Raw genomic sequence first — 115,343 nt, 5'->3', positions numbered from 1 at the left:
GCGCGCTGCTGCGTGGCCGCATCGAACGCATGCACCGCTCTTGCCTGATCCTGACCTTCGGCGGCGGTACCAACGAGATTCAGCGCGACATCATTGGCATGGTGGCCCTCGGCCTGCCCCGAGTGAACCGGTAAGAGAGACTTTCACATGGACTTCACGTCTGCAGAAGAGACCAACGACCTCAGTGGCCTGGTGCGCGACATCACCGAATCGGTATGCACGCCTGACCACTTCAAGGAACTCGACAAACTCGAAGAACGCTTCGACTCCGCGTTGTGGAAGAAGCTGATCGACGCCGACGTGCTGTCCGCAGCCGCACCGGAGTCGTTGGGCGGCGGCGGTTTCGGCGTGCTGGAGCAGTCCGCGATCCTGACCGCACTGGGCCGCCAGCTCGCAGCGGTGCCCTACCTGGAGTCGGTCGTGCTCGGCGCGGGCACCCTCGCGAAGTTCGGCTCCGAAGGGCTGCAGAAGGATTGGGCGACACCGGCCGTAGCGGGAGCGAAGATCCTGACCACCGCGCTGGACGGCGAGATGGGTCAGGGTCCCGTACAGGCTCAGCAAAATGGCACCGGCTACCGGCTGACCGGGACCCGCGCGCTCGTCGCGTTCGGTCCGGTCGCAGACGCGTTCCTGGTGCCGGCTGAAACGCCCTCGGGCGAGCAGGTGTTCCTGGTCGCCAAGGACGACGCCGGCGTGACGGTGACGTCGCTCGACACCACCGGCCACGGCAGCGTCGGGCAGCTGGATTTGCAGGGCACCGAAGTCGGCGCCGACCGCGTCGTCGGTGGCACTGAGGTCCTCGACTGGATTCGCACGCTATTCACGCTGGGCCACAGCGCCTTCCAGCTCGGCGTGCTGGAGCGCGCCCTGGAGCTGACGGCGACCTACGCCCGTGAACGCGAGCAGTTCGAGCGTCCCATCGGCAGCTTCCAGGCCGTGTCATCGCGACTGGCCGACGGGTACATCGACATCAAGGGCCTGCGCCTGACGCTCACCCAGGCGGCGTGGCGGCTCTCGGAGGAGCTGCCCGCCGCACTCGAGGTCAACAGCGCAGCCTTCTGGGCTGCCGAGGCGGGGCATCGGGTGGCCCACACCACGGTGCACGTGCACGGAGGCGTCGGCATCGACACCGACCACATCGTGCACCGGTACTTCCTGGCGGCCAAGCAGACCGAGTTCGCGGTCGGTAGCGCGACGGGGCAACTGCTGCGCATCGGCCGCGAGCTCGCCGAGACGCCAGTCTGACGCGTCCTGCGCAGGTGACCGCTCCTCGAAACCCGACCGTCGCGGAGCTCCTGGCGCCGCTCGTGGACGTCACGGATCGTGGCGTCCACGACGAGACCGGGTTCGTCACGTGGCGCGACCACGTCCGCTCCGGTGCCCAACTCGCGGCCGCACTGCGGGCGCGCCTTGACCCCGACGCGCCGCCACACGTCGGCGTGATGCTGAGCAACACGCCGTTCTTCTCGACGGTACTGGTGGCGGCGGGCTTGGCCGGCCTGGTTCCCGTCGGGCTCAACCCGACGCGCCGTGGGGATGCCCTTGTCCGCGACGTCGTCCGGGCCGACTGCCAGCTTGTGCTGACCGACGACACGGCACTGATGCCCGAAGGACTTGCCCACGTCGACGTCGAATCCGACTCGTGGGCAGCAGAACTCGCCGCTCACCAGGGCGCACCCGTCGAGTTCGCGGATGTGGACCCCGACGACCTGTACATGCTGATCTTCACCTCGGGCACCAGCGGCGAGCCCAAGGCGGTCCGCGTCACGAACGACAAGGTGGCCTTCCCCGGCCGCATGCTGGCCGAGCGGTTCGGGCTCGGTCCGGCCGACACGGCCTATCTGTCGATGCCGCTGTTCCACTCGAACGCGGTGATGGCGGGCTGGGCCGTCGCGGCTGCCGCGGGAGCGTCGATTGCGTTGCGCCGCAAGTTTTCCGCGTCGCAGTTCATTCCCGACGTGCGGCGCTACCACGCCACGTACGCGAACTACGTCGGGAAGCCACTTTCGTACGTGCTCGCGACGCCGCCGCGCGACGACGATGCGGACAATCCGCTGAGGTTCCTCTACGGGAACGAGGGGGCGCCACGCGACCTGGTGCGCTTCGCCGAGCGGTTCGACGTGACGGTCGTCGACGGCTTCGGCTCCACCGAGGGAGGCGTCGCGGTCGCGCGCACGCCCGACACCCCGGACGGATCGCTGGGCCCGCTGACCGACGAGGTGGCGATCGTCGACGTCGATACCGGGGCACCGTGCCCGCCCGGCACCGTCGGCGAACTGGTGAACCCCAAGGGCCGCGGGTGGTTTCGCGGCTACTACGGCGACGAGGGCGCGGAAGCCGAGCGGATGGCCGGTGGCGTCTACCACTCGGGCGACCTCGCCTACTGCGATGAAGCCGGCTACGTCTACTTCGCCGGGCGCCTCGGTGACTGGATGCGGGTCGACGGCGAGAACCTGGGCACGGCACCCATCGAACGCATTCTGCTGCGCCACCCCGACGTCGCCGAGGCCGCCGTGTACGCCATCCCCGATCCCGCCGTCGGAGACCAGGTGATGGCCGCGCTGGTGCTCAGTGCGCGCGCCGAGTTCGACGCGGCCCGGTTCGAGGCGTTCCTGTCCGAACAGCCCGATCTCGGACCCAAGCAGTGGCCGAGGTACGTCCGCGTCAGCACGGGCCTGCCTCGCACGGCGACGTTCAAGGTGCTCAAACGAGCACTGTCGACCGAGGGCACCGATTGCGCCGATCCGGTCTTCGAGCTCAGCCGGTAACCTCGCAGGGGTGGGCTACCGCGAGTTGCCACCACCCACCGCGCTGCGCGAGCTGGTCGAGGCAGCGTGGGTGGTCGACGGCCCGGGCGACGTAGTACGCGTGCTGCCCGACGGCTGCATGGACCTGATCCGGATGCATGGCCGCGTCGTGGTCGCAGGCCCCGACACGGCGGCATCGGTGAGCGCGCGCGGCCCGGAACCCTTCGCGGGACTGCGTTTTCGGCCAGGCGCGCTGCCCCGGCTGCTCGGCGTGCCCGCCGCGGAGCTGCGGGATCAACGGATTGCGCTCGACGAGCTCGGCATCACCTGCCCCGAACGGCCGTTGACGGAGCTGGCCAGCGAGTTGGCGGCCCGCGCGCCACGCAACGAGCTGGCGCCGTGGTCGCTGACGACGCTGCGCCACGTGACCGCGCGGCTGGCCGCCGGAGCGCCGGTTGCCGAGGTCGCGAGTGACGCGGGTTGGTCGAACCGCACCCTGCAGCGCCAGAGCCATGCCGTCTACGGGTACGGGCCCGCGACGCTGCGGCGGGTGCTGCGGTTCCGTCGCGCCGTGTCGATGCTGCGCGCCGGACGGGCACCCGCCGACGTCGCGGCGGCGGCCGGGTATTCCGACCAGCCGCATCTGCATCGCGAAGTGCGTGCGCTCGCAGGCACCACAGTCGCCGGGCTGGCCGGCGATTAGCCCAGCAGGGCGAACAGGTCCACCCAATTCCCGTCCGGGTCGGAGACGGTCGCATAGCGCATCCCCCAGGGTGCGTCGTACGGCTTCAACGTCCCGGCATGGCCTGCCGCGGTGAGCTTGTCGAACAGCGCGTCGACCTCGGACGGGGAGCCCAAGCCGAACGCGAGCGCGACCCGGCCTGTCCAACTTCCCGGGTCGCTTCGCTCCTGCCCGCCGGACGATTCCGGCGGTGCCCACCCGGGGTGCATTCCTGCGATGGTTTCGTCGGTGTCGAACGACAGCGTGTTGCCGCCGGGCAACTCGACCGCGACGTGCGGAGCTTCCGGATCGGGAACCGCCAGGCCAAGCAGGCGATAGAAGTCCAGCGACCGTGCCAGGTCACTGGCGAAGAGCTGGAACACCGTCGATGTCACGCGAATATCCATGGCCGAAACGGTAGGCCGCCGCAGCGGCGGAGTCGTGAACGAATCGGACAACCCGAAACGCTAGATCCGCTAACGAGCTGTCCTACTCTGACGCCATGGCGATCGATCCGTCCGCGGTGGACCTGTCCGGGCGCATCGCGGTGGTCACCGGCGGCGGGTCCGGGATCGGCCGCGGCATCGCCGCGGGCCTGGCCGCCTTCGGCGCGTCCGTCGCGATCTGGGAACGCGACGAGCAGACCTGCGCGGCCACCGCCGAAGCCGTCGGCGCACTGGGCATCCCGACCGACGTCAGGGAATCCGCGCAGGTAGATGCCGCCCTGGCCCAAACCGTCGGAGAGCTCGGGCCCGTCAGCGTGTTGGTGAACAACGCGGGCGGCGTCTTCGCATCTCCACTGCTGGAGACGTCCGAGAACGGATGGGATGCGCTGTACCGGTCCAACCTTCGGCACGTGCTGCTGTGCACACAGCGAGTTGCGCGGCTGATGGTCGAGCACGCGCTCGGTGGCAGCATCATCAACGTCACCTCGATCGAGGGGGTGCGCGCCGCACCGGGATACGCCGCGTACGCCGCCGCCAAGGCAGGCGTCGTCAACTACACCCAGACCGCGGCCTTGGAGCTCGCCCCCCACGGCATCCGGGTCAACGCATTGGCGCCCGACTTCACGGTGACCGAGGGGCTGGCCCGGATGTCGTCGCCCGAGGGTTTGCGAAACGCCGCCCGCATGGTCCCGATGGGCCGCGCCGGCCACGTCGACGAAATGGCAGGAGCCGCTGTCTTCTTGGCGTCAGGGCTATCGAGCTACGTCACCGGACAGACGATCCACGTCGACGGTGGCACGCACGCGGCTGGGGGCTGGTATCCGCATCCGGAGACCGGCGACTACGTGCTCGGCCCCACGTGAGGAGTCTTGACTGGCAACGAGACTGAGCAAATCAAGGCGAGTAGATCTACTCACCCAGAAAGGCGTGGCTTTTGAGCTACGCTTCGCTGCGGAATGGCCAACGGTGAAGTTTGCCCGCAGCCACCATGTGAAATCGTCCAATTACGAGGAGTAAAAGAAATGAGAGCATCGGCGCTGACCGGTGTGGCTGCGGCCATCACTGCCCTGGCCGTCGTGCTGTCCGGCTGCGGTTCGGACACAAAGACAGCTACGTCCACCAGCTCGAGCGCAGATAGCTCGACCAAGTCCTCCAGCAGCAAGACTTCGACTACGAAGAAGAAGCCGAAGGTCGAGCAGACCCCGGAGGAGAACGCCCCAGGGCCCAACGACACCATCGCGAGCTACATCGAGAAGAACGGCATCCAGGAGTCGCCCGTCAAGATGGGTGATCCCGGCTCGCCGACCATCGATCTGCCCGTTCCTGAGGGCTGGGAGCCGGCCGGTGAGGACACCCCGGACTGGGCGTACGGCGCGATCGTCTACACCGGGCCCGAGGCCGAGGAGTACACGCCAAGCGTCGTGGCCATCGTGTCCAAGCTGACCGGTGACGTGGACCCCCAGGCGATCATCGACCTTGCGCCAGGCGAGTTGAACAACCTGCCCGGCTACAAGCCGATGAACGAGGGCAGCACCAGCACGCTTGGCGACTACCCCGCCTACGTGCTCGGTGGAACGTGGGAGTCCGAGGGACAGACCAAGCTCGTCGCCCAGAAGACGGTGGTGATCCCGGGACCCGACGGGCTCTTCGTGCTGCAGCTCAACGTCGACGGCCTCGAGAACCAAGGGGACATCGTCGGTTCGGCAACGGATGCCATCGACAACGAGACCAAGATTACGTTCTAGGTCTCACCAACGCCGAACGCCGCCAAGGACATTCGCCTTGGCGGCGTTCGCCGTTGGCTCAGTTGTCGCGGATGCCGTCGAGGCGCGTGGTGGCGTCTTCGAAACCACTGACGAGCTCGGCGATGATGTCGGCGACGGGGCGAATCTCGTTCATCCGGCCGACGATCTGGCCGACGGGCATCGCGATGGTGGTGGGGTCGGACGACTCGCTCATGCGCTGATGGGCCTCGCTGACGAGAATGTTCTGCAGCGGCATCGGCAGCGGCTCCGGAGCGCCCTCGGCATCCCAGGCATCGGTCCAGCGGCTCTTGAGCAGCCGGGCCGGCTTGCCGGTGTAGATGCGCCTACGCACCGTGTCACTGGAACCGGCCGCGAGCAGGGCCTGCTGGATCACCGAAGCGCCACCCTCGGTGCGCACGCCGAGGTCGTACTCGGCCGCAGTGAGAAACGCCGAACCCATCCAAACGCCTTGCGCGCCAAGGGCCAGTGCCGCCGCGACCTGCCGCCCGGTGCCGATACCGCCCGCCGCCAGCACCGCGGCGCTGCCACCAAGCGCGTCAACCACTTCGGGCACCAACACCATCGACGCGATCTCGCCGGTGTGGCCGCCCGCCTCGTGGCCCTGGGCGATGACGATGTCCACTCCGTTGTCGACGTGGCGCAGCGCGTGCTTGGCGCTACCGGCCAGCGCCGCCACCGGAACACCGGCGGCGTGCACCTGGTCGATGACGTCCTTCGGGGGTGAGCCAAGTGCGTTGGCGATCAACTTGATCGGGTGCTTCAGCGCCACCTCGACGTGGCTGCGCGCCACTGAGTGCAACCAGCCGAGCACGCCTTCGGAGCGCTCTCCGTCCGCGGGCAGCGGTGGCACCCCGAGGTCGGCGAGTGTCTTGTCCACGAAGTCGCGGTGCGCCTGCGGGATCAGCTTGTTGATGTCGACGCTACTGCCCTCGGTCGGAACCTTGGCGGGCATGACGATGTCGACGCCATATGGCTTGCCGTCGGTGTTCTCGTCCATCCACTGCAGCACGGTTTCGAGGTCGTCGGCGTCGTTGAACCGCACGCAACCCAACATGCCGAGCCCGCCGGCCCGGGTGACCGCGGCGGCCACCTTCTCCGACGGCGTGAAGACGAAGATCGGGTACTCGATGCCGAAGCGCTCGCAGAGTTCAGTCTTCATGCTTGCACCCCAGCGTGTTTGGCGTGCACGTCGTCGGCAGGCCGTTCCTCGGTGGTGTCCTTGGCCCAGCGGTAGTCGGGCTTGCCCGCGGGCGAGCGCTTCACCTCGTCGACCAGCCAAAGACTGCGCGGCACCTTGTATCCCGCGATCTCCTTGCGGACGAAGGCGTCGAGGTCGGCCAACGTGAGGCGGGTGCCCTCGCGCGGCTGCACGACGGCGGCGACGTGCTGGCCGAAGCGGGGGTCGGGCACCCCGACCACCAAGGCGTCGAACACGTCGGGGTGGCCCTTGAGTGCGGCTTCCACCTCTTCGGGGTAGATCTTCTCGCCGCCGCTGTTGATCGACACCGAGCCGCGGCCCAGCATCGTCACGCTGCCGTCGGCCTCCACCTCGGCGTAGTCGCCCGGAATCGCGTACCGCACACCGTTGATCGTCTGGAACGTCTCGGCCGTCTTCTTCTCGTCCTTGAAGTAGCCAACCGGGATGTGGCCCTTCTTGGCGATGATGCCGCGCACACCCGAGCCCGGGACGACCTCGTTGCCGTCCTCGTCGAGCACGACGGTGGTCTTGTCGATGGTGACGCGCGGCCCACCGGTGTGCGACTGCCCCTTGGCGACGATGCTGGTGCCGCCGAAGCCGGTCTCCGAGGAGCCAATTGAGTCGGTGATGATGCGGTTGGGCAGCAGCTCGAGGAACTTCTCCTTGATGCTGGTCGAGAACAACGCCGCGGTGCTGGCGAGCAGGAACAGCGACGACAGGTCGTACTCGTTTCCCTTCTCCTGGTGCGCGAGCAGCGCGTCCAGCAGCGGGCGGGCCATCGCGTCGCCGGTGAAGAACAGCAGGTTGACCTTGTGCTCGTGGATCATCCGCCAGACCTCGTCGGCGTTGAATTCCGGTGCCAGCACCACGGTTTGGCCGGAGAACAGCGACATCCACGTCGCCGACTGGGTGGCGCCGTGGATCATCGGCGGGATCGGCAACCGGATCATCGGCGGGTTCTCCGCGGCCGCCTTCGACAGGTCGTACTCGTCGGCGACGGGCTCACCCGTCGCAAAGTCGGTGCCGCCGAACAGGACTCGGTAAATGTCCTCGTGGCGCCACATGACGCCCTTCGGGAAGCCGGTGGTGCCGCCGGTGTAGAGCAGGTAGATGTCGTCGGCGCTGCGTGGGCCGAAGTCGCGCTCGGGTGAGCTTTCGGCGATGGCGGAGTAGAACTCGACGCCTCCGTAGCGCTGATAGTCGTCGTCACTGCCGTCCTCAACCACCAGGATGGTCTTGACGTTCGGCGTCTCCGGCAGCACGTTGACGACGCGGTCGGAGTAGCGGCGCTCGTGCACCAACGCGACCATGTCCGAGTTGTCGAACAGGTAGCGCAGTTCACCCTCGACGTAGCGGAAGTTGACGTTGACGAGGATCGCGCCCGCCTTGACGATTCCGAGCATCGCGATGACGATCTCGATGCGGTTACGGCAGTAGAGGCCGACCTTGTCGTCCTTTTTCACACCGTTGTCGATGAGGTAGTGAGCAAGCCGGTTGGCCTTCTCCTCCAACTCGGCGTAGGTGAGCTGCTGGTCCCCGGAAATGAGGGCGACACGGTCAGGCACGGTGTCGATGGTGTGCTCGGCAAGATCGGCGATATTGAGGGCCACGGAACCTAAACTAGAACGTGTTACATTTCGAGACAAGTCTGTGGCGACGAAGCTGGAAGGCAGATACCCGTGAGCGACCCCGAAAAGGGCCCCGACGCACTCATTGAGCAGCGCGGACACACATTGATCTTGACGCTGAACCGCCCGGAGGCGCGCAACGCGCTTTCCACTGAGATGCTCTCGATAATGGTCGAGGCGTGGGACCGCGTCGACGAGGACCCGGAGATCCGGACGTGCATCCTGACCGGCGCCGGCGGCTACTTCTGCGCGGGCATGGACCTCAAGGCGGCCACCAAGGCACCCCCTGGCGACTCGTTCAAGAGCGGCGCCTTCGACCCGACGCGCATCGACGGACTGCTCAAGGGTCGGCGCCTGAAGAAGCCGCTGATCGCCGCCGTCGAGGGGCCGGCGATCGCGGGCGGTACCGAGATACTGCAGGGCACCGACATCCGCATCGCGGGCGAGAGCGCCAAGTTCGGCATCTCCGAGGCCAAGTGGAGCCTGTACCCGATGGGCGGCTCCGCCGTGCGGTTGCCGCGTCAGATCCCGTACACGATCGCGTGCGACCTGCTTTTGACCGGACGCCACATCACCGCCGCCGAGGCCTTGCAGTACGGACTGATCGGCTACGTCGTGCCCGACGGCACCGCCTTGGAGAAGGCGCTCGAGATCGCCGAGGTCATCAACAACAACGGCCCGCTCGCCGTGCAGGCGATCCTCAAGACCATCCGCGAGGCCGAGGGCATGCACGAGGAAGAGGCGTTCAAACCCGACACCGCGAACGGCATCCCGGTGTTCCTGTCCGACGACGCCAAGGAAGGCCCTCTTGCCTTCAAGGAGAAGCGGGCCCCGAACTTCCAGATGAAGTAGCGCTCACACACCCACCCACCTTCCGCCCAACGTCCGCTCCGGGGTCTTTGACGTTTGATCGTGCGGTTTCATACGCAACTCGCCGGGCGCGGCGTATGAGCTCGCACAGTCAACGGGCGCACGGCCAAAGGGGCGACAACCTCACCAGAGCCGCTCGGCGAGCAGACCCATCACGTCGAGATCCTCGATCGCAGCCGTTGTGCTCAGCAATGCCGGGCGCGTCACCTCGACGGGCTGCCACTGCGTGCCCATCGCGGCCGTCGAAACCGCCGCGATCCAGGAGTAGATCGAGAACAGCCGGTACTGGTCGTGCGCGGTCCCTTCGTCAAGCGTCCACCCGTTGGTGGCTAGGGCCGTCAGATAGCGCGCCAGCAATGCATCCTCCGCTTCCCGCCGCACCTCGATCGGAAGCGAGTTGCACAGAAAGTACGCGACGTCGCGCACACCTGGTGCCCGCGACGCCACCGCCCAGTCGTAGAAGCCGGTGCGGGTCCCATCGACGAACAGGTTGCCCATGTGGTCGTCGCCATGGATCAGCGTGCGCTCGCCGGCGTCGAACAACGCGACGACGTCACCCGAACGCGCGATGTACAGCTCGGCGAGCGCGCGGAACGCCGCACCAAGCTCGTCGCCGAACTGATCGAGCCCCAGCTGGATGAAGTGGGTGCGCTGCGCCGCGAGCTCCCCGTCGGTGGGCTTGCGCCGCATGCCATCCGGCGGGGTCAACCACGGCAATTCGCGGCCACGGTAAGTGGCGTGCAACAGGGCCAGTTCGTCCACCAGGGACGTCGCGACGCCCAGCACGTCGTCGTCACCAGGCGTGGGGAATCGGCACCCCGACGCGGCGAGGTCCTCCAACACCATGACGAAGGATCCGTCGGCCGGATCGCACGCCGCGTGCCAGACGCGGGGCACCCGCACCGGTAGCTCGGCTCCGACGGCCTCGTACAGTCGGGCCTCCGCCACTCCGAGGCCGATCTTGCGCAGGAACGACCGCTGCTGCGGGGTGAACGGTTGCAGCTTCACGAACACGCTGCCGGGCACGTCCGCTGGACCGGTCAACCCGACGCGCGCTCGTCCGGTCGTGCCGGAGTGCGCGTCGAGCAGCTCCACGGCCGTGACGGGCAGGCCGAGCACCTCGCTAAACCAGTCGGCGTCGAGGTCGTCGGTGGACGCGGGAATGGTCACCGCCGAGAAATTACCCGCATCCGCCCTAGATCGGACAATTTCGGTCTAATGTCCGATCTGTGGAACGAGCGCACGGACGACGAACTGCTCGACGAAGCGCCGCTTCGCCGTGGTCGTCCGGCCCCGCCACGCGGGCGACAACAGCACCAGCGCGGCAGTGTGAATCCACCGCGCGACCTCGCGCCGGTCGAGGTCCGGATACATCCCACCGTCGGCCTGCCACCGTTCGAACAGAGGCCCGAAGTGCAGGGCGATCAGGTCGACGAGCTGTTCCGAGCCCACTTCGAGCACCGTGGACAACGCCAAGCTCTCGGTGGCGAACAGCGCCTCATTCAGCGGGTTGCCGACGACCGACTCGGCGGGCACCAGCACCATCGGCGGGATGGACCGCTTTGCGTCACGCGGAAACCGTAGTGAGCGAACGAGTTTCGCGAGCGCCGCGTCCACCCGCAGCAACACCAGTCCGAGCACCAGGTCGTCGCGAGTCGGGAAGTAGCGGTACACCGTCGACCGCACCACGCCGGCTTCCTTGGCGACCTCGGCCATCCGGATCTGGGTGTCGCCCCGTCGCTCGATGCAGCGACCGGCCGCGTCCAGAATGCGCATGCGTGGGTCGTCGGTCATCCGGCCGATGGTACGGGCCAACCCGGCAACGTTAGGAAGGTATGGGAATCAAAGACATTGGCCGATTGCTCGGCGCCGACGAAGGACTCAACCACCAGATCGTCGACACCTTCGCCACGTTGGCGCAGTCGGAATTGGCATGGACCGAGAAGATCTGGGGCTCGCTGGCCCGCATCGACGGCTCGCTGCAGGTGGACTTCGGGTTGGGCAAGTACCAGAACCGCGGCATCATCGACGGGTTCGGCGGCGTGTCCCGTGGCAGGGAACAGTGGACGGTGCGGGGCAGCCGGGTGCTACACACCGCGCCAGAGCACATGGGCGTCGGCCCCGTCCACCTGGAGATCGTGGAACCGCTCAGGCAGATGCGCTTCCGGTTGGAACCCAATGACGTGCAACCGATCTCGTTCGACATCGTGCTGACGGGCGTGACGCCGCCGTTCTTCGAGGAGCGCAACCTCGTCCGCAACCGACAGACCGGGCGGGTCGACGTCGACGTCATCCGGTACCACCAGGGCGGCTGGGCGTCGGGCACCGTGACCGTCGGCGACGACACCTACGAGGTGACCCCCGACGAGTGGTTCGGCTTCCGCGACCACTCATGGGGCGTCCGGCAGGCGATCGGCGAACCACTGACCGACCTCATCCCGTCGCCGCGCGCACCGAAGGGCGGGCGCGGCGGCATGAAGTGGTCGCCGTCCTTCTTCCGCCGCCCCGACGGCTCGTACTACGAGACCGCCATCTTCGTCGTCGAGGGCCCGTGGGAGTACAGCTCCGCCTACCTCAACGACGCCGACGGCACGCAGACGCCGGTGCGAAGCGTCCAGCCGCACATCGAGTACGACCCGCGCACCCGCTACGTCAAGGGCGGAAAGCTGGTGCTCACCATGGAGAACGGCGATCAGCGCGTCGTCGAGGTCGAGGTGCTCGGCGAGTCCGGGTTCTTCCTCAAGACCGGTGGATACGGCGCGTGGGCGGGCCACAAGCACGGCGCGTACAAGGGCGCCCTTCACCTCGACGGCGAGTACCTCGCCGACTGCCACAGCGACGAAAACCTGCCCCAGTTGGGACAATTCCGCGACACCCCGATCCGCGTCCGTGACGGCGACGCGGTCGGCTACGGGATCATGGAGAGCCTCATCGGCGGCGTGTGGCCCGAGCTCGGACTGACCGCCGACTCCGATCACAAGGTGTCGTACTCGTGACGGCCGCCGAAGATGTCAGCGACCGGCTGACGTCGTGGCTGCGCGGTCTGCTCGACGCCGACGACGTGAGCATCGAGGGGCTCGACCGCGTCGAGTTCGGACACTCGGCGGAGATGCTGGCGCTGACGGTGGTGACCGAGCAACACGGCACGTCCTGCTGCCGAGACGTGGTGCTACGCCTGCGGCCTCGACCGCCCGCACTGCTCGAGCCCTACGATCTCGAGCGGCAGTTCCGCATCCTGGCCGCCCTCGAGCCCACCAACGTCCGGGTGCCGCCCGCGCTGTGGATCGAGCCGACGGGCGACGTGCTCGGCCGACCGTTCTTCGTCATGGAGCGGGTGGCGGGCACGGTGTACGAACTCGAGGCGCCGGAGGTCACGGCCGACCGGGCCCGGCGCATGTGCGAGGGCATGGCCGAACAGCTTGCGGCCGTGCATCTCGTCGACGTGGACGCCGTCGGGCTGGCAGGGCTTGCCGACGGCGACGGCCACCTCACCCGCGAGCTCGACCACTGGGCCGACGAGATGCGCCGGGTGGCGCACGGCCCGTTACCCGCCCTCGAGCGTCTTCTTGCGGAACTGCGGGCCACCGCGCCGACCCCCTACCCGCGTGTCACGCTCGTCCACGGGGACGCCAAGCCCGGTAACTTCGCCTTCGTCGGCGACGACGTGAGTGCCGTATTCGATTGGGAGATGACCACACTCGGCGACCCGCTGACCGACATCGGGTGGTTGGAGCTGCTGTGGATGCAGCCGGTGGGCCTCACCAGCCACCCCGGCGCGTGCGGCATCGACGAACTTCTCGCGCGCTACACCGAGGTCAGCGGTATCGCGCCGCAGAACCGGCCGTGGTATCGCGCGTTGAATGCCTACAAGATGGCGGTCATCTGTCTCATCGGCTCGATGCTGTTCGCAGCCGGGTCCAGCGACGACGAGCGATTCGCGTTGAACGCCATGGGCATTCCGCTGCTGACCCAGCTCGGGCTGAGCGAGCTGGGCGTCACCGAGAAACTCGATGACGGACCGGTGCTGGCGCGCTAGCGCTACAGTTGTCCGCCATGAGTCAGCCACGCACCGCTGCGGAGGACGCTGGCGCGCTGTCCACAAAGCAGATCGCCTTCATGGTCGCAGCGCTTGTCTTGGCGGTGATCTCGTTCCAACTCAACGCCACCATGCTCGGGCCGGCCTTCTACGACATCGAGTCCGAACTCGGCAAGGGCTCGTTCGCCGCGATGTCCACGTACTTCTACCTCGCCGGCGCGGTCGCCAACGTCGTGCTGATCCGGTGGAGCGACTACATCGGCCGCAAACGCGTCATGCTCGGCATCCTGGTGTTGCTGTGCATCGGCACGTTGCTCTGCGTGTTGGGCACCTCGCTGCCGGTGGTCGTGGCGGGCCGGATCATGCAGGGCGCGTGCAACGTCACGTTCGGGCTGGCGTTCTTGATCATGCGGGAACGCCTCAGCGGCGCGACGTTCGGCGTCTGCTGCGGTGTGGTCTCGTCGATCAACGGCGGGGTCGCAGGAGTTGACGCACTGCTCGGCGGTTTCCTGGCCGACCGATTCGGATACCGCTCGATCTTCGTGCTGATCCTCGTCGTCGGCGTCGCAGGCTTGGTGTTCGGTGCCAAGGCCGTGCCGTCCGACGACCCGGACCGCGCGCCGTCCGGCCGGATGGACTGGGTAGGCGCCGCGCTGATCGGCTTGGGGGTCGCCGGGTTGATCCTCTTCTTCTCGAGCGGCGGGCACTCGGGCTGGTCGTCTCCCGTCGCGCTCGCCTGCATCGTCACGGCCATCGTCGCCCTGGTGCTGCTCGTGGTGGTCGAGAAGCGGGTCAGCACACCGCTCGTCGACATCGATCAGATGCGCTCGCGCCAGGCCTGGCCGCTGATCGTCGCCACGATTCTCAACATGGCGTCGTTCATGGTGGTCGCCGGCTTCATCGTGCTGAAGATCGCCGAGGATCCCGACTCCGGCTTCGGGCTCGACGGGACGACGACGGCGCTACTGTTCCTCACCCCGGGTGCGCTGATCCAGGTGCTCACGGCACCCCTGATCGGACGGCTCGCGGTCCGGATCGGCTTCGTCACCGTGTTTCGGGCCGGGATCCTCGCCTCGATCGTCGCGACGTCACTGCTCGCCGTGTTCGCGGAGCACAAGCTCGCGCTCGTCGTGCTGATGGCGGTGTACGGATTCGCCTTCATGGCGATGACGATGACGACGATGAGCGTGCTGGGCGTCACCCAGGCCCCCGAGGACGCACCGGGTTCGCTGCCCGGAATCAGCAACGCCGCCTTCGGGATCGGCTCGTCGCTCGGATTCGCCTGGGCCGGACCGGTCGTCGGCTCGGGCACCCATGGCAGCTTCAGCACCGCGCTGTGGATCTGCGCCGCGATCGGCGTGGTCTCCCTCGGCGCCAGCCTGATCCTGAAGCCACGGCCGCTCGAGACGGGGTCGGGCTCGGTCGTGCTGCACCACTGAGCTCGCTAGCCGAGCACCTTCTTCGTCGGCGTGAACACCACGGGCATGGCCTCTGGCCCGCTGACGAAGTTGGCGGGCCGCAACGGCACCGAGGCGTCGTCGGCGAGCCTCAGGTCGGGCAGCCGCTCGAGCACCCGACTGGTCATCATCGACAACTCGAGCCGGGCCAGCTGGTTGCCCAAGCAGAAGTGCGAGCCGAACCCAAAGGCCATGTGGCTGTTGGGGTTCCGGTCGATGCGGAAGTTCTCGGGATCGCCGAACTGCGCCTCGTCGAAATTCGCCGACTCGAACATCAGCATGATCTTCTCGTCCTTGCGCATGTCGGTGCCGTGGAACGTGGTGTCCGCTGTCAGCGTGCGGCACATGTTCTTCACCGGCGACGTCCAGCGCAGCATCTCCTCGATCGCGGCGGGCAGCTTGCCCCCATCCGCCACCAATACATCCCACTGATCGCGGTGTCGCAGCAGCTGTTCCGTGCCACCGGAGAGCGTGTGTCGCGTGGTCTCGTCGCCGCCGATGAGGATCAACAGGGTCTCCATGACGATCTCGTCGTCCGACATCTTCTGACCCTCGACCTCTGCGTTGACCAGAATCGAGAACAGGTCGTCGGCGGGCACGGAGCGCCGCTTGGCGATGATGTCCATGGTGAACGCGGTGTAGCCGGCGAATGCCTCCATCACGGCCTGCGCGGTGAGCTCGTCGATGTGCGAGCTCAGCCCGGTGACCAGGTCGTCGGACCACTTCAGAAGCAGCGCACGGTCTTCGGGCAGTACGCCAAGCATGTCGCCGATGACCGCCATCGGCAGCGGCGCGGCGATGTCCCTGACGAAGTCGCACTCCCCCCGTTCGCAGACCGCGTCGATCAACGTGTCGCACAGGGTCCCGATCGACGGCACCTTGTCCATCACGCGCTTGCGGGTGAAACCTGCGTTGACGAGTTTGCGCCGCAACAGGTGTGACGGATCGTCCATGTCGATCATGTACGGCATGCCGGGCGTCTCGGGCCGGATGCCACCCGTCGACGAGAACAGCTCCGGGTTGCGCTCGGCGTCGAGCACGGCCTGATACGTGGTCGCGGCCGCCAGCCCGTTGCGATCCCGGAACACCGGTTCGTTGGCCCGCATCCAGCGGTACGCCTCGCGCGCCCCGCCGTCGGCGTAGAAGGTGCCGTCGGTGAAGTCGACGTCCGGCTTAGTGGACACGACTGCGGTCATGAAATCTCCTTGGCGTCGTTGAAGGTCATCTCGACGTTGTCCGCGGAACTCGAGATCATCGCGCGCTTCGGGAAGCCTAGTGACGCGAGTTCCATGGCGTATGGGTGTTCGCCGAGTCGCACACTCGCACCGCCAAGTCGGTATCTGACGCCGGAAAGCCTCATCTCCCCAGCGGTTTCGCGGGTGACGCCGTCAAGATGCGAGTACGTGGGATGCACCTGGGTCTTGGAGGTGAACGCCGACGGCACGGGCAGTCCGGGCCGGAAGTCCATGCCCACCGCCGACTGACCGTCGATCGTCACGTCGAAGGAGAACCGATCGCCGTCGCGAACCGTGAAGTCCGCCATCACCTTTGGATAGCCCCAGATCGACCGGCCCGCTTCGAGCGTGAACGCCTGGTCGACGGGAAGGTGGTGGATGAAGGCGCCCGCAGACTGCAGTGCGCGCAACCCCGCGGCGTTCGACCCTGGCGGATTGACCATGACGTTGGTGCCGTACTCCAGATACTTGCCCAGGTCGCCATCGACGTAGTGCATGAGCATGAGCACGACGACCGCGCGATTGGGTCGATACCGGCAGACCGTCAGGCCGCTGTAGTCGATCATCCGCTGGGCGGCGTCGGCGTCCACCGAGAACATCGCCATGTGCTGGCTCGCCTTGCGGATGCGCACCGGCATGGTGAGGACGGTGCCTGCGATGGTGTGCTGCGAGGGAGTTATGGCGTCGGTCACAGGGCCAATCTAGAACTCGGACTAGACACCTGGCAAGAAGTGTCTACCCAGGCCCTAGACGAGCGCGGCGAGGCCGCGGATCTGCTCCGGCGATCGAGCGCCGATCACCATCATCGTGACGCCCGCGGCTTCCCAGGCCTTGATCTGTTCCTGCACGTAGCCGAGGTCACCGACGATGGCCGAGTCGTCGACGAGCTCGTCGGGGATGACCTTGGCGGCCTCGTCCTTGCGGTCGGTGCGGAACAGCTTGGTGACGTCGTCGACGACCTCGGCGTAGCCCATCCGGCGGTAGACGTCGGCGTGGAAGTTGGTGTCCTCGGCCCCCATGCCGCCCATGTAGAGCGCCAGGTGGGGCTTCATCAGCTCCATGATCGCCGGACGGTCGTCGGTGACGACCACCTGGGCCGTCGCGCAGATCTCGAACGTCTCGCGGGTGCGGCGCGCACCGGGGCGTGCGAAGCCCTCGTCGAGCCACTCGTTGTACATGTCGGCGATCCGCGGCGAGTAGAAGATGGGCAGCCAGCCGTCGCAGATCTCGGCGGCCAGCGCCACGTTCTTCGGGCCCTCAGCGCCGAGCATGACGGGGATGTCGGCGCGCAGCGGATGGGTGATCGGCTTCAGGTTCTTGCCAAGGCCGGTGGTGCCCTCGCCGGTCAGCGGCAGCGGGTAGTGGGGGCCGTCGCTGTGCACCGGGGCCTCACGTGCCCACACCTGCCGCAGGATGTCGACGTACTCGCGGGTGCGGGCCAGCGGCTTCGGGAACTTCTGTCCGTACCAACCCTCCACGACCTGCGGACCGGACACGCCGAGCCCGAGGATGTGGCGCCCGCCGGAGAGGTGGTCGAGCGTCAGCGCGGCCATCGCGCACGCGGTGGGAGTGCGGGCCGACAGCTGGATCACCGAGGTGCCGAGCCGCATCCGCGTGGTCTCGCGACCCCACCAAGCCAGTGGCGTGTACGCATCCGAGCCCCACGCCTCGGCGGTGAACACCGTGTCGAAACCGGCCTCCTCGGCCGCCGCGACCAGTTCCGCGTGGTCGGTCGGCGCGTTCGCGCCCCAATATCCGAGTTGCAGGCCTAGCTTCATTCCCGCCAACCTTCCTGGGCCGCTAGCCCCATTCTTGCCACGATAGTTAGAACCTGTTCTACTCGATGCCGTGAGTGCCAGCCAAAGCAGCCCGGCCCAGTTGGATGACCATGAGCCGCCCCTTTCCGCTCCGCTGAGACTGTCGTTCGACTACACCCGTTCAGTGGGTTCCGTGCTCAGCCAGTTCTTCACCGCGCTACGCAGTCGACGCGTCGTCGGCGTGCGCGGTTCGGACGGGCGGGTGCACGTGCCGCCCGCTGAGTATGACCCGGTCAGCTACGCCCCTCTGACCGAGGTGGTTCCGGTGGCCAGCGTCGGAACGGTGTTGTCGTGGACGTGGCAGCCGGAGCCGTTGGAGGGCCAACCGCTTGACCGTCCGTTCGCGTGGGCGCTGATCAAGCTCGACGGCGCCGACACCGCACTGCTGCACGCGGTCGACGCGGGTTCCTCGGATGCGATCAGCACCGGCGCCCGGGTGCACGTGCACTGGGCCGACGAGCCGGTGGGCGCGATCACCGACATCGCCTACTTCGCGTTGGGTGATTTGGCCGAAGACGTCCCGGACGTGGCCGATGACCGCGACCCGGTGACGATGCTCGTCGTCCCGACCAGCATCGAGATCCAGCACACCGCTTCGGTTCCCGAGAGCACGTTCCTGCGTGCGCTCGAGGAGGGCAAGCTGGTCGGAGCCCGCACGGGCAAGGACGGAAAGGTCTACTTCCCAGCCAGGGAAGCCGATCCCGCCACTGGGCAGCAGCTGACCGAGTACGTCGAACTGCCGGACAAGGGCACGGTCACGACGTTCGCGATCATCAACATCCCGTTCGCGGGGCAGCGCATCAAGCCGCCGTACGTCGCCGCCTACGTGCTGCTCGACGGCGCGGACATCCCGTTCCTGCATCTGGTCACCGAGATCGACGCCGCCGACGTGCGGATGGGCATGCGCGTCGAGGCGGTGTGGAAGCCCCGCGAGGAGTGGGGACTCGGCATCGACAACATCGACTACTTCCGGCCGACGGGTGAGCCCGACGCCGACTACGAAACCTACAAGCACCACCAGTAAGGGCGCACACGTGACTGATGTAGCTGTTGTCGGCTTTGCGCATGCTCCGCATGTGCGCCGCACCGAAGGCACCACCAACGGCGTCGAGATGCTGATGCCGTGCTTCGCCGAGTTGTACGCCGACCTCGGCCTCAAGCAGACCGACATCGGCTTCTGGTGCTCGGGATCATCGGATTACCTTGCCGGACGGGCATTCTCGTTCCTGTCGGCGATCGACTCGATCGGTGCGGTGCCGCCGATCAACGAGTCGCACGTGGAGATGGATGGGGCCTGGGCGCTGTACGAGGCCTACATCAAGATCCTCACCGGCGCCGTCGACACCGCGCTGGTCTACGGCTTCGGCAAGTCCTCAGCCGGGGTGCTGCGTCGCGTGCTGGCGCTCCAGACCGACCCGTACACCGTCGCGCCGTTGATGCCCGACGCGGTGTCGACGGCGGGCCTGCAGGCTCGCTTCGGACTGGACTCGGGGAAGTGGACCGCCGAGCAGATGGCTCAGGTCGCACTGGACTCCATGAACGCCGCGGGCCGCACCGATTCCGTCGAACCCGCGAATTCGGTGGACGAACTGCTTGCCCGGCCGTTCTTCGCCGACCCGCTGCGCCGCCACGACATCGCGCCCATCACCGATGGCGCGTCCGCGATCGTGCTGGCCTCGGGCGACAAGGCCCGGGAACTGCGCGAGCGCCCGGCGTGGATCACCGGCTTCGAGCATCGCATCGAGACGCCGGTGCTGGGCGCCCGCGATCTCACCACGTCGCCGTCGACGGCGGCGTCGGCCAAGGCGGCCCTGAACGGCGGCGGCGCCGGCTCGATCGACGTGGCCGAGCTCTACGCACCGTTCAGCCACCAGCAGCTGATCCTCACCGAGGCCATCGGGCTGAACGGCTCAACGAAGATCAACCCGTCGGGCGGCGCGCTGGCGGCCAACCCGATGTTCTCGACGGGCCTGGAACGCATCGGCTTCGCAGCGCGACACATCTTCGATGGTTCGGCCCAGCGAGTACTCGCACACGCCACCAGCGGGGCTGCGCTGCAACAGAATCTGGTCGCCGTCATGGAGGGGAAGTAATCGTGGCAGGCAATGTGGCCGCCGTTCTCGGAACGGGACAAACCAAGTACGTCGCCAAGCGCAAGGACGTCTCGATGAACGGCCTGGTGCGCGAGGCCATCGACAGGGCCCTCGCGGACTCCGGGTCGACGTTCGACGACATTGACGCCGTAGTGGTCGGCAAGGCGCCCGACTTCTTCGAGGGCGTCATGATGCCCGAGCTGTTCATGGCCGACGCGGTCGGTGCCACCGGCAAGCCGCTGATCCGCGTGCACACAGCGGGTTCGGTCGGAGGGTCGACGGCGATCGTCGCAGCGTCGCTGGTGCAGTCGGGCAAGTACCGCCGGGTGCTGACGATGGCCTGGGAGAAGCAATCCGAGTCGAATGCCATGTGGGCGTTGAGCATTCCGGTGCCGTTCACCAAACCAGTCGGCGCGGGTGCGGGCGGCTACTTCGCCCCCCACGTGCGGTCCTACATCCGGCGCTCCGGTGCGCCGAGTCACATCGGCGCGATGGTGGCGGTCAAGGACCGGCTCAACGGCGCGAAGAATCCGCTGGCTCACCTGCATCAGCCCGACATCACACTCGAGAAGGTGATGGCGTCCCAGATGCTCTGGGACCCGATCCGGTTCGACGAGACCTGCCCCTCGTCCGACGGAGCGTGCGCGATGGTGATCGGCAACGAGGAGATTGCGGATCGACGCGTCGCCGACGGACACCCGGTGGCCTGGATCCACGCCACCGCGCTGCGCACCGAGCCGCTCGCCTACTCCGGCCGCGACCAGGTCAACCCGCAGGCCGGCCGCGACGCCTCCGCCGCGCTGTGGCGCGACGCCGGCATCACGTCCCCGATCGACGAGATCGACGTCGCCGAGGTCTACGTGCCGTTCTCCTGGTTCGAGCCGATGTGGCTGGAGAACCTCGGCTTCGCCGCCGAGGGCGAGGGCTGGAAACTCACCGAGGCCGGCGAGACGGCGATCGGCGGGCGCATTCCGTTCAACGCCTCCGGCGGCGTGCTGTCGTCCAACCCGATCGGCGCGTCCGGCATGATCCGGTTCGCCGAGTCGGCCATCCAAGTGATGGGCAAGGCCGGCGACCACCAGGTGCAGGGCGCCCGCAAGGCGCTCGGGCACGCGTACGGCGGCGGCTCGCAGTACTACTCGATGTGGGTCGTTTCGGCGGACAAGCCCGTCCGGTAATGCCGGTCACCGATCCCGAGGCGCCGGTTCACCTGGCGGGCAAGCGATCCCGCGAGGCGGCCGTCGCCCACGACAAGGAGACCTGGCTCGCGCTGTTCGCCGATGACGCCATCGTCGAGGACCCCATTGGTCCGTCGCACTTCGATCCCGAGGGCAAGGGGCACCGCGGCAAGGAGGCGATCGCCAAGTTCTTCGACACGGCGATCGCGCCGAGCCAACTGGAGTTCCACTTCGAGCAGACCTACCAGTGCGGCAACGAGGAAGCCAACGTCGGCCACATCGTGATCGTCGCGGGCGGCTTCCGGGTGGTCGCCGAGGGCGTGTTCACCTACCGGGTGAACGACGAGGGCAAGATCGTCGCGCTGCGGGCGTTTTGGGAGCTCGACAAGGCGACGGCGAGCGCCAGGCCGATCTAGGCGGTCTCCGCTCGACGAAATCTCTTCTGTCACTTCAGTTTCAGTAGTCACATTCGGCGAATTCTTGTCGGTGATCGAACGTATATTCGAGTCATGTCGGGGACAGCGGTCCGGGAAGCGGTGGCCGCGTTGCGTGCCGCGCACGACGCGCTGGCCGGCTGCGACCTCTCGCTAATGACCGAGGCCGAAGTGCTCGAATTCCTCGACGAGCTCGAGACGCTGTCGTGTCAACTACCCACGCAGTCGTACCGGATGCTGGCGCGCTTGCAGACCGAAGCCACCCCGAGGGAGCTCGGCGCCAAGTCCTGGAAGGACTTCCTGGCGATCCGGTGGCGCATCTCGACCACTGAAGCCAACCGTCGGCTCGCCGAGGCCGCGCTTCTGGCGCCCCGCCAGACGCTGATCGGAGCACCACTGGCGCCGGTGCTGCCCGCGACCGCCGCCGCCGCCGCAACAGGGCTGATCAACGACGAGCACATCGAGGTGATCCGCAAAGCCATGGGCCGCATTCCTGGCTTCGTCGATGCGCCCACCCGCGCGCAGATCGAACTCGACTTGGTTCGGCTAGCCGTCGGCGTCGGCCCCAAGGAACTCAAGGACTCCGCCGACCGCATCCTGTTCCTGCTCGATCAGGACGGCCCCGAACCCGACGACACCGAACGCCAACGCCGCCGCGGAATCACGATCGGAAAACAAGACTCCGCCGCCATGACGGCCTGCGCCAAGTGAGCGGGAGCCTCACCCCCGAAGCGTGGGCCACCTACGAGGCCATCTTCGCCAAATCGGCCGCACCGGGCATGTGCAACCCCGAGGACCCCGAACCCTGTGTCAGCGGAACTCCGTCGCAGCAGCAGATCGACACCGACCACCGCACCCTGGATCAGCGCCAACACGACGCCCTGGTCGCCGTCGGACGCAACGCGCTCGAGAGCGGCGAACTCGGCCAACACAACGGGCTACCGACCTCGATCATCATCCGAACCACCCTGCAAGACCTGGAATCTCGCGCCGGTGTCGGTGTCACCGGCGGCGGCACCATCTTGCCCATCGGTGACGTGATCCGACTGGCCTCACACGCCCATCATTGGCTGGCGGTATTCGACGGGGCCACCGAACAGGCACTGAATCTGTTCCGGGCCAAACGCGTCGCCTCCCCAGCCCAGCGGATCATGCTCATCGGCCGCGACGGGGGCTGCACCAAACCGTGCTGCCCCGTCGGCCCCTACGGCAGCCAAGTCCACCACGCGCTACGCGACTGGGCCGACGGCGGCAACACCAACGTCGACGAACTCGCCCTCGCCTGCGGGCCAGACAATCGCATGGTCGGCCCCGGGGGCTGGACCACCACGATCAACGGCCGCGGCGAAGTCGAATGGACACCCCCACCACAACTCGACACCGGCCAAGCCCGAGTGAACTACTACCACCGCCCCGAACGACTCCTCCGACCCCCCGACGACCAACCCAACGACGGGCGCCACCCCACCGAATCAGACCCCGACCCACCACAATCGGACGCGGCCTAATCTCCGCCGATGTTGTCCCGCAACGACTTGATAAGCGGAGTTGCGAACTTCGTCGGCTTTGCAGCCACGTCGGCCGCGCCTGTACCGTGGGTGACGCGTTCGCCGGCGTTGTCGGCGAATCCGAAAACCCAACCACCGCTGGAATTTTGATAACTGTTGCCTCGATCACCATTCACCCGATTGCTCCCTCCCCTCGCAGCGGCCGCCCTAATCGTCGGACTCAGCGGCTGTTCTGGCGCTGACCTCGCCAACCCGGCACCAAACACCTCGCTCGGGCAGGCGCCGACGTCCGCGACGACGACCACCACGACGACGACCACGTCGGCGAAGGCCGACGCCACCGACTACCGGGCGCTCCTACTCATGGCCGCCGACCTCAGTGACGCGGAAGACACCTTCACCGAACGGTCGAGGGAATCACAGCCCAACGGCGTGCCCGGCGCCAGCGCGTTCTTCGTCAACGACAAGGACACCCGGGCCATCAGCGACACGTTCCTGGTCTACCCCGACGCGGCCACGGCGACGGCGACCCTGCGCCAGGCGTCGGGGACGCTCACCACACTGGTCGCCGGGGGCACGCCCAAACCGGTGCCCGTGGGCACCGACGGCGTGACGATCAGCGGCACTCACCCGGACGTCGACAAGGCCGTCACGCTTCTGTTCTTCACCGAGGGCCGGGCGTTGGTCCGGTTGGAGTTCCAGAGCGCACCCGGCGACGCGACCACGGATCGATTCGTCACCGCCGTCGGCAAGATGCAGCAGATCGCGCTGCGGGTCGGGCTGGCCGGCTCCGCGTAGGTCCTACAGCTCCTCGAGTCCGACGAGGTACCTGCGCGCGAGGTCCTGGTAGGTGGCGGGGTTGACGTTGACCCACATCTCGGCGCCCGTCCCAGCGATCGGGCCGCGCACCTTGGCCGGGGAACCGGTCACCAGCACCTCGTCGGGGATCTTGGTGCCGCCGATCACCAGGGAGTGGGCGGCGATGACACTTCGCCTGCCGATGACGGCCCCGTCGAGCACCGTCGCGTGGTTGGCGATAAGCGCCTCCTGGCCGACGTGGACGCCGTGGATGACGCAGCTGTGCGCGATCGTCGCACCTGGGCCGACGTCGGTCGGGATGCCCGGCGGCGCATGCAACACACTGCCGTCCTGGACGTTGGCGCCCTCGCGAATGATGATCGGGGCGAAGTCGGCGCGCAGGACGGTGTTGAACCACACCGATGCACCCGCCGCGACGTGCACGTCACCGATCAGCGTGGCCGTGGGAGCGATGAACGCACCCTCGTCGATGACGGGACTGCGGCCCTCGAATGAGTACAACGGCATCGTCTAGATATACCGCAGTTGGCTCGCGATGAGCGCTTGCGCGAAGAGGCGAACTACCTGCATGCATTGCGCATCAGGGACCAAAAACTGTAACGTGTTCTAGTTAGTAGCTCAGAAAACGGGAGGCCCACCGTGAGTACCGAAACCGCAGACATCCGCGAGATCGACACCGGCGCTCTGCCGGACCGGTTTGCGCGCGGTTGGCACTGCCTCGGACCAGTCAACGAATACCTCGACGGCAAGCCGCACGGAGTCGAGATCTTCGGCACCATGCTGGTGGTTTTCGCAGACTCCCACGGCGACGTCAAAATCCTGGACGGTTACTGCAGGCACATGGGCGGAAACCTGTCACAGGGCACCATCAAGGGCGACGAGGTGGCTTGCCCGTTCCACGACTGGCGCTGGGGCGGCGACGGCAAGTGCAAACTGGTGCCCTACGCCAAGCGCACACCGCGGCTCGCCCGCACCCGCGCCTGGGAGACCGACGTGCGCGGCGGCCTGCTGTTCGTGTGGCACGACGTCGAGGGCAATCCCCCGCCGGCCGAGGTGCGCATCCCCGAAATCCCGGAGTCCGCCAGCGACGAGTGGACCGAATGGCGCTGGAACTCGGTCCTGATCGAGGGGTCGAACTGCCGCGACATCATCGACAACGTCACCGACATGGCGCACTTCTTCTACATCCACTTCGGTCTCCCGACGTACTTCAAGAACGTCTTCGAGGGCCACGTCGCGTCGCAGTACCTGCACAACGTCGGTCGCCCCGACGTCAACGATCTGGGCACCTCCTACGGTGAGGCGCACCTCGATTCCGAGGCGTCGTACTTCGGCCCGTCGTTCATGATCAATTGGCTGCACAACAACTACGGCGGCTTCAAGGCCGAGTCCATCCTGATCAACTGCCACTACCCCGTCAGCCAGAACTCGTTCATGCTGCAGTGGGGCGCCATCGTCGAGAAGCCGAAGGGCCTGGACGAGAAGACCACCGAGAAGCTCGCACGCGTGTTCACCGACGGCGTCAGCAAGGGCTTCATGCAGGACGTCGAGATCTGGAAGCACAAGACGCGCATCGACAACCCGCTGCTGGTCGAAGAGGACGGCGCGGTGTATCAGATGCGCCGTTGGTACCAGCAGTTCTACGTCGACGCCGCCGACGTATCGCCGGACATGGTCGACCGCTTCGAGATCGAGGTCGACACCACGGCGGCCAACGAGAAGTGGCACGTCGAGGTCGAGCAGAACCTGGCCGAGCAGGCCGCCGAGAAGCAGCGGGAAGACCAGCCTACCTAGGCTATTCACGTGACCACTCACCACGAGCGGACCGAGCCGCCAGACGTCGATCGGCTGGCCCGCTCGATGCTGCAGTTGCACGGCGCGCACGACGACGATCATCCGACGTCGGACGACACGAGCAGCGGGACGTGGTCCAAGGCACCGGATTTCGCCGGTGATCCGGATCGGGCGGCGGCGGTTCGGGAGGCGAGCCGCCTGGATCGGGAGCGGTACCTGACGGCCGGCCTAGTGCCCGTCGACTGTCGGTTCTGCCACGTCACCGTCGCCGTCAAGAAGCTCGGCCCGGAACACACTGCGGTGCAGTGGAACTCGGCGGCGACGCAGCGGTGCGCGGTGTTCGCCGAGGTGCGCGCCTGCGGCGGGGACAGCAGCCGCAGCAGGGCCTGCCCCAAACTGTCCGACAGCATCAAGCACGCAGTCGCGGAGGGCTGCCTCGAAGAGGTGTCCAGCGCGCCGTCGCCCGGCGACGGGTGAGCCCGGCAGCCATACACTGTGGTCATGATCAAGCGGGGGCTCGTATCACTGCTCTGCCTGGCCCTCGCGGGCTGCACGCAGGTGATCGAGACCGGGCAGCCCCGGCCGACGCGTCCGGTGTCGCCCATCGCCGCAGCACAGGCCGTTGACCTGTTGAGCAAGGACGCCCAGCAAGGCGGCGACGGCAACCTGTTCGTCACCGTGAAACCGGATGAGTGCAGCGGGGTGGCGCGGGAAGTCGACGCGCCGTTCATCTTCGACCCGAAGCCCGTCGCGCACGAGGGTGGGCATTGGGAGAGCACCCACGCGTCCATCGAGGAAATCGTCGGCGTCTACCACGCCGACTTCGACCCGAGGGCCGCGCTCGACCAAGCCAAGCGCACCATCGAATCCTGCCTCGACGATTCGTTGATCGTCACCACCATCGAAGGCGACCTCGACGTCTACCGCATGCTGCCCCAAGTCGGTTCGGGATCGCCCGACATCCTGCTCTGGTCCTTCAAGGCCGACGGGTGGGCCTGCGACAACGCATTCGTCGCCGCGCACAACGCCGCTGTCGAGATCACGGCGTGCGCGGACGTCAACGGATACGACGTGAGAGCGCTGGCCGTCGATGCGCTGAAGCGGATCGAAGCGCTCGCCAACACCACGGCATGAGCGGTGGCGGGGTCACAGTCCCGCGAAACGCTCCTTGACCTGTTCGTCGGTGAGCCCGTAATCCGCCAGCGAGTAGGTGTGCTTGGGCGCGCGCGGGCCCTGCTTGCTCTGCTCGTGGCTCTGCTCCATCGCTGCGCGCGCCGCGTCGGTCAGCTCGATGCCGAACTGGCGGTAGATGGCCTCGACGACCGCGATCGGATCCTTGATGAGCTCGAAGTAGTCCAGGTCGTAGAACTGAGCCGAATCATGCTTGGCGCGTTCGGCATCGAACAACTCCAGCCCGCGCGACCACGTCTCCATCGCGTCGGCACCGATTACGTCACCGCCGAAGCTGTTCGACCACCCCTCGGTGGTGTGCTGGGCCAGTGAGCACATCGACGCCATGATGGTCTCGGCGGGCCGGTGGCACTGCACCACCAGTGCGTCGGGGTACGTCGCGAACAGCGCGTCGAGGGCGAACAGATGGCTGGGATTCTTCAGCACCCAACGCTTCTCGGCATCGTTGAGCCCGATCAACTGAAGGTTGCGGCGGTGACGCTGATACGGCTTGGTCCAGTCCCGCCTGGCCAGCCATTGCGAGTACGTCGGGAGGTGCGCCAACGTCTCGTAGCTCACGGAGTGCAAGGACTGACGGAGCAGCTGCCAGCACTCCTCGACTTCGTCGGCGGTCATGTAGTGAAGCCCGGTGTAGTCCGGATTCTCTTCGTGGGCCTTGGTGAATTGCGCGTCGAGCTGCTGGAATACCGGGTTCTGCGACCATGTTTCGCGGGGCGGCCGGGGCTGCGGGAACTCCGCCAACCACAGTTCCAGACCTTGGTGACGCGGATCGGCGGTGAGCAGCCGGTGGATTGCGGTAGTGCCGGTGCGCGGCAGTCCGGTGACGAAGATAGGGCGCTCGATCGACACGTCGGCGTGTTGGGGGTACTGCTTGAACGCCGCTTCGGAGACCAACCGCGCGACCAACGCGTTGCGCACGAAGAACCGCTGCATCTTGCTGCCAAGCTCGGTGAGATCGGCGTCACGCCGGAACGACTCGAGCAGGACGCCAAGCGCCTCGCGGTAGCCGTCGTCGTCGACGCCGAAGTCATCCAGGCCGCAAGCCTTTACGGCCGACGTGTGAAGGTCGTCGACGGTGCCCACATCGGTCCGGCCATTGGTTCCGCTCATCAGGCCTTGTACTCCCCGCAATTCACGTCGAGCGCCTGGCCGGTGATGCCGCTGGACAGGTCGCTGGCCATGAAGAGAATGGCCGAAGCCACCTCGTCCTCGGTGGGCAGCCGCTTCAGATCGGAGTTCACGGCGGCCGCATCGTAGATCTGCTCGACGCTGGTGCCGTACTTGCCGGCCTGATGGTTGAAGTAGCTCTTCAGGGTGTCACCCCAGATGTAGCCGGGCAGTACTGAATTCACGCGGATGTGCTGCTCGCCCAGTTCGGTGGCCAGCGACTGCGACATGGCCAGCAACGCCGACTTCGCCATCTTGTAGGCGCCGTACTTGGCCTGCGAGTGCCGCACCACCATCGAGTTCACGTTCACCACCGAACCCTTGGCATCGGCCAGCGCAGGCGTGAAGCCCTGAATCAGCCGGAGCGCGCCGAACACCGTGAGCTCGATCGCGTCCCGCATGTGCTCGAACGTGGTGTTGGCCAACGGCCTCATCGACGGCACCCGGAAGGCGTTGTTGATCAACACGTCTACCTTGCCGTAGGCCTTGAGCGACTCCTCGACGAGGTTGTTCACCTGAGCCTCGTCGGTGATGTCGGTACCCACCGACACTGCGCGCCGACCCATGTCGGTGATCTCCTTGGCCACGTCCTCCAGTCGCTCGACCGTGCGCGCCGCCAAGACCAGATCGGCGCCGTTCTCGGCACATCGCCGCGCGAGCGTCGTGCCCAGCGCGGGGCCGACACCACTGATCACCACGACCTTGTCTTCGAGCAATCCCGCCATGAGCTAACCCACCATCCTGTCGCCAATGTGTTTTTGCCGCAGCGCGATCCGCGCCCGCCAGTCTTCCTCGGTGATCTTGTTGGACTCGTAGTACGGCAGCGCCGCCGCGACCCCGTCGAGGTCGACGAGCTCGACGGTGGGGCCGTCGGCCTCGGTCAGCGCGCGGGACAACCGCTGCCACCGGAACTGAAGGTAGCCCTTGGTGTGTCCCAGGGTCTCGACCCAGTTCGTCACGCCAGGGTTGGCGTCTGCGACGACGATCCGGATCTTGCCGTCCGGATCCGCTTGAGCCTGAGTGCCGTTCAGCGACGTCTGGTGGTTGATGTAGTCCAGCGAGATGTACCAGAGGCTTCCGAGTTGAAAGCCCAGATACGGGGCGTCGGTGACGGGCAGCGTGATGACGAGCGCCTGGTCGGGCGTCAGGTCGAAGTGGCCCACCGACGAGTACTGCGTGGCGAGCCCGCCGGGCGTGAGGCGCGGGGCGACCATCGTGTTGACCGGGAGCGTGTCGTAGAACCACTGCGGGAACTGCAGCCATGTCTTGACGCGCTGTACGAGTTGCTTGCCCGCGACGGCGTACCGCTTCTCGATGAGCTCGCGGGTCAGCGGCGGGGGCGCGGTGCCCGCGGTGTCGGTGCGCGCGATGCTGATGTATCCGCGCTGGGCCGACCAGTCGTTGTACACCTCACGAACGAGCAACTGCGACGGGCTGTTCGGGGTGACCCGCCACTCGAAGGTGCCGTCGGCGGCGATGTCGAGTTCGCGGTCGTCGAAGGCGGCCTGGCTGATCGGCACGTTGTCGTCGGTGTACTCACCGCCCAGCATCTGGAAGGACAGGTCGGTGGTGGTGCCGCGGCGGCCCGTGACGACGTACTCGTGGCCCGGCTGCACACGCGTACCGAAGTACAGCGTGTCGGGGTTGTCGAGCGCCATCTTCGTGAACGGTCCGGTTCCGGACTGCATGAACGGATGGTCGCGGTCGTAGTCGAAGGCCAGGTGCGTGCACCCGGAGATGCAGCCCGCGAGGTACTGCAAACCCTCGAGCAGGTCGGCTTCGGAGGAGATGAACGGTGCTGCGGCGACCAGGCTTTCGGCCTCCGCGATCGCCGCGGCAAAGGATGTGGTGTACAACGTGAGCGCCCTTCGCGGTTCAGTATTGGACCGTTGTGGTAGACATTTCGACATTGAGACTAGAACGCGTTCTAGTTCGAGTCAACGCCCGCAGCCCCACCCGCCGTTCCATATCTGGACCAGAGCGGTACGATTCTGCAATGCCGAACCCAGCGTCATCCGGCCGGACGTCACCGCCGACCGCACGCGTGGTGGCCGTGCTCGACTTTCTGGCCCGCCATCCCCTCGACCGCTTCGGGCTGTCCGAACTGGCCCGTCGACTCGGCCTGTCCAAGCCGACGTGCCTGGGCATCGTCACCACACTGACCGAGGCCGACTACCTGGTACGCGACGCCCAAGACAAGACGTACCGGCTGGGTCCCGCCCTGATCTCGCTCGGGCACACGGCGCAGGAGTCGATGCGCGTCGATCCCGCCGCCCGTGAGGAGCTGCGACGGCTGTCGTCGGCGTACGGCACCACGGTGGCGCTGTCAGCGGTCATCGACGACCGGATCACGCTGCTCGAGCTAGTCGGACCGCCCGGTGCAGAGGTCGGCGTGCGAGTGGGCCAGAGCTATCCGTTCGCGCCCCCGGTCGGGCTGATGTTCGTGCTCTGGGATGACGACGCGCTGCGGGACTGGCTCGCCAAGGAACCGACGATCCCGCTGCGTACCGATACCGAACGGCTGGACCGGGTCATCGCCGAATGCCGCGCATCCGGCTACCTGGTCGAGCGGCTGACCCCCGGCGGCCGACGCCTGTACGCCCTCATGGCGGGCATGTCCAGCAGGCTGCCCGACGAGTTGCGCGCGCTGCTCGGTGAACTCGTCTCGGACGTCGGCGAGCGCGTCTACCTCTCGAGCGAGAGCAAGACGGTAGGCCAACGCCGCAGTGTTCGTACGGATATCAGCGTCATCTCCGCGCCGGTGTTCGATCACCACCGGCGCCAAGCCATGGTGGTGTCGCTTCAACTCGGCTGCGCACTTACCGACACCGAGATCGTCAAGCGCGCCCGCGGACTTGTCGGCACGGCGGACGTGCTGACCAGTCGACTCGGCGGTTCCAAACCGGAGCGCTAGACCTCGGCGAGCACCGTGAGTGCATCGGTGGGCGCCACCTGCAGCCCGCAGCGATCCTTGAAGGCGGTCAGCGGTGCCTGGATCGCGCGAAGGTCGTCACCCTGCTCGGGATGGTCACGGAAGTAGGCGTCGAACTGTCCGACGGCTGCGAAGGCCGGCTGGCGCGTGGCCTCGATGAGGGCCTCGTTGACGTCGGGGTGCGCGGCGAAGTAGGTCGAGAGCGACGCGGTGACCGAGCTGATCGTCGTGGCCAGGCCCGCGGCGTTGCAGTCGTCGGCAGCGGGTGCCGCGGCGGTGGCGGACGTCGACGGCGTCGTGGGCTCGGTGGGTTCCTCCGGGTCGGCGCCGGCCGAGGGCACGCTGAGCATGGCGCACGTTGCACCCGCTGCGAGCAGGCCGAAGGTGGTTCGCCGGAGGGTCACAGCACGATTCATGGGATTCACTCCTTGGTTCGGGCCGCACACGGTCTTTCCCCGGCCACTAGGACTGACTTCGCCAGCCCCGGTCCTCGTGTTACTGCTGTGACGGAAGTTGCTGGTCAGCTGGTACTCGCCAGCGCGAACGGCAGCACGGCCTCCGCGCCTGCCGCACGCACCACGCGGGCCGCCATCGTCAGTGTCCAGCCGGTGTCGGTCATGTCGTCGACCAGCAACACCGGGCCGTTCGACGCTCCGATGACGGCCGGGTCGGGAGGCGTCCACGCACCCTGCAGCGCGGCCACGCGGTAGGCGGAGTTCGCCGCCGTCACCGCGCGGCGCTCGGGCGCGTACTGCAGCGTGCCGAGATCGGTCAGTTTGCCGAGCCGGGAGAGCTCGCGGGCCAGCGACGCGATCAGCTTCGGGTGGCGGTCCGAGTCCAACGCCAGCACCGCGGTCGGCCGGGTCTGCCATTCCCACGAAGCGAGCACCTTCACCGCGGCCGCCACCACGTCGTCGGACACCTCCGCGTCGGGCTCGTCGAGCAGCCGCCGCAGCCGGGCACCCCAGCCCAAGTCGGTCAGTCGCCCGATGACCCGACCCGGCGCGGGGCCGTCGCCGATCCGTCCGCTGAGGTCCACTCCGAGCTTGCCCAAGCCCGACGGCCACTGCTTGCGCGGCGTGAGCTCGACGCCGGGCCGCATGAGCCGCGCACGGGTCTCCTCGGCGGCCGTCGCGTCGACGTCGGCGTCGTAGCGCTTTCCAGTGCAGTTGTCGCAGCGGCCGCAGCGTTCGCCATCGCGCAGTTCGGGATCGTCGAGTTGGCCACGCAGGAAGGCCATCCGGCACCCGTCGGTGGACTGATAATCGAGCATCGCCTGCTGCTCCCGCTTGCGTGCCTCGTCGAGCTTGCGGTACCGCGGCTCGTCGTAGGTCCACTGCTGCCCGGTGCCAATCCAGCCGCCCTTCACCCGTCGCACGGCCCCGTCGACGTCGAGCACCTTCAGCACCATCTCCAGCCGGGTACGTCCGAGATCAACCAAGGGCTCCAGTGCGGGCGTCGACTGTGGCCGCTCGGGCTCCAGTGCACCAATCACGTTGCGCACCATGGCTTCCGATGGGAATGCGACCGAGGCGAAGTAGCGCCACACGTCCTGGTCCTCGTGGCCGGGCAGCAGGACGACCTCGGCGCTGGCGGTGGACCGGCCCGCGCGGCCGACCTGCTGGTAGTACGCGATCGGTGACGACGGTGCGCCAAGGTGCACGACGAAGCCGAGGTCGGGCTTGTCGAACCCCATGCCGAGCGCGGACGTGGCGATCAGCGCCTTGACGCGGTTGGCCAACAGGTCCGCTTCGAGCTGTTCGCGTTCGGCGGCCTCGGTGGACCCGGTGTAGGCCGCCACCTGGTGACCCTGCTCGCGCAACAACGCGGCGACGTCGTGGGCCTGAGCCACGGTCAACGTGTAGACGATGCCGGATCCGGGTAGCGAATCCAGCTGTGTGGCAAGCCATGCCGCGCGTTGGGCGGGATTACCCGCTTTGACCACCGACAGCCGCAATGACTCGCGATCCAGCCCGCCACGCAGCACCAGGGTCTCCCCGCCGCCGACCCCGAGTTGGGTGGCCACGTCGTCGACCACCCGGTCGTTGGCGGTGGCCGTGGTGGCCAGCACGGGAACGTCGGTGCCCAGTTCGCCGATCAGCGTCCGGATGCGGCGGTAGTCGGGCCGGAAGTCGTGGCCCCAGTCCGAGACGCAGTGCGCCTCGTCGACCACGACCAGGCCCGCGTCACGTGCCAGCGCGGGCAACACCTGGTCGCGAAAGTCGGGGTTGTTCAACCGTTCCGGGCTAACGAGCAGGACGTCGAGGTCGCCGCCACGGACGCGCTCGTGGATCTCGGCCCAATCGGCGACGTTGCTCGAGTTGATGGTCGCGGCGTGCACACCGGCCCGCTCCGCGGCGGCCACCTGGTTGCGCATCAACGCCAGCAGCGGCGACACGATCACCGTCGCGCCGTGCCCCGACGCGCGGAGCAGTTTGGCGGCGATGAAGTACACCGCCGACTTGCCCCAGCCGGTGCGCTGCACGACGAGCGCCCGACGGCGATGCACCACCAGCGCCTCGATGGCGATCCACTGGTCGTCCCGCAAGGTGGCGTCGGGCCCAGCGAGTTGTTCGAGGATTGCCTGGGCCTGCTCGCGGGTCGCCTGCATGCCACCATCGTGCCCGGTCGGTGTGACGGACTAGTACGCGTAGGCGTTCTTGGGCTTTTCGATGCGGATCGCCTCTGTCACTTCCATCGTCGGAATGAAGCCGTCCTCGACGTGCGACGAACCGGGGCGGATCCGGCCCACGACTCGAACCCAGGTGTCCTCCGGGTAGTCCGCGGCCGTCGCCAAGCCGGCCCCGGTGAGGTGGACACGGGCGAGCTGCGCATCGGCCGCGCAACAGACGATGACGACGCGGCCGAGGTCGACGGCGCCCGAACCGTGCACGGTGAACCCGGTCAGCGTGATCGTCCTGCCGTCCAACGAGTGCGCAGAGTCGGCGGCCGCCCGCATGACGGCCTCCGGCAGCGGCACCTCGGGCGCCGGTCCGGGCGGCAGCGGCGGGAACGGTCGAAGCGTGGGAGTACTGACCGCGGCGGGCGGTGGATTCGTGCCCCGCGCATCGAGCGGCGGCGGCACCACGAACGCGACAAGGGCGATCGGGACGAGCAGCAACCACGCCAGCCCCGACCGATGCGCGTGGCCGTGCCCACCCTCGGCAGCGCCCCGGAGCTCACCCACCACGCCGGACAGCCCAAGCACGACGAGCACCACCGCGGCGACGGCCAACCATCCCAACAGCGACGGCTTGACGTAGTTCAGGTACGTGCCCTTGACGAGCATCACCGCCGTGGCAAGCCCGACGAGCACGAGCAGGACGTACTGGGTAACCCGACTCACGCGCCGCTCCCCAGCATCGCCAACCCGACGAGCGTCGCGACGGTCGTGGCCACCACGAACGTGACGGGACCGAACCGCACCGCGAACGCTCTGCCGAACATGCCGACCTGCATGGCGGCCAGCTTCAGGTCGATCGCAGGCCCCACCACCAGGAACACCAGCCGTGGCACCAGCGGCAGCATCGTCAGGCTCGCGGCGACGAACGCGTCGGCCTCCGAGCAGAGTGCCAGCACCACCGCGAGCACCGCCATCGTCAGCACGCCGACGAGCAGATTGCCCGCGAGATGCTGGAACACCCAGGGCGGCAACGCCACCCGCAGCGCCGCGGCGGCCGCAGCGCCCAACACCAGATACGACGCCGCCTGCAGAAAGTCGTGTCGGGCGGCCGCGCTGAACACGGCCCATCGGGAGGCGTCGTCGGCCGGTGGCGCGGGCAGCTCACGGGTCACCCACTCCCGGCGCCCGAATCGCGACCACAGCAGCCCCATCACGACCGCAGTGGCCAGCGAGGCCACGCACCGGGCCGCCACCATGGCCGGCTGGCCGGGAAACGCCACCGCGGTGGCCACCAGCACGACGGGGTTGATCGCGGGGGCCGACAGCATGAAGGTCAACGCCGCGGCGCCACTCGTTCCTGGTCCAAAGATTCTGCGCGCCATCGGGACCGAACCACATTCGCAGCCTGGCAGCGCGGCGCCGCCCACTCCGGCGACGGCCACCGCAAGCGCTGGACTGCGCGGCAGCCATCGAGCCAGCCGCTCCGCACTGACGAATGCCGCGATCAACCCGCTCAACACGACGCCGAGCACCAGGAACGGCAGGGCTTGGACGAACACCCCGCAGAACACGGTCGCCGCCACGCTGAGGTTGGCCCTTCCGGCCAGAAACGCACTCATCGCGCTGGCGGAAAGCGCCAGCGCGATGAGGCTTACGAGCAGTACCTCCAGGGAACCGAGCCGTCGGGTGCGGTCGGTCGGGGCGGCGGTCACCGCCCCATCCTGCCCGTGGTTGCTGTTAGACGGCGGTCTTCAGGGCGTCGGTCAGCTGATTCGACGTCGCCTGGATGCCGCACTGCGTCGACAACTCAGTGACGGGCTGCTGAAGGCCCTTGAGGTCATCGGCGACCTTCGGGTTGTCCGCGAAGTACGTGCGGTATGACACCTGCGCCTCCGTCGGCGACTGCTTGGCGATGTCCGTCAGCGCCAGGTTGGTCTGCGGGTGGGTCTGCAGATAGGTGCTCATCGACAGCTGCACCGAACTCTCGGTGGTGGCCACCCCACTGGCGGTGCACTCGTCGGGCGCAGCGTTGGCGCTCGGCAGTGCGATCGTCGCGGTGGCGATGCCACCCAGCAGGCCGCCGGCGAGCATTCCGTACAGGCCGCGGCGAAGCGTCATTGCGGTCATCATGGTTTCCTCCTTGGGTCTGCGATTGGTTTGATCGCAGCCCACGGCCTAGCCATCTCACCGAACGGCAAACACCCGAGCCGACCCGACCGGCGCCGGACCGACGGCATCCATGCAGGCCAGGCAGTAAAACCCGACGCCCGAAATTAACTTGCTTAGCCCGGCTAGCTTGGGGCTGCTGAGGCGGCCGTGACCGGGTCGGCCACGTCAAGCTGGCCGGGGCCTTCCGTTCCGCCGAGCGCGGCGCACGCCGATTGCGCGCTCGCCGTGCCGGTCGCGAACATGCCGACAAGTACACCGGCGGCGACGGCCGCTCCCGCGACCGAGCGCAGTCGTCGCAACATGTCAGCCGAGTTCGTACAGGTCGCGCGACACTCGGAAGTAGTGCCCGCTACTGGTGTCGGTGCACGTCACGGCCGTGGGCGCGCTGTCGCAGGTGATGACGCCCATCGACTGTGACCGTCCATAGGCGAGCGTCGGCCACGGACCCACGCCTCCATCCAGCGCTGCATAGGAACACCGGACGAACCCCGGCTTGCCGACATCGAGCCGAACGTCGTTACCCGAACCGGATGTCCCCGGACAGGGCTCGCCCGTCTGGCCTCGACCCACGCCCGGCGGCACCGTGTACGTGATCTGGTCGAGCTGGCACAGCGCGATGGGAGCTTCGCCTTCTTCCTCAAGCACGCAGCGGATGTTCCCCGACGGGGAGGAGAACTTCACGCGGCCATCATCGGCGTGGGCGGTTGCCGGGACCAGCATCGCGAACGCGGCGGCGGTTGCGGCGAGAGCCACACCAAGCGTGGTGGTTTTCATGTCGTGCCGTGTTCCTTACCTCATGCGCCGCCTCATCGGCCGCGTCGTTGAGGCAATTACACATCAGATTGGGTAGCTACCGATCACGAGATCGGCAGTGAGCCCAACCCACTCAGTTGGCGGTCGCGCCGTCTTGTTCGCGTTTGAGCTCCAGCGCGATGTCGATCAGCTGGTCTTCCTGGCCGCCGATGAGCTTGCGTTGCCCGGCCCGGTGCAGCAGCTTGTGGGCGGGCACGCCGTAGCGTTCGGACTGGCGGATGGCGTGCTTGAGGAAGCTGGAGTACACCCCCGAGTAGCCCATGATCAGCGCGTTGCGGTCGAGCAGGCACTCTTGCGGCATCGCGGGCGCGACGACTTCTTCGGCGGCGTCGGCGATGTCGAAGAAGTCGATGCCGGTCTTCACGCCGATCTTGTCGAACACCCCGATCAGCGCCTCGACGGGCGCATTGCCCGCACCGGCGCCGAACCGTCGGCAGCTACCGTCGATCTGCTTGGCGCCTGCCCGGACCGCCTCCACCGAGTTGGCCACCCCGAGTCCGAGGTTCTCGTGGCCATGGAAACCGACCTGCGCGTCGTCGCCGAGTTCCGCGACCAGCGCCGCCACCCGGTCCGCGACACCTTCGAGCACCAGCGCACCCGCCGAGTCCACGACGTAAACGCACTGACATCCGGCGTCGGCCATGATGCGGGCCTGAGCTGCCAGCTTCTCCGGCGGGATGGTGTGGCTCATCATCAGGAAGCCGACCGTCTCCAACCCGAGTTCGCGCGCCAGCCCGAAGTGCTGGATCGAGACGTCGGCCTCAGTGCAGTGGGTGGCGATCCGGCAGATCGAGCCACCGTTGTTCTGCGCCTCCTTGATGTCGTCCTTCGTCCCGAGTCCGGGCAGCATCAGGAAGGCGATCTTGGATTCCTTGGCCGTCTCGGCGGCCAGCTTGATGAGCTCCTGCTCGGGGGTCTTGGAGAAGCCGTAGTTGAAGCTCGACCCGCCCAACCCGTCGCCGTGGGTGACCTCGATGACCGGCACGCCCGCGGTGTCGAGCGCGGCGACGATGGCCTGCACTTCATCCTTGGTGAACTGGTGGCGCTTGTGATGACTGCCGTCGCGCAGCGACGTGTCCGTCATCCGGATGTCCCACATGGGGTTGAAGAAGATGCCGCTCATGCCTGACCTCCAGCTGTTGCAGACAGAGACTCCTTGGCGATTTCCTCGCCGACCTTGGTCGCTGCCGCGGTCATGATGTCCAGGTTTCCAGCGTAGGGCGGCAAGTAGTCGCCCGCACCCTCCACTTCGACGAACGTGGTGACCAGCGCCTGGCCGCCCGAGTGCACCGACGGCGGATCGAACTGCGGCTCGTTGAGCAAGCGGTAACCCGGCACGTAGGTCTGCACCTCGGCGGCCACTTCCTTGATGGACTTGGTGATGGCGTCCTGGTCGGCGTCCTCGGGGATGGCGCAGAAGATGGTGTCGCGCATGATCATTGGCGGATCGGCCGGGTTGAGGATGATGATTGCCTTGCCGCGCTTGGCGCCGCCGATCACCTCAACGCCCCTACTGGTGGTCTTGGTGAACTCGTCGATGTTGGCTCGCGTGCCGGGTCCGGCCGACGCCGACGACACCGACGCGACGATCTCGGCATACGGCACGTCCACGACGCGCGACACCGCGTACACCATCGGGATGGTGGCCTGGCCACCGCAGGTGACCATGTTGACGTTCGGCGCGTCGAGGTGCGCGCGCAGGTTCGCAGGCGGAATGACGCCAGGGCCGACCGCGGCCGGCGTCAGGTCGATGGCCCGGATGCCTGCCTCCGCGTAGCGCGGCGCGGCATCGCGGTGCACGTAGGCGCTGGTGGCCTCGAAGACCAGATCCGGCTTCTCGTCCAACCCAAGCAGCCAGTCGACGCCCTCGTGGCTGGTCTCGAGCCCCAGCTTGCGGGCCCTGGCCAGGCCTTCACTCTCGGGGTCGATGCCGATCATCCAGCGCGGTTCCAGCCAGTCCGAGCGCAGCAACTTGTACAGCAGATCGGTACTGATGTTGCCGGACCCGACGATCGCGACGGATGCCTTGCGCGGCATGAGCTACTCCTCTTACTCGAACTCGAACTACTCGAACGACAGGTGGACTGAACCTAGTCCGTCGAATCGAGCTACGAAATCGTCGCCTGGACGTGCATCTATCGCACGCGTGCACGACCCCGGCAACACGATGTCGCCGGCCTTCAAACGCACCCCGAATTGGTCGACCTTTCGGGCCAGCCACGCCACGGCGGTGACGGGGTTGCCCAGCACCGCGTCGCTGCGGCCCTCGGCGACGACCTCACCGTTGCAAGTGAGCACCGCGTCGATGTTGCAGATGTCGATGTCCTTGGGCGACACCCGCTCCTTGCCGAGCACCCAACCCGCCGACGACGCATTGTCGGCGATCGTGTCGCACAGCTTGATCTTCCAATCGGTGATCCGGGTGTCGATCAACTCGATCGACGGCGCGAACGCGGCGGTGGCGGCCAACACGTCGTCCTCGGTACAGCCCTCGCCGGGCAGGTCGTCGGCCAGAATGAAGCCGACCTCGACCTCGACACGGGGATAGAGGAAGCGACCGGCCTTGACGGGAACGTCCTCGAACACCTCCATCTCGTCGAGCAGATGGCCGTAGTCGGGTTCGTCGACGTTCATCATCTTCTGCATGGCCTCCGACGAGAGGCCGACCTTGTGCCCGATGACACGCGCGCCCTCCGCGACCCGCTGCCGGATGTTGATCAGCTGGATCTCGTAGGCGTCGACCACGTCGATGCCGGCCACCCCGTCGGTCAACGGCTTGATCGGCACCTTGCTGCGCTCGGCCTGGGCCAGCTCGGCGGCCAGCTCGTCGCGCACCTCAAAGGACAGCATTCGGGTGAAGTCCCCTCGTTTCGTCGACCGGCACAGTTGTGGGTCGGCCGGGCAATTCTATAACGTGTTCTACATGACTGAGCAGGAGTACGACGTCGTCGTGGTCGGCAGTGGCGCTGCCGGCATGGTCGCCGCCCTCACCGCTGCCCACCAGGGACTCTCGACAGTAGTCGTTGAGAAGGCCCCGCACTACGGGGGTTCCACTGCGCGGTCAGGTGGCGGAGTGTGGATCCCGAACAACGAGATTCTCCAGCGTGACGGGGTCAAAGACAGCCCAGCCGCGGCGTCCGAATACCTGCACGCGATCATCGGCGACGTCGTCCCCGCGGAGAAGATCGACACCTACCTCCGGCGTGGACCGGAGATGCTGTCGTTCGTGCTCAAGAACTCGCCGCTGAAGTTGTGCTGGGTTCCGGGTTACTCCGACTACTACCCCGAGACCGCGGGCGGAAAGCCCACCGGGCGATCCGTCGAGCCGAAGCCGTTCAACGCCAACAAGCTGGGCGCGGATCTGCCCGGCCTGGAGCCGCCGTACGGCAAGGTCCCGATGAACATGGTCGTCATGCAACAGGACTACGTCCGGCTCAACCAGCTCAAGCGCCACCCGCGCGGCGTGCTGCGCAGCCTCAAGGTCGGCATCCGGGCGACGTGGGGCAAGGTCACCGGCAAGAACCTGGTCGGCATGGGTCGGGCGTTGATCGCCCCAATGCGCATCGGGCTCCAAAAGGCCGGCGTGCCCGTGCTTCTGAACACGGCGTTGACTGACCTGTACGTCGAGGACGGTGTCGTGCGCGGCGTCTATATCCGTGAAGCGCGCGACTCCGAATCAGCTGAGCCGCAACTCATCCGGGCGCGGCGCGGCGTGATCCTCGGCAGCGGCGGGTTCGAGCACAACGAGCAGATGCGCGTGAAGTACCAGCGGGCACCCATCACCACCGAGTGGACGGTCGGCGCGAAGGCCAACACCGGCGACGGCATCCTGGCCGCCGAGAAGCTCGGCGCGGGACTGGAATTCATGGAGGACTCCTGGTGGGGCCCGACGGTGCCGTTGGTCGACGCACCGTGGTTCGCGTTGTCGGAGCGCAACTCCCCCGGCTCGATCATCGTCGACACGTCGGGCAAGCGATTCATGAACGAGTCGATGCCCTATGTCGAGGCCTGTCACCACATGTACGGCGGAGAATACGGCCAGGGGCAGGGCCCCGGCGAGCACATTCCGGCGTGGCTGATCTTCGACCAGCAGTACCGCGACCGGTTCATCTTCGCGGGTCTGCAACCGGGCCAACGGATTCCGAAGAAGTGGCTGGAATCCGGCGTCATCGTCAAGGCCGACACGCTCGAGGAGCTCGCGCAGTTGACGGCACTTCCCGCCGACGCGCTGAACGCGACCATCGACCGGTTCAACGGGTTCGCCCGCTCGGGCGTCGACGAGGACTTCAAGCGCGGCGAGAGCGCCTACGACCGGTACTACGGCGATCCGACCAACAAGCCCAACCCGAACCTCGGGGAGCTCAGCCACGCGCCCTACTACGCGGCCAAGATGGTGCCAGGCGACCTCGGCACCAAGGGCGGCATCCGCACCGACATCAGCGGCCGCGCACTGCGTGACGACGACTCGGTCATCGAGGGTCTATATGCTGCGGGCAACGCCAGCTCACCCGTGATGGGGCACACCTACCCCGGGCCGGGCGGCACCATCGGGCCGGCCATGACGTTCGGTTACCTGGCGGCGCTGCACTTGGCGGGGAAGGACTAGCCGTGCCGATCAACCTGGACGAGGCGCTTAGCGCCGAGCTACCCCCCGATGAATTCTCTTGGACCAGTAGCGATGTCCAGCTCTATCAGCTCGGGCTCGGGGCGGGCTCCGACCCGATGGATCCCCGCGAGCTGCGGTATCTGGCCGACGACACTCCGCAGGTGCTGCCGACGTTCGGCAACGTCGCGCAGACCTTCCACATGACCGAACCGCCAACGGTTCAGTTCCCCGGCATCGACATCGAACTGTCCAAGGTGCTGCACGCCAGTGAGGCCGTGACGGTGCCCGGCCCCATCCCGGCGTCGGGTACCGGCATCGCGGTGACGCGGTTCACCGACATCTGGGACAAGGGCAAGGCAGCGGTGATCTGGTCGGAGACCACGGTCACGTCGCCCGAGGGCACGCTGCTGTGGACCCAGCGGCGCTCGATCTTCGCCCGCGGCGAGGGTGGCTTCGGAGGCGAACGCGGTCCGTCGACCTCGTCAGAGCCCTCGGACCGGGCACCTGACTTCGAACTGTCCGTCCCGGTGTCACCGCAGCAGGCCCTGCTGTACCGGATGTGCGGGGACCGCAATCCGCTGCACTCCGATCCCGGATTCGCCTCCGCCGCTGGATTTCCCAGACCCATCCTGCACGGGCTGTGCACCTACGGCATGACCGCGAAGGCCATGACGGACCTGCTGCTCGACGGCGACACGTCGCGCATCGGCAGCTACGGCGCGCGCTTCGCAGGCGTGGTGTTCCCTGGCGAGACGCTCAAGGTGAACATCTGGAAGAACGGGGATGGCTTCCAGGCGGTGGTGACCGCACCCGAGCGTGACGACGCGGTGGCACTGGCCGGCGTCGAACTGGTGCCGGCTTAGACCCCTTGCGGCTCAACCGATCCGGCGCGAAGGTTGGGGCGGTGCCTCCTTGTGCAATGCCGTGTCGACCCATGACCGGGCCGACGGGCACGTCCGCAAGTGCTTGTAGATGTGGTCATGCAATTCGGGTGCCTCGAGTGCATCGGTGACCACGATCGGGACGGGAAAGCTAGCTCCACAGCCGCCGGGGCATTCGACTGTCAGGATGCCTGGCGCCTCGATCGAGTAGGTGTGCTCGGGCTGGACGAGTGGCATCGCCGGCCGACAACCGGCCCTCGTCGCATGGACGAGTGCGTCGACTTTGGCCGACGACAGCAACACGCGTGGCCTTCCGGCCCAACCGCACGAGCACCTCCCCTGCGCCAGGTGGCGCGGTTGAATCGCTACGACGACTCCTTGGCCGTCCGGGTCCCCCATTGGATTAATCCCCCTCTCAACCACATCCTCCGAAGCCCTGCGGCCACCACCTCCCCCGGCGAACCGACCCAAAGTATGTGATCTAGATCACATCACTGTATCGTTTGCTCAATTCGCTGTCAATCCAATGCAGCGGTCATCGAAGCAAGCTTTGACCTCGGGCAAGCTCCGTCAACTCCGCGCTGACAGATGATTGCTGATGCAAAGGCTGGCGGGCCGGAAACAGACACGACGTCGGCCGAACGACGTGATGTGCGGGTACTGCAGGCGTTTGGTGGGTCGCCGCTCAGGGCTTGATGTTCAACGATGCGACGATCTCCCCTAGGCCGTTGACGAGCATCTGGGCGTCGCGTTCGTTGCTGGTGGCATCGAGTTGCAATACGTACAGTCCACCCGGGCCGGGGATGACGATCGTTTCCTGCGCCGCGGCGGCTTTCACCACCTGAAAGTCGTATCCGCCGGCGATGCGGTAAGCGTGGTATCCCGACACCATGGCCGATTCGTCGCCCACCAGATCGAATCCGGGAAGGTTCTTCAACTCACCACCAGCGAACTCGAGCAGCTTTGTGGGGTCGACCTTCCCGTCGAGTTTCGACAGTGTGGCGACGATGTTCGGCGGATAGTCCACGCTCTGCGTCTCCGGCCCTGTGTAGACAACGGCGCCGTAGGCATATTCGGGGGCTTGCTGGCCCGCCTCGATCCAGCCGCTCGGAAACGCGACCTCGATTTGGGGTGCACCTGGATCGCCGCGGCGAATCGGAGTAGCGGTGATGTGTTGGTCCCTGATGTAGTCCGCGATCGTGTAGTTCGCCGCGCCCGGCTCGCTACGCAGGCTCCGCGGTTCCTGCCGGTTGTCGTTGGCCGCTGTCGTCTCAGCCGGCGGCTTCGTGGAAATCGTCCACGACGTGCTTGACGTCGGAGTCGACCGGTCCGGAGCGATATTGTAGGAACCGTTGGAACAGCCCCCGATCGTGATGCTCAGGCATATCGCCGCAAACGCGGCTACCCCCGGGCAGTGCATCACCGCCATGGCGTTTCTCCCAGCTCAGCAGAGCAACTGACGGCTATCACCAGCCGCCGAGACCACGGTAACGGCACATGATTGCAATGTGGCTGGATCGGTCGCGGCAACCGCTAGCCGCCTCAGGTTCCGGTGCGCTCACGGCGATGTCTGGCAACTCGAGGGTGGCGCCAGGCGGGCGAAACGATAGGAGATCCAGCCCTGCACCGTGTCGTCGGCTTCCGCCGCGAGGTCGGCGTGGCCGGCGTCCGGTATCTCCACCCGCTCAATTTGGCCACCCAGTCGGCAGCTGTCAGAAACCGCAGACGAAACCCATGGAGCGAGCACGGTTTCATCCCGCGTGCCGTTTACCACCAGCATCGGCTTATCCAGTTGTCGCTGGGGAAGAGCGATCCTTTGCAGCGCGTCGCGCAGTCTGTCCACGTCGAGCAAAGTGTCGGGCTTCAGATCCGCTCTCGTGCTCCCGTTGCCGGGATCGGTGACTGGAGACTGACAATCAGCTAGGGCGCCCTTGTCGGCCGCTATCCGCCCGTGCAGAAACGCGCGCTCGTCCAGGTCAGCGTTGTACCGCTCAAGACCCACGATCATCAACGGATACAGCGACTGCTGTTCTTCGGTCAACGAACCCGCCCAGGCGAGGTTGGCCACTCCGGTGATATTCGCTGCCGGCGCCATCGCGACGCTTCCCAGCAGCTCGATACCGTCGCCGTAGTAGGAGTTCAGCTCGTTTGCGGCCCATGCCGCCTGGCCACCCTGCGAACTGCCGACGGCGACCCAGCGCGTGGAGACGGTGGGCGAGCTCTCGCGCAGGGCACGGACCGCGTCAATGACGTTGAAGGCCGCAGTTCGCGGCTCCATGAAGGGGTGTGATCCCGACTCTCCAAGTCCTTCGTAGTCGCTGAGCGCAACGGCGTACCGTTGTGCCACAAAAGACCGGATGGTCGGCAGGTAACCCCTCAGATCTGGCTCTGCCGAAGGACCGCAACCGTTGTCGATGCCCGTCGTTGCGTGAGCGAGCGAGATGACCCGCCAACCGTTCTGCGGTGGGCTTCCCCGGGGAATGAAAAACGCACCGGAAACCTGTCGAATCGTGCCGTCCACGCCCGAAACCGAGGTGTACACGGCCCGCCACGATTCCCCTAGTACGGAGTGGGGGTCGTCAAGTGGTGGGTCGAATGGTTCTCGCGCGAGGACGTGACCTCTACTCGCCCAGACATCTGCCCGCACATCGGGCAGCGGCAACACGATCGGGGGTGCGGATGGCGCGGAAGGCAAGCGCGCGGCGCAACCAATCGGTGAAACCGCTGTGAGGACGAGGATGGATGCCAGCGACAGTCCGGACCTCAGCGCGGCGAACGTCCGGCCTCGTGCGCGTGTCATCGGATGCGAGCGGCGTGCCATTGGCGTACGGCTTCTCGCAGATACAACCAGGCACCCTGGAAAATGCCCCGTCGTCCTGCGCGCAGGAGATGCTCCGGAAAGTCGGCTGGCGGACCGCCAGGACGGCCGAGCCGACGATTCGCGTGGATCCGTTCCAGCCCGCGGAAAACCAATCTGAATACGCGGAGAGTGTATTTCGGCGACGAAAGAATCATGCTCGCGTAAAAAGCAGTGAGGCCCGCCGAGTACCCGAAGAACTGCTTCTCGAGTTCCGCGTCAGTCCGGCGGTGGTAGTGCCACGTCACCGCTTGCGGCCAGTGGAGAACCAAGGAGCCCCGTTCCAACAGCATCGAAAGGACCCGTGTTTCCTCACCGCCGTGAGTCAACGTCCCGGCGCCGAGCCGGTTGTCGAAGCCGCCGATCGCACGTAGCGCGTCGGTCCGGAACGCCATATTTCCGCCAGCCCCGAAGCTCGGCAGAGGGTACAGCGGATTGGGCACCGATGTGCCAGCCAGCAAGCGGACCGGGTCCATGCCTCGGCCCTTGTTGAAACCGCCGTAACGTTCGAAGTTGACTTGAGCGCAAGTTTCCAGCTCCGCTGGAAGCATCATTCCCGCCACGGCGTCGGGCCGATCGAGTATCGCGAATCCTCGCTTGATCCAGGCGATCCAGTCGCGGTCAGCCACCTCGTCATCGTCGATCCATGCGACGAATTGGCTGCACACCTCGGACAGGGCACGGTTGCGTGCGTGCGACAGCCCGGGCACGGACTCGTGGCAGCATCGAACGTCCAAGCCGTCAAAGCCATCCCAGCTGTACGCGACGTCTCCGTCACGCGAGTTGTCGACGATCAGCACGTCGAAACGTGAGTCGCTCTGTTGGGAGAGACTGGCCAGGGTCTTGAGCAATCCCGCACGGCGATCGCGGGTACAGATCACCACGGACAGCGATTCGTCAAACGCCCCAACGGGTTCGAGTGGAGGCGGAAGAGTCGACGTGCACACGCGGTCGCGCAGTGTCGCGAGGGCGATCGACGAGTCGTCCGCAACGTCGAAGAATCGGATTGCAGTCGGGACGCCATTCCGGCGAACCAGGCAGAAGGCTGTGGCGAACCGTTCCACATCGACGACATCGCCTCCGTATACCCCAGCGATATCGATGTCGAGGACTCGTGCCGGCGCCCGCAGGTCGCCACGCCCAATCTCATGCACGGTCTGGATCCCGATTCATTTGGCACCCGTACAGCCGCTGAACAAGGCGAACGGCGAACACGACAATCATGAAGGTGGAGTTGGCTTGTCCGGATGTCACGAAGACCGAACTACTGACGACATGAAGATTCGGTACGCCGTGCACTGCGAGATTCTCGTCGACGACGCCGTGCGCGGGATCGTTCGACATCCGTGTGGTGCCCACTTGATGTAACCCGCCGCCGGCGCGCGTCCGCACCGCCGCCGCCAGATCGTCGGCAATGTACTCCAGCCGCCCTAGACCGCTCGCCCGCAAGTATCGATCCCAATGCTGGTGGGCGGCAAGGACACCGTCGACGTCTTCGTCAGTGAACCGAATGTCGATATCGAGTCTCGGCATGCCGAGACCGTCGACATCCGTTGAAAGCTTGATGCAGCTTTCGTAGTGGGGCAGGTGCTCCCCGTGATACTGCATCGGGTAGCGGTTGGCGGTATTCGACACGAAGAAGCCCGGGGGCTTGCGGCCGCGCGCGAACACCCGCTTTGCCCCGAAATCGAAGGCAAACCACAACGTTTCGATCGGATGCCGCAATATGTTCAGAATGTGTGCCCCTACCGGCGATCGATTCGCCGTGCCATAGGGTGTTCCCGGGAACTTGGTACCTGTCAACGAGAGCCGCTGCGCCGGCGGTGCGAGCAGACAGCCAAGTGGCGAGATCAGCATCAGATAGGTCAACGACAGCGACGCGTTCTGGTGCGAAGCATCAGGTATCTCCGGATTGGCGATCCATCCCGATATGTTGGGCAGGTTGTGCTCGATCTGGTAATCCGCGGCGAAGGTAAAGCGTCGTCTGACGTATGAGCCGTCGATGTCGCGTTCGTACGAGTAGATGGTGTCCTGCGCCGGCGTGGACAGCACGAGGTCGGCGATGACTCCCTCGAGGTGCGCCATGTACCAGTGACCAAGATGGCCGGAATGGTCACCCAGGCTGCGGCCTTCCCGACCGGGTGAACACATCAGCAGTCGGGTGCTCTCCAACCCACCTGCCGCGACGATGAAGTCGTCGGCGACGACTGTGAACGACCGCCCGGACAAAGTCCGGCAGTCTATGGAGGCCGCGCGGGTCTGATCGTCATCGAGGTTGATGCGCACGCAGGTCGTATCGGTGACAACGCGCAGGGTGACCGCGCCACGGAGTTGGTCGAAGTACTCCCTTCCGAAATCCGTTGGAAGTGACCACCGTTCGAGCGAGGACGTCTTTACCACTCCGTTCACTAGGCCGGGGATCATCTGCGCCGGCAAGTGCTCCAATTCGTTCACGTCGAACATCGAGCGACCACATTGGAACCACTGGCAGGCGCGTTCGAAGTACAACTGCAGATCGTCGTATTTCACGGGCCAGATGGACTGGGGTGCGATGTCGCGATCGACGAAGTCGATTGGGTCATAGGGAACGCAGCGGCCGCCCCAGATCGACGACGTACCGCCGATCTGACGGCTGACGGCCAGTTCGACCGGTGCGTGCGTGTCCGGGCGTCGTCGGTGGGCCACCGACAACTTCTGGTACCCGGGATTCGGTCTTCTGTTTCCCGTCTCGAGCAGCACCACGTCAACACCCCGATCGGCGGCTTCCAACGCCGAGACGATGCCCGCTGGTCCCGCCCCGATGACAACGAGGCGAGCACTTAGACACGCCCCCTGCGCAATGTCGTTGCCGGAGAGAATCATCGCTCACCGTCGGTACGGCATTCCTGCCGGATCTTGCTCGATACCTCCGCCTCGTTGGGGAGGGGGGCGGTCGCGGCTTGGCAAACCGCCCTGATGTTGACCACCTTTGTCGAAGACATCAGCACCGTGCCGAATCGGTTGTGGGTCACCGCGTCACGCACTAGCAATCTGATTACGGTGCGTTGATCTTCCAGGTCGGCATCAAGCAGTTCACTGCATTGCTGCCGGAAGATGGGCTTGGCCGCGAGCAAGGCCCTTACGCGTGGCAGAGCCAGGGAAAGAAACCCAAAGGTGATGGTGGCCCGGCCCGGTTGCGGCCGAGGTCCACCCCATCCGCCGATGAGGTCGTAGGGAAACTGATGAGCTGTGGCGTGATCGCTCAAGATTGTCCAGCTGGAGTCCATGTGCGCTAGCTCCCCGGCTGGGCCCCACTGTCCGATCAGGCCGCGACACCGTTCCTGTTCCAGGTACTCCACGACGTCGGGGCAGACAACGGGCAGGGCGCCGGCCGGTTCGTGAAGGAAGAAATAGTCGATGCGCTTGACGCGCAATGTCCGCAGGCTAGCGGTGAGCGCCCGTCGGGCACTGGCGACGGAATAGTCGTGGTCACCATAGAGAACGCGTTCCGCGACGCGGCGGACCCGCTCACTGCCGTCACCGCGGTCCAAAGATTGATTGTCCGACAGTTGCAGAGCTCGCCGTATTGGCCCCTGAACCATCCCGGCAAGTCGACCGGCTTGGGTGGGTTTGATGCCAAACTTCGTCGCGACGCTGATGTCTGTCCGGTTCCCGATGAAGTCCGCCAACTCGCGCTCGGCGAGCCCGAGACCATAGATGGGGGCAACATCGAAATGCCGGATTCCGGATTCGTAGGCGGCTTCCAGTGCAGCCCGGCGGTCGCGCCTGCTGGGCAGCCGGTAGACAGTCGCACAGCCAAATCCGAGCGCAGCCTGACATGCAGAGGAACGGGGACCAGACGCGCGAGGCAGGTCGGTTGAGGCCGGTTGACGGTCGTCCAACATTAGCTGCTCCTCGTCTCACCCTTCGCAGGGCGAGCGTGGTGGCGGATGCCCCTTCGCCATGGTTCCAGAAGAGCGATTATCCCCCTCGGCAAAGGGTCATGCATATAGATACAGTGAACTACCTGCATGCGGCAGGCCCACTGCATCGAACTAGTTAATTGCGGTCACCGTGGTGCCTTACCGCGGATATCCGGCGCTTGACATGCCGACGCTTCACCCGCAGTGTTTGTCAGATCGGTAGCTCACGAAAGCAGTACGCGTCGGTGACCGGTGAGACGTCGAAGCCTCACCCGGGCCAGACGCCGCGAGCGCACTGGGCCAGCGGTATGGACCAGCTGTTCGTCGGCCTCAGGTACGTTGCGCTGTTCACAGGCTTGGAAGTGCCCAGTACTTCCGTTGTGAACGAGGCCCTGGCAACGATCGCGGCCGCCGGCCCGCACACACGGGTGGGGGTGGCCCCGCGACCGGGTCGGCGCATTTGGCGTTACGACCCTGACGTAACGGTGCCGGTTCACCAATTGCCCGAAGCAGTGGTGAATGACGGCGATGCGGCCGTGTTGCAACACATCCGGCGGCGGCCGGGATGTCACTCTCCGCTGGAAGTCCATGTCTCACAACGTCACATCGCCTTCGACGTCGATCACCGTCTCGGCGATGGGCGGCTGGCCCTCGAATTGGTTTCGGCACTGTTCACGCATTCCCGTGGTCACGTTGCGCCGTGGGTAGCCAACCGCGACACGTCACTCGCGCTGCCACGGGCTCTCGTGCACACGTTCGCTCATCCGGCCCGCCTTGGGATGTTATGGAGGCACACAACCGGTTTGCGTTCTGCCCGCACCAGCGGTCCGCACGCTGCGCCCGGCGAATCAGTGCCGTGGTCACCGTCGTCCGCGGTCGTCGTCGCGCGCGTGGACGCCGATTCAGAGGCCGCGGTGAACGAGTGGCGTCGGGCGAACGCTGCGACGTCGGGAAGCGCCGCGGTCTGGCTGTACATTGCGCGGCACGCGTTGCGGTCGGCGGGTCTGCGGATGACCGACGGGGTCATGGTGGCGTTCGACAGCCGCCGCTACCTTCCGAAGCGGCGAACGGTCAACAGTAACTTCATTTTCGGGATCGACGTTCCATTGGCGGTCGATGACCGATTGCCCACCGTGGCTGCACGGCTGCGTGAAGTCACCGCTGCGGCGGTGCCGCTGGCGGCCATGGGAGCGGTTTCGGCACGCGCGTTACTCCCGTTCGGACGTCGGCCCGTCGTGCCCTCCAGTTGCTTCGGTGGTGCGCCGGCCGACGTGATGTACACGGACATGGGTGACATCACGGCGATGCTCGATGACATGCCCTGGCGTGGGGACGGCGACCGGTCCGCGACCGGCCTGATTGACCCCGGCGGGCCGAACAGCGTCACGATTCTCAACTCAAGGCTCGGTGCCGTCCGCAGCGTGGCGATGTCCTTCCACGACAATGTGTTCGATCGGCGCGTCATCGAGACGGCCGCGGGGTACCTGGAACACCCGATCGGACTCCTGGACCTGGAATTCCCACCTTCGGCATCGTGAGGCGCTGAGCCTCGCGTCGAGCTCGACAAGGTTTGCCGGTCAGGCATCCGACGACAAGCGCTCAAAAGCAGGATGGGCGATCCATGACGGACCTCGACTCGCCACGGGCCGGTCGACTGGCGAACAGTGTCTCACTTGCTGTTGCAGACCGAGTTCACACCTGATGTGTGCTTAGCCTGGCCTTTCAGCCTGCATTTTCCACCCAAACATGGTTCCACTCTTTTGCTCCGCATTTCGTTGCCAGACTCTGTCCAGCAGTGCTACGGTTTGCAAATCACGGGGGGTGTGACGACAGTCACAGTCGTGTGCATTCGGCGACGTGCGTGTGCCGCGGTGCTGGTTGCCAGCGTTCGGCCTTCGCTAGGGGGAAGGGGTAAGCGTGGTACCCGAATCGGCGTCTCACTGTCGTGCTCCGTGCGCGATTTCATCATCGGCTCGGTCCGTGCGCACCACCCGAGTCGCCCGCCGTTCGTACGTCGATGCATAACCGAGCCAGGCCCGGTTGCCGGCGCCGTCGTCGAGTCCGAGGAGTCTCGGTCCGTTGAGGCACGTTGAGGTGGTTGAGCTTTCGTCCGGCGCCGCCGGTCTTGATGATCGCGAGCGCGAAGTGGCTGATTCGGACACGGTCCGCACGGGCATCCGCATCGGCATTCCCGACGCAATGCTGGTCGTTGCAACGGGGGTGTTTCTCGTAGCCTTGGCCTACGCACGGTCTCGGGAAGACCTGGGTTTCGCCGCGCCATTGTTCTGGGCCGGGCAACTGATCATGTTCGTTTTCGTCTTCTGGCGCGCACTGAATCCCTCGGCTTCGTCTCGCGAGCGGGTAGTCGTGGTGCTTCTGTACGCCAGTACGCAGTCATTCCTTCGGTGGGCGTACAGCCCAGAGATGTTCACGTTTTCCGACGAGCTCCAGCATTGGCGCGCGCTCAATACCCTTCTCACCGCGCAGCATCTCTACCAGACGAACTACAGCCTTCCGGTAAGTCGAGGGTATCCGGGTCTGGAGAATGTCACGGCCGAGCTCATCCAAACGTCGTCCCTGGGCCCGTTTATTTCCGGCATTCTCATCTCGAGCGTGGCACACGTATTGCTCGCCGGTTGCATCCTGCTCCTCCTGCGTGAAGTATCACAATCCCTACGAGTGGCGTGTGTCGGCGCCGTCTTGTATCTGGCGAACCCGCACGCAGCGTATTTCGATACGTCGTTCATCTATCAGACCCTCGCACTGCCATTTCTGGTGCTGGCAATCTATTTTGCGATTCGCTTTGCCAGTAATGAACGGGGTCGCTATCTCAACTTCGGCGGCTGCCTCGCCTGTTTTGCGATCCTGGCTATCACGCACCACGTGACAAGCATCGCCACGATCGGACTGCTGGCCATCCTCGCCCTGGCCACCGCCTTCTTTCGCGCGAGCCGCCACCTCGCATTGCGCCTGGCACTCTGCGCCACGGCAGGGGCAGGTGTCTATCTCTGCTGGGCGTTTTCTGTTGCGCCTTATACCTTTGAGTACTTCAGCATTCACACTGGCTACATCCTCCATGACTTGGCTCACTGGCGGGAAATCAAGCTGACGATCCCGAAATTCCCGCCAGGGACGCCACTATTCGATCGTGTGCTTGCCCCGGTCAGCGTGCTCTTCACCTTGATACTCCTTCGCGTAAGCATTGGAATGAGGAACCGGCCGCCATTGGAGCGATGCTTTTGTTGGTTAGCGCTCGTCAGCTACCTCGGCGCGGTTGCGACGCGGTTCATCATTCAAAACGGGGGCGAGCTGGCCGGCCGTGCGTTCACGTTCACGGCACTCTTTACCGGGCTGGCGATTGCCGTGGTCCTTACAAACCCGGCAACATTCCGGCCGCGCATTGGCAACCTGTCACTCGACCGGCCCGAACGCCGACTCATCGCGGCGACTGTACTGGCGGTCGTCCTTTTCGTAGGTGGAATCGCGACGGGTGTCCCCGCATGGTGGCAGCGGCTTCCTGGGCCGTTCAGGATCGACGGCAACCCAAGTGGAGTAGATACGGTGGGTACGAGTAAAGCCGAGTGGGCTGCAACGCATCTGAAACCTGGAAGTCGTGTCGTCGGCGACCTTACCTCCCTGACTCTCCTGTCAACACTCGCAAGGGTCGACCCGGTCTTCGAAACGGAAGAGCTGTATTACACCGAAAACTTCACGCCCGAAGACGCCGAATTCATTCGGAACCTGTCGGTGATGTATGTCGACGTAGATATGCGGATGTCACAGGCCGCGCCGATGAATTCTGCTTATTTCTGGACAGATACTCACGCCTTTATAGGGCGACCACCCTTGGACGTCGCTGGCCTCGTCAAGTTCGACGACCATCCCGGAATATCCCGTATCTACGACTCGGGTTATGACCACCTATTCGATATGCGAGGCGGTCGGGGGTCACCATATGGCTAGTAGATTTCGCACAATCGACTTGGTCGCATTGGCGGCGCTGGTGTGCTACGGCTTGGCCGTATTGCCCCACGTGCCGGAAGTGGTGGCTCATGTTGCTGGCACGGTGCTCTGTTTTCTCCTAGTGGGAGTCGCGTTGGCGAGCGCGATAATGCCCCGCGATGCCGGCTCCGGCCCTAGGTACGTAGCAATCGTCGCCTGCTCCTTGAGTGTTGGTGTCGTCGGCGGTCTGATCCTCAATCCATTTCGGTCAGGCTTGGTCCAATTCGGCTGGGTCACCTTTGCCCTCGCCGTCACACTCATTTCCTATGGTGTAGCGCGGGTACGCGGCGTAGGCGGTCCGGTCCGGTGGACCCGTCCAACCTTCCAAGCCGCGTCCGCGGCGTCAGTCGTAAAAGTTCTGGCGTCGGTGGCCATTGTGACCGCGGCAATTGTCGTGACTCTCTCCGGCGAGAACGGCCACCAGAAGACCTTCACCGAACTCTGGCTCGTCCCGGACAACCCGGAAAAGTCTCCTTGGCATGCAACGCATGCCCAACTCGGAATCAAGAGCCACGAGTCGACAGCAGAAGACTTCACGATCGTCGTGGAGACGAGTAAGCAGTCGATGACTTTGCGTGTGACATTGGCGCCCAATGAGGTTTGGACTCAGGTCGTCCCGGTGGAAGGCCCCAAGACGACCGCTTCGGTGTATCGCGGGGGCGGAATCACCGACCAGCCGTATCGGACGGTCTGGATTGATTCGGAATGAAGCGAAAAGCGGCGCCGAGCCTACGATCGGGCGGTCACGTTGTCGTCACAATTGCAGCCGCGCTCTACAGCACGACTCTGGTGACTTCGGTGCTTGGATTCGCATTTTGGTTGGTCGCCGCCCGCCTCACCACACCTGAAGTCGTTGGTCGCTCGGCCGCTGTGATCTCTGCGATGCAATTCATCGCCGCTTTCGCCACGCTCGGCCTTCACACGTTGCTGATTGCCGAACTGTCAGGCCGGGACGGTCACGACGTGAGGCGCCTCGTACTGACCAGTCTCGGAATCGCCGGCGCCGTCTCATTCGCCGCCGCTGGGGGATATGCGGTCGTTCACTACCTGGTCGGTGGCACGGAACAGATGTACGGCACCGCGACCGGCGTCGCAGTCTTCGGGATCGGGACCGCTGTCACCACGGTGACGCTCGTTCTGGACGGCGCGCTGGTCGGCATTCAGCAAAGCGGGCGGCAGCTTTCCCGAAATGTAGTCTTCTCGCTCGTCAAATTGCTCGCACTGCCTCTTGCCGCGCTCGCGGTCGGTCTGTCCGCACAAACCATCTTCTTGGTGTGGCTGTTCGGGAACCTCGTTTCCTTGCTCGCGCTGGCGCGGCGGAAGGAGGCGCTGCGCGCGTGGTTGACGACGACGCCATCCCTTCGCGGGTTCGCTCCGATATGGCGCACCGCCGCGGGTCACCACTGGGTCAATGTTTCGACTCAGGCGCCCCGACTGTTATTGCCCATCATGGTCGCTGCCCAGCTGAGCGACGAGGCGAACGCGGGATTCTTTGTAACTCTGCTCCTGATTGGTGTTGTTTGGATTATTCCGATCCATCTCGGCACCGCAATGTTCGCGCTTCACAGCGGGAACCAGCAGCACTTCTCCACTGGTCTGGACACCGCGCTGCGCTACTCGGCGGTGGTATCCATTGCCGCCGCCATCGCGGGTCCTTTCCTCGCAGGTCCGCTGTTGGCGATCTTCGGACCCGGGTATCAAGACGCCCGGTACTGCTTCACCATCCTCGCGATTTGTACGTTCGCTGGTGCGACCAAAGCGATCTACATCTCGGTACGGAGGGCCCAGGGCGCGCTGGGCAGAGCGGCGTTGGCGGCAACTGCAGGCGCGGTCCTCGAACTCACCGCCGCCGAGATCGGGTTGCAGTTGGGCGGCGTCACGGGTGTCGGAATCGGGGTCGGCGCGGCAATCGTGTTGGAAGCGGCGTTCTTCGCGCCAGCCATTCTCAAGGCCAGACGGCAATCTGGTCAGCGAGGAGCTGCTGACCTTGATGTCCCGCTCGTTCATGGGCGGCCATCCAATGCCTGAAAAGACCCAAGAGGGGCGGAGTTTCGGCGCCGATGACGTCGACATCTCGGTGATCCTGGCGTGCTACAGCGAAGAGCGTATGCCCAGCATCAGGGCCGCACTGACGTCGATCCGGAAACAAAGTCTCGAGCCGCGCAAGGTAATCGTCGCTGTTGACAACAACGAATCCTTGGCTCGTCATCTCACCGATGAATTCGATTGGCTCACAGTCGTTCTCCACGAGGGAGCGCGCGGCTCGTCGCCCGCCCGCAACCGTGCGATGGAAGCCGTCGACACGCGCTTCATGGCGATGCTTGACGACGACGAGGTCGCCGACCCCGACTGGCTGCTCGAACTGGCGCGGCCGCTTGTCGACCCCGACGTCGTGGGGACTGGCGGCAGGTACGACCCTGCATGGTCGTCTGCCAAACCGCGATGGTTTCCTGACGAATTCGCATGGGCTGTCGGAGGTTCGTACCTTGGTATGCCCACCGAAGTCTCCGAAGTCCGCAATGTTTGGTCGGGGAACATGGCCGTGCGAACGGCAGCGTTCCGTAACGCGGGCGGATTCAGAGGGGAGTTCAGCAGACGGGGCGCGAGAGTCCGCGGTCCGGATGACACTGAGTTGTGCATCCGGATAGCCGCCGTGAACGGCGGCCGCTGGGTATACGTACCGACCGCGGTCATCAAGCACGAAGTGCCCGCCGACCGCGCGGCATTGCGCTTCTTCGTACTGCGGTGCTACCTGGAGGGCTGCAGTAAGGCGTTGATGCGCAAGGTACTCGGGGGCGCGGCTTCGACGATCAAGCTGGAACGTGACTATATCCGGACCACCGCCAAAACGGCTGTGCGGCGGGTCTTCTCGCCGGATTCGGGCGAGAGCCTCCGAGGTCTGGCCATGCTTTTGGGTATCGCCAGTTCGGGGTTGGGCTACCTGAGAACACGCGCCGAACAACTGTGGGCAAGGACCATCGTGAGCGCGGGCCCCCGGGTCGACGCCGTGGTGCTGTCGCTGGATACGACGGTCGTCTGCGGGACCACGCGCGGTAACCCCGGTGCGCTCTCATGCGGCGGCGAGAACCCGTCAGCGATGCCTGCTGTCTCAGTGATCATTGCTGCGTATGCAGACGATCGCTGGCACGACACCCTCGAGGCCATTACCTCTGCGGTCCGGCAGTCGTATTCTCCGCTCGAAGTGATCTTGGTAATAGACCACAACCCAGCTCTCGCCGAGCGCGCAAGAACCGAACTGGACGGTGTGACAGTCCTGGAAAACACCTGCCAAAAGGGAGCGTCCGGAGCACGAAATACCGGAGTCGAGCACAGCCGCGGCGAAGTCGTCGTATTTCTCGACGACGACGCGGTAGCGACACCCGACTGGTTGCGTTCGCTCTGCCGGCACTTCAGCGAAGCAGAGGTCTTCGGGGTCGGCGGCGGGCTCACACTGGCCTGGCGAGAAGCTCGTCCGCGATGGTGTCCGCACGAGTTCGATTGGGTTCTTGGTGGCTCCTACAAGGGCATGCCGGAAGTCGCTGCTCCGATGAGAAACGTGTGGTCGGGCAACATGGCCATCCGGCGCAGCGTGTTCGATGGCGTCGGTGGCTTCCGTCCGGGATTCGGCAAGCTCGGCCGAGTTTCCCGCCCTGAAGACACGGATTTGTGTCTCCGAGTGCTCAAAACCCTTCCATCCGGATACTGGATGTACGACCCCTCGGCGCAGGTCGCACACAAGGTTCCCGTGGAAAGAAGCACGCTGGTCTTTTTCCTTAGGCGGTGCTGGAACGAGGGCCGAGGCAAAGGTGCATTGGCGAGGCTCATGGGGGCCAATGCAAGCACGTCCTTGGAGCGGCGATATACGACGCGCGTACTTCCTGGCGCCTTTCTTCGCGAGCTGTACCTGGGGATATTGCGGCGTGACGTCGCGAGCCTCGAACGTGGTGGCACAATACTCATCGGATTGACTCTTGCCATTGCGGGATTTTTGACGGAAATGCTTGTGGGAAGCAGGCATTCGAATCCGCTGAGCAGTTCCGAAACGCCAAAGCTAGTGACGGCGGAGGGAGCAGGCGGCGGATTCTTCCCTCCAACATGTGTCGCTGACTGGGACGTTGTGGATCCTGTCCCGGCCCTGCCGATGGCGGAACAACAGGACCGTGGGAGTAGCCGAGTTCATCTGCTTGTTCGCCTGGGAACGGAACCCCTCGGGTGCACTGACTTCGAGATCGAGAACGCGGATTGCTTCGCGGGCCGTGCGGCATCTGCCGCCTGGCGGTCATTCGGCTCCGAGCTGAATGCCCGACTCACCGCGAGCGGCCTGCCGCTCGTCAGCGAGCTACCCGTCGACGGCTTGAACCTCGACCCGAATCGACTGAATTTCGTGGCTGAGCGACAACGGTTGCTGGAAACTGCGCCACCAATCTCGGTGATCGTGTGCACGCGCAACCGTCCAGAGCGCCTCGCTGAGTGCATCCACGGGCTGGCTCACCTCGAGTACCCGCGCTACGAGATCGTCATCGTTGACAATGCGCCGGCTGATCCTGGCGCGGTGCCAGCCGTGTTGGAAACGCTTGAGCTGCCGGTGCCGGTGCGGTATTCGTTGGAACCCCAGGCCGGCCTGTCCAGGGCCCGAAACACCGGGTGGCGGACTGCCGAAGCGGAAATCGTGGCCTTCATCGACGATGACGAGGTGCCGGACAGATACTGGCTCGCCGAAGTTGACAGAGGCTTCTCGGCAACCCCGGAGGTCGGATGCGTCACAGGCATGGTGCTACCTGCCGAGCTGAGAACCAAACCCCAACAATGGTTTGAACAGTTCGGCGGACACGGCACGGGACGCGGGTTCAAGCGAGAGATCTTCGAACCCGGGGACCCCCAGAGTCCCCTCTACCCACTGCCGCCATTCGGCACCGGCGCGAACATGGCCTTCCGGCGTGACGTCCTGGTTGACATCGACGGATTCCACGTTGCTCTTGGCGCGGGTACACCGGCCAAGGCGTCGGAGGACACATTTGCTTTCACGCGCACCCTACTTGCTCAGCACACCATGGTATTTCAGCCGACAGCGCTAACCTGGCACTACCATCGTGAGACGCTCGTCGACTTGGAACAGCAGCTTCGCGCAATCGGCACTGGAACAGTTGCTTACTATGCGGCGCTGATTTCCTACGAACCGAGGCTCGTGTTTTCCCTGTCGCGCCTGATTCCGAGCGCTATCAACGACTTCTACCGAAGAGAATCGGTTCGAAACGCGACGATGCATGACTTCCCCGACAGCCTGCTCCGAACGGAATTGAAAGGCATGCTCGAAGGCGTCCCAGCCTATGTTCGTAGTGTGAGGGCGCGACGGTGAGCATCGCCTCCGTGCCAATTTTGATGTACCACTCGGTCAGCGACACTCCTTCGACCTCGACGCGGGCGCTTTCCGTTGCCCCCACGACGTTCGCGGTGCAGCTGAATTACCTACGGCGGCAGGGATTCACCGGACTGACGTTCGGCGAGCTGTGCAAGCGCCGCCGAGCGGGGCAGCCGTTGCCGCCAAAACCCATCGTGCTGACATTCGACGATGGCTACGCGAACTTCATCGAAGAAGCGTTGCCGATGATGATCGGGCAGGGCTACCCGGCGACGGTGTTCGCCACCACCGGTTGGTTGCACGACGCCGGCCCAATCGCGGCCGGGACGACACCAGATCGCATGCTGTCGTGGCCACAACTCGCTGAGCTGGCAGCCGCTGGAGTCGAGATCGGCGCGCACAGTCACAGCCATCCACAGCTTGACCAGATCTCCCTGCCGAGATTGCGAGCCGAGCTCGCAGACTCGAAGCACATGTTGGAAGACCGCCTCGGCCAGCAGATCGAAAGTCTTGCCTACCCGTACGGATACTCCACTAAGCGCGTCCGAGAAGTTACCCGCGAGGTCGGCTACCTACAGGCTGCCGCCGTCGCGAACGCGTCAGCCGGGCCCAGTTGCGACCCATTTCGCTTGCCGCGCCTGACGATTCGCCGCTCAACTTCGCCGGACGTGTTCGCGCGGATTGTGAACCAACATGGACTGCGGCTTCAGTACGCCAGCGCTCGCACGCTGACCGCGGGATGGGCTGTGGCGCGGCGAACGCGCTCAGCGGCGCGAACTCTTTGGAACAATGCCCCGTGATCATGGTGTGTATCTGAACCAGTCGACGAGCATGGTCGCCGGAAAGCGTGTCGATTCGTCGGGGGGTCCTGCCCAGTCGCCGCCCACTGCAACGTTCAGCAGCGCATACATCGGATTGTCGTTGAACACCCACTGCGCCCCGGGGGGCAGCGACGTCGGGGTGAACTGCTCGAGCGTGGTCCCATCGACGCCGATGGAGATGGAGTCTGGCCGCCACGTCACCCAGTAGGTGTGGAAATCCGTGGTGAGATCGGCAATCGCGCCCTCTGCCCCGACTCCGCTGCCGCCGAGGTAGTCGGAGCGGCCTTGCGGCCCATGCAAAGTCACGTAGTAGGTGGTTCCGGAGTTGACTAGCTCCATGATGTCGATCTCGCCGCACTGGGGCCACGAGACAGTCTCCATGTTCGACCCCAGCATCCAGAACGCCGGCCAGATCCCCTGTCCGGTCGGGAACTTGATCCGCGCTTCGATGGTGCCGTACAGCATGTTGACCTTGCCGCGGGTGACCAACCGGCCCGACGTGTAACCGGTGGGTGTTTGGAGGGCTTGAATGACGAGGTGGCCCAGCCCGTCGAGGCGGATGTTGTCGGTGGACTCGATATACGTCTGAAGTTCCTCGTGGGCCGCACCGGGATGGCCGAGGTCGTAGGTCCAATATTTGCTGCTGGGTGGGGCTCCCGTCGGCCCGTCGAAGTCGTCGAACACCGCGCCGGACGGCGGTGAAGCCGGCTGAGAGGCCGCGTCGGTGATGTTGCTACACGCGGCGACGCAGAGGGCTACGACTGAAATTCGCAACAAGCGGCGGCGGCTGGCCACGCCCTAAGTATAGGGCTGTTGACGAGCGCGAACTGGAGATCGGTTGGGTCGATCCAGGCAAACCGACAGCTTAATTTTCGTCATTCAACGCGATTCTCTCGCTAACAGACTAAAATTTGCCGATGGGGGCAATGATGGAACATCGCGCGGATAGTGGTCTTGTAGATCGCCTCAAGGAGAGACGCTTCGTCGTCAACGTTGCCCACCCCGGACTGTGGTTGCTGCTGGGGCTGGCGGTCGTGCTCCGCATGTGGAAGCTCACCGACAAGAACATGTGGATGGACGAGTCCGTCTCGTGGTGGGAGGCGAAGAGCTCCGTCACGGATCTCGTCGCCCAGACCGCGGCCGACATCCACCCCCCGCTCTACTACCTGCTGCTCAAGGTGTGGATTTGGCTCGTCGGCGATTCGCTGGCCGCAATGCGTATGCTGTCGGTCTTGTGCAGCGTGCTCGCGCTGTATCTGTTGTTCCGGCTGATCGATGGCGCGATGCCGCGCGTCGTGTGCTACGCCGTGATCCTCTGGTGCGCGCTGTCGCCGTATGAGCTGCACTTCGCGCAGGAAGCCCGGATGTATGCGCCAGCGAGCGCAGCCGTGCTCGGGGCGTGCCTAGCCTATCGGCGCTGGCTCGAGTCCGAGGGCACGCGCCGATCGGCGCTCGTGCTCTACGCGATTGCCGCCGCGGCCGCGCTGTACTTGCACTACTTCACAGCTCTGGCTATCGCGGCGATCTGGCTGCACTTTGTGATCGTGGGCGCGCGGACGGCGGGCGCCACCCGGACAGTCACGCCGTGGAAGGCGTGGATCATCGCGAACGCGGGCGTGGCGATCGCCTACGCGCCCTGGATCCCAACCGCCTTCGCGCACCTCACGCACGGGCAGGACTGGCGCCAGCCGGTGCCGCTAGAAGAGCTTCCGGCCTTCGCACTAGATCTGTTTAGCGACTTGGTCTTCGGCTATTACCTGCCGCCTAACGAAGCCGTGGGAGCGTTGCAGTTCGTAGTGATCGGCGGCGTGCTCGCCGTGGGTGGCTGGTGCCTCTTCGAGGCGATCATCCTGCGCAAGTGCGACGAGCGCGATGTGTTCTTCGCATGCGTCGCATACGTGCCGGTCCTGCTTGCACTCTCGCTGCTGCCGCTGTCGGGCTGGATGGATGTGGGGCGGTACGTGCCGTATGCGAGTCCGCTGATCGTGGCCGCGGCCGCCCGCGGATGGAGCGGGACGGGTCTGGCGCCCTCGCGGGTCGCCGGCGTGCTCTGCGCATGCTGCCTCTTACTGCTGCCGTCCGTGCACGCGTATTACGCGTCGTCCCATAAGGACTCCGACGTGCGGCCGATCGTCGCGTACCTGCTCGAGCACGCCCAGCATGCCGGCGGCGCGGCGTCCGATCCGGTCATCGTCGCGCCGGGGTCCTTGGCCACGATCATGGACTTCTACTCGCGATACGCCTTCGAGTACCGGAGGGTGGACGGCGGCGCCGAGCTCGGGTCGGTGGCTCAGGACTCGTCAACTGGGGGGCACGAGGTGTGGCTCGTCGTGGATCACCGCTGGCCGAAATTCGGCGATCTTGATCGGGACGCGCGCCTGCGGCCCGTGGATGTGCCGGGCGGCACACCGGACACGATTCGGCTCCTTCGGCTGGCGCCTCACTAGGAACGCACTGAGCGCTTACCGGTCACCTTCGAAGCCGCGGATGAGCTCGACCTGACGCAGCAAGCGCCCCAGCGCCAGCTCCACCGGCCACACGTGCAGACGCCCGGCGAGCCGACAGCCGTGGTACAGCACCGCGCGGCTGAGTTTGCGAACCCCGTGCGCTGCGAGCGTCCCGACGAGCAGTCGCTGGGCAACCGACAGGTCGTCACGGGGGTCGAAGGTTCCCAGCCGCGCGGGGTACAGCTCGCCCAGGCGCCTGCGTGAGTCGCCGATGATGTGATACTCGCGGAAGTAGCCCGCGAGGTCGCGCTCGTGCTCGTGCGTCGCCGACAGCGTCCGGTCGAACACCGCGGACAGTCCTGCTTCGGCGCAGCGCATCCCGAATTCGCGGTCCTGGACCCGGGCCAGGTTGAGCGTGCCACTGACCCCGACACGCACGGCATCGTCCCTGCGCATGGAGTAGTTACCGCCCCACAGCGTGTTGATGATCGAATCCGGCTCAGCGGTCCAACTCGCACAGAATCGCTCGTACTCGTCGGCGTACAGCGTGGCGGTGAAGTTGCCCGGCCGGCGTTGCTGCGGACGGACTGTCGGCATGTAGCCGACAACCAAGGCGCCCCGCGTCTGCGCATGTGCGCGGGCGTGTCCGAAGCCCAGGCCCGGGTCGGCCATGACGTCGTCGTCGAGGAACAGCACGACCTCGGACCGCGCCGCGTCGAGTCCGGTCTGGCGCGCCGTCTCTGGCCCGCTGTTGGTCTGCCAGATCGGCCGCAATCGGTCGTGCGTCCGCGCCACGTCCTGCAGGAGCTCGAGCGTGCCGTCGTCGGATCCGTCCACGACCACGATGACTTCGTCGACGTGGGGATCGTCTAGTAGCGGAGCCAACGCCCGCATGATCCGGTCGCGACGCCGGAAGGTCGGCACGACGACGGAGACGCTCGGCAGGCTTCCGGACGACGTCGTCGTTTCCCTCCAATCGCGGTGGCTGTGAGGTGTTGCATCGAGTCCAAACATCAGGTGACCAACGACCGCACGCGCCAAGCTCGTGTTCCCAGGTACCCAAGCCCAACGCCAGCACCAATCACGATCGCAACGGTATAGATCGTGGGAACGAACCAAATGGGCCGGATCCAAGCCACCAATAGCCCCGAAGATGCGAGTAGCACCCAAGTTACTGTCCGTAGCACCGTGCTTGAAGCGAGAACTGACGAGAACCGATCGATACGACTCATCGAAATCAGCGAGTCAAGTTTAGACCACGGAATGAAAGCTGCGTAGACGAGAAGGTTGTACGGAAAAAGTATTCCAAGGACAACAAGCGTAATTATGTGGAATACTCCGAGACTGGCAATGGCCACATAGAAGGCACGCCAATACAGTGCGGCAAAAATTATTGAGCATTCCAACACCACCGTTGCGTAGTCCATAAACTCCCAGACAACGGGCGAGTCTGTCGGCAGTAATGTTGCCGTGCCCGAAAGCGGTGCGCTAAGGGCACCTGCCCGAATAACCGCATAACCATACGTCGCTTGCGAATCCCAAGAGAGCCAGCCGCCAAGCACTTTCGACAGACCGCTTGTCAGCATCGCCACACCCAACGCGATCGCCAGGGACCGCGGAGCCCAGTAATGCCCCACTAGGTTGGGACTTTTGCGCTGAGCATCGACAGAGAAACTAGACCCCCAGGCCGAGAACGAGAGCAGCAGTGGCACAAGGGGCAAAAGGATCGTGTGGTCGATCTTCCCGTAGCCGTATCCGATGCCGTAGATGACTATTTGCAGCACGGCTGCGGCTACCGCGGCAAGCTTCGTGTGCCAGCCGATAGCGAGCGCCGCGAGGGCGAAACACAGCGCCGCCTGAATCGCCCAGATGGCGAATAGAGGCGGCGCGGACACCAGAAGCATAAACGGTCCAGGCGGAGGATCGAATGCCACTTGCGGCACAGACGCAGCATAGTCGGAGCGATAGATAGTCAACAGCACGAAAAGCGCGTACAGGATTCGAAACCCGGATAAGTCTCGGCCCGAGACTGGCGAATTCAACAACCAGCCGTCGAGTCGACTACTAAGCAGCTTCATCCGACATCTCTGAGGTCGATGACGGTTGTCTCTATACTCGAGACCGGATAACTACGGTTCTCTTTGACCTGGTACTCGCGCAGCTGAGTGTCGATCCTGAGATATGAAATGTTTCCGGTCGGCACGAACTTGCTGATTTCCGCTCGCAGTTGTTCCCGGGATCGCCGATCGAGTTCAGGATGTGAAGCGATCGCTTCGACGACGTGGATTCCCTGATTCCAGCTCTCTGCGAAAAGAACATCCTTTGAGCGCTTCATCTCCGTCTTGGTCGTCGGCAAATTTAGCGCCACAGACGAACCATCCGCGAGAACGACCGAGAGAGACATGGTCTGGTCGGAAATAGTTCCGTCGGCACCAGGGACAGGCTGGAACGGCGGTTGCGTGAGGGCGGGGTATGGCTCCGACGACGCAAAGACGGACCAGGCGGCTTGAAGGGCAAGAACTGCAGCGATGAGACCTAGCACTACCCAGCCGAGAACTATGGAACGGCGAGACGAAGCTGTAGGTGACCCGTCCGCGGGTGCGGGCCGCCGACAGGTCCGGATAGTTACCGATTGCGGCGGCTGGGGGATCACGTCAGCTCAACCTTGTCGAGCGCGATTGCCTCGCACCCCACCCGCGTGCTCGCCGCGGGACGGGCTGGAGGTTGTCGAAACTCGCAGCGTGCCATGTCGATAGTACGAGCGATCCCCACCTGCACGGGCACGTGCGGGCTCCAACCCAGCCGCTCGCGAGCCCTGGTGATATCGGGCCGTCGTCGGGTCGGATCGTCTTGCGGTAACGGGTGCAACTCGATTCTCGAGGCTGAGCCGACCAATTCGCGCACCAGTTCCGCGATCTGGCGAACGGTGAGTTCCACCGGATTGCCAAGATTGATCGGTCCGTGCTCACGAGAGTCGAGCATCGCCGCGATGCCGCGAACCAGGTCATCCACGTAGCACAGACTTCGGGTTTGGCTACCGTCCCCGAACACGGTCAACGGTGCGCGGCACAGCGCCTGGTGGATGAAGCTCGACACCACCCGTCCGTCGTCCGAGCGCATTCGCGGACCGTACGTGTTGAAGATGCGCACGATGCCGGTGTCCGCGTCACACGAGGTGCGGTAGGCGGTCGTCAACGCCTCGGCATAACGCTTCGCCTCGTCGTACACGCTTCGCGGGCCGACGGGATTGACGTTGCCCCAATAGTCTTCTGATTGGGGGTGAATCAGCGGCTCGCCGTAGATTTCACTGGTCGATGCGAGGATGAAACGCGCCGACTTCGCACCCGCGAATTCGAGCACGTTCCGTGTTCCCTCCGCACCGGTCCGCAGCGTAAAGACAGGCCGCTGTAGATATTCGGGCGGCGATGCGGGACAGGCGAGGTGAATGACGCCGTCAAAGCTGCCCCCAATGTTGAGCGGTGCCAACACGCTTGCCTCGATGAACGAGAACCGTCGTGACGAGCAGAGCTGTTCGAGATTGGTGAGGCGCCCAGTCGACAGGTCGTCAAGACAAACGACGGTGTCGCCACGGTCGATCAGCAGATCGCATAGGTGCGAGCCAAGAAATCCGGCTCCTCCGGTGACGAGAATCCGCGCCATCAGGGCCGCCCTATGCCGCGGTACGTCCAACCCGCAGTGCGCCATACGTGTGGATCGAGGCAGTTGCGCGCATCGATGATGCGCTTCGATCGCGCAACGGCGGCAAGTTCTCCTGGCCGCATTTCCTGGAATTCGTCCCACTCGGTGAGCACTAGCACCACGTCGGCGCCGGCACACGCGTCGACGCTCGAGAACGCGTAGTTGAGCGTGGGGAAGGCTTTCCGCGAATTGTCCATGGCCATAGGGTCGTACACGGTCACATTGGCGCCCGCCCGTTGGATTTGATCGGCCACGTCCAGCGCTGGTGAGTCGCGAATGTCATCGGTGTTCGGTTTGAACGCCGAGCCGAGAATCCCCACTCTGGCCCCGACGAGCGATCCGCACTCTTCTCGAGCGATGCCTACGACGCGACCGCGCTGCCTCTTGTTGACGCCGTCGACTTCACGCAGAAATCTGAACGAGCGGCCGACACCCAGCTCACCGGATCGTGTTACCAACGCCCGCAGGTCTTTCGGGAGACATCCGCCTCCGAAGCCCAGCCCCGCGTCGAGGAATCGACGTCCAATGCGTTGGTCGTAGCCGATCGCATCGGCGAGCGCGGTGATGTCGGCAGACGTCGCTTCGCATACTTCAGCGAAGGCGTTGATGAACGAAATCTTCGTGGCGAGAAATGCGTTCGCGGCGACCTTCACCAGTTCGGCGGTCGCCAGATCTGTGATCAGGAAGGGAACATTGCCGTCCAACAGCGGGGCATACAACTCCCTCAGGGTTTCCGCTGACCGAGCTTCCTCGCGGTCTTCGACTCCAACGACGATCCGATTGGGATGAAGCGTGTCCTGTACCGCGAACCCCTCGCGTAGAAACTCGGGGTTCCACGCCAACTCGACCGCGTCACCGACCGGAGCGATTGCGCGCGCCCGTTCCGCCAACCGCTGGGCCGTCCCCACCGGGACCGTCGATTTGCCGACGATCAGCGTCGGTCGCTCCAAGTACGGGCATAGCGAGTCGATTGCGGCATCGACGAAGGACAGGTTGGCCCCAGAATTTCGCTTGTTCTGCGGAGTGCCGACTGCGAGAAAGTGCACATCCGCAAAGTCGGCGGCCTCCTCGAAAGAGGCGCTGAATCGGAGGCGTCCCGCGCCAAGGCCATCCCGTACCGCATCCTCGAGCTCCGGCTCGTAGAAGGGCACCACCCCAGATTGGAGCTTGGCCACCTTGGCGGCGTCGATGTCGATGGCCAACACGTGGTGGCCAATTCGCGCCATGCACGCGGCATGGGTGGTGCCCAAATAGCCAGCACCAATCACCGCAACTCTCAAGGAAGTTCGCTTGTCGCGGTGCGGTGCGTCGTCGTCCAGCCATCCAGGGCGCGTACGACCCGGCTCAGTCGTCAGCATCCTGGAATGGACCCCCAGTCAGGATTCTCTATCAGCGCCTCATGGCACCATTCTTGGCCATCGGGAGTTCCCATCCACTCCTTCGCTTGTTGGTCCTGTGTCGCCCGGATCGCCTTCGCGGCGGGCGAAAAGTCGCCCGCCGAGAAGCCCGGGTTACTCGCCGTAGCCGGCTTGGGATAGCAGTTCAGGTTCACCAGTATCACGTCGCCCCTTGACGTCCCGTTCTGATCCAGGAAGGTCGGTTGCGACGTGCTGACGACGTAGCACCGGTCTTGTGGCACCTGATCGCCGACGACCGTGGCCACGTGGGGTATCAGATTTGCGGAGCTGAAGTCGCTCTTGGCGTCGGAGTACTGCTTTCCGACGACATCGGGGGCGGCCGCCGCAACGCCGAGGCTCAGCATGGCCATCGAAGCACAGCCAATGATTCCAGCCACACTGGCGGCAAAGATACTGAGACTCTTCATGTTTGGGCTAAACCTCCCGTTGCGAGCACTTCGTGGAAGCCCAACCAAGATCTGGCAATGGGCTGCGGAGGAGAGCGATCAGGGTGTTCGCGTCACGGGCCTTCGCCGTCGGACAGGCCTGTGTGGAAACGCGAGGAAAGGGCCGTGGTCGCTGCCCTTGTAGGGAAAGACCTCACCGACGTTTCGACCATTCACCAAGTACGACACAGCATTCGAGGCACTCGCGCGCGCGCCGACTAACCGCGAGCGCTTTGGATGTTGGCCCTTGTGAAGAAACTCCCGCTCGATGGTCGACAGAATCCGCAACCCGTCGGCGATCGGGTTCAGATTGCTTCTTCCATAGATGCGATTCGACTCATAGCTCGCCACTTCGACGATCTTCACCCCGCGTAGCGCCAGCCGAACATTTATCAAGGTCTCGATCTCGAATCCGTCACCCCATTGCGGTGCGGTGGCGTTCACATCGGGTAGGTACATTGCGTCCAGGCAGCGCCGCCAGAATGCGTTGTAGCCGTAGCACAGGTCGGTGTAGTTCGTCGCGAATAGGACGTTCACCAGATCATTGAGGCGCCTGTTTCCGAGGCTTCTGAACCTCGTGATGTCGGTGCTGCCTCCACCCCGCAGGAACCGGGAGCCTTTCGCGAAATCCGCACCCGAGGTCAGTGCGTCGACGAAGCGGGGAATCTCGGCGGGATCGGTGCTCCCGTCGGCGTCGATCATCACGATGATGTCGCCGGATGCCGCCGCGAACCCACACGCGAGAGCATTGCCCTTACCTCTTCGCGTTTGGCGGACATGCACGCCGCTGGGCCATAGCTGGCGGGCGACTTCCGCCGTGTTGTCTTGCGAGTCGCCATTCACGAAAACAATCTCGTCGATGCCATCCGGCATGTGTGCTGCGACCAGCGGCAGATTGCGTTCTTCGTTGAGTCCCGGGATGACAACTGACACGGTTGGCCGCGCCAAATGATGCGGCTGTTGGCCTCGCTCAAGGGCTGAGCTCACGCGATCTGATCGGACGACGTCATCGATCATGCCGCCGCCCGCATCGCCGTTCGTCCGAACGTCCGTGCCTGACGGCTGACCGAGCACATCGTTGCCACGCCAATTCATCACCCCACCACCCCCGTGAAACTCTAGTTTGCTACCATCGAACTCACTAGGGACCAAACGTTAGCTCTCGGTATCCTGCAACGCCATACTATTGGTACGTTTCGATCGTGATTTCCATGGGTTTAACTGCGTATTAGTACGTTGAGTTGACGAGCCACTCATACGTTCGGATGACAGCAAGTTCGTTTCCTAGCGTGGAGCGGCGATGTTTGCCCATATTGACGCGCCAGCCCATTTCCGACCGTGTTTCAGCGTTACTGCGCTCGCCAACGACTGATTCCGCAGAGGCCCGCGGCTGGGCAGAGAGCCGGCAGCCACGACTCACAGGTCGTCAACGCTGAGGAATCCGTCCTGGATCGCTCTGGCGACAAGTGCCGCCTTTGTCAGCGCGGGTCTGCCGACCGCTGCGTACTTCGCCCGCACTCGTTGGAGGTGGGTACTCACGGTTGACGGCTCGATGAAGAGCTTCTTGCCCACGCAGTCCTTGTTCTCAGTCTGGAACCACGCGACGAGCACTTCCTTCTCCCGGTCCGTCAGGTGAGGTCGGCCCGCCGTGTTGCCGTTGAGCAGCGCCGTGGCCATCCGGGGCGGAATGTACGGCGTGTCGGAGCGAGCGGCATGGATCGCTGCGCGCAAGTGGTTTCCGTTCTCCGACTTCGCCACGTATGTCATCGCACCGGCGTCGAGACTGGTCAATATGACCTCGTCGGTCGAGAGATGGGAGTACACGATGACTCGATGGCCGCCCGCGCAGAGCTGACGAAGCGCACCGAACTGCGGTCCGTGGCCGTCGTATTGCAACGCGAACAGGACGACATCCGCGCCAGGTGTCGCCTCAGGGTGCCGGCGAATGAAGTCCGAGGGTTCGGAGAAATTGCCGACGATCTTGATCGGTGGCTGGCTTCCCGTCAGCCACGCCTCAATGCCAGCGTGCACCACATCTTGACGGTCAATGATGACGATCGAGATGTTCGACTGATCTCCACCTGCGCTTGACACTCCCCCAGCACTCCGTTAGCTACAACCCCACCCAAGGGTCATGGAACCATCATGCTGCAACGGCCGTGGACTTTTGCGCAAACTGTCGCCGTCCGTGTTTGCGACCGAGTGCTTTGACCGGCGCCCAGGCCTATTCGGCAAACGTGCCATAACATCATTAGCTCTGATCACAAAGGTAAGGCAGGCCTTAGCATGGCACTTCGTGTCGCGCGAACCACGGCCAGGAAGACTCGTTGACGCATGTGTACGTTAATTTGCTCAGAGCCAACCGGCGGATCAAACACCCGAGGCCAATATGTCTCACGGAGTCGTTGCCAGTCCTACACGGTCTGAGCTCGTTCGGCGTTGGCTGCGAACTCCGCGAGCCGGTCGGCAAACCGATCTGATCCGGCTGGTGCCGGTCTAGCGTGGAGTTCAATCCGGCATGATTCTTGCCACATCGGCCCCGGCACTCGGAAGACCGGGGCGCCCGGTCAGTTTGCAAGCTGCGCAGACGTTGCGAGCGTTGTGGACTGGCCCGCGGACCGATCGGGCCCGACAAAAATGGCGGTCCAAGAGCCCCTCCCGACCTGTTAGTTTCGGTTGACGTGACCATCCCGTCGGGGGATGCCGCCAGTCAAAAAAACAGGAGGGCACGACACGTGAAGTTCACCAAGACCTTGGCAGCCACTGCGGCCGTTGCAGCAGCCGGCTCCATTGGTTTCGTCATCGGGGCACCGACCGCCGTGGCGGACGCAACGACGCAAACGCTCGGTTCCCAGGGCAAGCTCGTCGACAGTGCGGGGAACGTGGTGCAGGGCTGGACCATCAGCAATCTCAAGCCAAGCAGCGACGCCATTCCGCACCCCGTCTACGGAACGCTGTGGGAGGCCACCGCGGCCGATGAGGCCGTGCAGGGCGGGGTCACCCCGATCGTGTCGAACCTGAACGCCCGTGCCCGAAGTGGCGAGACCTACCGCGTGCTGTTCGGTGCCGCCACGCCGCAGGGCATCAACCCCGCGACGCTCGCCCCAGGCGAGAAGACCTCCGGCAAGGTGTACTTCGACGTCACGGGCGACACGCCCGACAGCGTCGTCTACAACGCAGGCGGCCAGGATCTGCTCGTCTGGGTGCAAGCGCCTGCGAGCAGTCAGGGTGGCACGAAGTGGACTCCGGCGCCGCGCAGCGGTACCGGCTCGGGGACGTCCACCGCGACGACTTCGACGACGCCAACTCCCGGCGCGCCGACCACGACGACCCCAACTCCCGGCGCTGCCGCACCCGCGGCCGCCGAGGGCGTGCCAGGGGCCGCGGCCACCGAAGGCGTTCCGGGCGCACCACTTCCGACCGGCAGCCAGGGCACCCCGCTCCCTGCGGGCACGCCGACCGTTGCGCCGGTCCCCGCGGGCAGCCAGGGCACCCCACTGCCTGCCGGCAGCACCGCGGGTTCGCCTCAGCCAGCCAGCGTGCAGGAAGCACCGGCACCGGAGGGCAGCCAGGGCACCCCGGCCGCTCCCGTCAACCCGGCCGCGCCGACAACGACGACGATCGTCCCCGCGCCGCCGCGCTGACGGTCAGGAGTGGTTTGACCACCACTGGTACAGCTGGTGGAGGGTCGGTCCTTCGGGGCCGGCCCTCACCACGCTGAGCAACAGCTCCGCGTCATTCGTCCACGCCACCAACGGCTTGCCGTGCGGCAGCCCGCAGACCAGCGTCCCGGCGACCTTCGTCGGCGTGGCGTTGCGGCGCCACGGTCCCGGCGACTGAATGTTGCCAGGGCAGTTGACGATCTTGGCGTGCGCCACCACGTTGTCCATCGCGATGTTCAGTGCGTCGCCATCCTTCATCAGGGTGTAGGTCGCCGTCGGTGGGCCACCGACATCGGCGTTCTGAGTGCAATTGACCATGGCCACAGCATCTTTCGCCGCTTCGGCGGGCGTGCAGGCGTCCGAGGAGTAGCCGGGTGGTAGCACTGCCTTCAGCCGCTCCAGCGCGTCGGCATCCACAGTCGGCGTGGGTGCGGCGGTCGTGGAGTCCGCCGCGTCGGTGTCGCCCGCCGGCCACAAGAGCCAGGCGGCGAGCGCGACGAGCGCGACCCCAGCCACGGCGGCGGCGATGAGTCCAGGATGAATCCCGTTGTGCCGCACCGGCACCGTCCGCGGATCGACCGTCAGCGGCGCGGTGAACCGCCCTGCGAAGGTGTCCTCGGGCCGTGGCACCGATCGGTAGTCGTCCTGCCAGCCCGTCGGGCCGTAGCTAGGACGGGGCCGTTCGTCGCGCTCGGCGTCCGCCTGCGTGACGACCTGTACCGGTCCGGTGTCCTCGTCGGGATCGACGGTGGCGAATTCATCCTCCGGCAACGGCGGGTGGGCCTCCCACGGCGGCGGGGGCGTCGTCATGCCCGCGCCCCCGTATCACTCACTGTCACTACACAACACCCATGCATCGGTAACGAGGGTAATGGGCGACGGCCCAGGCGCTACATCCTGCGGGCGAGGTCGTCGTCGCCGCGGCGATGGGACTCGGGCGGAGCGACGGGCGCCGGGCCCACATCGTGTTTGCCGCCGCCCGGCCCGGCGGCTTCGACGAGTGGCTTCTCGGCCGGAGCCTGGTGCTGCTTGGCGTCGCGTTCCTCACGGTCGTCGTGCTCGGCGGGGGGTTCGTGGGCGGGCGCTTCGGCCTGGTCGCGCTGCTCCTGCGGACCGGCAGCGGCAGGGCTCGCCCCGGCCGGGCCCTGGCCGGCGGCTGGTTGGCCCGCGGGCGCCATCCCACGCGCGGCCTGTTGTCCGGCCGAGCCCTCCTGCGAACTGCCGCTCTGCGACCCGCCTGCGCTCTGGGCCGCCTTCATGGCCTGCTCCATGAGTGAGCCGAAGACGCTCGACCCACCGCCCGCGCCCCCGGCGGCGCCGCCCGCCTGCTGCGCCATCTGGCCGACCTGGCCGAGCATGCTCGACAGCTGCCCGACCGACTGGCCGCCTTGGTCGTCGGCGTTCTCATACGCCCCTTGGGCCTCGCCGACCTTGCCCGAGAACATGTTCTCCTTCGTCGACAGCGCCGCCACGCTGGTCGCCAACGGCGTGTGCAACGTCGGCAGCACCGCGGCGATGGTCATGCTCATTCCATCCTCGCCGGGCGTGATCGTCGGCATCGGTGGCAGCTCCACAGGCGCGGCGCTCCACGAAATGCCCTCAGGTTTCTGAAACGGGTCCATGGCCATCAGCGTCCACCTCCTTGTTCACCAGTCATCTTCGACACCTTCGTCGAGGTCGTATTCCAGCGGCGGCGGAGGGGAGAGCGACGCGGTGGCGCCGCCATTGCCCTCGCCGCGCTGGCCCATCATGGCTGGGCCGCCCATCCCGCCGCCTGCGGCCACCGGGGCCATTCCACCGACCGCCGCACTGCTGGCACCCGCCGGCATCCCGACCGCTACCGGCGAGGTGCCCACCAGCTTCGCCATCATCGGGGTCTGCGCGGGACTGCCGCCCGCACCGGGTACGGACGCGGCCTTCACCAGGCCCGCGCCGCCGCCCGCGCCCGAGCCACCGGCCAACGGGTGGTTGGAGAACGCCGCGAAGGGCGACGCGCCCGCGCCGGCCCCGCTGCCCTTGCCGCCGAACATCGACGTGAGCGACTGCAGGGGCTGCGCCAACTGTTGAAGCGGTTGCATGAGCTGCTGCGGCGCCTGAGTGACCATGCCCATGAGTTGGCCCGGAAGCTGCGCCGCCATGCCCGCCATCTGTCCCATCATCTGCATCGCCTGCTGGGAACCCGGAGAGGTGCCGGGATTGGGCATGGTGGGGGGCGATCCCGTGGCGTTGGCCACTTCGGCGGCGCCGGCGTTGACGAGCGCGATGTTCTGCGACAGGCCCATCTTGATGCGGCTCTGGATCAGTTCGGCGGTGTTGTTGACCGGCATCGCCTGGATCGCCATGCATTCGGTTTGCACTTCCATCGCCGTGGCATTAACCGCGGTCTTGGTCTGAATTACCGCCGCCTCCATGGCGTGCAACTTGAGCGCGATGGCTGCGGCCTGAGCCGCGTTGGCCTCGTGGCCGCCGATGATCTGGGTGGCCTCTCCGGCAGCCGCCACCCCGCCGCCGCCCAGCCATTCGCCCGTCATGCTCGTCAGCTGACTCGTCTGCTGAGGCACCACCGACCCCGTCAGCTTGGCGGCGAAGGCCTCGTACTGGGCCGCGGCCTCGGCGAGCTGTTCCTCCTCGACATTCGGCCAGCCCGGACCCGTCACGGTCTGCGATCCATACGGACTGACGTCGCGCTGAAGACCCACGACACCCTCCCCTTCGCCAAGCCCCGGGCACATCGTTCAGCTACCTCGATTGACATTACCGTCGGCTCGGCAGGCAGGTGCGCACTAAATGAGCGACGGGCGCAAAGTCCCTCGGCGGGCGCACACTCGGGCGGCAACCGTGGCGAAACCCGGTCGGACCGTGGTAGCTCGTACCTTCCAGCGTCGCTCGTTGCCTATGCAAATGTTTGCCCCGCTACGAGTGCAATCTAGCTGGAAACATGCGTACCGCGTCTACGGACGATCTCGTCAATCATGCACCGATTTTGCTACTCATTCGATGGCATGTTCGCGGAACAACGGCCATATTCAATATTTACGCAGGTGGAGCTTTAGCTGATAGATAGGCGAACACTTGCCCCTCCCGCTCACATCTCTTCGCCACCATTGCGTAGGGCCGGTTGGGTCGACATCGCGAAATCGAGCGCACATTGTTTGCTGGATTCATTGACACCCTTCACGCACAGGGCTAGCTTCAGAACTCCATGTAGTACCAACTAGCAAAGGGGTTCGCTGTGCCGTCGATCCGCTCTTGTCTCATCCTTGGTAGTTCCCTCATCGGTGCCGGCGCCATCGCCTTGATGGGCGCGGGCGCGTCGTCCGCCGATAGTGGGCTCAACTTCACGCCGGGCAACAACGGGCTGCTCAACAGCGGCACGGGCAACTCCGGCATCCTCAATGGCGGTTTCGGCAACACCGGTATCGCCAACAACCTGCTGATGCCGGGCGCCGCCAACAGCGGCGTGGCCAACGGCCTGCTGGGTGGTTCCGGCAACACCGGCGTCGCCAACCTGGGCGACCTGAACACCGGCATCCTCAACATCGGCCAGTTCCAACAGGGCATCGCCAACATCGGCACCACGCAGCTGGGGATCGCAAACATCGGCGCCGGGCAGGTAGGCCTGGCCAACATCGGCTGCGCAAACGGGGGCGCCGTCAACGTCGGCTGCGGGAACCTGGGCGCCGTCAACGTCGGCAACGGCCGCGTCGGAATCCTGCGGCTCGGCTTCTAGGCCCGAGCGGCACCCGATTACGTCAGCACAGCGCTGCAGGTGGTGAAACTACCTGCAGCGCTGTGCTATTCGCCCGTCTGGGTGTCTCCCTCGACGACGGCGGATTTGAGTTTGCCGCCTGTGGGTCGGGGGATGCGCGCCATCACCTTGAAGCTGACCCGCTGACCCACCCCGAACAACCGATCGACGTTGCGCCGCACCGCCCGCTCCACCGCCAACTCATCGAACCCCGGCCCCGGCGCCACCCGAACCTCGAAACAACCCCAACCCAACTGCGCCACCTGCGCCTCACGGACCCCCACCAAATCATCAACCACACTGCCCGGCAACGGAAGCGGCCGACCATCAGCAGCAGTGAACGAATCCTCCACCCGCCCACCAATACGCCCCAACAACGGAAACGAACGCCCACACCCACACGGCCCCGACCCAGCAGGACCCACCTCATCACCAGTGCGATACCGCAACAACGGAAAACCCCAGTTGTGCAACCCCGTACCCACCAACTCCCACCGCGACGCCACACCAGCCACCGGCAACAACTCCACGATCCCGTAATCGGGAAACACGTGATACCCACCGTGCTCACACGCCCCCGCCATCACCACCCGCTCGGTCTGCCCATAGTGATCGACCACCGGCGCCTCGAACACCTTCTCGATCAACCCCACCCGAGCCGCCGTCATGCTCTCCGAAGACGTAATCACCGCCGACACCGGAAACCGCAACCCACGCTCATCCAACAACCCCGCCAACAACGCAATGCTCGACGGCCACCCCTCCACCACATCAGGCCCAAACGCCCGAACGTCAGCCATGATCGAATCCACATTGGCCGCCACCAAATGAAAACTCGACACCAACAATTGTCCAGCCCCAGGAACCACCTTGGTCAACACCCCCGAACCGTCCGCCGCGAAATCACTGCCCCGCAACACGATCCGCCGCACCCCATGACCCAACCCAAACCACGACCACTGCCGCTCCAACGCACACAACTCGAACACCGACGAACCAGCCGTCCGATAACACGTCACCGGCGCACCCGAAGTCCCACTCGAATGCGCCTGCCACATCACCGCAGGCGGATAGGCACAAAAATCCAACGGCCGCGCCACCAAATGACTACGCGACACCAAAGGCAACAACCCAAGATCGGCCACCGTACGAATCTCCCGGAAATCCACCCCCGACTCCCGAAAGAACCGCCGATAAAACGGCGAACGCAACGCCGCCCACCGCACCAACCCCCGCAACCGACGCTCCTGCATCGCCTTGATCGCCGCAGCATCAGCCCGCTCAAACCTCGCCAACTGCAACCGCAACGGAACCCGAAGCGGCGCAGCACGACGCACCCGATGCATCAAACTCACATGCGACCCCGGTGGTGGCATCTCCCAACAATCCCACGCTTTTGCTGGAGATTTCCTGCTTCTCCTCGGAGTGCCGCGAGATGCTCACCTGGGTTTAGCATTGGAGCAGCGTCAGGCAAGGGGAGTTATGGCAAACGCTATCTGGTATCTCCGCCGTTTGCGATCGATGAGTGCCCCAGAGCTGACTTGGCGCGTGACGAGCACTTTGAACAGCAAGTTGAGCCGTCGCAGCGGCCAGACGAGGGTTGCCGCCACCATCGAAGAGTGCGACTGGGATGCGGCGCTGGCACACTTTCGAGCCGCCGCTGACCGGCCCGTGTTCCTCGCCAGGGACCGGGTGCGGGCAGTCGCTTCGGCACTGCCCGAGGCCAGCGGGGAGATCATCGCGGCGGCCGACCGCGTGGCGAGCCTTCGATTTACCTACTTCGGCTACGAGGAAGTCGAACTTGCCGATCCGATCGACTGGAACTTCGATCCGATCCGCGGCGTGCGGTGGCCGCAGACAGCGTCGTCGAAGATCGAATACCGGACCTTCGACGGCGACGTGAAGTGGATCTGGGAGCTCAACCGACTACAGCACCTGCCCTGGCTCGCCCAAGCCTGGCTACTGACCGGGGACGACCGCTATAGCAGGACTGCCTTCCACCAGCTCAGTACGTGGATTGACCAGAATCCTCCAGGGTCGGGTATTGCATGGCGCAACGCCTTCGAGGTCGGCGTCCGATCGATTTCGATCGCACTGGCATTGCAGGGTTTTCGTGACAGCCCGGACCTGACCTCCGACCTGTATCGCCGCACCGTTGCGCTGCTCGCGGAAGGCGCCGACCGGTGCTGGAGGGAGCGGTCGCGGTTCAGCTCCGCGAACAACCACCTGATCGGCGAACTCGCCGGACTCGCCGTCGTTGCGATACTCCTTCCCGAGCTGCCACACGCTGCCGACTGGGAACGTAGGGCGCTCGGGCAGTTGGCCGTGGAAGCCGAACTTCAGCTCCTCTCGGACGGTGCGGGCGCCGAGCAGGCGGTCGGCTACCAGGTCTTCTCATCGGAGCTGCTGATGGTGGTCGCAGCGCTGCTCATCGAGCGAGATGGCCAGGCTCCCAAACGGATAACCGATGCCATCGAGCGCAGTGCGGGGTATCTCGCAGCGCTGGTCGGCCGAGCCGGTCCGGAGCCACGCTACGGGGACGACGACGACGGCTTCGCGCTGCGCCTGGGGACCGAGCCGCGCCGGACCGTCAGCGACCACTTGGACGCCGCGGCCGCGATGACGGTCGGCCGGATCACCCGACAGGGCAACGCAAGAACGTGGACGGCCCAGTGGCTGGCCGAGATCTGTCGTCATCGACAAGCCGATCCCGCCGCAACATCACTGCAGACGTTGGGCAACAACCACTTTGCCCCTGCCGGTGGGTTGGCCGTGCTTCGGGGAGCGGGTCGCACGGCACTCATGGACGTCGGGCCCCTCGGGTATCTCTCGATCGCCGCGCACGGCCATGCCGACGCCCTCGCGGTGACGGTCAGCGTGGACGGACAGGACGTGATCGGCGACCCCGGCGCTGGCAGCTATTTCGGTCACCCCGACTGGCGTCGGGCGCACCGAAGCACCCGAGCGCACGCCACGGTCGAGGTCGATGATCGAGACCAATCGGTCACCGGAGGACCGTTTCTGTGGACCGCGCATGCTCGCGTCCGGGTCAATGGGATCGATCTCGAATCCGGGGTGGTCGACGCCGAACATCTCGGATATCGCCGCCTCCACGATTCGGTGATCCACCGGAGGTGGTTGGTAGCCCCACCCTCGCGTGCCGCCGTCCTGGTGGTTGATCTGGTGTGCGGAGGCGGCCGTCACCTGGTGAGAACGTCGTGGCCATTGCATCCGTCGCTGGACGCGATCGCCGAGCACGACGGTTACCTACTGACGCGTGACGGAGCGCCGGTCGCACAGCTCATGACCGCGGCCACAGTCGATCTCGTGTTCGAACAGGTCCGCGGAGACACTGCCACTGCGTTGGGTTGGTGGTCGGAGCAGCTGGAGTCACGCACTCCTGCTTGGCTTGTCGGTGCGCGCTGCCTGACCGGACTGCCCGTCGTCATCGCAACGGTCATCCAGCCCACCAATGGTCGTGCCCGGGTCGCCGACCTCAAAGTCCGCCACCACGGAGCAGCCATCGACGTCACCTGGACGGATGCCGGACAGCGGAACAGGGCCGCGATCGACACCACGCGATTCGGCACCGTGACAATGGCCTGAAGTCACCTTGCTAGCGCAGGAGGATGGTGGCATCTCGTGGACCGAGGGTCACCGAGTCGACCTCGCTGCCATCGTTGGTAGCCGGATCCTGGTGGCCCTTCAACTTCTTGAAGGGCCGTTCGAGTGGAATCGTCGCCGGAACGTCCGAGGTGTTCACGACGACGATGCCCCGTTCGAAGTCGCGTCGGAACACTCCCCTCTCCGGTGACGTCGGGTTGGCCACCAGCGGGTAGCCCAGGTATCCGCGGCCAAGACCATCGCCGTCCAGCTCGTCGTAGTACGCCAACGTCCCGTAGTCCGGACCCATGGGTGCCCAAAAGCCGTCTTGGAGAAGGGTTGCGCCCAATTCGAAACGTGCATTCCGTAGCGCTTCTGGCGTTTCCGGCCCCATGGTGTTCTTGTTGATCGTCAGGGTGAGTCCTGGCGCGCGCTTGTCGTCGCTCGCCGCCGCAGCGAGGTAGGCGCGCAGATCGGCATCGGCGTCGCGACCCGCGGCTGGGTCCATGAAACTCTCGAAGGCTCGTCCGTCGAGCAGCTGGTCGCGGATCGTGCGGTCGCTGTTCACCACGACGATCGCATCGGGAAGTGCTGCCCTCAACCGCTTCTCGCCGATGGTCAGCCCACGATCCAGAGGGTTGCCCGGACCGTAGATCTGGTCGTCGGTCTCGTCGATACCGTCTCGGTTGACGTCCCATCGGTCCGAGTCGGCGGTGTAGATCCGCTCGCCCCAGACATCCAGGAAGATGCCGTCCCAGATTCCCGCCGGCCACACGGTGTTGACGATCCAGTCCACGGCGTACTCGACGAACAGCTGGCCATCGACGCGCGGCGCCTGGTCGGTGAGATTGGTCATCACCCGGTCCTCCCATTCGTGCACCGGATCGCCGTTGGCGGTGCGCGCCAGCCATTGATCCGGAAAGGTGTTAGTCGAGGGATCCGAGTGCGATATCTGCCAGAGTTGGTAGGCATTCCGCCAGTAATCGTACGAACCCGACTCCCGCATCGAGTCGACCACGTCGACGTAGGCGAGCAGTGTGAGGCGCGGATTCCTTCGTCGCAGCTCATCGAAGAAGGACCGCGGCATCCGGTTCGCCCAATCGTTGTCCAGCGCCACGACGTCGTAGCGCGCGAGCTCCTCTATGGACGGGAGCGCGTCCTGCGCAAGATAGACTGCGGCTGTTCTGGGATACGTCAGGCCCGTCCCCTGCACTGTCGTCGGCGGCGGATCAGTCCGCGACGTCGGGCTCGGCTCCGACTGCGGTCCGGCGCATCCCGCAGCCAGGATGAGCACCGACAACACACCCAGCAGGCGCACGTACCAAGTCCGGGCGCACGACAATCGAGTCGGCCGACGATTGCCCGGCCGACCACCCGCTCGCTGTGTCAGTTGAGCGGAAACCACTGTGGGGCAGTCGTGTTTGAATCCCCTTCGTGGCCAGTCGTATTGGACTCCGTCCATGTTTCTCCGGTGAGCTCTTCGAACCACTGCAGCACGGCTGCGAGACCTTCCTCAAACTCGAATCGGGGCTTGTACCCGAGCAATTCCAGCTTCGCGATGTCCACGACCAGACTCTCGGGGTCGCCTGGCCTGTTGGTGCCCGTGTAGCGCAGTTCTGGGTTCAACCCCGTCAGGTCGCACAGCGACTTGACCACCATCGCGATCGTGTATTCGCGACCGGCGCCTACGTTGTACGCCTCACCACTCAGTTCGGCTTCCGCGGCGACGGCCATCGCCGACAACGCCGCGTCCTTGACGTAAAGGAAGTCGCGAACCTGCGTACCGTCGCCGTGGATGAGCAGTTGGCGGTGGTCGTTGCTCAGCTTCGTCAGCAGGTCGAAGATCACCTGTTTGCGTTGCCGCGGGCCGTAGGCTGAGAAGAACCGCACAGACGCGAGCTTGAGCCCGTACAGCCGGGCGAAGACGGCGAGATACCGTTCGGCAGCGAGCTTTCCAGCTCCGTACGGTGAGATGGGGACGGTCGGATCCTCCTCGCGGATGGGTACCCGAACGGGATTTCCGTACACGGCCGCGGAGGACGCGAAGACCATGCGTCCGGGCCATTGCGTTTGTCTCAGGCACTCCAGCAACCGAAACGTCGGGGCGAAGTTGGTCTCGTAGTCGAACGAGGGCGATTCGACCGACGGCGGCACGTACGCGTTGGCCGCGAAATGGAAGATCACGTCGGTGGTGTGTTCAGCAAGGTAGCCCCGCCAATCTGCGACGCAGACATCGGTTTTCGTCAGTGTGATCGAATCGAAGACCGCGGCGAGGTTGTCACGCCGACCCGATGTCAGCGTGTCCCATACGGTCACCGTCGCGCCCGCTTCGACGAGCAATTCCACCAAGTGGGAGCCGATGAATCCGGCACCTCCCGTGACGAGTACTGATTTGTTCGTCCAGTCGAATGAACCGCTCGGCTCGGGCACGTCGCACTCCTCAACTAGCTTGTCAGGGAAAGGTCTCGCGGGCTTGCGTCGATGGCAGCTCGGTATGCCTCGACCGTCCGTGCCGCCACCGCTTCCGGGGCGAACCGTTGCAGGGCACGCTCGTGCCCGCGCAAACCCATCCGCAGGCACAGCTCCTGGTCGTCGAGAAGCTGCTTCATCCGCAGTGCCAATGCGTCTTCGTCTTCCGGATCTACCAGGAATCCGGTCTCACCATCGGCCACCAGCTCCGGTATGCCTCCGACGCGTGACGCCACGACCGGTTTCCCAGCGGCCATCGCCTGCGCGATGATCGTCGGAGCCGTCTCCTCGCGGGAGAACATCACAACCGCGCGCGCCGCCGCGAGCTCATCGCGGAGTCTGTCGTTGTCGACGAGCCCGACCATGTCGACGTTGGAGTCCAATCCCAGTGCGGTGACCCGCTCGAGGACATGCCGTGCGTAGGTCTGATCCGGTTGAGGTCCCACGATGACCAGTCGCGCCGCAGGTACCGACTCCTGCACGTGGGCAAACGCATTCACCAGTCCCACCACGTCTTTGCGCGGCGAAAGGACTCCGGCGAAGAGTAGTTGCGGCGCGGTGAGCACCGATGGTGCGAGCGAGAAGAACTCGGGGGCCGTTGGATTGGCGATGCTCACCGTGGTGCCATGGATCAGCCCGCAGAGCTTCCTTCTGTCGTAACTCGATATCGATATGACAACCCGGGCCCGGCGTAGCACCCGCCCCACCATCAGCTCGATCGGCCTAATCCGCAACTTGTCCCGAAGACTGTTGTTTGCCGACAGCCGGATCTCGACGTGGGGCAGGCCGTGCACGGTCACTACCGAGCGGGGGCTGCACCGCGTCGCGATGTCGCCAATCCACCCGATCTCCTGGCCGTGTACGACATCGGGGTCAAGCTGTGCGACGACTGCCCTAGCCTTGCGGACATCGAAGAATGAACCGGTGAGCGTGCGCAATCGGTCCTGTCCGCGGAGGTAGTACACCTCGACCTTGGGGCCCTCGCGCCGATAGTCCGTCGTCGCTTCGCCGTGGTGGAAGCGCAGCACGGTGACGCTGTCGACGTCGTCGCGCGCCGCCAGGGCGGGCACCAGCGTGCTCGTCACCGACTCGATTCCGCCGTTGACGACGCCTGGCTCCAGCGGATACGCCGCGATCATCAGGACCTTCATGGCGCGTCCGCCTTCGCCTCGCGCCGGTGCGCGACGGAGCTCAGCACACGGCCGATGAAGTGGCGGAGCTCGTGGTAGCGAGCCGGCGACAGCACCCTGGTCATCGCCAGATACATCGCCGAGAATGCAAGGGAGAGCGCGATGATCGAGACCGAACCCCTCAGTAGCGATAGGTCGCCCGTCCTGAAGAGGAAGAACTTGAGCGGCAGCACGACGCCAAATGCGATCAACGCCGCCAGCATCGAGGGGGCAAGGCACGCACCGATCTCGCGGTACGACACACCGACGATCGGTCGGGCCAACACGACGCTGACGGCTCCGAGCACGAGATGGGTGACGGACAGTGCAATTGCGACTCCGACAAGTCCATACGGAAGCAGAAGCAGCACCATCGGCAACCCGACGACCAGATGTATGGCGGCCAGCCACATCAGCAGCGCCGATCTGCCCGCGCCCTTGATTGCTTCTGCGGTGACCGACAACAGGGCAAGGCCCAGCCCCAAACCGGACATCGCCTCGGTCGCGACGCCCGCAGGTCGCCACTCCTCGCCGAGGAGCAGCACCACGATCTGCTCGCCCTCAAGAATCATGATGGCGGCGATGGGGAGCGCGGCGAACCACAGCCAGCCGAGGGCGCGCAGGAACGCGTGCCGAAGGCGCTGCTGGTCGCCAGAGATGCGGGAGAAGGCCGGGAAGAGCACGAAAGAGCAGCTCTGGATGATGGCGCCGGCGGGCAGCGAACCGATGCGGAACGCGTACCGGAACTGTCCCAGCGACGCGGTCCCGAGCACGCGCCCGACGATGAGGGCTTCCAATGACTCTCGCACCCGTTCGGCGAGCCCCTCGGCGGCCACCGGAAAGGAGAACCTGGCCATTTCGCGCCACAGCCGGAACGAAACGCGACCCTGAAAGGGCCGCCAATGCGACAGCGACCAACTCAGCGTGACCCACACGGTCATCGACGCGTAGGAACCGATCACCATTGCCCAGGCACCGAACCCCATGGCGGCGAACGCGATCGCAACGACCGCGAAGGTGGTACACATCACCGGGCCGATGATGATGCGTCGAGTGAACTGAAATGCGCGCTGCATCATGGCGTCCGGCACCGTCGAGAAGGAATGCAGCAGCATCAATCCCGAGCTTGCGGCGGCGATCAGCCCGACCCGATGGCTGTGGAATAGCGCGCCGATGAGCGGCGCGATCGCGAGTGCCGCAAGCGCGAGCAACAGGCCGCTCGCCACCGTCGCCACGAACGCGGTGGTGGCCGCATCCTCGATGTCGTGCTCGCGTTGGATGAGCGCTTGCGACAGCGTGCCTTCCACCACGATCATCACGAAACCCATGAGCACCGAACCGGCCGCATACACCCCGACCTCCGCTGGGCCCAGAATCCGGCCGAGCACCAGTGTCTGCGCGATCGAGATCACCTGCACGATGACGACACCGGACGCCGAGAGTGCTACTCCGCGCTTGACTACGACGCTGAGGCCACTGGCGCCCGGAGCCGACTCAGGCGTGGTCATGACGCGCGACGGGCCTCGACGCGGAACCGGATTCGGGAGAGGGCCGACTGCGCGTGATTCTTCGCCGGATGGATCGCCCGCAGCATTCTCGGGCTGATCAGCATCCCCACGTTGATCGCGGCCGCGTGCGGGGTGCGCCGGACGTGGTAGGCGTCGAGGGCCGCCGCGCGAGCGCTCCTGACGTCACCGTCGAGCAGCGCCCACCGTGCTCTGCGAAGCGCCTGGTGGTACCGCAGCCTGCGCATCACTCGTCCGCTCAACACCGCCTCTTCGGAGATCGGGTAGTACTTGCAAACCGACAGAAAGGCTCGCTGAAATCGGCTCTCGAACTCTTCGACGTTCGACGGGTCCCTCGACTCCGAGTCGGGCCGCTGCCGGACCCTTGCGAGCCGGTCACGCAGGACACGAATGTCGCGACCAGCGGCGGCCATCTTCAGCCAGAGTTCGATGTCGGGTTCGACGTCCTGGGTCGCGGGGTCATATCCGGAGTGTGCGTCCCACACTTCCCGCCGGAACGCGCCGATGTAGAGCGGCAGTCCATCCTCGAGCAGCTCGAGAAGCGAGACCGAGTGCGACGGGGCGGGCACTGAATCCCAGCCGATCGAGGAGAACCAGCCCTTCGACGGTATTCGGCTCTCCCGGCTGTGGAACATTTCGGCGTCGCACGCGACGGCATCGATCCGCGGTTCCGCGGCGACGAGTTCGTAGACCCGATCGCAGAATTCAGGTTCCATCAGGTCGTCGCTACTCAGCACGCACACGTAGCGGCCGGTCGCGACGTCGGACGCGGCGGTGACACCGCCTCGGAGGCCGTTGTTCTCTTGGCGCAGCAGTGTGATTCGCGGGTCGCTGAACGACTCGACGACACGAGCCATCTCATCGGAGTTGCCGTTGTCGACGACGATCAGCTCCCAGTCCGCACGCGTCTGAGCCAACACCGACTGGATCGTCTCGCCCACGATGTGCTCGGTTTGGTATGCGGTCACCAGGAAGCTGATGAATGGCGGCGACGGGACTACCACGCGATTCCTTGATAATTCGGGTGGGGGCGCATCGCGCTTGCCTTGGGCACCCGGATGAGGTCGATGATGTGTCTGCTCTCATCCGCTTCGTCGATCGCGTCGATTGCGTCGAGCACGGCCGGGTCTCGCGTCCCGACAACGATGACCTCGCTGTGCTCGATGACCTCGTCGATGTCGTCGATGAGCATCTTGCCGATGTGCGGGAGCTGTTCGCCGATGTACGTGCGGTTCGCCCCCACCAATCGCGACAGTTTGACGTTCGTGTCATGGATCTTCACGTGGAAGCCCTTGCCTGCCAACCGCTCTGCGAGCTCGACCATCGGGCTCTCCCGTAGGTCGTCAGTGCCCGGTTTGAACGCCAGGCCGAGTATCCCGACCCGATGCCGACCGTGTGAGATCACCAAGTCGACGACGCGGCGTAGATGCGATTCATTGGACGGCAGGAGGTTTGACAACAGCGGAACATCGATGTCGTTACGGCGCGCGACATGCGTGAGCGCCCTAACGTCCTTCGGCAGGCACGAGCCGCCGAACGCGAACCCGGGGCGTAGATACGCCGCACTGATGTTGAGCTTGGTGTCGGAGAGGAAGATGTCCATGACGTCGTACGAGTCCAGGCCCAGCGACTCGCAGATCGCTCCGATCTCGTTGGCGTAGCCGACCTTGAGCGCATGGAAGGAGTTGTCCACGTACTTCGTCATCTCCGCGACGGTGACCGAGACCCGCGATCGCGGGCCAGGCAGGCCCTCATAGAGGGCCATCACCATGGCACCACTGCGAGACTCCATCTGTCCAACAACCGTTTTCGGCGGATCAAGGAAGTCTTGTACGCTGGAACCCTCCCGAAGAAACTCGGGGTTGATGCAAACCCCGAAGTCGATTCCTGCGTGTTTCCCCGATGCGGATTCCAGTAGCGGAATCAGCAGGCTCTCACACGTTCCCGGGACCATGGTGCTGCGGTACACCACCACGTGCCAGGACTCCTTGTCGGCCAAGGCGGTGCCGATTTCGCGGGTGACCTGCTCGAGGAAAACCGTCGACAGCCTGCCGCCCGCACCGGACGGCGTTCCGACACAGACCAGTGATATGTCGGTGTGCAGCACCGCGGCGCTCACGTCGGTCGACACGGTCAGAGCGCCTGATGCGACGACTTCGGCAATCAACTCCCCGATGCGCTCTTCGACCACCGGCGATTGGCCTCGCCCAATGCTCTCCAGCTTTTCGGCATTGACGTCAACTCCGATGACGCGATTGCCACGCGCCGCCAGACATGCTGCAGAGACGCAACCGACGTAGCCGAGGCCGAACACACTCACTGCCGCACCCGAGTTGCTCGTCACGAGCAGGCTCCACTCATCATCCCCCCAATTGATTGCACACCGCAGCGTTCGCCAGCGACCACCAAGGCGCGTGATGAGCTAATCCGAACGGCACCAATCAACTATCGGATCTCGGCGAGCTACCGTACATAGACCCCAAGATCCAATTCCAATGGTCCATGGGACTAGTTCTTCTGTCCCCCAACGGCCTACCGAGCCGAGGGAGAGGCCTGGACATCCAGACGGCGGGGCCTAGGTGGGGAGCCTGGCAAGAACCAACTCCGTGCCAAAGAGTCGCGGCGCGGCAGCAACACCGGCCGATCATCACCAGCAAGTGTGCCGGCGTACACGAGCCTTCAGACAGACGCCGACTGCTCGCTGTCGCCGCAGTGGAGCAGCCCGCTGTAGAAGTCAACGAGTACGCGGCGTGAACACTCCCAGGACAACTCCTGCTCGACGCGAAGTCGCCCGATGTCGCCCATCCTCCTTCGGCGCTCGGAATCCTCAAGGAGCGCGTCGATCTCCTTGGCGAATTGCAACTCGTCATTTGGCGGCACGTACGCTGCGGCCCCCTGCGCGGATACCCGCGTCTCGACGAGATCGAACGACACGATCGGTCGAGACATCGCCATGTATTCGACCACCTTGTTCATCGTCGACACGTTGTTGAGGGGGTTGAGCGGGTCCGGGGACAGACATACGTCGGCCGTGGACAAACAGCGCTGGACGAACTCGTCAGAGACCCGGCCAGGGAACTCGACGACGTCGGAGAGCCCGAGACTTTCGCTGAGGGAGACCATTTCGTCGTAGGAGTCGCCTGCGCCCATGAACACACAGTGAAAGTCGTTTCGGCCGAATTGTTCCCGCAAGTGCCGTAGCGCCCTCAACGCGTAGTCGACGCCGTCCTGCGGGCCCATCACACCGAGATACGCCAACAGGTAATCCTTTCCCCGCCGCAGGCAGTAATCGGCATCTCGTCGGACGAAATACTTTAGATCGGGTGCACTGCGGACGACCACCACCCGATCGCGAGCCACCCTCCCCCGCTCGATTGCCACCTGCCGGTAACTCTCGTTCGTCGAGATCACGCCGTCCGCACAGGCGAAGGTGAGCCGCTCGGTGAACCTCGTCATGGCGTGTAGGAAGCGCTTGCTGCCGGAGAAGCGCGACATGAACAGCTCCGGCACCAGGTCGTGGTGGTCGAACACGAACCGAGCGCCTGCCGGCCGGAGGGCCAACGCGATGAGAAAGAGCAGATCCGGAGGGTTGCAGGCATGTACGGCATCGACCGGGCCTTCGCGCCGAACCTTGATCGCCAACCGCAACGTATGCCATAGCGCGAGTGTGTACTCGCGAAGATATCCCAGCGGCCCCCCGGCAGCCGGCCGGAGCGGATACCGAAGAACTCGTACGCCGTCGATCACGATGTCCGCTTCGCGGTCCTGCGTGGCGCCGACCGGACAGATGACGGTGACCTTGAATTCCGCGTCGCGCAGCGCGCAGCTCTCTTGCCAGACCCGTCTGTCGAACGGCACCGACAGGTTCTCGACCAGGATCAGAATGTGTTGCTTCATGTGCTGTCCCCCAATTCATCCCGTCAGCAGATCGACGACCAATGCCGACGGCGTGACCACCTCTGTCAGAGCACGTTCTGCTGCCGAGATACTGTCCCGCAGGGTGAACTTCTCCTCGACCCGCACGCGTGCCGCCTTACCCATCCGGGAGGCCAGTTCGTCGTCGATCAGGATGGCGACCAGCCGGTCGGCCAACGCGGACGGGTCACGTGCGGGAACCAAGAACCCCGTCACCCCCTCATCGACCATTTCGGGCACCCCGCCAACTGCGGTGCACACCGCTGGCCTGCCCGCCGCCATCGCCTCAAGGAGCGCCATCGGAAAGCACTCCACGCTGTAGGAACTGAGCACGACCACGTCCAGCGCCCGCAGGACGGCCGGAACATCGGCAAGACATCCGGTCAGCGTCACCTGGTCGTCGAGTCCGAGAACCGCTACGTGACACTCGATCTCGGCACGCATCGGTCCCTCACCCACGATGAGGAACTTCGCGGCTGGTACCCGGTCGACGACCATGCGGGCGGCTCGAAGAAAGGTGGAGTGGTCCTTCTCCGGCCGCAACGCCGCCACGATCCCGACCACCTTGTCCGATGCGCCGATCCCGAACTCCGCGAGCGCGCGCCGATCATCGGTGGGGTCGAACTGCTGGGGATCGACGCCGTTGTAGATGATGTGAATCTTCTCCGGGGGGCAGCCGAGTCCGTCGACCATGTACTCCAGCTGCGCCTGCGCAACTCCGAAATAGGCGCTCGTGACGTGATCCAATACTCGGTCGGCGATCCGGCGAACCGCGCCGCGGGGCGTCCCATCACCATGGTTGTGGACCCACACGACATTGTGCGGAACCCGCGCGACCACGGCGGAAATGCGGCCAAGCACTTCGGCGCTATACCCCCGCGTGATGACGACATCTGGTGCAAACGAACGCATCTCGAGAACCAGATCTACGATGGCGTGCAGCGCTTGCCCCCTACTGCGGTGGAGGGCCTTGGCCTGCGTGCCTGCGCGGACCAGGTCATCGAAGAGTTTTCCCTGCGCGCCGACGCACACCACCGCCGTGGCGAAGCGATCGCGGTCCAGGTTGGGCATCAACGTCGTGACGTGCCGCTCGGCACCGCCGACGCCGAGGTCTGGAACGACGTACATCACTCGCGTCGGACGGGGTGTCGTCATCGTCCGACCTGCCGGTAGAGCTCGTCGTATCTGCGCCAGATCACGTCGATGTCGAACTCTTCGTGCACCCGCGCCAGGCCGGCAGCTCCGAGCCGGATTCGCAGTGCTCGGTCGGCGACCACGTCGCGGAGTGCGCTTGCGAGTTGGTCGATATCGCCTGGTGGCAACAGGATTCCGCAACTCCCATCGATCAGGTCGGGGATGCCTCCCACGTCGGTCGTGACGACGCACAGCCCATTGGCCATCGCCTCCAGAACCGACATTGGCTGGCCTTCGTAATAGGACGGCAGCACGAGAATCTGGGCCGAACGCACCAGCGCCGGAACCTGCTCCGGGGCAATCCAGCCGGGTAGCTCGACAGTTTCGGTCAGCCCATGGTCGCGTACGAATTTGCGAACACGGTCGACGTCCCCGTCTCCGGCGATGACGAGCACGGGTTTGGGCCCACTTCGGTGCTCCACCAACATCTTCTGCCACGCATCGATGAGGTCGAACGTTCCCTTGTGCTTCTCGAGGCGGCCAAGGAACAACACGCGTACCGGTTGGCCCGACTCCGGCTGGCGAACGGCGACGTTCGCTCGCACACTGTTCGGAATGACGTGTATGGCGGCCTTGGGCTCGATGGATTCCAAGCGGTCTGCCCACGTGGCCCCGAGGGTGATCACCGCGCTGGACCGGGCCAGCAGGTTCCGGATGGCGCGCTGCACCACGACGGGCGATTCTGCGTAGAACTCGGCGAATCCTCCGCCGTGTACGTGCGTCACTACGGGGACTCCGAACGACCGCGCGAGCAAGCTCAGCGTGAACTTCCGGAAGAAACTCCCGTTGGACGCCACGTGCAGATGGACGACGGTAGGCCTGTCGACGGTCACGCGCCAGACGAATATCGGTACGCTGTAGGCGAATCGGGTGATCTTGGCCATCGCACTGCCGTCGCGGTGGGTCGCGACGTGTCGGATGTTCCACGTCGACCACAGCGGCGTGGCGGACATACTTCGGACGAAGCTGGCGATTCCTCCCCTGGTGGCCATACTGGTCGACACCCAGAGCACCGTTCGTCGGCTGCGAGGCTCAACCACAGCGCACCGCCGTGGCCGCCGGCACGTGGCTCGCCGACTCCGACGACGGCGTGCGCTCGCTTCGGTCGGACCACCCGATCGTGACACCGACGAGCAGGAACACCGCGACCGTCGGGAAGTCCAGGTACCGCAGGTCGACGGTCAGTCCGCTGGTGACCAAGACGGCAATCGCCATCAGGGCGGTAAGCGCCAAGGGCTTTCCGGTCAAGGAGTCAGCCGGCAGCGTCCGGTAGGCGACGCAGAGCCGATATGCGCAGAGCGCGATGATGCACAGCCACAACGCGAGGCCGATCAAACCCAGCTCCGCCAGTATGCCCAGCTCGTTCTGGTGCGAGACCATGTTGAAGCCTCTAGCCCACGGCACGTCTGGCGCCCACTGTTGGTGGTGGTAGGTGTTGACGGCACGGAACCGTCCGATGCCCCAGCCCTCGATGGGCTTTCGGCCGGCTGCCCACACGGCCGTCGCGATGGTGTTGAGCCGATCCTGCAACTCCAACACCGAGCCGACACCGCCGGCTTCCCGGTTGGAGCTGGTGAACGTCGTCCACCTCGCGATCACGACGACCGCGACGAAGCCGATACTGGCAAGGAAGCCGGCTCGATAGCCCTTGGCCAGCACCGCACCCATGACGAGTACGACCACCCCGCAAAGCCACGCGGCGCGGGTGTGGGTCAGATAGATGGCGTAACCGCAGCCGAGCGCGATCGCGATCGCCAGCCACCTGCGCAGGCGCGGTTCGTCGCCGCGGCACACGAGCTGTATCGCGATCGCGATGCCGATCGCCAGGAGAATTCCGGTGGCCACCGGCTGATTCAATACGCCTGCGGCACGACCCGACCAGTCCGCCGTGGCGTTCTTGTCACGTAGGTACTGGGGCCACACCCATTGCGCCAAGCCAATAGTCGGCATGATCGCCGTCGCCGCTGAATGGGCGGCCATCAACAGCATCGCCCACAGCAGCGCACGCACCGCCGACGACCGGTCGAACGCGTATCGGCCGACCACGTACATGGTCAGTGGAAGGGCCACCGCGAACAGCACGAATCGAGGCAGGGCCGTGGCACTCTCGGTGAGCTCGTCGCCCAAGGCGTACTCATGGGGAAGGAGCGCCGAGGCGAGATTCCACAGCAGGTACAGCCACATTGCCAACTCGATGGCCCCGACCCCATGCAACCGGTCGGAGGTGCGGGCCATCCACCACACGCTGGCAGCAAGCAGCGTGGCCAAGACGAGCCAGAACGGATCGACCGGAAAGTAGTCCTCCAGCGCAAGTCGCAGGAAGATCGCCACGAGCAGGGCGATCGCGGCGAAGACCGGACTTTGCAGCGCCCACCATCCACATACCGCAGCCACCGCACCAAGGAGCAGCACCTGCCCGAAGGTCATGCCGAGCAACGACTTTGCCAGGAACACCGCGATCAGAACGACGAGCCCAACGATCACGGGCCAGTACTCCCGGCGCAATTCGGTCATCATTGGGGATCCGGTGCCTCGATCCGGGCAGGCTTGTCGACCGCCTTCTCGACGAGTACTCCTCCGAGCACGACCGCGCGCGCCTTCGCCAGTCGGTCCGTCGCCGCCGCGACGTCTTCGACCCGCGTTGAGCCCCTGGTGATCACCATCAGGTTGAGATCGACTGCGGCGGAAATCAACTGCGCCTCGGCCGTTTCGGCTACGGGGGGCAGCGCGACCACCGTGATGTCGGCGTCCATCCGAAGTTCGTCCAGCACCGCATCGATCCGCTCGCGCGTGGCGCGAACGAAGCGCTCGGGGCCCATCCGGCCAGCGGGCAGGATCTTCAATGCGTCGATCCCGCTGTCCTGCAGCATGTCGCACACGTTCTGGCTGTCGTCGAGCGCCTCGGAGAATCCGGTGACGCCGACGTGACCCGATGCGCCACCCACGGCATCGACGAGCACGGTTCGATAGCCTTGCTTGCTCCACAGTTCGCCCAGTTCGGCTGCGAGCTCCCAGGAGCCCTTGGTCGGGCCTGCATCCGTGAGCGCGACGACTGTGGACTTCGGCAGCCGCTCGAAGCCGACGAGGTTGGCCAGCGTACGCAACCGCTCGAGTCGCACCGCTGCTGATTTGGCGCTTCGGCCATCGGGCAACTCCACCAGCGGCTCGATGTCCGTCTTGGCTTGGACGTCGGCCGAGCTCATCAACCTCGTCGACACGGACGCCATGACCAGCGCGACCATGATGCCGAGGAGCGTGCCGCCAACGGCGCCGAGCGCCACGTTCCGGACGAGATTGGGCGAGTTCTCCGCGACCCCCGCCCGGGGTTGAAGATCCTGAAGTTGGTTGGTCGAATCGAACCGCATCTGGTTGATGCGCTCTTGCAGCACCCCGACGGCCGGATTGGCCAATCCCTCCGGCAGCGGTTGACTGCGCATGTCGTTGAGCTGCTGGGACAGCTGTGCCACGGCCTCCGCGGTGCTGTTCTGTCGCACCGAGTTGACGTCGGTCCGAAACGCCTGGGCCATCTCCAAGGCCGCCTGCTGTGCCACGGCGGGATCCTTCGCGGCCGCCTCGATGACGAGGATGGGGCTGCTGGCCGCCGTCCGCGCTTCGAACTCGGCGCCTGCGGGGATGTCGTTCGTCGCTTCGAGGCGGCCGATCGTCGCCGGATCGTTGAAGATCTGGGCGTAACCGTCAGCCATCACGGCATCCTGGTCGGGTGAGCGCCCCGACGACGACATTACGAGTACGGACTTCCCGGTATACGTGGTGTGCGCGTGCAGCGACGACAAGGATGCAATGGCCACCGCTAGCACCGCGAACGCCAGAATGAGCCAGCGGTGCCTGCGGAGCTGGGCGATGTACTGCTTCAAGGAATCGTTCACGTGTCCTCCATCGACGACGAGCTGTGGTTCATTCATGTCGGCCGCTCGCGGGTATCATGCCTTCGTAGTCGAGCGCCATGTCTTCGTCGATGCGCTCGAAATCACACGCCCGCAAGAAGTCTCGCAGTGACGTACCGGTGCAATCGGAATCCACGTTCGGGGCTCCCCGCCGATCGACGACGTCGTCGACGTTCACGGTTCGAAAGTCGATGCTGAACCTGGTCTTCCCTGAGCTGTTCGGAACTGTCGAGTGAAGCTGGTGGCCGGAGAAGATCATCACGCCCCCCGGCTCGGGGACGACCCGCACCTGGGGCTCGAGCTGCACCGGCTCCTCTGGCTTCGGCTGCTCACGGGTGTCAGTCCGAACGTGTTGGGCGGCCGTCAGCCGACTGGTCCGGTTCCACTCGTAGTAGTCGTACCGTCGGGATCCGTTGCGCAACGGTTGGTTCCAGTACCGAGGGTGAAACGCCATGACGTTCTCGGGGACGACCGGATAGATCGGAATCCACCAGTTCAGTTGGCTGAACGGCGCCGAGTACCAGGTGTCACGATGGGGGTGGAAGGCATACGAAATGCCCGATGTCAGATAGTCGTTGGCCGTGGACGTACGCATGCGGGGGACGTCGAAGTAGGTTCGGCCGAGGTCGCAGCGAAACGCTGCGAGCAGCTCCCTTATCCGCAGCTTCGACTCGACGTGGTGGATGAACGTCGGCTTCAGCTCGGCCAGCACCGCCGCGAAACCTTCGACGGGCAGGTCGAACTGCGCGGTCTGCGGATCCCTCGCGCTGAACGCGGCTTCGATGAGCCGCCGCGCGTGATCGACGAGTGCGAGGGACTGCGGTGACGCCGGATAGACGAGCACCTGACCGTCGTAGAGGCGGGTGCGTCGCTCCGCATCCGTGATGTCGGGGTTCACGAGAACGGTTGTCACCGCTGGTACCTACCCTTCTGGGTCATTGGCCGTCCACCTTCCAGCGACCGTCGAGCTCCGGAAACCGCTCGCTCACCTCGGCAAGGAGATCGGGAAGCGTCAGGAGCACCCGGTCCGGATCCGCAGCGAGCAGGTCGGCGGGCGACACGATGGGGATGTCGGTCCCCGGCATCCGTCTGCCCTGCTTGGCGGTCGAGGCGTCGGCGACAGCCGGCAGCAACCGCGAGTCGATCCCGGCGCCGTGCAGCAGGGCCACCGCTCGCGACGCGGCCCCGTAGCCGAAGACGGTCCTGCCGTCGGCAGCCTGCGCCTCGAGCCAGGTTCGCAGACCTTCGAGGTGGCGATCAGCACGGCGCTGCAGGCCCCCGACGACTGCTGGATCGGTGACGCCCATCGCGTTCTCGTCGGCCAGGATGCGCAGTACGCGGTGATCTGGTCGAGCGACGCCTTGGCGTACGACGGCGAGCAACACCGTTCCGCCGTACAGGTCGAACTCCCAGGCAGTCGCAACGCGCATGCCCACATCGTCTAGCAATCGCATCAGCGTGGTCAGCGAGTAATACGCGAAATGGCCGTGCCGCAACGCATTCCATTGGCCGAGCCCGACGATGGTGCCGATCGGATGATATTGAAGCAGCAGTACTCCGTCCCGCGCGGTGGCCAGCGCCCGCGTCGCGAAGGCGCTGCGCTGATCGGGTTCGTGCATGATGCCGAAGCAGTCCAGCACGACGTCCGCACGTGACGTGGCCGACGTGAACCCACGATCGTTGAGTTGCGGAATCCAGGTGCAGGAGTGCGGACTGCCGAACTCGATGATGGTGTCGCCTCGCAACCAGCCCGCCGCGGCGACCTGTTCGATCGCAGCCTCGGCCTGGTCCCTCAGCGCTCGTGGCTCAACCCCGCGCGGTTCATCGGTGATCGTATCGTCGTCGGCGAGTTGTGCCAGGCCACAAACCCGGCACAGCTCCATCGCCAACGAATGCGCCGCCTCATCCGAGCACACCGGATCCGACGCCGACGGAAAGTAGTCGGCTGCAGGCACTTTCCCCAGATCGAGCACCGTGACAGGAGCAGATTCGCCGCAACCTCTGCACTGGTTCATGGGACCGTTGCCCGTCGCAGCGTCTCGTCCAGAACCCCCGCCGCACGCAGCGCCTCCAGACGTGGCAACCGGGTGTACCTCGTCGCGAAACCCTCAGCGGTCAGCCCCGCCGACAAGTACTCCTTGTAGAGTTCGGCGGCGCCATCGGCGACCGACCACTCCGCCTCGAAGCCCAACTCGCGCCGGAACCTGGAGAAGTCGACCCGGTAGGAGCGTGGGTCGGGTCCCGTTTCACCGGTGATCAACAAGCCGGCACCTGGAACGACGTCGACCACGGCCTGTGCGATCTGGGCCACCGTCAGATTGTTGGCTTCGGTCCCGACGTTGTAGGCCACGCAGTGCACCTTGGAGATCGGGGCTTGCAGCGTGAGTAGAAACGCCCGTGCGATGTCGCGGGCGTGGACCAAAGGACGCCACGGTGTGCCATCCGACTGGACTCGGACCACGCCGGTGAGCACGGCATGCCCGACCAGACTATTCAGCACGATGTCCGCGCGTAGCCGTGGCGAGAAGCCGAATGCCGTCGCGTTGCGCAGGAAGACCGGCGAGAACGAGCCATCCGCGAGAGCGGCGACGTCATCCTCCACGCGCACCTTGCTGTCCGCGTACGGCGTCAGCGGCCGCAGCGGCGCATCCTCGGTAGCGAGTTCCTCGCCGGCGGACCCGTAGACCGAACAGGTGGAGGCGTACAGGAATCTCCGGACGCCCGACTCCTTCGCCAACCGTGCCAGCCGGACCGAGGCCAGGTGATTGATGTCGTAGGTGATGTCCGGTGCCAATGCACCCAACGGGTCGTTCGACAGTGCCGCAAGATGAATGACCGCGTCGAACCCCTGCAGCTGGCCGCTCGTCACGTCTCGCAGATCTACCTGCATGCCCGGCGGGTCGGACGGGGCCGGACCCAGTAGGCAGTCCGCAAAGAACCCGCAGTCCAATCCGACGACCTGGTGACCTGCGTCCGCCAAGATCGGCACCATGACGGTACCCAGATACCCCTGGTGTCCGGTGACAAGTACTCGCACCGCCTGCCTCCCTTACTCTTTCAGTTTCGGTGCGTATTCGTGCGACCAAACCTCAACGTCGCCTTCTCCGCGATGAACGCCTCTGCGTGTGGGCTGTGGCACTGCACGCCGCGAAGCCGAGAAAGCCCCAGAAACGTTTGTTCGTCGAACCAGTCGTGGCCCATCTGCGACGAGTAGTACTTCAGCAGGAGCCGCGCCTTCTCCTCGGCCACATCGCTTTCGAGCGGATGGAAGATGGTCGCCCTGGGCATGTCGGCTTCCCACTTGACGATCTCGTAGCCGAGTACCAGATGATCACGGAACTCGGTGGGCAAGAGCTCGGCGAGCAACCGGTGGTCCTGGTGAGCGTCGCCGCGCAGCGGTCCGAACACCAGCTGCGGATCGAGCGTGCTGCGAAATGCACTGAGGTGCTGCTTGATCCGTGCCCAGTGCGCCGGTGTTTGGCCGTCCGGGAAGTGGTCGACCGTGACGGCGACGTCGGCACCCGGACAGAATGCCGAGAGCGCATCGACCTCCTCGGTTTCCCGCCTGGTGCCACCCCCGCACAACACGAAGGCACGTACCCGTAGGCCCGGATTGGCTCTGCACAGCGTCAGCAGCGTGCCGCCCATGCCGATCGCGATGTCGTCGCAGTGTGCGCCGAACACCGCAACATCGGTGAGTGCTCCCGTGGCGAGGGTGATCATCGGAATTCCGCAAGGGTGGGCAGTTCCGGCTCCTGGGCGATGGCTTCCCACACCATCCAAGGGCGCTCACCGTGATGGTAGGCGGCGTCGAGCTCGGCCCGTTCCTTGAAGGTGTCGGCCGGCTTCCAGAATCCTTCGTAGCGGTAGCCGAACAGTCTGCCTTGTCCTGCGAGCGTGCCGCACACGTCTGCAACGAGATCCCCTCCGGGAGGCAAGATGTCGAAGATCTCTCGAGAGAGCACGAAGTAGCCGCCGTTCACCCCGAGTGAGAGCTCCGAAGCGGGGATGATGTTCTTGACCTCGCCGTTGTCCTTCATCTCGACACAGTGGAACGACGACTGCGGTGGCACGATCAACATCGACGCGGCGGCACCAGACTGGTGAAAACTATCGACGATGTGGTCCATCGGCGCGTCGGTGAGCACGTCGGCGTAGTTGGCCAGGAAGAACTCGTCGTCGCCGAGGTAGCTCCGCACCCGACGCAGGCGCTCACCGATCGCCGATTCGAGGCCGGTGTCGACGAAGGTGATGGACCAGTCGCTGATGTCCGAGTGCATCAGTTCGACTTGGGCGCCGTGCATGACGAAGTCGTTCGACGCTGCTTCCTGGTAGGTCAGGAAGTAGTTCTTGATGTGCGATGCACCGTAGCCGAGACACAGAATGAAGTCCTTGTGTCCGAAGTGCGCGTAATACCGCATCACGTGCCAGATGAGCGGTCGCGGGCCGACCATCTGCATCGGCTTCGGCATGCCGTCGTCGATGCTGTTGCGCATCCGCATCCCGTATCCACCACAAAACAGAACGACCTTCATATTGCTCTCCTCCAGCCACTTTCGGAACCCGCGATGGTCGCCTCGTGCAGGTTGGGCAGCGGACAGAAGAGTCGGCCGCCCCAATCCCTGATGTACGCGAGTTGCTCTGTCAGTTCGGTTTCGAGATTCCATGGCAACAGCAACACGACGTCGGGCCGGTCCTTCTCGAGCTGCCTCGGATCGTGGATCGCGATGCGCGTGCCCGGGGTGAACCGACCGTGCTTGTACGGGTTGCGGTCGACCGTGTACTCCAGGAGATCGCTGCGGATGCCGCAATAGTTCAGCAGCGTGTTGCCCTTGCCTGGCGCCCCGTAGCCGACGACCTGGAGACCGTATTCGCTGCAGTCGAGCAGGAATCGCAAGAGCTCCTGACGGACGGCTTCCGTACGTCGGCGAAGGCGTAGGTAGCCATCGACCTCGTGGAGCCCGGCCGCCTCCTCCATGTCGAGCACTTCGCCGACGCGCTCACTCGGGGGCCCGGCGCTTCGCGCTGGCCGGGCCCACAGCCGGATCGAGCCGCCATGCGTGGGAATCAGCTCGACGTCGACGACCGCCAGGTCCGCTGTAGCGAGCGCCGCCATCGCCGAAAGCACTGTGTAGTACTGGAAGTGCTCGTGATAGATCGTGTCGAACTGGCCGAGGCTGACGAGGTTCAACGCGTGGTGCACCTCGATGCTCAACCAGCCGTCGTCGGCCATCAGCGCGCGGAGCGATCGGGTGAAGCCCAGGAGGTCGGGGACGTGCGCGTAGACGTTGTTTGCGACCACGAGGTTCGCGGGGCCGTGCTCGGCGCGCACCACCGCAGCGACGTCCTCGTCGAGGAAGGCCGTTTCGGTCGGCACCCCGCGCTGGCGCGCAGCGGCCCCGACGTTGACCGATGGCTCGATGCCCAGGCACGGTATGCCCGCGGCGACCACGTGCTGGAGCAGGTAGCCGTCGTTGCTCGCGACTTCGACCAGTAACGAGTCGGAGCCGAGGCCAAGGGATTTCGCGGAATCGTCCACGAACCTCTTCGCGTGCTGCACCCAACTGTCTGAATACGACGAGAAGTAGGCGTAGTCGGTGAACGTGTCCCGCGGAGTGATCAGCGCCGGGATCTGCAACAGCAGACAATCCTCACAGATTCGAAGGTGGAGTGGGTACGTCGACTCCGGCTGATCGAGCTCATCGGCGGTGAGGAACGCCTCGCATGGCGGAGTGGCGCCGAGATCGAGCACACTCACCAAGCGGATCGAGTCACACAGTCGACAACGCATCAGTACGCACCCGTCCGGTCGATCACGGCTTGAAACGTCTTGGCGATGATCACCAGATCTCCACCCATCGACCAGTTGTCGACGTACGACAGGTCCAGCCGAACCGCCTTGTCCCACGGCAGGTCGGAGCGGCCGCCGACCTGCCACAATCCGGTTATCCCCGGCCTGACGAGAAGCCGACGTTGTACATCGCCGTCGTAGGCTTCGACCTCTCGTCTCAACGGCGGACGTGGACCGACCACGCTCATTTCGCGCCGCAGCACGTTGATGAACTGCGGCAGCTCGTCGATGCTAAATCGCCGCAGCAGCCGGCCAACCGGGGTTACCCGAGGGTCGTCGCGGATCTTGAACAGCAGACCCTCACCCTCATCCCTGTCCTTCAGAGCGCTCAGCTGGTCGTCGGCGCCGTTGACCATGGTGCGGAACTTCAACATTGAGAAGGGACGTCCGTCGATTCCGATTCGCTCGGACGAATACAGCACCGGACCCCTACTGCCGAGCTTGATCGCGAACGCGGCGACGCACATTATCGGCAGGGCAACGATGAGCGCGACCAGCGCGAAGCAGAAGTCAAACGCCCGCTTGGCAAATCGCTCCGTACCGCGGTATTGCGGTTTGTCGATGTGCAGCAGCGGCAGCCCTGCAATCGGCCGCAACGTCAGCCGCGAGAGCGCCACGTCCATGACACCGGGTGACACGACGAGGTCGACGCCCATCGGTTCGAGTTGCCAAAGGAGCCTGCGGAGTTCGGCCGCGCCGAACTGGCCCGCACCCGCGATCGCAACGGTATCGGCGTCGCATGTACGGATGGCGTGCACCACCAGGTGCTCCCCACCGACGACGGGGATCTTCCTGCCGTTGACCGTGAAGTACTGACCCCACGGAGGCCCGTAGCCGGGTATACAGAACCCGACGACCTGATATCCACTGTGCGCACACGCAGTCAGCTCTCCTGCGAGGTGCAGCACGGCATCGAGTTCACCGACCACCAACACCGCAGTCTGATATCGGCCCTCCGCGTGCCGTTGCGCCACGTACCTACGCCACATCCACCTGCTCACCACCAGCCCGACCAGGCCCGCGGGAAGCGCAACTGCCAGGTACATCCGCGAAATCTGCAGCTTGACAATCAGTTCGGCCGCGGCGATGACCCAGAATGTCCAGAAAGACGCGGCGATCAGCCTGCGATACTCCTCGATGCCGGTACCGATGTACCGAGCACATCTGGTGTGAAATGCGGCGAGTGCCAACACCCATACCGCGGCGAGTAGCACCGAGTACCCCGTCGCATCCAGACCCATGAATCCGGGCGAGGCGGGCGTACTTCCGAATCGAACGTATTGCGCGAGTATCACCGCACCGCCGACCACGATTGCATCGGTGATCCGCAGATTCGTCGCGTATCGCCGTTCCCAATGCGAGCGCTCGAGTACCCGGTTGGACGGCTGTGCCGGCGCCGCAGCGGCGGCGGGCTCGGGAGCAGCTGACAGCTCCCTGAGTGCTTGATCGTTGAGTACGACCATGTTTGGTCGGCGGCCTGACAACGACGGACGTCGCAGTCCGAGACCGGGCTGGGGAATGACAGTCCACTGAAACACGGACTATCCCACTGTGCCCGGGCTTAAGGCGAACCGCACGCAACCGCCTGATCTGCAATGCTTCCGATTCATTGAATCCCCCCGATTCATCGAACTACTCGACAGTCACTGACTTGGCAAGGTTGCGGGGCTTGTCGACGTCACGCCCCAGTGCCAGTGCAAGGGTCCGGGCAAGAACCTGAAGCGGCACCGTGGCCTCGAGCGGACCCCATGGCGCGCCGGCTCTTTCGACGACCGGCACCGTAGTGGTCGTTGAGCCGACGCTGATGACTCGACCACCGCGAGCGTGGATCTCGGCGACGTTGGCGGCGAGCTTCGGGTCGCCATTGTCGACGACCACCACCGGCGTGCCCGCCGCGATCAGCGCCAACGGGCCGTGCTTGAGCTCGCCGGCCGGACAGTGTTCCGTCCAGAGGTAGGCCAGTTCCTTGAGCTTGAGCGCACCCTCGGCGGCATAGGGAAGCCCGCTACCGCGGGCAACGAAGACGACACCGCTTTCGCCAGTCAGCTCCTCGGCGATCGGAGGCACAAGGCTTTTGGCGACCATGATCGACGTCGCGAGCCGATCCGGGAGTCGGCGCAAATCATCGACGAGTCGGGCTGCGTCCGGCGCGGAGACACGACGCCTCGCCGCGAGAGCCGAGATCATCACCGCGACGCCGGCGACTATCTGGCACACAAAGGTTTTCGTAGCCGCGACCCCGATCTCCGGCCCAGCCTGGCAGGTCACCACTGCATCGGCGCGGCGAGCTAGCGTGGAGTGCGAATTGTTGGTGAGGGCCAACAGGGTCGGATTGCTGGGCCCACGGGATCCAACTGCACGCAGCACGTCGGCCGTCTCGCCGGACTGGCTCATCGCGAGGCGCAGCGTGTGAGGTTCGGTGAGCTCGTCACCGACTTCACTGGCGACGCTGGTCACCACGGGCAGCCCGCCGATCCGACGTACCAAGCCTCCGATCACCCGGCCGGCGTTCAACGAAGTCCCACAACCGATTACGTGAAGGCGATCGAAGGGCATCAGGTCGAGACCGTTCCAGAGCGATCCGTTCGCGATCCCGCAGCCCAACTCGTCGAGGACACGGGCGACCGCCTCTGGTTGTTCGTCGATCTCCTTGGCCATGTGGTCGGAATAGCCGTTCATGCCCGCATCGTGGGTACGCCAGGTGCACCGGGTCATGACGCCTGGCGCGGCGTTGATTCCGTGGTTTCGCCATCGGTCGGTTCCACTCAAGTCGACGACGTCGCCGTCCTCGAGCACCCGAAACTCGTCGACCCAATCGGCCACCGCCGCGACATCGCTCGTCGCGAAATCACCGTGAACGGTGCGGGCGACCAGCAGCGGAGAGTGGTTTGCGGCGACGACGAGTCGTCCGGTGGCGTGCTCGAGCACCGCGAGCGCCCAGGATCCCTCGACCTTGAGCAACGCCGCTTCGACGGCTTCGAAGAGGTCGTCGTGTAGACACAGTTGATCCTCGATCAAGTGGCACAGCACCTCGCTGTCGACGTCCGAGGCGAACCGGTGGCTCGATGCCGCCAACGACTTGCGCAGTGCGTCGGCGTTCTCGACTATCCCGTTGTGCACCAGACTGATCCGGCCGGTGCAATCGACGTGCGGGTGTGCGTTGCCCTCCGTGACCACACCGTGTGTCGCCCAACGGGTGTGACCGATGCCTACGCCGTCGAGCGTCGGACCCGCCCACTCGCTGACCTGCCGCTCAAGCGCGCCGATGCGCCCGACCGTCCGCATGCGGGCGATGCCGCCGTCGCAGGTTCGTACGGCGACCCCGACTGAGTCATAGCCTCGATACTCGAGTCGCTTCAGCGCGACGCGCAGGTAGTCGATCACGGGTCCGGATGTTCGGCATGCGATGATGCCGCACATCAGCACTGCTCCCGGGCTGAGGACGTAGCTTTCGCTGGCGTGGCTACTACCGCCCACTGCCACCGAAGGTCGCGCGGAGTCGGTCCGGACACCAACTGATGCTGCACCGGACCGGTTCGCGATTCAGGCCTGCGCAGCAACACCGAAGTCCTGCGCCCCGGCTTCACCGTCGAAGTCCCCCACGCCATTGACGTCGGGTCCAGCGGTAGAAGTCCATTCGCCAGCGACCGCGAGACGGGGTCTAGGGCTAACCTTGAAGGCACCGTCCCACTATCGGACCTAGCATTCTCCCCGTACATGGACCATCGGAGCTAATTTCCGATGGACCCCGACCTAGTTCCCGGGTCACGATCGGCATACCGGATGGTGCGCGACATCGCCGCGGCGTCCGCCCGGGTGCGTACGCCCATCTTCTTCAGAAGGCTGTGCAGGTGGTTCTTCACCGTGTGAACTGCGATGCAGAGCTGCGCCGCGATGTCCCGATTCGACATGCCCATTTCCAGCATCGCCAGGATCTGGGCCTCCCGCGCCGTGAGAACTAGTTCCTTCGGCTGGATCGGTTGGCGTTGCGCCGCCAGTACCGACAGCCGCTTGGCCAAGATTGCGGCCACGCGTGGCGAGCAAACCGATTCGCCTGCAGCAACTCTCCGTGTCATGACGAGCAAGTCATCGAGCGTCTCGGTGCGCATGTGGTAGCCGGCCACCCCCGCCTCGGCACACTCCACGATGACCGACTCGATGTCCTCCGAGACGCCAAGGGCGATTACACGTACGTTGGGGCTGATGTCCTTTGCCGCGCGTACCAACGAAAGGCCCTCGTGGGTGGTGCTGTTGAGCAGGACGATGTCGGGCTCGGATTCGTCGAGGGCCGTCACCAATGACTGCGAATCCCACGCAACGCTTGGAGCTGCTGCTCCGTGCATCTCCAAGACAGCAGCAAGGTTCTCGCGATAGAGCGTGCAGTCATCGATGATCAAGATGCGTTGGTCGCGAAGTGCGTCGCGGGTATCCGCAGTGGCCCAGGCCAGCTCGGAGAGCTCCGAACCGTTCGCCGGAGCGTCCCATCGTCGGCGTTCGCGGAGGTGTCTCGGATGCGACGCAGAATCCGATGATTCATCCGCGCCATACCGTGCTTCGGCCGAGCTGCCGTCCCGCATTCACCGTCACCCGCCGGATCCGGTTCGAGTGACCACCGCATCGTGTCTGCGACAGTGGGATTGAGCCGATGCGTATCGCACGGGTTCACTATCACCCGGCCGCTGGCGCCCGTATATGGACCGTTGGAACCATTTCAGACCGTCTCGGGCCTAGTTCCTCGCGACCGACTCGACGTAGGCAAATGTGCTCGACATCGCTGCAGCTTGGGCGCGTGTGCTGACTCCAAGCTTTCCCAACACACTGTGAACATGGTTCTTGACCGTGTGCAACGCGATGCACAACTGGGCCGCGATGTCCCTATTGGACATGCCCATTTTGATCATCTCGAGGATCTGGGCCTCGCGCGAGGTCAGAACTAGTTCCTTGTTCACCGGCTTCCGTTCCGATGCGAGCGCCGACAACCTCCGCAGGAGCACCGCGGATACCCTTGGCGAGCAATGTGATTCACCAGCAGCTACTTTGCTCATCAACATGAGCAGGTCTTCGAAGGACTGCGTTCGCGTGTGATAGCCGGCTACCCCGGCCTCGGCACACGCCACGATCGCGGCTTCGTCCTGCTCGGACACCCCCAATACGATCACGCGCGCGCCGGGGTTGGTCTTCATGGCCGCGCCCAGCAAGTTCGTGCTGTCTCGCGTAGCGAGATTGAGCAGAATGATGTTCAGCCGAGGGTCGTGCATCGACGTGATCAACGTCGGCAAATCCCATCCCACGCTTACCATTACACCGATGTCCGCCAGTGCTTCGGCGAGGTTGTTGCGGAACAGAGTGCAGTCATCGACGATCAGAACGCGAACGGCGTCCTGCATGCCGAGGGTGACGTCCGGTGCCGGGACGACCGCGCCATTGACCCCACCCGTCATCGAACGCGTACGGCCGAGTCGCTCGCGGCTGGCACGCATGACGCACGCCGCCGAGCTTTCGATCGCGCCTCCCCCCGAGGGACTGCCCGACGCACCGAGTGGCGCCGCAGGAGTACCGGGGTCAACTTCCCAGTACGGCGGAGCAACCGAGCCGAAGGCCTTCATGGACAACCCCCGGCCGTCGGCCGTCCCACGGCACCTGGTGCGCAAACGGACGCGGCGAAGGCGCCGAGTCCCCGGCGAGTCAGCAGATCAGCAGCACCGTCGTGCATGGCGCTCAACTGCAGGCGGACTCGTCGACGCGGCCTTGACAACCCCGGCGATCTAAGTCTCGCTATGCGATTCGTAGCAAACATTTCCTGTCCCCCTGCGACGGGTGGTGTCCGTAGCTCCTTTTTAGATCAGCGGTTCTATCAAGATCATTTACCAGGGACTAGAGCAACAACCTAGGCCGACGATAAACTATCCACAGCCTGTGCACAAGATTTTTCGTACCATCACGTGCATTTACAGCGAATTTGGCGAAGTTCGCCAGAGGGCATCGTTCCAGCGGTTCGGACTCCGCGAGCACCGTTGACCAGGCCAATCAACGGTTGCGTCAACCGTTGCCTCGGCGCGGTCCGTCAGCGCAGGATCAAGGCCGACGCCGACCGAGCTGGCAGAACCTTTGGAACGCCTGGAACGTCAGCCGAGGATCAAACCCGAGGTGGGCACCCCCGTGCCCGCCGTGACGAGCACGTGCTCGACGTCCGGCACCGGGTTCACCGACGTGCCACGCAGCTGGCGAACCCCCTCGGCGATGCCGTTCATGCCGTGGATGTAGGCCTCGCCGAGCTGACCGCCGTGCGTGTTGATCGGTAGCCGACCGCCGAGTTCGATGGCCCCGTCGGCGATGTAGTCCTTGGCCTCACCCCACCCGCAAAATCCCAACTCCTCCAACTGAATCAGGGTGAACGGCGTGAAGTGGTCGTACAGGATCGCCGTCTGGATGTCGGTCGGTTTGAGCCCGGACTGCGCCCACAGCTGCTTGCCGACCAGCCCCATCTCCGGAAGCCCGTCGAGCTCGGGCCGGTAATAGCTCACCATCGAGTACTGGTTGGGGCTGGCGCCTTGGCTCGCCGCCTCGATGATGGCGGGCCGCTGCTTGAGGTCCTTGGCCCGTTCCGCCGACACGATGACGAGCGCGACACCGCCGTCGGTCTCCTGGCAGCAGTCCAGCAGCCGCAGCGGCTCGGCGATCCACCGCGAGTTCTGGTGGTCCTCGATGGTGATCGGCTTCTCGTAGAAGTACGCCTTCGGGTTGTTGGCGGCGTGCTTGCGGTCGGCCACCGACACCGCGCCGAAGTCCTTGCTCGTCGCACCGGACAGGTGCATGTAGCGCTTGGCGATCATCGCGACCTGCGCGGCGGGCGTGGACAAACCGTGCGGGTAGGAGAACGAGTTGTCCACACCCGTCGAGTCGGCGTTCTCGACCAGCCGCAGCTGCACCTGGCCGAACCGCTGGCCCGACCGTTCGTTGAACGCCCGATATGCCACAACGCAATCCGCGACCCCGGTAGCCACCGCGATGGCCGCCTGCTGGACGGTGGCGCACGCGGCGCCACCTCCGTGGTGGATCTTGGAGAAGAACTTCAGGTCCCCGATTCCGGTGGCGCGCGCGACGGCGACCTCCGTGTTGGAGTCCATAGTGAAGGTGACCATGCCGTCGACGTCGGCGGGGGTCAGCCCAGCGTCGTCGAGTGCGTCGAGCACCGCCTCGGAGGCCAGTCGAAGCTCGCTGCGACCGGAGTTCTTGGAGAAGTCGGTGGCGCCGATACCGACGATGGCCGTCTTGCCGGAAAGCTCACCTGCCATCAGGCACCGTCCCCAATGGTCAGCGTGGCGTTGGCGATGACGTGATCCCCAAGGCTGTTGCTGCCAACGACTTTCAACGTGATCAGGCCGTCTTCGACCGCCGTGACCTCACCGGTGAACGTCACCGTGTCGTAGGCATACCACGGCACGCCGAGCCGCAGCCCGATCGATTTGATGACCGCCGACGGTCCCGCCCAGTCGGTGATGAAGCGCTGCACCAGACCGGTGTCGGTGAGGATGTTGACGAAGATGTCCTTGGACCCCTTGGCCTGTGCCTTGTCTCGGTCGTGATGCACGTCTTGGTAGTCACGCGTCGCGATGGCGGTGGACACGATGAACGTCGGGTCGCCGTAGAGCGTGAGCTCGGGCAGCTTCGTGCCCACCTCAACTGTCGGGGCGCTCACGCGTCCGGCTCCCATGCGTAGTTGGTCCAGGCCGGGCCGATGTCGTTGGCTGGGAAGTCGATGTACATTGCGCGAACGGGCATTCCGATCTCCACACCTCCGGGGTCGACGTTGCGGAGCTCGCCGAGCATCCGCACCCCTTCTTCGAGTTCGATGAGGGCGATGACGAACGGCAGGGTGCGACCGGGAACCTTCGGCGCGTGGTGCACGACGAAGCTGAACACCGTGCCCTTGCCCGTGCCGACTACATACTCGGTCGGTGCTTCCTTATCGGCCCAGAGTGCGGGCACCGGCGGGTGTTGCAGGCTGCCATCGGGTCGCTTCTGGATGCGCAGTTCGTGCGCGTTGACACCGTCCCAGAAGAACTTGGTGTCCTTCGACGACGCCGGACGCATCGCGGAGTCGGCATCCAGGTCGTCGGGCACCGATGACGGGGCCTGTTCACGGTCGGCCGGGATGAACTTCATGATGCGCCACATCATCTCGGCGACATCCTCATCGCCGACGGACCAGGTGATCCGCTGTGTGATGAAGAAGGCTTCGCCCAGTGCGGTCCGCTTCGGGCCGACCACGTCGGTCAGTTCCGCGGCGACGCTGACCTCCTCGCCGGGCCGCAGATAGCGGTGGTAGGTCTGCTCACAGTTGGTCGCGACGACGCCGATATACCCTGCGTCGTCGAACAATTCGAGGATCTTGCTCAACGGGTCGTCGTCGGGACGAACGCCGCCGAGCCCCATCATCGTCCACACCTGGATCATCGCGGGCGGGGCAACGACGCCCGGATGGCCGGCGGCCTTCGCGGCCGCCTCGTCCACGTAGATGGGGTTTCTGTCGCCGATGGCGTCGAGCCAGTGGTCCACCATCGGCTGATTCACCGGATGGCGCCCGACCCGCGGCTTGCTCTTGCCCTCGGCCTTGACCCGCTCGGCCGCGGCCTGGATGTCGTCGACGGCGCTCACCGCGGAACCCTCGGAACCTTCAGACCGGCCGCCGCGATCATCTCGCGCATCACCTCGTTGACACCGCCACCGAACGTGATGACCAGGTTGCGCTTGGTCTGGCTGTCGAGCCACTCCAGAAGTTCGGCGGTGTCCGGGTCGGCCGGGTTGCCGTGCGTTCCGACGATCTCCTCAGCCAACCGGCCCGCGTACTGAATACGTTCGGTGCCAAACACTTTGGTCGCCGCGGCATCGGCGACGTCGATGGTCTCCCCCGACGCCGCGACCTGCCAGTTGAGCAGTTCGTTGATGCGCCACATGGCCTTGAGCTCACCGAGCGAGCGCTTCACGTCGTCGTGGCCGATTGGGATGTCGCCATTGCTTCCCGGCTTGGACGCCCAAGCATGGATGCGGTCATAGAGCGCCGCGAACCGCCCGGCCGGCCCGAGCATGACCCGCTCGTTGTTGAGCTGCGTGGTGATCAGCCGCCAACCGCCGTTCTCCTCGCCGACGAGCATGTCGGCGGGCACCCGGACGTCGTTGTAGTAGGTGGCGTTGGTGTGGTGCGCGCCATCGGACAGGATCATCGGCGTCCACGAGTATCCGGGATCCGTCGTGTCGACGATCAGCATCGAAATGCCCTTGTGCTTGGCGGCTTCCGGATCGGTGCGGCACGCCAGCCATACGTAGTCGGCGTCGTGTCCGCCGGTGGTGAATACCTTTTGGCCGTTGACGACGTACTCGTCGCCATGGCGGATCGCCGTGGTACGCAACGACGCCAGGTCGGTACCCGCGTCCGGCTCGGTGTAGCCGATCGCGAAGTGGACTTCGCCGGCCAAGATGCCGGGCAGGAACTTCTTCTTCTGTAGTTCAGTTCCGTACGCCTGCAACGTCGGGCCCACGGTCTGCAGCGTGACGGCGGGCAGTGGCACGTCGGCGCGGTGCGCCTCGTTGACGAAGATCGACTGCTCGATCGGGCCGAAGCCGTGCCCGCCGAACTCCTTGGGCCAGCCGACGCCCAGCTTGCCGTCCGAACCCATGCGCTTGATCACTGCGCGGTAAGCCTTGCCGTGCCGGTCGGCTTCCATCTCCTTGGCCTCTTCTGGGGAGATGAGGTTCGAGAAGTACTGCCGCAGTTCGGCTTGCAGCTGCCGCTGTTCGGGGGTCAGTTCGATGTACATTGCGCTCCCACCAGGTCGAGGCGGTGTGAGGGGCCGCCCAGCAGTCGGGTCAGGTCTTTGATGGTCGAGTAGAACCGGTCCATCGGGTAGGTGATGTCCATGCCCATGCCGCCGTGCAGGTGGTGGCAGAGCTGCATCACCGGCGGCGCTTGTGACGTCACCCAGTACCCGAGCACGTCGAGGTCCTCAGCGGCGTCGCGGCCCTCGGACAGCCGCCAGATCACCGACGTGGACGCCAGTGAGATGGTGCGCGACGCGATGTACACCTCGGCAAGCTGCGCGGCGACCGTCTGGAACGTCGACAGCGGCTTGCCGAACTGCTCCCGGTTGGCCACGTAGTCGGCGGTCAGCCGAAGCGCACCAGCCACCAGACCGGCCACGTACGCACCCGTGGATGCGAGCGCCAGTTGGTTGACGCGGACCGCCTCCGCGCCGACCAACACGTCGGCGTCCTCGATGGCCACGTCGGCGAACGTCACCACATACTCGTCGGTGTGGTTGGACGTCGGGGTCTTCGTCAGCGTCACCCCGTTGGCCTTCGGCGACACGACCACGACGCCGTCGTCGGTCGTCACGACGAGCCAATCCGCTTGCTCGGCATACGGAACACCGACCTTGGTGCCCGACACCTTGCCGCCGGACAGTGAAACTGCGGGCCGCTCCGGTTGTGAATTGCCCGGCTCGTTGAGCGCGGCGGTCAGCACGCCGCCCTTGGCAACATTGGCCAGGTAGCGGTCCTGCTGCTCGTCAGATGCCAGGTCGAGCAGCGGCACCAGCCCGAGGCCCAACGTCGCCAACGCGGGACCTATCGCGCCGTGCCTGCCGATCTCGGTGAGCGCCGTCGTGATCTCGGACAGTCCCAGCCCGTCACCACCGAGTCGCTCCGGTACCCCGAAGGCGATGACACCACCCGCGACGAGCGCGTCCCAGGTGTTGTCCCGGTCGAGCGCAGAAGTCACCACGTCGGCGACGGCCTGCTGCCCTTCATCCAGACTGAAGTCCACCCGAATCCTCCTTGATCCTGGGAAGTTTGAGCGTCGCGCGGCGTTAGCGCGCGCCGGCGCCCGTGTAGTCGACCTGCCAGTGCTTGATCCCGTTGAGCCACCCCGACCGTAGCCGCTCGGGCTCGCCGATGGACTTGAGGTCCGGCATGTGGTCGGCGACCGCGTTGAAGATGAGGTTGATGGTCATCCGGGCGAGGTTGGCGCCGATGCAGAAGTGGGCTCCCGTGCCGCCGAACCCGACGTGCGGGTTCGGATCGCGAAGGATGTTGAAGGAGTACGGGTCGTCGAAGACCTCTTCGTCGAAGTTGGCCGAGCGGTAGGAAAGCACCACGCGCTGGCCCTTCTTGATCTTCACACCCGACAGCTCGGTGTCCTCGAGCGCGGTGCGCTGGAACGCCGACACGGGAGTGGCCCACCGGACGATTTCGTCGGCGGCGGTCCCCGGACGCTCACGCTTGTAGAGCTCCCACTGGTCCGGGTTGTTCGCGAGCGCGATCATGCCGTGGGTGATCGAGTTGCGCGTGGTCTCGTTGCCTGCCACCGCGAGCATCACCACGAAGAAGCCGAACTCGTCGTCGGAGAGCTTCTCGCCGTCGAAATCGGCCTCGACCAGCTGGGTGACGATGTCGTCGGTGGGATTCTTGATGCGCTCCTCGGCCATCTTCATCGCGTAGGTGATGAGCTCGAAGGACGACATCGCCGGGTCGACGTCGGCGTACTCCGGGTCTTCACCGGCGGTCATCTCGTTGGACCAGCGGAAGAGCTTGTCGCGGTCGTCCTGCGGCACCCCGAGCAGCCCGGCGATGGCCTGCAGCGGCAGCTCGCAGGACACCTGCTCGACGAAGTCGCCGCTGCCCTCGGACGCGGCGGCCTTGACGATGTTCTGGGCGCGCTGGCTGAGTTCCTCCTCCAGCCGTCCGACCACCCGCGGGGTGAACCCGCGGGAGATGATCTTGCGCAGCCGGGTGTGCTGCGGCGCGTCCATGTTGAGCAGCACGGCGCGCTGCAGATCGATCGCCGAGCGTTCCATTCCCTGCGGCCAGGTCGGGATCGCGCCGTCCGGCGAGCTGCCGAAGACGTCGTTGCGCTTCGACACCTCCTTGACGTCGGCGTGCTTGGTGATCAGCCAGTAGCCCTTGTCCCCAAAGCCGCCGGTACCGCCGGGTACGTCGACCCAGTGAATGGGCTCCGACTTGCGCAACTCGGCGAGCTCCGCGACGGGCAGGCGCTCGAGGTTCAGCGCCGAGTCCAGGAAGTCGAACTCAGCTGGGATGTTTGGGGGATTCCCCGAAAGGGTGGTCACGGCGTGTGTGCTCCTAATTGCAACGTGTTCTAGTGCCAGTAAAACACGGCTTCACTGCAGATCAAAGGCGTGGGGACATCGCAGCTTGTCAGACTAATGAAACGTGTTCTAGCCTGGCGGAATGGGTAACCCTGTCATCGTTGAAGCCACCCGCAGCCCCATCGGCAAGCGGAACGGCTGGTTGTCTGGTCTGCACGCCACCGAGTTGCTGGGGCTGACCCAGAAGGCGCTCGTCGAGAAGGCCAGCCTCGACCCCGGCGAGGTCGAGCAGGTCATCGGCGGCTGCGTCACGCAGTACGGCGAACAGTCCAACAACATCACCCGCGTGGGCTGGCTGGTGGCCGGACTGCCCGACCACGTCGGCGCCATGACGGTCGACTGCCAGTGCGGCAGTGGCCAGCAGGCCAACGGGTTGATCGCGGGCCTCATTGCAGCCGGTGCCATCGACATCGGCATCGCATGCGGCATCGAGGCGATGAGCCGCGTCGGCCTCGGCGCCAACGCGGGGCCGGACCGCGGCATCCTGCGCCCAGAGTCGTGGGACATCGACCTGCCCGATCAGTTCACCGCGGCCGAGCGGATCGCCAAGCGCCGCGGCATCACCCGCGAGGACATCGACCAGTTCGGCTTCGATTCGCAGCGCAAGGCCAAGCAGGCCTGGGCCGAAGGCAGGTTCGACCGCGAGATCTCCGCGATCGTCGCGCCGGTGCTCGACGAGAACAAGCAGCCGACCTCCGAGCGCGCACCCGTCACAAGGGATCAAGGTCTGCGCGACACCACGCTGGAGGGCCTCGCCTCGCTGAAGCCGGTGATCGAGGGCGCAATTCACACCGCCGGTACTTCGTCGCAGATCTCCGACGGCGCGGCCGCGGTCCTGTGGATGGACGAGGACAAGGCCAAGGCCCTCGGGTTCAAGCCGCGCGCCCGCATCATCAGCCAGGCGCTCGTCGGCGCCGAGCCCTACTACCACCTCGACGGCCCCGTGCAGTCGACGGCCAAGGTGCTCGAGAAGGCCGGCATGAAGATGGGCGACATCGACATCACCGAGATCAACGAGGCGTTCGCTTCGGTCGTGCTGTCCTGGGCCCGCGTGCACGAGCCGGACATGGACACGGTGAACGTCAACGGCGGCGCCATCGCATTGGGACATCCCGTGGGCAGCACCGGAAGTCGGCTCATCACCACCGCGCTGCACGAACTCGAGCGCACCGACAAGACCACCGCGCTCATCACGATGTGTGCGGGCGGAGCGTTGTCGACCGGCACCATCATCGAGCGGATCTAGTGCCCCACACCCGGGTCTTCACCGAGGCAGAACGCATCGCCGCCGCGCAGTCGTACGTCGACGCACTGGTCAGCCACGACGGCGACTCGGTGCCGTTCGCACCGGGATGCACCCGCATCGAGCAGGGCATGAAGAACGGCTTCTCGGGAAGCCATTTGCGCCGCAGCCTCAGCCGGGGTCCGCAGTACCGGATCATCGGAGCGACGACCACCCCCGAGTACACCGTCACCGGTGATCGAGTCACCGCGAAATACGATGTGCTGACCAAGGTTTCGATTGCTGGACGGCGCATGGCGGCGCACGTCGACGAGACGTTCGTGATCCCGGCATCCGACGGCCAGCTCCACCACATCCGCGTGCGCTTCCACCCGTTCCTCAAGCGATAGGGTCCCCGACATGGCCAACCCGTCCCGCCCGCTGAAGCCCAAGCAGATCGAGAACCTGAACTCGGCGAAGGTCGGCACCGCGATCAAGTGGATGTCGAAGGCGCAGACCTGGATCTTCAAGAAGTCAGGCGGGAAGTTCGGCAACAAGTTCCTGAAGGGGGCCGAGGTCGGGATTTTGACGACGATCGGTCGGAAGTCGGGCGAGCCGCGCGAGAGCCCGCTGCTGTTCCTGCCGGAGGGAGAGCGCATCGTGCTCGTCGCCTCGCAGGGCGGCAGGGCCACCAACCCCATGTGGTACCTCAACCTCGTCGCCAACCCGAAGGTGACCTTCCAGACCAAGCGTGGGGTGTTCGCGCTCACCGCCCGCGAGGCCACCGACTCCGAACGGGACGAGTACTGGCCCAAGCTCGACGCCATGTACGCCGACTTCGCGAACTACCGGTCCTACACCGACCGCAAGATTCCGATCATCATCTGCGATCCGGCCTGAGCGCCACCTCGTGGAAGCGGACCTGCACTTCTACTTCGATCCGGTCTGCCCGTTCGCCTGGATGACGAGCAAGTGGGTGCGCATGGTCGCCGCCCAGCGTGAGTACCGGGTCGACTGGCGGTTCATCTCGTTGCGAATCCTCAACGCGCACATCGACTACGACGCCCACTTCCCGCCCGAGTACGAGGCCGGCCACACCGCGGGCCTTCGCCTGCTGCGGGTGGCGGCCAAGGTCAGGGCCGAGCACGGCCGCGACGCCGTCGGCCCGCTGTACGAGGCCATCGGCACCCGCATCTTCGACACCCCGCGGACCGTCGACCCGCTGTCGGCGTCGGACCAGGGTGCCCGGCGCGTACTCGAGCCGCTGCTGGATTCGGTGGGCTTGCCGATCGGGGTGGCCGACGCGCTCGACGACGCCTCGCTCGACGACGAACTTCGAGCCGAGACCGAGGAGGCGCTCTCGCTCACCGGGCGCGACGTCGGCACCCCGATCCTGCACTTCCAGCCGCCCGACGGCACGGCGTTCTTCGGCCCGGTCATCAGTAGACTGCCCAGTGAAGCCGACGCAGGTGCGCTGTGGGACCACGTCGTCGGGCTGGCGTCGTTTCCCGGCTTCGCCGAACTCAAGCGTTCGTTGCGGGAGCGGCCACAGCTGGCCAGCTTCGGCGTCGATACCCAGTCGGCTGGCAAGCAGGAGGACTGGCACGGCGGCAGCCGTCGCACCAAGAAGTAGGTAATCGCCCATGGCACCGTCGACGGCGTGTGCAGAATGTGGCGGTGCGCACGGTTCTGAACGCCGCGGCGAGCGCGGTCATCGCCGTCGTCCTGTTCGTCGTGATGGCGCTTCCCGCCTGGGCCGCGGGCACGCCGATGACGCTGACGTTCGTGCGTCACGGCCAGTCCACGGCTAACGAAGCGGGCATCCTCAATACCGCAGTTCCCGGTCCGGGCCTGACTGCGCTCGGTCAGCTCCAGGCGCAGGACGTGGCGGCCGTCCTGGCGACCCAGGGCCACGACGGTATCTACGCCTCGACGATGGTCCGGACCCAGCAGACCGCGGCACCGCTGGGTAGTGCCGTCGTGCTGCCAGGCCTGCAGGAGATCGACGCGGGAGTGTTCGAGGGCACCGCCGAGCGCGGCCCGCTGGCGCTCTTGGGCTATGCGCTCCCGCCGCTCGCGTGGACGTTCGGGTTGCGCGCCGTCCCGATCCTCGGCTCAGCGGATTCCGGAAACGCGTTCGACGCGCGCGTCGACGGGGCCGTCAAGACGATCTACGACACGGGCGACCGCAACCCCGTCGTGTACTCGCACGGCGCGACCATCATGTTCTGGGTGATGATGAACGTCGACAACCCCGACCCGCTGCTCATCCTCACCCACCCGTTGGACAACACCGACGTGGTGGTCGTCAACGGCACCCCCGATGACGGGTGGACGCTGACCGACTGGGACGGCGTTCGGGTGGACCCCAACCCGTCGCTCGTCGGAAGGCTCGTCGTCGCGGTGCGGGACGTCCTCGTCGGGTTGCAGGGCGGCTCGCGCCCCGCGCCGACGTCGGTGCCCACGACCGGTGTCACCACCGTCGCGCACGACGAAGTGCAACCCGCCGCAGTGCAGGCGAAGGTGGCCGCGAAGGATCCGGAGTCCCCGCCGGCGGCGACGACGGAACCGTCGGTGAGCACATTGACGTCACGGAAGTCGAAGAAGGCGGCCGAGGCGCCAGCCGAAGACTCGCCCGTCGCCACCAATGGGGCCACGGATCTGTCGGACGGCAACATGGCACACCCTGGCACGGACGAGCCTAAATCCGCTGAGCCCGAAGGTGATAAGACCCAGCCCTCGACGTCCCCCGTCGCACCGACGTCGGTCGAGGCCGGGACGGACGACGAGGACGCGAAGCCCGCAGCGGCCTGACTAGGCGCCGAAGACCGGCAGCGGCGTCCGCGACTTCGCCAACAGGTCGGTGACGACGGGGCCCAACTCGGCGGGATCCCAGCGGGCGCCCTTGTCCGCCTCGGCACCGCGTGCCCAGCCCTCGGCGACGCGGATGATGCCGCCCTCGACCTCGAACACCCGGCCGGTCACGTCGCGCGACTGGCCGCTGCCCAACCACACCACGAGCGGTGAGACGTTCTCCGGTGCCATCGCGTCGAACGTCGAGCCCTGGGTCGACATCATGTCGGCGAACACCGTCTCGGTCATGCGGGTCCGCGCCGACGGCGCGATCGCGTTGACGGTCACGCCGTAGCGGCCCATCTCGGCGGCCGCGACCAACGTCATCCCTGCGATACCGGCCTTCGCGGCGCTGTAATTGGCTTGTCCCACACTGCCTTGCAGCCCCGCACCGGAACTGGTGTTGATTATGCGGGCGTCGACCGGGTTGCCCGCCTTGGACTGTGCGCGCCAGTACGCGGCCGCATGCTTCATGGTGGCGAAGTGGCCCTTGAGGTGCACGGCGATGACGGCGTCGAACTCCTCTTCGCTGGTGTTGGCGAACATCCGGTCCCGAACGATGCCGGCGTTGTTAACTAGTACGTCGAGGCCGCCGAACGCGTCGACGGCGGTCTGCACGAGACCCTCGGCCTGCGCCCAGTCGGAGACGTTGGCCCCACTGGTGACGGCTTCGCCTCCGGCAGCACCGATTTCGTCCACCACGCCCTGCGCGGCGCTACCCCCGCCCGCGGGCGAGCCGTCGAGGCCAACGCCGATGTCGTTGACCACGACCCGCGCACCCTCGGCGGCGAACGCCAATGCGTGCGCGCGTCCGATGCCTCCGCCTGCACCCGTCACGATGACCACGCGGCCGTCGAGCAGTCCCATAAACGTATGTCTCCCTCTATTTGATGTCGGCGGTCGTGGTCGATAGGTAGTGCGGCGGCTCGCCGCCACCGTGCACCTCCAACGACGCACCGCTGATGTACGACGCCGCTTCCGACGCCAGAAACGCGGTAGCCCA

Annotated in this window: 106 protein-coding genes and 1 pseudogene (2 of these 107 running past the window's edge); 37 read left to right on the top strand and 70 right to left on the bottom strand. The window is 65.3% G+C overall.

Translation table 11 applies throughout. The features are described from left to right. The 4 genes in view from SLQ33_RS16825 to SLQ33_RS16810 are tightly spaced (at most 14 nt apart) and all read left to right on the top strand, a layout consistent with a single transcriptional unit that may run on beyond the window. On the top strand, nt 1–134 hold the 3' portion of the coding sequence (locus SLQ33_RS16825; RefSeq protein ID WP_319454997.1) for an acyl-CoA dehydrogenase family protein. Its footprint begins 1,045 nt before the window's first position; the window shows 134 of its 1,179 coding nt (coding positions 1,046–1,179); its start codon lies off the left edge, out of view; the stop codon is at nt 132–134. A gap of 13 nt (nt 135–147) precedes the next feature. Continuing rightward, a complete protein-coding gene (locus SLQ33_RS16820; protein WP_319454996.1) occupies nt 148–1,245 on the top strand; it encodes an acyl-CoA dehydrogenase family protein in 1,098 nt (365 codons plus the stop codon). A 14-nt stretch (nt 1,246–1,259) separates the two neighbouring features. Further along, nucleotides 1,260–2,768 (top strand): long-chain-fatty-acid--CoA ligase FadD17, encoded by a 1,509-nt coding sequence (gene fadD17, locus SLQ33_RS16815; RefSeq protein ID WP_319454995.1) that lies wholly within the window; start codon nt 1,260–1,262, stop codon nt 2,766–2,768. A gap of 10 nt (nt 2,769–2,778) precedes the next feature. Continuing rightward, nucleotides 2,779–3,450 carry an AraC family transcriptional regulator gene (locus SLQ33_RS16810; RefSeq protein ID WP_319454994.1) on the top strand — a complete coding sequence of 224 codons (672 nt, stop codon included), beginning with the start codon at nt 2,779–2,781 and terminating at the stop codon, nt 3,448–3,450. Here the strand turns inward: SLQ33_RS16810 and SLQ33_RS16805 are convergent. Further along, nucleotides 3,447–3,875 (bottom strand): VOC family protein, encoded by a 429-nt coding sequence (locus SLQ33_RS16805; protein ID WP_319454993.1) that lies wholly within the window; start codon nt 3,873–3,875, stop codon nt 3,447–3,449. The two genes, SLQ33_RS16810 and SLQ33_RS16805, sit on opposite strands and share 4 nt — an antisense overlap. Before the next feature lie 95 nt (nt 3,876–3,970). On the opposite strand from SLQ33_RS16805, the gene SLQ33_RS16800 reads away from it, so the two are divergent. Next, nucleotides 3,971–4,777 carry an SDR family oxidoreductase gene (locus SLQ33_RS16800; protein WP_319454992.1) on the top strand — a complete coding sequence of 269 codons (807 nt, stop codon included), beginning with the start codon at nt 3,971–3,973 and terminating at the stop codon, nt 4,775–4,777. A gap of 159 nt (nt 4,778–4,936) precedes the next feature. Beyond that, nucleotides 4,937–5,659, top strand: a complete 723-nt coding sequence (locus tag SLQ33_RS16795) for an LpqN/LpqT family lipoprotein (RefSeq protein WP_319454991.1) — start codon at nt 4,937–4,939, stop codon at nt 5,657–5,659. A gap of 58 nt (nt 5,660–5,717) precedes the next feature. Here SLQ33_RS16795 and SLQ33_RS16790 read toward each other — a convergent pair whose 3' ends face one another. Both SLQ33_RS16790 and SLQ33_RS16785 read right to left on the bottom strand, forming a co-directional pair. Continuing rightward, a complete protein-coding gene (locus SLQ33_RS16790) occupies nt 5,718–6,839 on the bottom strand; it encodes a nitronate monooxygenase family protein (RefSeq protein WP_319454990.1) in 1,122 nt (373 codons plus the stop codon). Then, on the bottom strand, nt 6,836–8,524 hold the full coding sequence (locus SLQ33_RS16785; RefSeq protein WP_319455173.1) for an acyl-CoA synthetase: 1,689 nt from the start codon (nt 8,522–8,524) through the stop codon (nt 6,836–6,838). The genes SLQ33_RS16790 and SLQ33_RS16785 overlap by 4 nt, the downstream gene beginning before the upstream one ends. Nucleotides 8,525–8,557: 33 nt before the next feature. Here SLQ33_RS16785 and SLQ33_RS16780 point away from each other — a divergent pair, with 33 nt between their 5' ends. Beyond that, complete coding sequence (locus SLQ33_RS16780; protein ID WP_319454989.1) at nt 8,558–9,358, top strand: crotonase/enoyl-CoA hydratase family protein; 801 nt, start codon at nt 8,558–8,560, stop codon at nt 9,356–9,358. Nucleotides 9,359–9,499: 141 nt separating this feature from the next. Here the strand turns inward: SLQ33_RS16780 and SLQ33_RS16775 are convergent, their stop codons facing one another. Together SLQ33_RS16775 and SLQ33_RS16770 are read right to left on the bottom strand one after the other, a co-directional pair. Continuing rightward, nucleotides 9,500–10,546 carry a phosphotransferase gene (locus SLQ33_RS16775; RefSeq protein ID WP_319454988.1) on the bottom strand — a complete coding sequence of 349 codons (1,047 nt, stop codon included), beginning with the start codon at nt 10,544–10,546 and terminating at the stop codon, nt 9,500–9,502. Nucleotides 10,547–10,591: 45 nt separating this feature from the next. Further along, a complete protein-coding gene (locus SLQ33_RS16770) occupies nt 10,592–11,170 on the bottom strand; it encodes a helix-turn-helix domain-containing protein (RefSeq protein ID WP_319454987.1) in 579 nt (192 codons plus the stop codon). 41 nt (nt 11,171–11,211) lie between these two features. Between SLQ33_RS16770 and SLQ33_RS16765 the strand changes: the two genes are divergently transcribed. Genes SLQ33_RS16765 through SLQ33_RS16755 form a run of 3 tightly spaced genes read left to right on the top strand, consistent with a single transcriptional unit; the run spans nt 11,212 to nt 14,851 of the window. Continuing rightward, nucleotides 11,212–12,372 (top strand): hypothetical protein, encoded by a 1,161-nt coding sequence (locus tag SLQ33_RS16765; RefSeq protein ID WP_319454986.1) that lies wholly within the window; start codon nt 11,212–11,214, stop codon nt 12,370–12,372. Then, on the top strand, nt 12,369–13,412 hold the full coding sequence (locus SLQ33_RS16760) for a phosphotransferase family protein (RefSeq protein ID WP_319454985.1): 1,044 nt from the start codon (nt 12,369–12,371) through the stop codon (nt 13,410–13,412). The genes SLQ33_RS16765 and SLQ33_RS16760 overlap by 4 nt, the downstream gene beginning before the upstream one ends. A gap of 17 nt (nt 13,413–13,429) precedes the next feature. Then, nucleotides 13,430–14,851 (top strand): MFS transporter, encoded by a 1,422-nt coding sequence (locus SLQ33_RS16755; protein ID WP_319454984.1) that lies wholly within the window; start codon nt 13,430–13,432, stop codon nt 14,849–14,851. Between the two features lie 5 nt (nt 14,852–14,856). On the opposite strand, the gene SLQ33_RS16750 is transcribed toward SLQ33_RS16755, so the two are convergent. The 3 genes from SLQ33_RS16750 to SLQ33_RS16740 form a co-directional block, all read right to left on the bottom strand. Next, nucleotides 14,857–16,065, bottom strand: a complete 1,209-nt coding sequence (locus tag SLQ33_RS16750; RefSeq protein ID WP_319454983.1) for a cytochrome P450 — start codon at nt 16,063–16,065, stop codon at nt 14,857–14,859. Then, nucleotides 16,062–16,742, bottom strand: a complete 681-nt coding sequence (locus tag SLQ33_RS16745) for an acetoacetate decarboxylase family protein (RefSeq protein WP_319455172.1) — start codon at nt 16,740–16,742, stop codon at nt 16,062–16,064. The genes SLQ33_RS16750 and SLQ33_RS16745 overlap by 4 nt, the downstream gene beginning before the upstream one ends. A gap of 108 nt (nt 16,743–16,850) precedes the next feature. Next, nucleotides 16,851–17,882: an LLM class F420-dependent oxidoreductase gene (locus SLQ33_RS16740; RefSeq protein ID WP_319454982.1), complete on the bottom strand. Its 1,032-nt coding sequence runs from the start codon at nt 17,880–17,882 to the stop codon at nt 16,851–16,853. 70 nt (nt 17,883–17,952) lie between these two features. Between SLQ33_RS16740 and SLQ33_RS16735 the strand changes: the two genes are divergently transcribed. From SLQ33_RS16735 to SLQ33_RS16710, 6 genes and pseudogenes are all read left to right on the top strand, one after another. Beyond that, nucleotides 17,953–18,945, top strand: a complete 993-nt coding sequence (locus SLQ33_RS16735) for a Zn-ribbon domain-containing OB-fold protein (protein WP_319454981.1) — start codon at nt 17,953–17,955, stop codon at nt 18,943–18,945. 10 nt (nt 18,946–18,955) lie between these two features. Continuing rightward, the gene (locus SLQ33_RS16730; RefSeq protein ID WP_319454980.1) at nt 18,956–20,014 is read left to right on the top strand and encodes a thiolase domain-containing protein; all 1,059 of its coding nucleotides are present in this window, start codon (nt 18,956–18,958) and stop codon (nt 20,012–20,014) included. A 2-nt stretch (nt 20,015–20,016) separates the two neighbouring features. Beyond that, complete coding sequence (locus SLQ33_RS16725; RefSeq protein WP_319454979.1) at nt 20,017–21,192, top strand: thiolase domain-containing protein; 1,176 nt, start codon at nt 20,017–20,019, stop codon at nt 21,190–21,192. Further along, complete coding sequence (locus tag SLQ33_RS16720; protein ID WP_319454978.1) at nt 21,192–21,608, top strand: nuclear transport factor 2 family protein; 417 nt, start codon at nt 21,192–21,194, stop codon at nt 21,606–21,608. Before SLQ33_RS16725 ends, SLQ33_RS16720 begins: the two co-directional genes overlap by 1 nt. 93 nt (nt 21,609–21,701) lie before the next feature. Further along, a pseudogene (locus tag SLQ33_RS16715) lies at nt 21,702–23,134 on the top strand (HNH endonuclease signature motif containing protein). Between the two features lie 180 nt (nt 23,135–23,314). Next, nucleotides 23,315–23,932 carry a hypothetical protein gene (locus SLQ33_RS16710; RefSeq protein ID WP_319454977.1) on the top strand — a complete coding sequence of 206 codons (618 nt, stop codon included), beginning with the start codon at nt 23,315–23,317 and terminating at the stop codon, nt 23,930–23,932. 3 nt (nt 23,933–23,935) lie between these two features. Here SLQ33_RS16710 and SLQ33_RS16705 read toward each other — a convergent pair whose 3' ends face one another. Continuing rightward, on the bottom strand, nt 23,936–24,460 hold the full coding sequence (locus tag SLQ33_RS16705; RefSeq protein ID WP_319454976.1) for a gamma carbonic anhydrase family protein: 525 nt from the start codon (nt 24,458–24,460) through the stop codon (nt 23,936–23,938). A gap of 132 nt (nt 24,461–24,592) precedes the next feature. On the opposite strand from SLQ33_RS16705, the gene SLQ33_RS16700 reads away from it, so the two are divergent. The 3 genes from SLQ33_RS16700 (at nt 24,593) to SLQ33_RS16690 (ending at nt 26,881) form a co-directional block, all read left to right on the top strand. After that, nucleotides 24,593–25,747, top strand: coding sequence for a Rieske 2Fe-2S domain-containing protein (locus SLQ33_RS16700; RefSeq protein WP_319454975.1), 1,155 nt, complete (start codon nt 24,593–24,595; stop codon nt 25,745–25,747). A gap of 66 nt (nt 25,748–25,813) precedes the next feature. Beyond that, on the top strand, nt 25,814–26,224 hold the full coding sequence (locus tag SLQ33_RS16695) for a hypothetical protein (protein WP_319455171.1): 411 nt from the start codon (nt 25,814–25,816) through the stop codon (nt 26,222–26,224). Nucleotides 26,225–26,248: 24 nt separating this feature from the next. Next, the gene (locus tag SLQ33_RS16690; RefSeq protein WP_319454974.1) at nt 26,249–26,881 is read left to right on the top strand and encodes a sensor domain-containing protein; all 633 of its coding nucleotides are present in this window, start codon (nt 26,249–26,251) and stop codon (nt 26,879–26,881) included. Between the two features lie 12 nt (nt 26,882–26,893). Here SLQ33_RS16690 and SLQ33_RS16685 read toward each other — a convergent pair whose 3' ends face one another. Genes SLQ33_RS16685 through SLQ33_RS16675 form a run of 3 tightly spaced genes read right to left on the bottom strand, consistent with a single transcriptional unit; the run spans nt 26,894 to nt 29,961 of the window. Next, nucleotides 26,894–28,048: a sulfotransferase gene (locus tag SLQ33_RS16685; RefSeq protein WP_319454973.1), complete on the bottom strand. Its 1,155-nt coding sequence runs from the start codon at nt 28,046–28,048 to the stop codon at nt 26,894–26,896. Continuing rightward, the gene (locus SLQ33_RS16680) at nt 28,048–28,830 is read right to left on the bottom strand and encodes an SDR family oxidoreductase (RefSeq protein WP_319454972.1); all 783 of its coding nucleotides are present in this window, start codon (nt 28,828–28,830) and stop codon (nt 28,048–28,050) included. The genes SLQ33_RS16685 and SLQ33_RS16680 overlap by 1 nt, the downstream gene beginning before the upstream one ends. Nucleotides 28,831–28,833: 3 nt before the next feature. After that, complete coding sequence (locus SLQ33_RS16675) at nt 28,834–29,961, bottom strand: hypothetical protein (protein WP_319454971.1); 1,128 nt, start codon at nt 29,959–29,961, stop codon at nt 28,834–28,836. Nucleotides 29,962–30,101: 140 nt separating this feature from the next. Here SLQ33_RS16675 and SLQ33_RS16670 point away from each other — a divergent pair, with 140 nt between their 5' ends. Then, entirely contained in the window at nt 30,102–31,019 is a 918-nt protein-coding gene (locus tag SLQ33_RS16670) for an IclR family transcriptional regulator (RefSeq protein ID WP_319454970.1), read from the top strand. Here SLQ33_RS16670 and SLQ33_RS16665 read toward each other — a convergent pair. The 10 genes from SLQ33_RS16665 to SLQ33_RS16620 form a co-directional block, all read right to left on the bottom strand. Further along, nucleotides 31,016–31,453, bottom strand: a complete 438-nt coding sequence (locus SLQ33_RS16665) for a hemophore-related protein (RefSeq protein ID WP_319454969.1) — start codon at nt 31,451–31,453, stop codon at nt 31,016–31,018. The two genes, SLQ33_RS16670 and SLQ33_RS16665, sit on opposite strands and share 4 nt — an antisense overlap. Before the next feature lie 104 nt (nt 31,454–31,557). After that, a complete protein-coding gene (locus SLQ33_RS16660; RefSeq protein WP_319454968.1) occupies nt 31,558–33,648 on the bottom strand; it encodes a RecQ family ATP-dependent DNA helicase in 2,091 nt (696 codons plus the stop codon). Between the two features lie 30 nt (nt 33,649–33,678). Beyond that, on the bottom strand, nt 33,679–34,383 hold the full coding sequence (locus tag SLQ33_RS16655; RefSeq protein WP_319454967.1) for a TIGR03943 family putative permease subunit: 705 nt from the start codon (nt 34,381–34,383) through the stop codon (nt 33,679–33,681). Then, on the bottom strand, nt 34,380–35,372 hold the full coding sequence (locus tag SLQ33_RS16650; RefSeq protein ID WP_319454966.1) for a permease: 993 nt from the start codon (nt 35,370–35,372) through the stop codon (nt 34,380–34,382). Before SLQ33_RS16650 ends, SLQ33_RS16655 begins: the two co-directional genes overlap by 4 nt. A 25-nt stretch (nt 35,373–35,397) precedes the next feature. Next, entirely contained in the window at nt 35,398–35,790 is a 393-nt protein-coding gene (locus tag SLQ33_RS16645) for a heme-binding protein (RefSeq protein ID WP_319454965.1), read from the bottom strand. A 161-nt stretch (nt 35,791–35,951) separates the two neighbouring features. Then, entirely contained in the window at nt 35,952–36,131 is a 180-nt protein-coding gene (locus SLQ33_RS16640) for a hypothetical protein (RefSeq protein WP_319454964.1), read from the bottom strand. A gap of 1 nt (nt 36,132) precedes the next feature. Then, nucleotides 36,133–36,603 (bottom strand): hypothetical protein, encoded by a 471-nt coding sequence (locus tag SLQ33_RS16635; protein WP_319454963.1) that lies wholly within the window; start codon nt 36,601–36,603, stop codon nt 36,133–36,135. Between the two features lie 112 nt (nt 36,604–36,715). Next, entirely contained in the window at nt 36,716–37,765 is a 1,050-nt protein-coding gene (dmpG, locus tag SLQ33_RS16630; protein ID WP_319454962.1) for a 4-hydroxy-2-oxovalerate aldolase, read from the bottom strand. After that, the gene (locus tag SLQ33_RS16625) at nt 37,762–38,679 is read right to left on the bottom strand and encodes an acetaldehyde dehydrogenase (acetylating) (RefSeq protein WP_319454961.1); all 918 of its coding nucleotides are present in this window, start codon (nt 38,677–38,679) and stop codon (nt 37,762–37,764) included. The genes dmpG and SLQ33_RS16625 overlap by 4 nt, the downstream gene beginning before the upstream one ends. Nucleotides 38,680–38,706: 27 nt before the next feature. Continuing rightward, nucleotides 38,707–39,492 carry a 2-keto-4-pentenoate hydratase gene (locus SLQ33_RS16620; protein ID WP_319454960.1) on the bottom strand — a complete coding sequence of 262 codons (786 nt, stop codon included), beginning with the start codon at nt 39,490–39,492 and terminating at the stop codon, nt 38,707–38,709. Between the two features lie 73 nt (nt 39,493–39,565). Here SLQ33_RS16620 and kstD point away from each other — a divergent pair, with 73 nt between their 5' ends. Beyond that, nucleotides 39,566–41,248: a 3-oxosteroid 1-dehydrogenase gene (gene kstD, locus SLQ33_RS16615; protein WP_319454959.1), complete on the top strand. Its 1,683-nt coding sequence runs from the start codon at nt 39,566–39,568 to the stop codon at nt 41,246–41,248. Nucleotides 41,249–41,250: 2 nt separating this feature from the next. After that, nucleotides 41,251–42,111, top strand: coding sequence for a MaoC/PaaZ C-terminal domain-containing protein (locus SLQ33_RS16610; protein WP_319454958.1), 861 nt, complete (start codon nt 41,251–41,253; stop codon nt 42,109–42,111). Between the two features lie 12 nt (nt 42,112–42,123). Here the strand turns inward: SLQ33_RS16610 and SLQ33_RS16605 are convergent, their stop codons facing one another. The 6 genes from SLQ33_RS16605 to SLQ33_RS16580 form a co-directional block, all read right to left on the bottom strand. Then, nucleotides 42,124–42,366 carry a hypothetical protein gene (locus SLQ33_RS16605; RefSeq protein ID WP_319454957.1) on the bottom strand — a complete coding sequence of 81 codons (243 nt, stop codon included), beginning with the start codon at nt 42,364–42,366 and terminating at the stop codon, nt 42,124–42,126. Between the two features lie 448 nt (nt 42,367–42,814). After that, nucleotides 42,815–43,558: an LpqN/LpqT family lipoprotein gene (locus SLQ33_RS16600; protein WP_319454956.1), complete on the bottom strand. Its 744-nt coding sequence runs from the start codon at nt 43,556–43,558 to the stop codon at nt 42,815–42,817. A gap of 129 nt (nt 43,559–43,687) precedes the next feature. Further along, nucleotides 43,688–44,671 (bottom strand): alpha/beta fold hydrolase, encoded by a 984-nt coding sequence (locus tag SLQ33_RS16595; RefSeq protein WP_319454955.1) that lies wholly within the window; start codon nt 44,669–44,671, stop codon nt 43,688–43,690. A 254-nt stretch (nt 44,672–44,925) separates the two neighbouring features. After that, complete coding sequence (locus SLQ33_RS16590; RefSeq protein ID WP_319455170.1) at nt 44,926–45,867, bottom strand: glycosyltransferase family 2 protein; 942 nt, start codon at nt 45,865–45,867, stop codon at nt 44,926–44,928. A 265-nt stretch (nt 45,868–46,132) separates the two neighbouring features. Next, on the bottom strand, nt 46,133–47,848 hold the full coding sequence (locus tag SLQ33_RS16585; RefSeq protein WP_319454954.1) for a GMC oxidoreductase: 1,716 nt from the start codon (nt 47,846–47,848) through the stop codon (nt 46,133–46,135). Beyond that, nucleotides 47,845–48,870, bottom strand: coding sequence for an aldo/keto reductase (locus tag SLQ33_RS16580; RefSeq protein WP_319454953.1), 1,026 nt, complete (start codon nt 48,868–48,870; stop codon nt 47,845–47,847). The genes SLQ33_RS16585 and SLQ33_RS16580 overlap by 4 nt, the downstream gene beginning before the upstream one ends. A 908-nt stretch (nt 48,871–49,778) precedes the next feature. On the opposite strand from SLQ33_RS16580, the gene SLQ33_RS16575 reads away from it, so the two are divergent. From SLQ33_RS16575 to SLQ33_RS16550, 6 genes are all read left to right on the top strand, one after another. Next, the gene (locus SLQ33_RS16575) at nt 49,779–50,426 is read left to right on the top strand and encodes a hypothetical protein (protein WP_319454952.1); all 648 of its coding nucleotides are present in this window, start codon (nt 49,779–49,781) and stop codon (nt 50,424–50,426) included. A gap of 556 nt (nt 50,427–50,982) precedes the next feature. Then, nucleotides 50,983–52,851, top strand: a complete 1,869-nt coding sequence (locus SLQ33_RS16570; protein ID WP_319454951.1) for a glycosyltransferase — start codon at nt 50,983–50,985, stop codon at nt 52,849–52,851. 19 nt (nt 52,852–52,870) lie between these two features. Next, nucleotides 52,871–53,599, top strand: coding sequence for a hypothetical protein (locus SLQ33_RS16565; RefSeq protein WP_319454950.1), 729 nt, complete (start codon nt 52,871–52,873; stop codon nt 53,597–53,599). Beyond that, a complete protein-coding gene (locus SLQ33_RS16560; protein WP_319454949.1) occupies nt 53,596–54,918 on the top strand; it encodes a teichoic acid transporter in 1,323 nt (440 codons plus the stop codon). The genes SLQ33_RS16565 and SLQ33_RS16560 overlap by 4 nt, the downstream gene beginning before the upstream one ends. After that, nucleotides 54,881–58,246: a glycosyltransferase gene (locus SLQ33_RS16555; protein ID WP_319454948.1), complete on the top strand. Its 3,366-nt coding sequence runs from the start codon at nt 54,881–54,883 to the stop codon at nt 58,244–58,246. The genes SLQ33_RS16560 and SLQ33_RS16555 overlap by 38 nt, the downstream gene beginning before the upstream one ends. Further along, nucleotides 58,243–59,049, top strand: a complete 807-nt coding sequence (locus SLQ33_RS16550) for a polysaccharide deacetylase family protein (protein WP_319454947.1) — start codon at nt 58,243–58,245, stop codon at nt 59,047–59,049. Before SLQ33_RS16555 ends, SLQ33_RS16550 begins: the two co-directional genes overlap by 4 nt. Here SLQ33_RS16550 and SLQ33_RS16545 read toward each other — a convergent pair whose 3' ends face one another. Next, entirely contained in the window at nt 59,050–59,865 is an 816-nt protein-coding gene (locus SLQ33_RS16545; RefSeq protein WP_319454946.1) for a glycoside hydrolase family 16 protein, read from the bottom strand. It lies immediately after the preceding gene. Between the two features lie 122 nt (nt 59,866–59,987). Here SLQ33_RS16545 and SLQ33_RS16540 point away from each other — a divergent pair, with 122 nt between their 5' ends. Then, nucleotides 59,988–61,517 carry a glycosyltransferase family 39 protein gene (locus SLQ33_RS16540; protein WP_319454945.1) on the top strand — a complete coding sequence of 510 codons (1,530 nt, stop codon included), beginning with the start codon at nt 59,988–59,990 and terminating at the stop codon, nt 61,515–61,517. Nucleotides 61,518–61,532: 15 nt separating this feature from the next. Here the strand turns inward: SLQ33_RS16540 and SLQ33_RS16535 are convergent, their stop codons facing one another. The 8 genes from SLQ33_RS16535 to SLQ33_RS16500 form a co-directional block, all read right to left on the bottom strand. Next, nucleotides 61,533–62,531 (bottom strand): glycosyltransferase family 2 protein, encoded by a 999-nt coding sequence (locus tag SLQ33_RS16535; RefSeq protein ID WP_319454944.1) that lies wholly within the window; start codon nt 62,529–62,531, stop codon nt 61,533–61,535. Then, the gene (locus tag SLQ33_RS16530; protein WP_319454943.1) at nt 62,531–63,595 is read right to left on the bottom strand and encodes an HTTM domain-containing protein; all 1,065 of its coding nucleotides are present in this window, start codon (nt 63,593–63,595) and stop codon (nt 62,531–62,533) included. The genes SLQ33_RS16535 and SLQ33_RS16530 overlap by 1 nt, the downstream gene beginning before the upstream one ends. After that, complete coding sequence (locus tag SLQ33_RS16525) at nt 63,592–63,921, bottom strand: hypothetical protein (protein WP_319454942.1); 330 nt, start codon at nt 63,919–63,921, stop codon at nt 63,592–63,594. Before SLQ33_RS16525 ends, SLQ33_RS16530 begins: the two co-directional genes overlap by 4 nt. 245 nt (nt 63,922–64,166) lie before the next feature. After that, nucleotides 64,167–65,177, bottom strand: a complete 1,011-nt coding sequence (locus SLQ33_RS16520) for an NAD-dependent epimerase/dehydratase family protein (protein WP_319454941.1) — start codon at nt 65,175–65,177, stop codon at nt 64,167–64,169. Beyond that, nucleotides 65,177–66,496, bottom strand: coding sequence for a UDP-glucose/GDP-mannose dehydrogenase family protein (locus tag SLQ33_RS16515; protein WP_319454940.1), 1,320 nt, complete (start codon nt 66,494–66,496; stop codon nt 65,177–65,179). The genes SLQ33_RS16520 and SLQ33_RS16515 overlap by 1 nt, the downstream gene beginning before the upstream one ends. 71 nt (nt 66,497–66,567) lie before the next feature. After that, nucleotides 66,568–67,041, bottom strand: a complete 474-nt coding sequence (locus SLQ33_RS16510; protein ID WP_319454939.1) for a PASTA domain-containing protein — start codon at nt 67,039–67,041, stop codon at nt 66,568–66,570. 78 nt (nt 67,042–67,119) lie between these two features. Further along, nucleotides 67,120–68,154, bottom strand: a complete 1,035-nt coding sequence (locus tag SLQ33_RS16505) for a glycosyltransferase family 2 protein (RefSeq protein ID WP_319454938.1) — start codon at nt 68,152–68,154, stop codon at nt 67,120–67,122. A gap of 321 nt (nt 68,155–68,475) precedes the next feature. Next, nucleotides 68,476–69,153: a response regulator transcription factor gene (locus tag SLQ33_RS16500; protein WP_319454937.1), complete on the bottom strand. Its 678-nt coding sequence runs from the start codon at nt 69,151–69,153 to the stop codon at nt 68,476–68,478. A gap of 641 nt (nt 69,154–69,794) precedes the next feature. On the opposite strand from SLQ33_RS16500, the gene SLQ33_RS16495 reads away from it, so the two are divergent. Then, nucleotides 69,795–70,703, top strand: a complete 909-nt coding sequence (locus SLQ33_RS16495; RefSeq protein WP_319454936.1) for an MPT63 family protein — start codon at nt 69,795–69,797, stop codon at nt 70,701–70,703. A gap of 3 nt (nt 70,704–70,706) precedes the next feature. Here SLQ33_RS16495 and SLQ33_RS16490 read toward each other — a convergent pair whose 3' ends face one another. The 3 genes from SLQ33_RS16490 to SLQ33_RS16480 all read right to left on the bottom strand — a co-directional run bounded on the left by SLQ33_RS16490 (nt 70,707) and on the right by SLQ33_RS16480 (nt 73,420). After that, the gene (locus tag SLQ33_RS16490) at nt 70,707–71,531 is read right to left on the bottom strand and encodes a hypothetical protein (protein ID WP_319454935.1); all 825 of its coding nucleotides are present in this window, start codon (nt 71,529–71,531) and stop codon (nt 70,707–70,709) included. Nucleotides 71,532–71,611: 80 nt separating this feature from the next. Continuing rightward, the gene (locus tag SLQ33_RS16485) at nt 71,612–72,349 is read right to left on the bottom strand and encodes a hypothetical protein (RefSeq protein WP_319454934.1); all 738 of its coding nucleotides are present in this window, start codon (nt 72,347–72,349) and stop codon (nt 71,612–71,614) included. A gap of 18 nt (nt 72,350–72,367) precedes the next feature. Continuing rightward, entirely contained in the window at nt 72,368–73,420 is a 1,053-nt protein-coding gene (locus SLQ33_RS16480; RefSeq protein ID WP_319454933.1) for a hypothetical protein, read from the bottom strand. A 533-nt stretch (nt 73,421–73,953) separates the two neighbouring features. Here SLQ33_RS16480 and SLQ33_RS16475 point away from each other — a divergent pair. Then, on the top strand, nt 73,954–74,451 hold the full coding sequence (locus SLQ33_RS16475; protein ID WP_319454932.1) for a hypothetical protein: 498 nt from the start codon (nt 73,954–73,956) through the stop codon (nt 74,449–74,451). A 65-nt stretch (nt 74,452–74,516) separates the two neighbouring features. Here SLQ33_RS16475 and SLQ33_RS16470 read toward each other — a convergent pair whose 3' ends face one another. Beyond that, a complete protein-coding gene (locus SLQ33_RS16470; protein ID WP_319454931.1) occupies nt 74,517–75,269 on the bottom strand; it encodes a hypothetical protein in 753 nt (250 codons plus the stop codon). Between the two features lie 748 nt (nt 75,270–76,017). Between SLQ33_RS16470 and SLQ33_RS16465 the strand changes: the two genes are divergently transcribed. Then, nucleotides 76,018–78,075 carry an alginate lyase family protein gene (locus tag SLQ33_RS16465; protein ID WP_319454930.1) on the top strand — a complete coding sequence of 686 codons (2,058 nt, stop codon included), beginning with the start codon at nt 76,018–76,020 and terminating at the stop codon, nt 78,073–78,075. Between the two features lie 10 nt (nt 78,076–78,085). Here the strand turns inward: SLQ33_RS16465 and SLQ33_RS16460 are convergent, their stop codons facing one another. From SLQ33_RS16460 to SLQ33_RS16330, 27 genes are all read right to left on the bottom strand, one after another. Then, entirely contained in the window at nt 78,086–79,390 is a 1,305-nt protein-coding gene (locus SLQ33_RS16460; protein ID WP_319454929.1) for a putative glycoside hydrolase, read from the bottom strand. Nucleotides 79,391–79,458: 68 nt separating this feature from the next. Then, a complete protein-coding gene (locus SLQ33_RS16455) occupies nt 79,459–80,502 on the bottom strand; it encodes an NAD-dependent epimerase/dehydratase family protein (protein ID WP_319454928.1) in 1,044 nt (347 codons plus the stop codon). 14 nt (nt 80,503–80,516) lie between these two features. Beyond that, complete coding sequence (locus tag SLQ33_RS16450) at nt 80,517–81,692, bottom strand: glycosyltransferase family 4 protein (RefSeq protein WP_319454927.1); 1,176 nt, start codon at nt 81,690–81,692, stop codon at nt 80,517–80,519. Beyond that, a complete protein-coding gene (locus SLQ33_RS16445; protein WP_319454926.1) occupies nt 81,689–83,218 on the bottom strand; it encodes an oligosaccharide flippase family protein in 1,530 nt (509 codons plus the stop codon). The genes SLQ33_RS16450 and SLQ33_RS16445 overlap by 4 nt, the downstream gene beginning before the upstream one ends. After that, nucleotides 83,215–84,240, bottom strand: coding sequence for a glycosyltransferase family 2 protein (locus tag SLQ33_RS16440; protein WP_319454925.1), 1,026 nt, complete (start codon nt 84,238–84,240; stop codon nt 83,215–83,217). Before SLQ33_RS16440 ends, SLQ33_RS16445 begins: the two co-directional genes overlap by 4 nt. Then, complete coding sequence (locus SLQ33_RS16435; RefSeq protein WP_319454924.1) at nt 84,234–85,580, bottom strand: nucleotide sugar dehydrogenase; 1,347 nt, start codon at nt 85,578–85,580, stop codon at nt 84,234–84,236. Before SLQ33_RS16435 ends, SLQ33_RS16440 begins: the two co-directional genes overlap by 7 nt. Nucleotides 85,581–85,915: 335 nt before the next feature. Next, nucleotides 85,916–87,133: a glycosyltransferase family 4 protein gene (locus tag SLQ33_RS16430; RefSeq protein ID WP_319454923.1), complete on the bottom strand. Its 1,218-nt coding sequence runs from the start codon at nt 87,131–87,133 to the stop codon at nt 85,916–85,918. Between the two features lie 15 nt (nt 87,134–87,148). Next, on the bottom strand, nt 87,149–88,306 hold the full coding sequence (locus SLQ33_RS16425) for a glycosyltransferase (protein WP_319454922.1): 1,158 nt from the start codon (nt 88,304–88,306) through the stop codon (nt 87,149–87,151). Continuing rightward, nucleotides 88,303–89,349: a glycosyltransferase family 4 protein gene (locus SLQ33_RS16420; protein WP_319454921.1), complete on the bottom strand. Its 1,047-nt coding sequence runs from the start codon at nt 89,347–89,349 to the stop codon at nt 88,303–88,305. Before SLQ33_RS16420 ends, SLQ33_RS16425 begins: the two co-directional genes overlap by 4 nt. A gap of 28 nt (nt 89,350–89,377) precedes the next feature. Next, nucleotides 89,378–90,862 carry an O-antigen ligase family protein gene (locus tag SLQ33_RS16415; RefSeq protein WP_319454920.1) on the bottom strand — a complete coding sequence of 495 codons (1,485 nt, stop codon included), beginning with the start codon at nt 90,860–90,862 and terminating at the stop codon, nt 89,378–89,380. Beyond that, on the bottom strand, nt 90,859–92,232 hold the full coding sequence (locus tag SLQ33_RS16410) for a hypothetical protein (protein WP_319454919.1): 1,374 nt from the start codon (nt 92,230–92,232) through the stop codon (nt 90,859–90,861). The genes SLQ33_RS16415 and SLQ33_RS16410 overlap by 4 nt, the downstream gene beginning before the upstream one ends. Before the next feature lie 28 nt (nt 92,233–92,260). Next, on the bottom strand, nt 92,261–93,163 hold the full coding sequence (locus SLQ33_RS16405) for a phytanoyl-CoA dioxygenase family protein (RefSeq protein ID WP_319454918.1): 903 nt from the start codon (nt 93,161–93,163) through the stop codon (nt 92,261–92,263). 22 nt (nt 93,164–93,185) lie between these two features. After that, nucleotides 93,186–94,265 (bottom strand): transferase, encoded by a 1,080-nt coding sequence (locus tag SLQ33_RS16400; protein WP_319454917.1) that lies wholly within the window; start codon nt 94,263–94,265, stop codon nt 93,186–93,188. After that, entirely contained in the window at nt 94,262–95,287 is a 1,026-nt protein-coding gene (locus SLQ33_RS16395; protein ID WP_319454916.1) for an SDR family oxidoreductase, read from the bottom strand. Before SLQ33_RS16395 ends, SLQ33_RS16400 begins: the two co-directional genes overlap by 4 nt. 20 nt (nt 95,288–95,307) lie before the next feature. Beyond that, entirely contained in the window at nt 95,308–95,973 is a 666-nt protein-coding gene (locus SLQ33_RS16390) for a PIG-L deacetylase family protein (RefSeq protein ID WP_319454915.1), read from the bottom strand. Continuing rightward, on the bottom strand, nt 95,970–96,785 hold the full coding sequence (locus SLQ33_RS16385; RefSeq protein ID WP_319454914.1) for a glucose-1-phosphate cytidylyltransferase: 816 nt from the start codon (nt 96,783–96,785) through the stop codon (nt 95,970–95,972). The genes SLQ33_RS16390 and SLQ33_RS16385 overlap by 4 nt, the downstream gene beginning before the upstream one ends. Beyond that, a complete protein-coding gene (locus tag SLQ33_RS16380) occupies nt 96,782–98,041 on the bottom strand; it encodes a class I SAM-dependent methyltransferase (RefSeq protein ID WP_319454913.1) in 1,260 nt (419 codons plus the stop codon). Before SLQ33_RS16380 ends, SLQ33_RS16385 begins: the two co-directional genes overlap by 4 nt. Continuing rightward, a complete protein-coding gene (locus tag SLQ33_RS16375; RefSeq protein ID WP_319454912.1) occupies nt 98,041–99,564 on the bottom strand; it encodes a sugar transferase in 1,524 nt (507 codons plus the stop codon). The genes SLQ33_RS16380 and SLQ33_RS16375 overlap by 1 nt, the downstream gene beginning before the upstream one ends. Before the next feature lie 169 nt (nt 99,565–99,733). Then, entirely contained in the window at nt 99,734–101,521 is a 1,788-nt protein-coding gene (gene glmS / locus SLQ33_RS16370) for a glutamine--fructose-6-phosphate transaminase (isomerizing) (RefSeq protein ID WP_319455169.1), read from the bottom strand. Between the two features lie 311 nt (nt 101,522–101,832). Beyond that, entirely contained in the window at nt 101,833–102,678 is an 846-nt protein-coding gene (locus SLQ33_RS16365; RefSeq protein WP_319454911.1) for a response regulator transcription factor, read from the bottom strand. A 150-nt stretch (nt 102,679–102,828) separates the two neighbouring features. Further along, nucleotides 102,829–103,707 carry a response regulator transcription factor gene (locus tag SLQ33_RS16360; RefSeq protein WP_319454910.1) on the bottom strand — a complete coding sequence of 293 codons (879 nt, stop codon included), beginning with the start codon at nt 103,705–103,707 and terminating at the stop codon, nt 102,829–102,831. A 519-nt stretch (nt 103,708–104,226) separates the two neighbouring features. Next, the gene (locus SLQ33_RS16355; protein WP_319454909.1) at nt 104,227–105,396 is read right to left on the bottom strand and encodes a lipid-transfer protein; all 1,170 of its coding nucleotides are present in this window, start codon (nt 105,394–105,396) and stop codon (nt 104,227–104,229) included. Next, nucleotides 105,396–105,815 (bottom strand): MaoC family dehydratase, encoded by a 420-nt coding sequence (locus SLQ33_RS16350; protein ID WP_319454908.1) that lies wholly within the window; start codon nt 105,813–105,815, stop codon nt 105,396–105,398. Before SLQ33_RS16350 ends, SLQ33_RS16355 begins: the two co-directional genes overlap by 1 nt. Further along, a complete protein-coding gene (locus SLQ33_RS16345; protein ID WP_319454907.1) occupies nt 105,797–106,759 on the bottom strand; it encodes a bifunctional MaoC family dehydratase N-terminal/OB-fold nucleic acid binding domain-containing protein in 963 nt (320 codons plus the stop codon). The genes SLQ33_RS16350 and SLQ33_RS16345 overlap by 19 nt, the downstream gene beginning before the upstream one ends. Next, the gene (gene fadE29 / locus SLQ33_RS16340) at nt 106,756–107,919 is read right to left on the bottom strand and encodes an acyl-CoA dehydrogenase FadE29 (RefSeq protein WP_319454906.1); all 1,164 of its coding nucleotides are present in this window, start codon (nt 107,917–107,919) and stop codon (nt 106,756–106,758) included. Before fadE29 ends, SLQ33_RS16345 begins: the two co-directional genes overlap by 4 nt. Further along, a complete protein-coding gene (locus SLQ33_RS16335) occupies nt 107,904–108,923 on the bottom strand; it encodes an acyl-CoA dehydrogenase family protein (protein ID WP_319454905.1) in 1,020 nt (339 codons plus the stop codon). Before SLQ33_RS16335 ends, fadE29 begins: the two co-directional genes overlap by 16 nt. 43 nt (nt 108,924–108,966) lie before the next feature. Further along, nucleotides 108,967–110,226: a cytochrome P450 gene (locus tag SLQ33_RS16330; protein WP_319454904.1), complete on the bottom strand. Its 1,260-nt coding sequence runs from the start codon at nt 110,224–110,226 to the stop codon at nt 108,967–108,969. Nucleotides 110,227–110,347: 121 nt separating this feature from the next. Here SLQ33_RS16330 and SLQ33_RS16325 point away from each other — a divergent pair, with 121 nt between their 5' ends. The 5 genes from SLQ33_RS16325 to SLQ33_RS16305 all read left to right on the top strand — a co-directional run bounded on the left by SLQ33_RS16325 (nt 110,348) and on the right by SLQ33_RS16305 (nt 114,301). After that, a complete protein-coding gene (locus tag SLQ33_RS16325; protein ID WP_319454903.1) occupies nt 110,348–111,511 on the top strand; it encodes a steroid 3-ketoacyl-CoA thiolase in 1,164 nt (387 codons plus the stop codon). Then, complete coding sequence (locus SLQ33_RS16320; protein WP_319454902.1) at nt 111,511–111,897, top strand: hypothetical protein; 387 nt, start codon at nt 111,511–111,513, stop codon at nt 111,895–111,897. Before SLQ33_RS16325 ends, SLQ33_RS16320 begins: the two co-directional genes overlap by 1 nt. Before the next feature lie 10 nt (nt 111,898–111,907). Next, nucleotides 111,908–112,387: a nitroreductase family deazaflavin-dependent oxidoreductase gene (locus SLQ33_RS16315; RefSeq protein WP_319454901.1), complete on the top strand. Its 480-nt coding sequence runs from the start codon at nt 111,908–111,910 to the stop codon at nt 112,385–112,387. A gap of 61 nt (nt 112,388–112,448) precedes the next feature. Then, on the top strand, nt 112,449–113,120 hold the full coding sequence (locus SLQ33_RS16310) for a hypothetical protein (protein WP_319455168.1): 672 nt from the start codon (nt 112,449–112,451) through the stop codon (nt 113,118–113,120). Nucleotides 113,121–113,164: 44 nt separating this feature from the next. After that, nucleotides 113,165–114,301, top strand: coding sequence for a histidine phosphatase family protein (locus tag SLQ33_RS16305; RefSeq protein ID WP_319454900.1), 1,137 nt, complete (start codon nt 113,165–113,167; stop codon nt 114,299–114,301). Here the strand turns inward: SLQ33_RS16305 and SLQ33_RS16300 are convergent, their stop codons facing one another. Beyond that, nucleotides 114,302–115,207, bottom strand: coding sequence for an SDR family oxidoreductase (locus tag SLQ33_RS16300; RefSeq protein ID WP_319454899.1), 906 nt, complete (start codon nt 115,205–115,207; stop codon nt 114,302–114,304). A gap of 16 nt (nt 115,208–115,223) precedes the next feature. Then, a protein-coding gene (locus SLQ33_RS16295; RefSeq protein WP_319454898.1) for an SDR family oxidoreductase crosses the window boundary here: on the bottom strand, nt 115,224–115,343 show its 3' portion. Its footprint extends 654 nt past the window's final position; 120 of the gene's 774 nt are visible here — the last part of the coding sequence; its start codon lies off the right edge, out of view — the gene reads right to left on this strand; it ends in the stop codon at nt 115,224–115,226.

It is taken from the genome of Mycobacterium sp. RTGN6 (assembly GCF_033804605.1).
Classification (GTDB): Bacteria; Actinomycetota; Actinomycetes; order Mycobacteriales; family Mycobacteriaceae; genus Mycobacterium.
Note: the sequence above shows the minus strand (reverse complement) of the source record. Positions and strands in the feature narration are given on the sequence as shown.

Coding starts and splice junctions, on each gene's coding strand:
- SLQ33_RS16535 (WP_319454944.1), bottom strand. CDS start 62,531: ATGTTTGGACTCGATGCAACACCTCACAGCCACCGCGATTGGAGGGAA.
- SLQ33_RS16360 (WP_319454910.1), bottom strand. CDS start 103,707: ATGAAGGCCTTCGGCTCGGTTGCTCCGCCGTACTGGGAAGTTGACCCC.
- SLQ33_RS16470 (WP_319454931.1), bottom strand. CDS start 75,269: ATGGCTGACGTTCGGGCGTTTGGGCCTGATGTGGTGGAGGGGTGGCCG.
- SLQ33_RS16745 (WP_319455172.1), bottom strand. CDS start 16,742: ATGCCGGTGCGCATCCGCAAGGCGAGCCAGCACATGGCGATGTTCTCG.
- SLQ33_RS16385 (WP_319454914.1), bottom strand. CDS start 96,785: ATGAAGGTCGTTCTGTTTTGTGGTGGATACGGGATGCGGATGCGCAAC.
- SLQ33_RS16695 (WP_319455171.1), top strand. CDS start 25,814: ATGCTGCAGTTGCACGGCGCGCACGACGACGATCATCCGACGTCGGAC.
- SLQ33_RS16625 (WP_319454961.1), bottom strand. CDS start 38,679: ATGCCGCGCAAGGCATCCGTCGCGATCGTCGGGTCCGGCAACATCAGT.
- SLQ33_RS16390 (WP_319454915.1), bottom strand. CDS start 95,973: ATGATCACCCTCGCCACGGGAGCACTCACCGATGTTGCGGTGTTCGGC.
- SLQ33_RS16670 (WP_319454970.1), top strand. CDS start 30,102: ATGCCGAACCCAGCGTCATCCGGCCGGACGTCACCGCCGACCGCACGC.
- SLQ33_RS16690 (WP_319454974.1), top strand. CDS start 26,249: ATGATCAAGCGGGGGCTCGTATCACTGCTCTGCCTGGCCCTCGCGGGC.
- SLQ33_RS16380 (WP_319454913.1), bottom strand. CDS start 98,041: ATGCGTTGTCGACTGTGTGACTCGATCCGCTTGGTGAGTGTGCTCGAT.
- kstD (WP_319454959.1), top strand. CDS start 39,566: ATGACTGAGCAGGAGTACGACGTCGTCGTGGTCGGCAGTGGCGCTGCC.
- SLQ33_RS16425 (WP_319454922.1), bottom strand. CDS start 88,306: ATGACGACACCCCGTCCGACGCGAGTGATGTACGTCGTTCCAGACCTC.
- SLQ33_RS16490 (WP_319454935.1), bottom strand. CDS start 71,531: ATGACGACGCCCCCGCCGCCGTGGGAGGCCCACCCGCCGTTGCCGGAG.
- SLQ33_RS16620 (WP_319454960.1), bottom strand. CDS start 39,492: ATGCTGTCCTTTGAGGTGCGCGACGAGCTGGCCGCCGAGCTGGCCCAG.
- dmpG (WP_319454962.1), bottom strand. CDS start 37,765: ATGAGCGGCATCTTCTTCAACCCCATGTGGGACATCCGGATGACGGAC.
- SLQ33_RS16325 (WP_319454903.1), top strand. CDS start 110,348: ATGGGTAACCCTGTCATCGTTGAAGCCACCCGCAGCCCCATCGGCAAG.
- SLQ33_RS16685 (WP_319454973.1), bottom strand. CDS start 28,048: ATGAGCGGAACCAATGGCCGGACCGATGTGGGCACCGTCGACGACCTT.
- SLQ33_RS16415 (WP_319454920.1), bottom strand. CDS start 90,862: ATGATGACCGAATTGCGCCGGGAGTACTGGCCCGTGATCGTTGGGCTC.
- SLQ33_RS16800 (WP_319454992.1), top strand. CDS start 3,971: ATGGCGATCGATCCGTCCGCGGTGGACCTGTCCGGGCGCATCGCGGTG.
- SLQ33_RS16355 (WP_319454909.1), bottom strand. CDS start 105,396: ATGGCAGGTGAGCTTTCCGGCAAGACGGCCATCGTCGGTATCGGCGCC.
- SLQ33_RS16665 (WP_319454969.1), bottom strand. CDS start 31,453: ATGAATCGTGCTGTGACCCTCCGGCGAACCACCTTCGGCCTGCTCGCA.
- SLQ33_RS16510 (WP_319454939.1), bottom strand. CDS start 67,041: ATGAAGAGTCTCAGTATCTTTGCCGCCAGTGTGGCTGGAATCATTGGC.
- SLQ33_RS16555 (WP_319454948.1), top strand. CDS start 54,881: ATGTCCCGCTCGTTCATGGGCGGCCATCCAATGCCTGAAAAGACCCAA.
- SLQ33_RS16795 (WP_319454991.1), top strand. CDS start 4,937: ATGAGAGCATCGGCGCTGACCGGTGTGGCTGCGGCCATCACTGCCCTG.
- SLQ33_RS16365 (WP_319454911.1), bottom strand. CDS start 102,678: ATGCGGGACGGCAGCTCGGCCGAAGCACGGTATGGCGCGGATGAATCA.
- SLQ33_RS16485 (WP_319454934.1), bottom strand. CDS start 72,349: ATGGCCATGGACCCGTTTCAGAAACCTGAGGGCATTTCGTGGAGCGCC.
- SLQ33_RS16315 (WP_319454901.1), top strand. CDS start 111,908: ATGGCCAACCCGTCCCGCCCGCTGAAGCCCAAGCAGATCGAGAACCTG.
- SLQ33_RS16770 (WP_319454987.1), bottom strand. CDS start 11,170: ATGACCGACGACCCACGCATGCGCATTCTGGACGCGGCCGGTCGCTGC.
- SLQ33_RS16645 (WP_319454965.1), bottom strand. CDS start 35,790: ATGATGACCGCAATGACGCTTCGCCGCGGCCTGTACGGAATGCTCGCC.
- SLQ33_RS16765 (WP_319454986.1), top strand. CDS start 11,212: ATGGGAATCAAAGACATTGGCCGATTGCTCGGCGCCGACGAAGGACTC.
- SLQ33_RS16430 (WP_319454923.1), bottom strand. CDS start 87,133: ATGAAGCAACACATTCTGATCCTGGTCGAGAACCTGTCGGTGCCGTTC.
- glmS (WP_319455169.1), bottom strand. CDS start 101,521: ATGTGCGGCATCATCGCATGCCGAACATCCGGACCCGTGATCGACTAC.
- SLQ33_RS16310 (WP_319455168.1), top strand. CDS start 112,449: ATGACGAGCAAGTGGGTGCGCATGGTCGCCGCCCAGCGTGAGTACCGG.
- SLQ33_RS16720 (WP_319454978.1), top strand. CDS start 21,192: ATGCCGGTCACCGATCCCGAGGCGCCGGTTCACCTGGCGGGCAAGCGA.
- SLQ33_RS16635 (WP_319454963.1), bottom strand. CDS start 36,603: ATGAAAACCACCACGCTTGGTGTGGCTCTCGCCGCAACCGCCGCCGCG.
- SLQ33_RS16790 (WP_319454990.1), bottom strand. CDS start 6,839: ATGAAGACTGAACTCTGCGAGCGCTTCGGCATCGAGTACCCGATCTTC.
- SLQ33_RS16520 (WP_319454941.1), bottom strand. CDS start 65,177: ATGGCGCGGATTCTCGTCACCGGAGGAGCCGGATTTCTTGGCTCGCAC.
- SLQ33_RS16530 (WP_319454943.1), bottom strand. CDS start 63,595: ATGAAGCTGCTTAGTAGTCGACTCGACGGCTGGTTGTTGAATTCGCCA.
- fadE29 (WP_319454906.1), bottom strand. CDS start 107,919: ATGTACATCGAACTGACCCCCGAACAGCGGCAGCTGCAAGCCGAACTG.
- SLQ33_RS16680 (WP_319454972.1), bottom strand. CDS start 28,830: ATGGCGGGATTGCTCGAAGACAAGGTCGTGGTGATCAGTGGTGTCGGC.
- SLQ33_RS16600 (WP_319454956.1), bottom strand. CDS start 43,558: ATGGCGGTGATGCACTGCCCGGGGGTAGCCGCGTTTGCGGCGATATGC.
- SLQ33_RS16750 (WP_319454983.1), bottom strand. CDS start 16,065: ATGACCGCAGTCGTGTCCACTAAGCCGGACGTCGACTTCACCGACGGC.
- SLQ33_RS16445 (WP_319454926.1), bottom strand. CDS start 83,218: ATGACCACGCCTGAGTCGGCTCCGGGCGCCAGTGGCCTCAGCGTCGTA.
- SLQ33_RS16400 (WP_319454917.1), bottom strand. CDS start 94,265: ATGAACCAGTGCAGAGGTTGCGGCGAATCTGCTCCTGTCACGGTGCTC.
- SLQ33_RS16805 (WP_319454993.1), bottom strand. CDS start 3,875: ATGGATATTCGCGTGACATCGACGGTGTTCCAGCTCTTCGCCAGTGAC.
- SLQ33_RS16585 (WP_319454954.1), bottom strand. CDS start 47,848: ATGATTCTCTCCGGCAACGACATTGCGCAGGGGGCGTGTCTAAGTGCT.
- SLQ33_RS16540 (WP_319454945.1), top strand. CDS start 59,988: ATGGGGGCAATGATGGAACATCGCGCGGATAGTGGTCTTGTAGATCGC.
- SLQ33_RS16660 (WP_319454968.1), bottom strand. CDS start 33,648: ATGCAGGCGACCCGCGAGCAGGCCCAGGCAATCCTCGAACAACTCGCT.
- SLQ33_RS16505 (WP_319454938.1), bottom strand. CDS start 68,154: ATGAATTGGCGTGGCAACGATGTGCTCGGTCAGCCGTCAGGCACGGAC.
- SLQ33_RS16740 (WP_319454982.1), bottom strand. CDS start 17,882: ATGAAGCTAGGCCTGCAACTCGGATATTGGGGCGCGAACGCGCCGACC.
- SLQ33_RS16375 (WP_319454912.1), bottom strand. CDS start 99,564: ATGGTCGTACTCAACGATCAAGCACTCAGGGAGCTGTCAGCTGCTCCC.
- SLQ33_RS16450 (WP_319454927.1), bottom strand. CDS start 81,692: ATGAAGGTCCTGATGATCGCGGCGTATCCGCTGGAGCCAGGCGTCGTC.
- SLQ33_RS16525 (WP_319454942.1), bottom strand. CDS start 63,921: ATGTCTCTCTCGGTCGTTCTCGCGGATGGTTCGTCTGTGGCGCTAAAT.
- SLQ33_RS16350 (WP_319454908.1), bottom strand. CDS start 105,815: ATGGGAGCCGGACGCGTGAGCGCCCCGACAGTTGAGGTGGGCACGAAG.
- SLQ33_RS16820 (WP_319454996.1), top strand. CDS start 148: ATGGACTTCACGTCTGCAGAAGAGACCAACGACCTCAGTGGCCTGGTG.
- SLQ33_RS16640 (WP_319454964.1), bottom strand. CDS start 36,131: ATGTTGCGACGACTGCGCTCGGTCGCGGGAGCGGCCGTCGCCGCCGGT.
- SLQ33_RS16560 (WP_319454949.1), top strand. CDS start 53,596: ATGAAGCGAAAAGCGGCGCCGAGCCTACGATCGGGCGGTCACGTTGTC.
- SLQ33_RS16300 (WP_319454899.1), bottom strand. CDS start 115,207: ATGGGACTGCTCGACGGCCGCGTGGTCATCGTGACGGGTGCAGGCGGA.
- SLQ33_RS16705 (WP_319454976.1), bottom strand. CDS start 24,460: ATGCCGTTGTACTCATTCGAGGGCCGCAGTCCCGTCATCGACGAGGGT.
- SLQ33_RS16605 (WP_319454957.1), bottom strand. CDS start 42,366: ATGCCACTCGTCCAGCCCGAGCACACCTACTCGATCGAGGCGCCAGGC.
- SLQ33_RS16755 (WP_319454984.1), top strand. CDS start 13,430: ATGAGTCAGCCACGCACCGCTGCGGAGGACGCTGGCGCGCTGTCCACA.
- SLQ33_RS16580 (WP_319454953.1), bottom strand. CDS start 48,870: ATGTTGGACGACCGTCAACCGGCCTCAACCGACCTGCCTCGCGCGTCT.